This is a genomic window from Acaryochloris thomasi RCC1774, assembly GCF_003231495.1.
GTDB lineage: Bacteria > Cyanobacteriota > Cyanobacteriia > Thermosynechococcales > Thermosynechococcaceae > RCC1774.
In genome coordinates this window covers 55,731-171,073 of record NZ_PQWO01000011.1, presented here as the reverse complement: position 1 = coordinate 171,073, position 115,343 = coordinate 55,731, and the positions used below count along the sequence as shown (strand labels likewise).

The following is a 115,343-nucleotide window of genomic DNA, read 5'->3' as shown; positions in this document are numbered from 1 at the left end:
TCCCACTCTAGTGAAGACGAAAGCTGGTCCACAAGCGTACCAAACGCCAGCGGAGCAAAATCCACCTGCATCCCAATGCCTGCTAGATCTTGTTTGATCTGTGCCCCTAGTGCTTCTCGCGTGGCATTCCCCGAATTTGTTTTCAGCACGAATTGGACTCGATTCCCGTCTGAGTCGTACAGCTCGTTGCCCTTGTACTGAAAGCCTGCTCCTGTTAACAGCTGCTTCGCTTTTTCGGGATCATAGTCATAGGTTTTTAGTCCCTCCTCTGGCGTCAGATAAAAAGGACTCTGAACGGAAACCGGTGAGTTCTGCGTTTTCCCTAATCCTAAAAACGTGTTAGTTAGCATCTTTTGCCGATTGACGGCATAGGCAACGGCTTGGCGAAAAGCCACGTTATTGAACCACTTTGATTTAACAGGATCAACTAAAGGCCGACCTTTGCGTTTACCTGTGTTTAAGTTGAAGAAAACAAAGTTGGTGCCAGGGGCTGGGCCGCCCTCCAAAATTTCAAAGTTACCTTCTTCTTCTTCTCGTTTCAGCAGCGAAAACTGCTCAGGCGTGACCCCTACAGAATCGAGACCTCCTGAGCGGAACTGTAATAGCGAAGCATCAGCCGATTCCACAATCTGCCAGACAATACGCTCGATGTTGCCATCAGAAGCACCTGAGGTTTGATAGCGCCAATAATAGGGGTTGCGACGGTAAATGACCCGTTGATCAATAGTGTAGTTGGCTAACTTGTAGGGACCATTAACAATGATCTTCTCTGGAGCCGTTTCGACACTCCACGTCGAGTTAAAAATAGGCTTCCCTGCAGAATCTTTTTTCTCCACAGTTTCCCGCAGGATATGGGCGGGCAGGATGGGCGTGCCGGTTGCTTGTAGAAAAGGAGCAAAGGGTTCAGGGACTGTGAACTCAACGCGGCGATCGTCTAACTTGCGAATATTAGGGAAAGCCCCACTTTCCCCAATCCGTAAGGCGTCACGGGTATCGGTGGGGATATCTTCGTTGAGATAGATATCGTTGTAGGTAAAGACCACGTCGTCTACCGTCAATGGCTGACCGTCTGACCACTTTAGATTGGGCCGCAGCAAAAATTCAATCTTGAGCTTGTCTTCTGAAATCTCCCAGGATTCAGCGAGGGCAGGTTCGACATCTCCGGTGATCGGGTTGCTGGTGACGAGTCCTTCATAGGTATAGGTGAAAATATTCGGAGATTCTTGACTCAGGGCATAGTTAAAGGTGGCTGGGCCGCTGAGAACGCTGGTGACGAGTTCAGGAACCTGGGCCGCTTCGGTTCTAAAGCTCTCTAGGCTGCAGCCGCTGGTTGCGATCGCAAATACAAAAGCCAAACCCATCGAGACCCAACGCCGCAGGCGCGAACCAGTAATAGCCACACTTAACCTCAAAAAGCACAACGTCAGCTTAAATCATACCGTCCAGCTATGGTTTCAACGGCATCTCCGACCCTCAGCACCTTACCCGCTTCTGAAGCCGGAACCTGAGTGTTCACCGTCAGTCTATAGAAGTGATTAAACCGCGATCGCAACACCCCCTCCGGTAGCGTCTCCCGGCGCTTAGCAACAAAGGTTTTCTGAAACCCTGAGTAGACGTCCCCTGTATCAGGATCGCGCGTCGGTACCGGGCAGCGCTGGCAGGGATTGATCCCCAAGAATTGGACATCCCCCACCCGAAACGGCAGCGGCACATTTGGCTCTCCAAATAAGCGATCTTCCCAAAAGGCTGTGGCGGCATCCAGCTCTAGATTCGTACGAAACCGCCGCCGGATCGCCTCAACATTCAGGTCGGAATACCAACTCGCCACCGTCTCTAAACTTGCCACGCTGACAAATGTTGGCCCCGTTGACTCTAGATCATCCGGGAACCCCGTCTCCAGATTTTGCATCAGATGGACCGGCTGCTCAAAATAATCGCTGAACCAAGCCTCCAAAGCTGGCCGCTGCAGATCAAGATGGAAGCTGGTGGTACTTGACTCTCCCTGAATATTGAGATGGATTAAGCGCTGGGGTAAGTCGAATTGCGATCGCAACCGGTGAATATCAGCGTTCCGTTTGCCATTAATCAGTTGGTGATTGGCATCAACAATCGCCAACTCACGATCGCCCTGTAGCGCACCGCCAGGAAGTAATGTCGCTTGCGTAACCGCAATCCCATCTAGAGACTTAATGGGATACAGCAAAATTTTGCTTAGCTCGGTCATGGCAGATTGTCCTCAAAGAGCTGATAGCCGAAAATCAGGCAAGGGTTTATTTTCTATTAGCTGCAAGCTTTTTTCCATTAATTACCATCACCTTTCTATTGACCACTCTCGACGATTAAGAGTCAATGAATTATCTTTAATAAAGTGGGTCTATGTCTTTATTGGGACAAACGGAGCATTGGGGGAAAGCGGCACATCCAGGGGTAGATGTTCGCCGTCTCCGTAACTTCACAATTAAGAAATTTGATTTAATCAGCATCTGGTTCTCATGATTGGGAGGTCAGGCGACACTTTGCGTGCTGAACCACCGATGTGGGGGGAATACCGCATCACAGGAGTAATTTTTAGATGAATTGCAGGATTGGCCTGACCGAAACAGAAATTGATAATTTGATCTCAGTGTTGTACCTCCAGACGGCCATTGATGATCAGAATGCTCTAGCCCTGCTAGATAGACTGACTCAGGCGCTTGACCAGTGCATTGCCGAGAGCAAAGGACGCAGCTACCAGCCTTCAGCTAAGTTCCTTGAATTTCGACAACAGCTTAATCGACAGCTTTATGCACAGATGCGATCGCGCTCCTTTCATGACGGTTCTCCTCTAGACCCTTCCTGAGAAGTAAGGACCGTATTTCAGAACCGATGATTGCCGCTACAGTAGAGTCTGGCAGCCGTCATCTGAGATCTGCATGTCATCGAGTCATTCACGCCCGACCAGCGAACAACAGCGCCGCCAGTGGCTTTCTATCCTGGGCTTAGCCGTTCTCTTTGGCATTGCCTTTATCTGGCAGTTGGGCAGCATTGGCCTCGTTGACGAAACCGAGCCACTGTTTGTGGAAGCCGCTCGTCAAATGCAGGCAACAGGAGACTGGGTCACCCCATACTTCAACGGTGAAACGCGCTTCGATAAACCGCCACTCATCTATTGGCTAATGGCCCTTACTTATCAGGTGCTAGGCGTGAATGAGTGGTCCGCTCGACTTCCTTCGGCTCTCTCAGCCCTTGCTCTCGTGAGCCTGAGTTTTTATACACTGCAACGCTTTGGCTGCCCTAGCCTACCCTCCACAGGAACGAACCTCAAAGAGAAGAACCCTACCTATCTAGCCTGGATGAGTACCGCCATGATCATCCTGACGCCGGAGCTGATCCTCTGGGGCCGGCAGGGGGTCTCAGATCTATTGCTAACCGCCTGTATAGGGATGGCCCTGCTAGCTTTTTTTATCGGCTACGCGTGTCAGGGGAGGCAACAGCAGCACTGGTATCTAGCCTTTTTTATCTTGGATGCCCTAGCTGTTTTAGCGAAGGGACCAGTAGGCGTTGTCCTACCGAGTTTGATCATTCTTTCGTTCTTGCTCTACCTAGGGCAGCTGCGGTCGGTGATGCGCGAACTGCCGCTGCGGCTGGGAAGTGGCTTATTTTTGCTGCTGACGGTGCCCTGGTATGTCCTTGTAATCGGGGCGAATGGCCAAGCATATCTAGAGTCTTTCTTCGGCTATCACAACCTGGAGCGATTCACGAGCGTCGTCAATGACCATGCTGCACCTTGGTATTTTTACTTTGCCATCGTGCTTTTAGGGTTTGCGCCCTGGTCCGTTTGGCTCCCTTTGGGGATCACACGCCTGCAGGCTTGGCAACCGCTACGCTGGCGGCAGCAGCCGAGAACAGAACAGTTAGGTCTCTTTGCGCTGCACTGGTTTTTTGGGGTTTTAATCTTCTTCACCATCGCGGTGACGAAGCTGCCGAGCTATGTGCTGCCACTCATGCCCGCTGCGGCCATTTTGGTGGGAGGACTGAGCGATCGCATCTCCGGCCCTATTCGCAGGCGCTGGGGCATAATCCTGAGTGTCATAGCGCACCTATTACTGCTGATCGCTCTATCAATAGCCTGCTTTTACAGCTCTAGCTGGCTGGGCAACGATCAGTCAATGCCAGACTTCCCGAGGATGGTGCAGGAATCAGGCGTCATGGTCTGGGGCGGCTTGATTTGGGGCGGAGGTGCGATCGCAAGCCTCGTTCTTCTTTGGAGAAACCTGCGCGGTCTATGGTGGATCAACGTCGTGGCAATGGTGTTGTTTCTCAGTCTTACTTTTTTGCCCACCCTGCAAATCATGGACAGTCAGCGTCAGCTCCCGCTGCGTCAAATTGCAGAGACTATCAAACGCGAACATCAAACCGGAGAGCCAATTATCCAGGCGGGCTTCAAACCCAGCTTAGTTTTTTATACACAGATGCCCGTCGACTATCTATACAAGGTTCGACAGATTAAGGCGAGGCTCAAGGGCGCTTGGGAGCAGTCTGAACGCTCTGTCCTTTTAGTGGCTTATCCTCACCGCATTGAAGCGCTTGAATTAGATCCTCAGCGCCTCCAAGTGCTGCAGGAGGTTGGCGCTTACCAATTGGTGAGAGTGCAGAAGGACTAATGTTCAGTTCGGTCTTTGCCTTTGGTTACAAACCATGTGATTTAGAGCACACTGCCAGCAGAAGATGGCCTGCTAGAATATAGTACATAAATACTATTTAAGAGGTAATGGGCTATGAATTACAAACCAGAGGGATTTCATGCGCTGACGGCCAATGCCACCTATAAGGATACGAAGGCTGCTATCGAGTTTTATAAGCGCACCCTTAATCTGATAGTTGATGGTGTGCTCGAATCGCCCCAAGGTTGCGTGATACACGCTTCTGCTTCTATTGGGGACTCCAAGATCTTTATGAATGATGAGTTTGAGGGTTCACCCCGAAAAGCACCAGAGGGCAATACATCTGTTGCTTTCTATCTGTATGTGCCCGATGTAGATAAATCCTATGACCATGCAGTTGATGGTGGAATGACCAGCGTTTCTGAACCCGAGGATATGTTCTGGGGAGATCGCACTGCTGTCGTCAGTGATCCCTTCGGATATAGCTGGACCTTCTCAACCCAAGTGAAAGAAATCCCTATGGAGGAAGTTGAGAAACACATGGCTGCAATGGCCTCTTAATGAAGGGCTGACAGACTTGCAATATCGCTGATTTGAGTAAGAAGGAGACCCTTATGGCTTATGTAGATGGATTTGTTCTGGCAGTCCCCACGGCAAGCCGCGAGAGCTATCAGAAGTTTGCTGAAGACGCTTGTGCGATCTTCAGAAAATATGGTGCCTTAAAAGTCGTTGAATGTTGGGGAGATGATGTTCCCGATGGAGAGCTAACGTCATTCCCGTTGGCGGTCAAATGTGGCGGGGATGAAACCGTCGTCTTTTCTTGGCTTGTCTGGCCTTCTCGTGCCGAACGAGATAAAGGTAATAAAAAGGCGATGGCTGATCCGCGTATGCAAAATATGAAAGAGATGCCCTTTGATGGCAAACGCATGATCTTTGGTGGCTTTGAAACGATTGTCGATCTCTAAATTAAATCCTAGTCTTGATGTCAGAAATCGCTAAATACTGACATTGAAGCTAGGATCTTTGCTAGGAGGAGTTGTTACGAATGTTTCGCGACTGCCAATCCCGTATCAACCTCCAATCTGAGACATGGTGCGACCATAGACAGCGCTGCTTGTCCCCGACTCGCGCTCTTTGTAATTGATCTCTGGCTTTAGTAGCAGCAGCTCTCGGACGCGATCTCGCAGAACCCCCATCTCTTCCCCCGCCCGTAGCAATGTTTTCAGGTTGAGCTGGCCCGTTTCATTGAGCAGGCAAGGACGCAGCCAGCCATCAGCAGAGAGGCGCATTCGATTGCAGCGATCGCAAAAACATTCCGACATTTGGCTAATAAACCCCAGCGTTCCCAGTGCGCCGGGAATTTGAAAGACATCTGCAGGACCATTCCCCTTGACATGACCTGGCTCCAGCCCCCATCGACTGCGGATTTGCTGGCGAATCTCCTCCGACGGTACCCAGCCCCGGGCCCCAAATAGCTCCGCATTACCAATGGGCATAAACTCAATAAACCGGATATGCCACTGACGATCAATACTGAGAGCGGCCAAATCTAGAATCTCCGCCTCATTTACCCCAGGGATAACTACAACATTCAGCTTAAGAGGGTTAAAGCCCACCTCATAGGCCGCCTGAATACCAGCCCAGACCTGCTGCCAGCGCCGCTGCGTCCGATCGCCAACAATCGCCCCAAAGGTTTCAGCATTCAAGGAATCTAAGCTGATGTTCAACCGGCGGAGGCCCGCCTCATAAAGCGCCGCCGCTCGATCTGCAAGCAAAAAACCATTAGTGGTCATCGATAGATCTTTAACCTGAGGCAGTGCCGCAATCTCGCCCACTATCTCCACCAGATCAGGGCGCAGCAGGGGTTCACCCCCCGTCAACCGGAAGCGCGAGAAACCCACCGGAATAAAGACCTGTTTGAGCAGCGAAAGCAGCTCTTGAGCCTGTAGTAGCTCTGACCGCTGCAAAAACTGGACGGCTGTTTCCTCTGGCATACAGTACTGGCACCGGAAATTACACCGATCAATCAGACTAAGGCGCAGGTAGTCAACAGAATTCATGAAGCAACCATTATTCAGAGAGCAATCGCTATCGTTGGGCAAGACTCGTTGTGCTAAGTCTCATGGTCCTCATTCTATCCACAGCAAAGTAGAAGCGTGGTAAAACGCCCCTGCTTTACTCAAAAGCAATACCGTAGTCAGCAAAGAACAAAGCTGGCACTTAAGGAAATAAGTCATCCTCTTTATGGGTCTCAATGGTGCAGTCAGAGGCAGGATAAGCCACACAGGTCAACACGAAACCATTCTCTAACTGGTCGTCATCTAAGAAGGACTGATCCGACTGATCGACAGAGCCCGAAATTAACTTACCAGTGCAGGATGAACAAGCACCCGCTCGACAAGATGCAGGCAGCTCTAGCCCCTGCTCTTCAGCAGCATCAATAATATAAACATCGTCTGGGCAGTCAAGGGTCTGATCGATTCCTTTAGCTTCATTAACCAGAGTGACCTTATACGTTGCCATAGCTCAATCCTTTTAAATGCCTGTACTAATCGAAAAGCTAAGGCCCAACGGGCGCCCACCATACCCCCAAAAAGTGCTTTAGAAGCTCTGGCTTAGTCTGTATCGCGGCCAGCACCTTGAAGACTTTAGGGCAATGGGTTTACTCAATTCCTGAAATAAATGCTGAGGGGTTGCTAATGGAGGTTGAATAGATGACCTGCGCCATGCTCTACCTCCGTTAGCAACGAATGAACTCAAACGGTCAGAGACGACTAGTAGAGTTCTTCTTCTTTGCCCGTTTCGATGGTGCAGTCAGACTTGGGATATGCAATGCAGGTGAGGACATAGCCAGCACCCGTTTGATCTTCATCCAAGAAAGATTGCTCTGACTGATCGATTTCTCCAGCTGTCACCTTACCAGCACAGGTCGAACATGCACCCGCACGGCAAGAGAAAGGCAGATCTACGCCTGCTTCTTCGGCAGCGTCAAGAATATATTCGTCATCTGGGCACTCAATCGTTTGGTTAAGGCCTTCAGCCTCATTAACTAGCGTGACTTTATAAGATGCCATTCGGTAAACCTCTCATTACATGAAAACAGCGGGCGGCCGATGATCGCCCTAGCAACATTAATCAGCAAAATATGGCTAGGTCAATTAAAGGCACCTTCTTGATACTACGAGAAAAATTAAGCTTTATAAAGCTGTGATGCCGTCTCTACCAAAGGGATTTGTAATCAAAAAAAGCCTAAGACCTACGGATTGCTTATGAAAGGGGGGGATTCATATCTATCACTTATGGGTCTCAGAATAAAGATTTACCAGTCGGGGGGAATTAAGTTTTATATGACAACGAAAAATTCCTCTCTGTCTTTTGTTAGCTTCGAAAAACATTACACGTCTGCGCGAGTGAAAGACACATAAAATGCATATGCCCCAATCTCTGACTGGTTATGTGGTGGGCTGGTGCCAAGAACATGGCTGGACCGATCTGTTCGTCGATCACTGCCGATACTGGGCTTTTCCGCCGGGAGCCGTGATGCCACTACCGGTGCCGACTGACGTCTTTAAAGACTTTCAAGGCAGCCACTCTCGGACTACAAGGTCTTTCTATAGCTTGATTTTATCGACGTCTGTAATTGCAGCTGTTTGTAGCTGGCTGCAGCAATCGCCCATGCCGCTGGTATTCGCTTTCTGCCTCAGTGCAATGGCCGTCGGTTTACTGGACGAGCAAATTTAGAGCTGAATTTGTCCTTTCTCAACGGTAAGGACTTGAGCAGAGTCAAGCCATTTAGCTTCAAAGGCACCGAGATGGGTAGTGGTAATGAGAGTTTGAAAACGTTCTTGAATCGCCGCAAGTAGCTGATTCTGACGGTTTAGATCAAGCTCAGCCAACACATCGTCCAGCAGCAGTAGAGGTGGCTCACCAATAATTTCTTCGATCAGCTGCAGCTCAGCCAGCTTCAGCGCTAGGACAAGGGTGCGCTGTTGGCCTTGGGATCCGTATTGGCGAGCGGGGGTTTCATTGATGAGCAAGTCTACTTCGTCCCGGTGGGGACCGGTGAGTGTAATGCCTTGGTGATATTCGGCCCCGGCTCGGGCTTCAATCTGCGCCAAAAATTCACCGTAGAGGTGATCGGGCTGCTCGGGGTCGTGGGTGATGTTGGGAGCATAGGCCAGGACTAACTGCTCCTGCTGACCACTGATGGTGTGGTGCCACTTTTGGGCAAGGGGAGCGAGGCGCTTGAGCATCCGGTAGCGGCGTTGAATCACGCGGGCGCCCATCGAGGCAAGCTGCTGGTCCCAGAGCGGAAGCTGAGCGGCATCGGGGGGCCGTTCGGGGTGGGCTCGCCGCTGCTTGAGGAAGGCATTGCGCTGCTTCAGCACCTGTTGGTACTGCTGCCAAAGATAGGCATAGACGGGTTCTAGCTGTATCAGAACAGTATCGAGCCAGTTCCGGCGGGTTCCGGGGCCGCCGCGCACGAGGTCTAGATCTAGACTCGAAAACTGCACCATGTTGATGTGACCAAGAAAGTCTAGATGGCGGCGGACGGTTTCGCTATTGACCGATAGGGTACGACGACCGTTGGCTCTCAGGGTCAAGGTCAAATCTAAGGGACCACTGTCGCGCTGGAGGGCGGCCGTAATTTGTGCGGCAGCACTACCTTCTTGCACGAGATCGCGATCGCGACTGGTGCGATGGGACTTGAGGGTCGAAAGCAGCTCTACTGCCTCTAGCAGATTAGATTTACCCTGGGCGTTGGCCCCCACCAAAATGGTTTTGGGGGCTGCAAATTCAACGGACTGTCCCGCATAGTTTCGGAACTGATGGAGCTGAAGATGCTGAAGATACACAGGGCGCGATCAGAAAGGGCAGGGGTAAAACGGTTGGAACATCTATGTATAGACATCCATGTATAAATGCATCAGCCCCCTAATCCCACGGAGGACTTTGAATATCTGTCTTTAGTGTTCAAACACTGAGTCAAAGTTCATGAGGTCTAGCATTACAAAGGTGGGCAAGCAATGAAGGCAGGCTTGGGCCAGCGTCCAACGTTCTTCTCGCTGCAGCATTTCAATCAGCTTGGCCCGCATTGGAATGAGATAGCGAACGTCATTGGCGGCATAGCGGAGCTGCTCTTCAGAGAGATTAGCAGCGTTGCCCCAATCTGAGCTTTGGGCACTCTTATCAAGTTCAATGCCCTCTAATTCCTGGACCAGTGCTTTGAGGCCGTGGCGAGGGCTGTAGGTGCGGGCGAGTTTGCTAGCAATCTTGGTGCAAAAAATGGGGGCGGTGACAATCTCTAGGTGATGCTGCAGGGTGGCAATATCAAAGCGGGCGAAGTGAAAGATTTTTTCGACGCTGGGGGCTTCCAACAGTTGCTTCAGGTTCGGGGCCTCTCCTTGACCACGCTCAATGCGGATGACGGTAATTTGACCGGCAGCATTACAGATCTGCACGAGGCACAGTCGGTCTCGATGGGGACGGAGGCCCATAGTCTCGGTATCAACAGCAAGCTGGTCGGTCTGAAGATAGTCCTGGAGAAAGTGATCGCTAAGATCGCGATCGCAAACCTGAAAGTCAGTTAAGGCCATAGGATTATTTCTGCTGCACTGACAGGCATTGTACAAAATCCCCAGTATCCTAAGAGAATTATTGTTTATCTCCTGCCAGAGTTTTATGAACGCAGCGTCTTGGAGCCGGTTATAGTTGAGATCTCAACCATAACCGGCTGCTCCCCAGTTGTTTCAGAAGCATTCAGGGACTCAAGCCTGACTCAGTACACGCCTGGCATATCCACGAATATGGCAATATCTCTGGTGCTGACGGAAAAGCGACCAGCAGACATTACAACCCTGCCTAGCATTCCCATACGCTTCCACCTGAACCACAGCGCCATGCCGAAAACCTCGGTAATCTCAAGGCAGATAGCAAAGGCATTGTGGAAGATGAAATAACCATTGATAATCTCACGATCAATGGCGAGAAAAACTCAATTCTGGGACGCGGCTTCATTATTCATGCTGAATCAGAAGCGGCTAAAGGACATCCGGTGATTCCACGGGCGACACCAACGGCTGAAGAGGATCTTCAGGAGAGGGTTTGGGGGAATCTGACTCTTGAAGCTTCGGTTCAGGTTTATTGCCGAGAGACTGTCTCAACCAGCGAATTTGGCGAATCATCTCGCTATATTCTTCAGTCTGGCCCTGCTTTTGATAGAGAATCGCCGCCTGTTGATAGTCATCAAGGGCCGCCTGGCGTCTACGAAGCGTTGCCTGTATCCGGGCACGGTTGTGGTAGGCCACCACACTGCTCGGATCGATCTCAATGGCCTGTGAATAGTCGATAAGAGCCTGCTGATAGGCCACCGACCGCTCCCCGGCTGATATAGGCATTGACGTATTTGGGATCGAGCGTCAGCGCCTCCGTATAGTCTGCAATTGCGGCCTGTCGATTTGTTAATGAATTATCGAGGGTACTGTAGACAAATCCCCGGCCGAAATAAGCCGCAGCACTTTTAGGATTAAGAGCAATCACCTGACTGAAATCTTTTAGAGCCGCTTGGTCTTGCCGCAGGCTCAGGTAAATACGTCCCCGACTTTGATAGGCCGTCGTAGATTGAGGATCGAGACGAATGGTTTGACTTAAATCATCCAGGGCTTTCTGAAACTTATTGTGGCGATGGTGCAGCATCCCTCGGTTGTGGTAGGCCGCTGCGTATTTGGGATCAAGCTGGATAGCGCGACCATAGTCCAGCAGAGCCGCGTCATCTTTTTGCAGCATTGTCTGTGCAATCGCACGATTAAGAAATGCTAGCTCTGAATCTGGCTGTAGGGCAATTGCCTGAGTGTAGTCTTGAATCGCGGCCTCCGGCTGTTCGAGCTTCGAATGCAGTTGCCCACGTTTGAGAAAAGTAGCTGCATCTTTTGGATCAATCTCCAGCGCTTGATTATAGTCCCGGAGAGCCTCAGATGATTTCCCTATAACGGTATAGACAGCGCCCCGATTGCGGTAGGCCACTCCATTCTTGGCATCATGCTCAATGACTTGACTGTAATCTTCAACAGCACCTAGGTGATCTCCTGCCGCCCACTTGGCCGATCCTCGACGCAGGTAGGCAGGGGTGTAGTCTTTATCAAGCTGTAGAACTTCACTGTAGGTCTTGAGCGCATTGGCATAGTCCGCTTGCCGATGTTGTTCGACCCCTCGCAACATCAACTGATTAATTTGTTCCACTACCTGCCTTGAGAGTGGTGCAGGCCGGACCGTCTTTGACAACTGTGCTGCTTTTTTCGCGGGCTGTGTCTGCCCCAAAAGCTTTGCAGTCTCAGGGAAAACAATGGCCGAATTGAGATCACCCATGCCCTGGGCAGGTTGACCCACCACCGTCACACTTAGGCAAACAATAGCCATGAAGTAAAGGCGATGTTGTTGCAAAGGCATCATATCTTCCAACAGCATTAGGGTGAACTCACAACCGAAATAAATTATTGATTTGATCGTCAAGTCGAAATCAAACAGATGCCATTATTGCAAAAATCAGCCTAAATTGGCATCCGAACTCACCAATCCTTACAATTCTGCACCTGAGCGCCTTATCGCCGCTTTTACAGACTGTTTTTCATCTCAGCGCAGAGAATTCGTGTCCTCGTAGAATTCATAACCTAGCCCCCAGAGACTGGAATCAGGGGAACGTCATCCGCTAAGTTTGTAGAACGGCCATTACACAACATAAGGGATAAAAAGCATGCGAGTACTGATAATGGGCGGCACTCGATTTATTGGCGTTGATTTAACCCAGGTTCTGCTCCAGCAGGGACATGAGGTCGTGCTGTTTAATCGCGGTAATAAGCCAGCGCCTTCTGACGTGCAGCAAATTAACGGCGATCGCAAAGATCCAACACAGCTGCAGCAACTGGCCTCAGAATCCTTTGATGTAATTTTTGATAATAATGGCCGCGAACTGAGCGATACCCAGCCCCTTGCAGACATGTTCAAGGGCAAGGTTCAACATTTTGTATACATGAGTTCAGCTGGAGTTTATCTAAAAGGCGATCAGATGCCTCATTTAGAAATCGATGCCACTGACCCAAACAGTCGCCACAGCGGCAAGGCTGAGACGGAGGCCTATCTGGCCAAGCAAGGTATTCCCTTCACGGCCATCCGCCCTACCTATATCTATGGTCCGCGTAACTATAACGATCTAGAAGCCTGGTTTTTCGATCGCATCGTTAGAGATCGTCCCATCCCAATTCCTGGTTCGGGTGCCCACTTCACGCAGTTTGGTCATGTCGCGGATTTAGCGCAAGCAATGGCGGCGGTACTGGGCAATTCCAAAGCGATCGGCCAAATATACAACGTTAGCGGCGCGCGCTATGTGACCTTCGATGGTCTTGCCCGCGCCTGTGCTGAGGCGGCGGGTAAGCCAGTTCCCAAATTGGCGCATTATGACCCTAAAGCGTTCGATTTTGGCAAGCAGAAGGCATTCCCTCTTCGACCTCAGCACTTCTTTGCAGACATCCACAAAGCCATGTCAGATCTAGATTGGCAACCTCAGTTTGATTTGGTCTCTGGCCTCAAAGATTCATTCCAGAAGGGCTATCTAGCCTCTGGTCGTGATCAGAAAAATATCGATTTCTCTTTAGACGATCAGATCTTAGGCCACTGAGCTATCTAGGCCTATGTCCTTTGACAACACCTGCAAATTTCTTGCTGAACACTTCAGTATCGACATTACGACATGGTTATTGGGCACTCCAGTTGCGTTGACCAAACTGGAGCCTTCGGAACTGTTTGCCGAACCCATTCGTGCAGATGCTGTGATTTTCTTAGAGTCGAAAGACTTATTAATACACATAGAGTTTCAAACGGATCCTGACCCGGAAATGGGATTTAGGATGGCTGACTACCGGCTCCGAGGATTCAAGCGCTACCCCCACAAACAAATCCGGCAAATTGTGGTGTATTTGAGACCGACGAGGTCACAAAGAGTCTACCAGACCTGTTTTGAGATACCGGGTTTGCGCAGCGAGTTTGAGGTCGTCAGATTATGGGAGCAGCCAACTGAGATATTTTTGTCTTCGCCAGGTTTATTACCGTTTGCAGCTTTGAGTCAGACACAGGACAAAGTGAAGGTTTTGCGAGCGGTTGCTCTCAGAGTCGATGAGATTGAGGAGCGACGAACGCAAAGCAATGTGGCAGCAGCCAGTGCGATTTTGGCTGGGCTATTATTGGACAAAGAGGTGATCAAACAGGTACTACGGAGAGACGTTATGCGGGAATCTGTGATCTATCAGGAAATTGAGGCTGAAGCTGAGGCCAGAGGCGAGGCCAGAGGAGAAGCCAGAGGCCAGGTAAAGGGCGAACTGAGCTTGATTCTGCGTCAGCTGATCCGTCGATTGAGTACAATTGCCCCGTCAGCAGAAGCTCAAATCCGCAGGCTATCTCTCAATCAACTGGAAGAACTGGGGGAGGCATTATTAGATTTTTCTAGTCTGTCTGATCTGGAAGACTGGTTGAAATTGCACCATTAGTCCCGTTGGGTAACGATTATTGCAGTAGGACCGAGATTTTAATGCCCTTACTGCAATCTTCTTCGTGCTTGGCGCTATCCAATTGAGGATTGGCACAAGACTAATCACCTAAATAAATTCCTAAACCTCTAGCAGTCTTAACTAGTGTGCCGTAGGGATCAACGTCTCGGTAATGTGCGATCGCATCTTTAATGGCCACGCTGACCACCTTCCGATTTTGCCAGGTCACAATCCGATCAAACTCGCCAGCCGCGATCAAATCCACCGCCGCCACCCCGAAGGCTGAGCCAATCAGCCGGTCTAGCGGAGATGGAATACCGCCCCGCTGAACATGCCCCAAAACAGTGACCCGCGTATCCGCCACCTGACGATCACAGATTTGTTCAGATAAATGCTGGCCGACACCTCCTAGACGGCATTCCCCACCGCCATCGGTCACGGTGATGGCCTCGCCACCGACGGACTTCACTGCCTCTGCCACCACAATCAGAGAATAGGTCTTGCCCTGTTCTTGACGCTCTTTAAGTTTGGCGCACACCTTATCCAAGCTATAGGGAATTTCAGGAATCAGAACAATATTTGCCCCTCCCGCGATCCCAGCACTGATGGCAATGTGGCCCGCGTCCCGGCCCATCACCTCTAAAATAATCACGCGGCTGTGGCTGGCCGCTGTGAAATGAAGGCGATCCAATGCCTCAGTGGCAATATTCATCGCCGTATCGAAGCCAACAGATCGCTCCGTGACCCCGACATCGTTGTCAATGGTTTTAGGGATGCCCACCAAATTCCAGTTACCCTGCTGCGCCAGCTTGCGCAGAATGGCCATGCTGCCGTCGCCTCCCACCCCAATCATGGCATCTAGCCCTAACTGGTGATAGCCGCGAATAATCTCTTCCGATCGGTCTTCTAGGGTGCCGTCCGCCATCGGGAACGCAAAGGGATTGCCTTTATTGGTAGTGCCCAGCATGGTTCCCCCCGCCGTCAGCAGCGGGTTCATATCTTTGGGATTTAAAACCGTGGCCTGGGGAGGATCCGACATTAGCCCGTGGGTGGCCTGACGGATGCCCAGCACTTCCCAGCCATAGGTATCTGCCCGCAGGACCACTGACCGAATCACAGGGTTTAGTCCCGCGCAATCTCCCCCGCTGGTCAGGACGCCAATTCGCTTCCGCTCACCCATCGTTGTATATCCCAAATTTTCCGTGAGATTCATACTTTATAGGGTTGCGATCGCCCTTAGATCGGATCCGAGCAGGAATTTAATCTTTGTACAAAATACTTTTCGCGCGTGAAGCTTTGCAGACATGCCCCATCCCCCCAGTAAGTGGGAATGCTAAAACTACTAGCTCTTTAACCGATCACTGTACCTGACTGATTTAGGAAAGCTCTTCGGCAAACGTCACGTTCAGCCATTTCGCTGCCCTCATCAGTACGTCTACCGCAATACAAGTTGATCAAAGACATTAAATTTCTCTTTCTTCAGAGAGGTTTGACTATAGGATGGCCCAGATGCACGTTCGTCCCCCTATTCCCATGCAGACACTTCACTCCCGTAACCTAGGGCCTGCACTCAAACAATGGCTATGGTCTCATCGCGCCATCTGGCTAGGGGTTCCTCTCTTCTTCAGCTCTGCTGCGTCGCTGCATTTAGCCCCCTTACCAGAACCTATTACTACCGTTGATCAAGAACTGCTGGCAGACCTTTCGGTCACGGCTCCCCCAACATTGGCATGGGATTTAACTGTCACGCCCACCGACTCTAGCCCAGTTTCGTCCACCCAGGCTCTGCCAACAGATGAACCGACTCGCCCCCAAGCAGAGGTCGTCGGTCATACATCAGCCAGCTCTTCTCCGCCTGCGAAGCCACAATCTCTATCGTTATCCGCTCAACTAACTCCCCCAGAGAATCTGCCTGCGATCCCTGTGAGAATTGGGATTGCCCGCCGCACGTCACAGCTCCAGTTAAGTACCTCCACTTCTGCCTTCGTCATGGATGCAGCAGGGCAGCAGCTAGCAGAACTATCGGCAAACACAGGTGTTTCGGTTCAGCCTGGATCGTCGGGCCTTATCTTCGGCAATCTACAGTTACCCGACGATGTCTGGATCAAAACTAATGCAGATGGCTTCATCGCCATCAATGGTCGATGGTACCGAGGCTCGGTACAGATTCTTCAGGACCGACAGCGTTTAGTCGCAGTGAATCACCTGGATCTAGAGACCTATTTATACAGCGTTGTAGGTGCTGAGATGTCTCCCTCTTGGCCGATGGAAGCCCTAAAAGCACAAGCGATTGCAGCCAGGTCCTATGCCCTCGCGCGCATTTCTAGCAATCCGGCCAGCCCCTTTTACGATCTAGGTGACACTCCCCGCTGGCAGGCCTACCCAGGACTGAAGACCGAAGCAAACAGAACCCATCTCGCAGTCGACAGCACCAGAGGGCTACTGATCTCTCATCAAGGCGCTGTTGTAGAGTCTTTATACGCCTCTACAATCCATCTGGTCCGCAAGGTCCATAAGGGCTATGGGATGAGCCAGAATGGAGCGAGGGACTTGGCTCAACGACAGTTCGACTATCAGCAGATTCTGAATCACTTTTATCCAGGTACGACATTGACCTGGCTACAGGCCTCTTGATTGAGCGTTAATCATTGAGTCGACATCGCTGCAGATGCTGCTCCCGCTCTTGAACAATAGTTTGCAGCTGGGGACGCCCCGTGAGCGATAAGCGCCAGTCTGCCCAGACTTCGTAGACTTTATCAACCATCGGACCAACAATCGGCCACTGCGTCGCTGCGTAAACCCAACCCATCCCCAGCACCGTATAGACGTAACGAAAAACCTCAACATTTTTCAGGATTGTTCCATCAGCAGTAATGGCATGAATACGACCCATAGCCGTCTCAAAATCAATCCCACCATTCTCAGCCGGATCGTAGTCATCAGCGGCAATATCGGTAAAAGCCACGAGTCCCCGCCCCGCATCTCGGCGAGTGAGAAAGTTGACTTCCCGCAGACAGAGCGGACAGGCACCATCGTAGAGCAGCTTAACTTTCCAGGAAAGTAGCTCAGAAGCTTCAGTGGATGGTTGATGAAAAGTCGTTTCGCCGAGAGTCATAGAATTGAGGTACGTTCAACTTAGAGCATGGTCCACAGCACGACCTCAAAAAAAAGAGAGGATGCACTGAGTGGCTCCTCTCTCTTAATAACAAAGATTAATAAGTCAGTGCTAATGCTCGCCTAGCCGCGATTCAGCAAGTTCATGGGATTAACGGCACCCTTGCCCGCAGGTCGAATCTCAAAGTGTGTATGAGGTCCAGTACTACGACCGGTGCTACCCATCTCAGCAATTTTTTGCCCCTGACGAACAAACTGCCCGACCTTACTAGTAATTCGATTGTTGTGGGCATAGCGCGTGACGCTGCCGTCAGGATGGCGGACTTCAACCAGCTTGCCATAGCCACCGCTGTTCCAGCCGGCTGTCTTGATCACGCCAGGAGCAGAGGCCACAATAGTAGTCCCTACAGGAGCCGCGATATCGATACCGCGGTGCATCCGTCCCCAACGAGGACCATAACCAGAGGTTAGTTTGCCCTTCGCAGGCATAACGTAGCGGAACCGCCCACTCTGCATCTCATCAGGCAAATAGGTATCCACTGATGACAACGGCGGCAGATCTAGTGCTGGAACTTTAGGGAATATCGCCCGCTTAGCAATGGGAACGCTCAGTTCAGGTAGGTTGCTAGACGACTCTCTTTGCTCTTTACCCGCACTCTTCGCCAACAGAGCCGGTGCATCTAGGAGTTCTTCTAAGTCGTCTTCAATATGCTCATTCTCGTCAAGCTTAAGACTAATCTTGGGTGTATTGGCCTGATCCTGATGAGTTGGGATCTTCAGAACATCATGATCACTAAGATCATCAGATCGACTGATGCCGTTGGCCTTGAGAATATCTTTTGCGTCCACTTCGTAGCGCTTAGAAATTTCCGCTAAGGTCTCCCCTGAGCCAATTTTATGGACCACAGCACCGGCTTCAGCTAATGCAGATTGATCGTGGTTGGGAATAATGGTTTGAGAGATATCAATGTCCAGCTCAGCTCTTTTCCTGACTTTCTTGAGTGAAGACGTTGGCTTAGATATCGCGGCATCATCAACTGCAACGAGTTCAGGGGAACCTATAAACTGCGTAGGTGCCGATAGCTCATCCACACTGGATGGCTCGCTGCCGTAGCTAGCAAGGGGATCAACGTTAACGACGCTCGCTCCCTGTAGGGGCTGAAATGCTGCGTTAGCTTTACCCTGCACAGATAAAGCACCCGTTGCAGCTAGCGCAAATGCTAAGCCAAACGTTGCAGAAGAACGAGTTCCACGTAGGAAGTCTGACCGGCTCTGACGAACCTGGCCTACCTCAGACCCAAGGTCGCCAGTGCAGCACGGCTGAACATTAATCCCTGGTAGAATTTCCCGTTTCAAAGAAGACCTCCTAAAAGCTCTTAGCGTTTTGGCGTGACCTAGGCGATAAAAGACCCTCGCCTTTTTTTCTGAAGCTATTACCCTACTCGGCTTAGGCTCGAATTAATATTACCCACAATGTGTATGAGATCATTAAGTTAAGTTACCTTGCTTCTGACATTTAGACAAGCCTAAGTTTTCTGGCACTAACCTGTAAGATGCAGTACTGAATCAATGTGGATGCGAAACCCTAACCTACCGTGCCCGGATGTCGCCTCGGTATGATCCCGTAAATATACTGATTTTCCACCGGACCAAAGTTGTGCTGGTCCACAAGCACGGGTTTTCAAAGTAATAGAATATATTCTTCTGGCGGAGAGATAGACTGCTCAGTCTTATTTACAGAAAGGTTGCAGCAGTGCAGAGATCTAATATTAACGTCGCTGGTCGCTCAAGTAGAGGCATCAGACAATAGATTTTTTTATTGCTTCAATTAGTTATCTTTATCGGGCAGTCTATGCGATTACAGAGTAAAGCGACTGCTTCAAGGTTGACAAGCTTTGCGAGGCTAATAGCACAATGATCCTTTGAAAACTGCTTTCTTGAGCGACGACGCTGGAACACCGTGTCTAAAACTTGGCACAATGGATAGCAATTCTAGCGATTATCCTGATTGCAGCGAAATTACTAATTTTTTCTTGTCTGATGCAGTCCTATGGCAGTCCTATGCGTAGCCCCTTTTTAGACCATCTCCACAGTCCTGAGCGTCCTGTAATTGTGTTTGACGGGGCGATGGGAACTTCTCTGCAGGATCAAAATCTGACTGCCAAGGACTTTGGTGGAGCTGAGTATGAGGGCTGCAATGAGTATCTTGTAAAGACAAAGCCAGAGGCGGTGGCAACGGTCCATCGTAATTTTTTCAAGGCCGGTGCCAATGTGGTTGAGACCGACACCTTTGGCGCAACTTCTGTGACTCTGGCCGAGTACGATTTAGGCGATCGCGCCTACGAACTGAACAAAACAGCAGCAGAGTTAGCGAAGTCTGTCGCCGCAGAATTCTCAACAGTGGAGAAGCCCCGGTTTGTCGCCGGTTCGATGGGACCAGGAACAAAGCTGCCGACGTTGGGCCACATCGATTTTGATGCACTGCAGGCCGCATACATCGAACAAGCAGAAGGGCTGTATGACGGTGGGGTTGATCTGCTTTTAGTTGAAACTTGCCAGGATGTTTTACAGATTAAGGCTGCGCTGACGGCTATCGAAGAAGTCTTTTCAAGGAAAGGGTCTCGCCTGCCACTGATGGTCTCGGTGACGGTGGAAGACTTTGGCACGATGTTAGTTGGGTCAGAGATTGGGGCTGCGCTGACTGTTTTGGAACCCTATCCTATTGATATTTTGGGTCTCAACTGTGCGACAGGCCCAGACTTAATGAAAGAGCACATCAAGTATCTTGCTGAGCAGTCTCCTTTTGTAGTGTCCTGCATACCCAACGCGGGTTTGCCGGAGAATGTCGGAGGTCAGGCTCATTATCGCTTAACGCCGATGGAGTTGCGGATGGCGTTGATGCATTTCATTGAAGATTTGGGCGTTCAAGTTATCGGAGGCTGCTGCGGTACGCGTCCAGACCATATTGCTCAACTTGCTGAGATGGCTAAGGATCTAACACCCAAGCAACGTGAAATTGGGTCTCGTTTTGACTTGCCACCCTATACACCATTGTCTTATACACCGTCTGCGGCCTCAATTATGAGTCCCCAGTCCTATGAACAGGACAACTCGTTCTTGATTGTAGGTGAACGGCTGAATGCCAGCGGGTCTAAGAAATGTCGGACGCTGCTCAATGATGAAGACTGGGATGGGTTGGTCGGACTAGCGCGATCGCAAGTCAAAGAGGGCGCACATATCCTCGATGTCAACGTAGACTACGTGGGCCGCGACGGCGAAAAAGACATGAAGGAGTTGGCCTCTCGCCTGGTTAATACGGTCTCGCTCCCGCTGATGCTCGACTCAACTGAGTGGACCAAGATGGAGGCGGGTCTTAAAGTGGCCGGGGGCAAGTGCATCCTCAACTCCACCAACTACGAAGATGGCGAAGAACGCTTCTTCAAGGTATTAGAACTCGCCAAGCAATATGGTGCAGGTGTGGTTGTCGGCACCATTGACGAAGACGGCATGGCTCGAACTGCCGAGAAAAAGTTCGAGATCGCCCAGCGGGCCTATCGAGCCGCTGTTGAATACGGCATCCCTGCCTATGAGATCTTTTTTGATCCTTTGGCACTGCCGGTTTCCACTGGAATTGAAGAAGATCGTGAGAATGGTAAAGCCTCCGTTGAGGCGATTCAGAAAATTCGAGAGAATCTTCCGGGCTGTCACATCATTCTGGGGGTCTCTAATGTCTCCTTTGGTCTCAATCCAGCGGCACGGGTAACCCTCAACTCAGTGTTCCTCAATGAGGCGATGGCGGTGGGCATGGATGCGGCCATTGTTAGTGCCAGCAAAATTCTGCCCCTTGCCAAGATCGAAGAAGATCACAAAAAGGTCTGCCTGGATCTCATTTACGATCGCCGTGAGTTTGACGGTGAGGTTTGCTCCTACGACCCGTTGACGAAGCTGACAACATTATTTGAAGGGAAGACGACAAAACGCGATCGCAGCGTTGATGAAAGCCTCCCCATCGAAGAGAGACTTAAAAATCACATTATCGATGGCGAACGCATTGGCCTAGATGATCAGCTCAATAAAGCCCTAGAGCAGTATCCACCCCTAGAAATCATCAACACCTTTTTGCTCAACGGCATGAAAGTGGTCGGTGAACTGTTTGGCTCCGGTCAAATGCAGCTCCCCTTTGTGCTCCAGTCGGCTCAAACGATGAAGGCTGCAGTGGCCTTTCTAGAACCGTTCATGGATAAAGAGGACACCGCCAGCACCAAAGGCACGGTGATCATTGCCACCGTTAAGGGCGACGTCCACGACATTGGTAAAAACCTCGTCGATATTATTCTGTCCAACAACGGCTATACCGTCATCAACCTCGGCATTAAGCAGTCCGTAGATAACATCATTGCGGCCTACCGAGAACACGGCGCTGACTGTATTGCAATGAGCGGCTTGTTAGTAAAATCAACCGCCTTTATGAAGGACAACCTCGAAACATTCAACGGGAAAGGCATTGATGTTCCTATTATTTTGGGGGGCGCAGCCCTGACTCAGAAGTTTGTCTATCAAGACTGTCAGGGAGCCTACAACGGTCGCGTCATCTACGGCAAAGATGCCTTTGCTGACCTGCACTTCATGGAAAAACTGATGCCTGCCAAGACCGCAGATAACTGGGATAACCTCAAAGGATTCCTCGATGAAGAAGATGAGATACCTCTCGCCGCCCAGAAGCTACCGAAGGAAAAGCAAGCGAAGGCCGATGGCCCCGTTGATACTCGACGTTCGGAAGCGGTTGAGATTGATATTGAGCGACCCACACCGCCATTCTGGGGCACTCGCGTCATCCAGCCAACGGACGTTTCTCTAGAAGAGCTGTTTTGGTACTTAGATCTGCAGGCTCTAATCGCAGGACAGTGGCAGTTCCGTAAACCCAAAGAGCAGTCACGGGAAGACTATGACGCAATGTTGGCAGAGAAAGCCTATCCGATTCTAGAGAAATGGAAGCAGAAGGTTGTGGCGGAGAAGCTCCTCCATCCACAGGCCATCTATGGTTATTTCCCTTGCCTGTCAGAGGGGAATACGCTGCTCATCTATGATCCGCAGGTGGCTCAAGATGGGGGTAGCTCGAATGGCGTTGAACCGATTGCTACCATTGAGTTTCCGCGTCAAAGATCTCTGCGACGATTATGTATTGCTGACTTCTTTTTACCAAAAGAGCAGGCTCAAGGTCGCTTTGATGTCTTTCCGATGCAGGCGGTGACGGTGGGTGAGATTGCATCTGAATACGCTCAGAAGCTTTTTGCCGCTGATGAATATACCGACTATCTCTATTTCAATGGTCTTGCTGTCCAAACGGCAGAGGCTTTGGCTGAATGGACCCACGTTCAAATTCGACAGGAGCTGGGGTATGGCGAGTCTGAGCCGGACAATATTCGAGATATGCTGGCCCAGCGTTATCAGGGTTCTCGCTATAGCTTTGGTTATCCGGCTTGCCCCAATATGCAGGACCAGATTACCCAGCTCAATTTACTGGAGACGGAGCGCATTAATCTGACGATGGATGAGAGTGAGCAGTTGCACCCAGAACAATCTACGACGGCGATTATTGTATATCATGCGATCGCAAAATATTTCTCTGCCTAGCGTTGTCATCTGTCGCTCTTAGCAAGAGACACCATTGGATTGAGGTGTAGAATCGCTCTCACTCGATCTACGCTCCAGCTCTCAACAGATGAATAATCAAAGCGGCAGAGATTTTTCGTGGGAAGTTGTTTCCCGAGCTGCAGTCCTAAATCAAAGCTCTCTAGCTGCTTCAGTGTCAGTCGATAGTCTGTTGGGTATAGAAAACGAACGACCCGCTTAAATATCCATATGTGAATTTTGTTGAGGTGGATATCATTCCCCATTGTAAAACCAATGATAAAAGCCTCGTCGTCTGGGGATTTCCCTCGATTGAGCAAGATATGCAGGTAATCATGTTCTTTTAACGGGATAGCTCCAGCTAGGGCCAAGGGGCTGTCTGGGTTCTCTAAGAGCCAAACCAGCCAAGGCACCTCAGACTGTTTCATGCCTCCAAAGCGTCGGTAAGCATGACGTAAAGATTCAGCCATCATGCTATCCCCCGACTCGTCTGAGCTGTATTTCTGTACGCTGTTGCTCGGGGCTAGCTGGATCGATGCCTAACAGAGGTTCAGAGAAGCCTTTGCCTTCTGCCACGAGAGTGGGCTGCACATCGCTAGAACGGAGATAATTCGCCACGACCTGCGCCCGCTGCTGACTCAGAGCTTGGTTTGTAGTGGTAGAACCTGTCTTTGAAGTATGTCCCACGACGTTGATGGCAATGGTAACGGGATTAAATTCGTTGATCTCTTTGGCTAGCGCTGTGAGCGTGGATTGGCCTTCTCCCGTGAGCGAGGCAGACCCGGTTGCGAACTTGACCTCACCCCTAACTTTGAAGTTACCCACCTTCGGTGCGGCTTGAATTTGCTGTGGGGTAACCTTTGCTTTTGCTTTAGTGGTCGAGGACTTCTGGCCCTGTAGCACCTTCGCTAACTCTGGATCAGTGGCTGAGATTGAAGCAACAACCTGTTTGGTATTTTTCACAGCCTGAGCAATGAAATCACGGGTATAAAGGGTTTGAGGACTCTTGATCATGTCGGTTACTTCTCCCGTTAGCGAGAGGACGGCGGAGGTGGTCTCAATCCGTTTCTCTAGCGTTCCAGCGTTCATCCACTGGTTTGACTCCAGGGCGGTAAAGAAGTCGATGCCACTGGCGACTGAAGCAGCGTCATCTGTAGAGAGATCGCCGTCGTCGCCGATCTGCTGACTCAGTACACCAGAGTCACGAATAAGCTGGTCGGTGTGTTGGTAGTAGAGCGTCAAGAACTGGCTCAGGTCATCGGGGCGACTTTTGATGAGCTGATCGCTGGCAACAATCACGTCAATAATGGCGTCGGGAACGTCGCTACTAGAGAGAACAACCGTGTTGCCCTCTTGGCGGGCTTTGGAAACAAAGGGTTCCCAAAGGATTGCGATCGCAACCTGCTCATCTGACCTCAACAACTCATAAGCCTGAGTGGATTCCTCCACCTCTACAACCTCAAAATCAGATAGGCTCAACCCCTCAAACTTAAGATCCAAGAGCTTCGCCAGATACTCACTGGGGGTTCCAGCAGAATAAACCAGCTTTAGAGGGGCAGAGACTGAGGCCCGAACCTTGGCAACATCACTCAAGCTCTTGAGGTCTGGATATTGCGGAGTATTGAGCACCACCGCATCAGCACCCACCGTCTTATCAATTAAGCCCACGATCCGGCCTTTCGGCTGATGCTTAAGATACTGGTCTAGCGTCGTGACAATAATGTCTGCTCTACCGCCGAGCGCCTTCGCCCTGGCAGCTTGATCAAATTCATCTTGATACTGAATCCCCAACTCTGCCTTGGTGACCTTCGCGGCAAAGGGACCAGCCCTAAGCGTGCTGTAGCCAGAGAACGTATCGCCCAGCACCGTAAGCTGTCTTTCTTCATTGCCGTAAGCCTGAACCTGTGCGAGAGGAGCACTCTCCCCTTGATTGATCAAATTGAGACCAAAATATCCGGTACCGACCAGCAACGCAACACTGATATACGCGATGGGAGGAAGTCCTTTCCTTTCGATCGTCATGACTGTTTTTCTCCTTCTTCTAGATTGTCTGCAGCCTGTTTTGCCTTCAGCTTGGCTAAGCGCTCTTGAGCATTCAGGGCTTTAATCGCTCTGGACGTTCCCTTTAATTCCCCCTGAACCTCGGAGGTGGCCTGCGCTTTGAAATTGCGACGTTGAATTGCGGCTTGAGATTTTTCAAAGCGCCGCATTGCAGCTTGACTATCGATGCCTGCCGCTTGGTTCGCTTGCTCAAGTGCTTGGGTGACCCGCATCGTTGAAGCCCCCATTTTCTGCTGAGCCTGCATCTTTCTCAGCTCTAGCTGGGTTTCCTGCATCCGGGCTGTTCCTTCAGCTAGATTCTGTTTAGCAAACTGCACCTGGGCCTCAAGCTGAGGTCGATACTCATCCAAAACATCCTGTTCTGCCAGTACGGCAAGGGCTGAATTGTCTTCACCTGCCGCCACTAGTTGCTCCGCTTGTTCACCGAGGGCTTTCACCTGTTGCTCGGTCTCTTCATGTAAACGCAGAGCCTCTGCTAATGCGGACCTTTGAAGCCCCACTGAATCAACCAGCTTTTGAAATGACTGGGCTAGATCATCAATGCTGTCTTCACCGATTTGAGCAGAGATTTCGCCCCCTGCCTCAATCGGCATCCCCCATAACCAATTCCAGGTCGCTCTAATGACCGTTTGTGACCGATTCATGTCTTCTATTCCACCTTCTATAACCGCAAAATTTCTGATAACTGCTCTTCGACAAAACAATAGTGAATTATTTTGATTTCTCCTGAATTTCGATAATATTTCGGTACGAAGAGAACAGCGGCATCCTTGCTCCCGAGACTTTTGCTCTATAGGTTTTACCCTCATCTATGCGACCATAAATATCAGAGGAGTCAAATTTAAAGAATGCGATAGAGTCTGTATTCTCAAAAGTTTCATCTTTCGTGAAGATCAAATACCGAGAGGATCTTCCGTCTAGAACTCGCTCTGCCTTATCAATGGTAAAAGTGACATCATCTTGCGTCGCATGTTGAAAGATTGGATAAGCGACAAGTGGCATAACAGTTAAGCAAGCCACGATCGCCTGAGGCCAGTTTCGCTCCAGTTTTAAATTGTTCATTACTCAGATCCTTTAAAGCCTCAGGCTTTGTCTTTGTATTTCTGATTCCTTTTTGACAAAAAAACAATCAGTAGGCCTATCTCGTTTAATTCATGTTCTGATTATCAATAAAATATCTCTTGTCGACAATAGGATTTGTTCTGCTTTTCAGTAGTTAAATGAAATATATTCAGGATTATTCAGGTTGCAATTTTTAGCGCGGTATAATCGCACTATATTTAAATTTATTTTTCTGAATAAATTATGGTGAGAGTCAAATTTGTGCGCCAAGCGATGGTGATCTGTCTGTTGGTGTTTGTGATGGTTGCCTGTCGGCCACAGATCCGACCCTCTGCAATAGCGCCTGTCGCAAATCAGAGCCTGGAGCAGTCTGGAGCTAACAATCTGAATTTGACGTTAATTCAGCACGCTTCCTGTCCCTGGGCTTACTTTTGGTGTGTTGTTGAAACTGGAATCCATGATGCCGCCCAGGATTTAGGCGTTGAGGTGACGATTCGCCGCCCCAATACGTTTGATCCAGATGAAGTGACGCGGCTAATAGAGTCAGCGGTCAATGCCCCCACGAAGCCAGACGCTATTGGTGTCGCTGTGATCGATCCAGACAAATTCAGAGCGTCACTAACAAAGGCAGTGATGGAATTTGATATCCCTGTAATTGCCTACAACGCAGGTTCAGGACCAGAGCAGGACAACATTCCTTATCGGGCTTACATTGGAGCTGATGAACGACAGGGCGGATATGAGGCTGGGAAACGGTTGCTGGCGAAATCTGAGGCTGCAACCAAGGGAGCCTGTATTAATCATCAGCCCGGTGCCTTAAATCTTGAGGCTCGCTGCCAGGGTTTCTTTGAAGCATTGAGTGAAGCTGGTGTGGAGGCGGAGATGGTCAAAATCACGCCGAATCCAGCCGAATCTAAAAAGATTTTGCAGCGCTATATGGATGAGAATCCTGAGACCAATCTTTTTTTGACTCTGGGGCCAGAAGCAGCCGTACCTTTTTATCAGGTCATTCCAGATCGAAAGGGGGCCTTTAGCCATGGGACATTCGATCTGAGTCGCACTATTCTCAACAAAATTGAACAGGGGACAACGCTATTTGCGATTGATCAGCAGCCCTATCTAGAAGGTTATTTGGCGGTCCAGTGGCTGACCTGGATTCAGCGCCATGCGTTTAGTCCCCCTAGCCCTATCATCTCGACTGGGCCTAGCTTTGTCGACCGCAATAATGTTGCTCTTATTCAGCAACAGGTAGGGCAATATCGATGACGGATTCACGAAGAAGGCATCCCCCCCTGAACTCAGAGAAGTCCTGAATTTTTATTTCTAACTCGCTCATAGAGTTCTTCCATCACCGCAATAAAAGATCCGTCCTTGGGCCAAAAGGCCGGATAGTCTCCCTGCTTTTTGATCAAGACTGCAGGCACTGTGGCCGGTGGCAATGGCTCAAGCGTCTGGGGTAACCGTTTGGTCCCCTGCCAAAATTCCTTGAGGTCTGGGGTCTCTATTGTTTGTGTTTTAGGCTGCGTGAAATAGGTCGGGTCGGGTTCGGATGTCGATTGCTGCGCCGCCAGTTCGGCTGAGAGCGCCTGCCCCAGTGGCGATTTCTCTAGCTCAGCTTTAAGGTTATCCCTAGAGAGTCCCCTCAGCTCAAACAACAAAAACGGATCATTATCTAGCTCTTTGGCAATTAAGTAATGAACCCCAGCAATATGCTTGCAGGGATTGCTCCAGTCTGGGCATGAGCAGGTGGTGGTGAAATCTGATTCACTGTCTGGCAGCAGATGCAAATCTAGCTTGGCAAATGCATCGTCAATGTTGTCAGGAATTTCGTTGAGCATTAGGCGCGAAAGTAAGCTAGCTTTAGAGGCCACATAGGCAATCGCTGCCGCCCAGTTTGCTTTACTAATCGACTGGAATTCAATAGTGGTGATGTAGAGCGGTTCCTTATAGACTCCGAAATAGGGATTAACAGAGCCGCGAACTTCAGCCGTGACCAAACCCTTCTTAATCCTGAAACTTTTAACCTTGCCCCCCCGTGCATAGGAGCGACCACGACTGAGACGACCGGGATCGACTAATCTCTCTAGGGCTGCGATGAACCGCTGTCCCCACCAAGTGCGACTAAATTGAGCCATGACGATCACTCCAAAATGGCGGTTTTGTTGAGGGCAATCAATTTCTTAAATGCTTCGTTATCTAGCTCCGTTAGCCAAGACTCATCAGATCCGACAATGGAACCCGCTAATCTCTTTTTATCTTCAATCATTTCGTCGATGCGTTCTTCCAAAGTCCCCATCGCCACAAACTTGTGAACGAAGACATTCTTTTTTTGCCCAATGCGGAAGGCGCGATCGGTGGCTTGATCCTCGACGGCAGGGTTCCACCAGCGGTCAAAGTGGAAGACGTGGTTGGCTTTTGTGAGGGTGATGCCGACGCCGCCTGCTTTAAGGGAAAGGATAAACACCGAGGGTTCCGTTTCTGGGTCTTGGAATTCTGAGATCATCTGTTCGCGCTTATTGCGGCTGGTTCCACCGTGGATGTAGTAGGTCTTGTAGTGTTGAGTCTTACTAATATATTTTTGCAGCGCATCCCCCAGCTCAGTGAACTGGGTAAAGACGAGTAGACTTTCTCCTTCATCAATGGCCTCAGTGATCATCTCTGTCAGCCGACCGAGCTTATGCGATCGCTCGGGAATGAAGTCACTTTCATCCTGAAGAAACTGACGCGGATGGTTACAGATTTGCTTGAGCTTCATCAGCGTGGAGAGGATCATGCCTTTTCGCTGAATGCCGTCTAGCTCATCAAGTTCTCCTGCGACTTCTTTGACAACGGCTTCATAGAGAGAGGCTTGCTCTTTTGTGAGATTACAGTAGAGCTTTTGCTCGACCTTATCGGGTAGATCCTTGATGATTGATTTGTCTGTCTTCATGCGGCGCAGAATGAAGGGTTCCACCAATTTTTTGAGAGTAGCAGATTGAACCCGGTCATTTTGTTTCTGAATCGGCACTTCAAAGCTTTTGCGGAACTGGGCCTGTTTACCTAGATAACCCGGATTAAGGAAGTTGAAAATTGACCACAGATCCAAGAGTCGATTTTCTACGGGGGTTCCCGTCAGTGCAAGACGATGCTGGGCGTTTAGTTTCAAGATGGCTTTGGTTTGCGCGGCCTTGGGGTTTTTGATGTTTTGGGCTTCGTCTAAGACCACCCGCTGCCACGTAATCGCTGAGAGCAATTTGCTGTCTTTGCGAGCCAGGGTAAAAGAGGTGATCACCAGATCGTTCTGGCGGACCATTGCCTTAAAGTCTTTGCTGTCCTGGGCACGTTCGCCCCCATGATGGACAATTGCCGTTAGGTGAGGCGCAAATTTCTGCATCTCCCGTCGCCAGTTCCCCACAACAGAGGTGGGTGCAATTAATAGCGTTGGCGGTACCTTGAGATTCTCCTGTGCTGCCAGTTCCCGCTCTTGGACCAGTCGGGCAATGACCTGGACGGTTTTGCCTAGACCCATGTCATCAGCCAAGCAGCCATTGAGACCCAACTGCTCAAGGTAATGAAGCCAGGACACTCCTCGCTTTTGGTAGTCTCTCAGCGTGCCTTGAAGCTGCTCGGGATCGGCGATGGTGTCCAGTTGACTCTTATCGTGGAGCTTAGCCATCATCTCAGCCAAGCTTTGGTCACGGTTAAAGTCAAGTTCGAGATCGTCACCTCCGTCTGCCCCTAGTCGCATAATTTCTAGGAGCGACATTTCGGGATTCTCGGCCTGCCGTGTTTTCCAGAACTCCAGCATCTGCTGCATTTTGTCCTGGTCTAGATGGAGCCACTGACCTCGGAACTGGACTAACGGAAATTTTGCCTGCACCAGCTCTGACCATTCCTGCTCAGAAACTTTTTTGCCACCAATCGCTAGCTCATACTTGTACTGCACCAGTTTCTCAATGGAGAAATAGCTGTTAGCTTTGTCTTCACCTGAGGACAGTGATTTGCCTTTGGCCCGTAGCTTGACCTTGGCTCTTTGCCTACCTTGGGGCGTCCACCAAGCAGGCACAATCACCTTATACCCAGCAGCTTCAAGCACCCAGGCTGCTTCCTGTAGAAAATCCAGGGCTATATCTAGAGAGAGAGAAATATGGGTGGGCTGATCTGTTTCTAACCCCTGCCATAGTTTGGGGTAAATACGAGCGGCATAACCTAGATTGAGCAGCAGATGTTGCTCAAAGCCCTCGCCGACATGCTTGAGCAGATCTTCCTGGCGCTCAGGTTTCAATCGCCAATAGTCCAACAGAGAGATCTGTCTGGAGGGATCTGATTTGGGGGCGACAAGAAACTGTAACTCCCAAGCGTCTTCTGCTTTGGCAGGATCTTGAAGCTGAAAACAAAGATTAAAGGGAATCGCGGTTTGGGTATGTTGGATGCGATCGCGCCATCCTCGCCACTGCTCATAGGTCTCCCAGTTATGGTTCTTGCCGTGGCGGTCAGCGAACATGCAGTCATGGATGAGGGTATCCGCAATTTTTTTCTCGAAGCTGGCGGCAGAGGGCGTATGCGTAACAATGTCCTGAAGCAGATATTCTGAACAGTGCCGCAGTATTGTTTCACGGTCATAGAACTGCTGCGCCTCGGGAGGGGTCGCAAAACCCGCGACGCAGACCAAGGGCATAGAATCTAAATATCGTTCAATGGTGGACTCGTACTGTTCGCTGACAATTTCCCAGGCAGGGTAGAGTTCAATGGTCTGCTGCTCTGGCTGAGAGGCTTTGGTACTTTTAGATCGCCTGGTTCTCCTCTCTTTGCGGCTGGGCGAGGCATTGGCCTGTTGATATTTCAGGGCTGGAATGTATTGGTCTTTCAGGATGACGGTCTTGAAGGCTTGGGTATAGTGATACCAAAACAGGAGATCGGCCCCGAGCTGAATCTCTGCAAGATTATGGAGGGCAATAAAATGCAGTTCATTGAGCAGCCTGATCACATTGCTGACGGGAGACCCAGATTTGTCGTAGGTCGTGACGGTGTAGCAGTTGACCTGCCAAGTTTGCCACTCAAAGGTTTCAGAACTGTCTTGTTCTAGGTAGCGAGAGAGTTCTAGGGAAGGGAGAGGGGCCTTAGAAGTACTCGGCAATAAGAAATAGCGTTGAACAATAGCCTTCTCTAGATCTCTATCAAGGATCTTGATGCCCAACTCATGGTTTAGAAAGTCTGCAAAGGATGCTGCAGGCAACTGCAGTGGATGGCTGTTCGCTTGTTTAGACTTTTGAGTCGGTGGGTCTGTTGTTTCGATCCATAGGTAAAAGGCTCCGTGTTGGACAAAAGCGACCTCTGCGTCTGGAATCCAGGTGCCGTGTAGGATCTTCATGCCAATAGGTGCTAACTCTATGGTGATCCATTCTAAGGGTAGTCCTGTTCTAAACAAGTCTTCGTGGCCTGGTGTGGATCGAGTCTTTGAAGCTGCTCACACCCTTCGTTTAGTAACTGCTCCAGATTTCTGACGGGCCATTGATGAACGTCCCCCATGATTGTTCCAGCTAAGATTGTCTGCTGATCTGGGGTGAAGCTGAGGCTGGTGACGGGGCGGTTGCTCTGCCATTGGGTAAAGAGTCTGCCGTTGCGATCGCGAATCTGCACCCTCCCATCCCAGCCACTGATCGCTAACCACTGTCCATCGGAGCTGAAGCGAACTTGAGTGATTCGGCCCTGTCCGTATCGCCATCGTTTCGGTGGGGTGTTAGGGACGTCGATATTCCAGAATCGAATCAGACCGTCTTCTCCAGCAGAAGCCAGCACTTTGCTGTCGGGACTGATATCGAGGCTCCAAATCCAGCCTTGATGTCCTTCCCATTTTTTGTAGAGACCCAGCGTTTGAGAACCGTCAGTTGTCGGGCATTGGGGGCTTAAACAGACTTTCCACAGTCGAATGATGCCGTCTTCTCCCGCGGTGGCAAGCCATTCCCCATCAGGGCTAAAGCGAATGTCTTTGACGGGGCCTTTGTGCTTTTTTGAGGTCTGAAAGCGCTGTCTGCCCTTCAGATCCCAGAGGCGAACGGTGCCATCCCAGCCAGCGGTGGCGAGAACTTGTCCGCTGGGGCTAAAGCGAGTGCTCCAAATGGCCTCTTGCTCTGTATTCCAGTATTGGAGTGACTGCCCGAAGAGAGACCAAAGCGTGACGTTACCGTTCAAAGAGGCCGTTGCAATGTGATCACCTTGAGGATCGAAGTCTGTGCTGATCACCATTTCTGAATCTTTGTGGGTCAGTTGCTTTTGAAGATCCGTCTGCAACACTCTGACCGTATTGCCCCAGCCGGAGACGGCAATACTGTTTCCGTCGGGGCTAATATCTAAGTCCCAGATCGCTTCTTCTTCGAGATCCTGTAAATTCCAGCGCGTGTTTTCTGTGGGAGGTTTAGGCTGACGTTCATCGCTGAGAAGCTGCTGCAGATCCAGCAGCGGTGTCGTTGTGGGGTAGGTCGTGAGCGGTTGGTCTTGGACTAAGTTACTGAGTTTTTTCCCGGATTGAAGAGCAAGGGAAAGGGCATCGGCTTGACGGTTCTGTCTTTTAGCCTGGTCCACTTGCTCATGCAGGCTCCTCATTTTCGAGAGGGTTTGCTGGTTCTGATCGACCTGCCAGCGATCGCTTCCCCAAAGGATGCTGCCGATCAATAAGCCGCCCAATCCAACAACCGCCAGCACGTTGCGAATCAGGATATTGCGCTGCAGTTTTTCCCGTTCTGCTTTGACCTGGCTGAGCCGGATAAAGTCATAGTCGCGATCGCTGAGGCTTTTGCCGACGGCCCAGTTGAGGGCTTGTTTTAATGCCCTACCCTCCAGGAGCTTGTCTGGTCGAGCTTGGGATTGCTCCCAAACATCAAAGGCCGCTGCGTAGGGGCGGAGTTCAAGGAGCGTTTTCTGGATCCATTGTTGGTTAAAGATTTGATGATAGATGCGGTTATAAACTTGAAGGATTCCGTCGTGGTCTTTAACGAGGCCTGAGAGCCGCAGCTCGATTTGCTCAGGGCTGCTTTTCGTTGAGACGTTTCCGCCATATACCCTTTGATAAAGGCCCAAAAGCTGGACCGATTTGCGTTTGTTGAAGAGGATGCGATCGCAAATCGTTCTCAGATGCACGGGTTCATCTTGAGATTCCCAGTTATCAAGGATCTGTGTTTGGACGACCTGGTCCACCGTGATGTCAGGATTAACTTTAACGGCTGCCTCCATCTGTTGACAGAGCTTTTGCGTCAGGAAGGGCTGTCCTCCGGTCCAGTCCAAAATATTTTGCAGCACCTGATCTGGATCTTGAACTTTACCGCGAAGACCATCGGCAAGCGGCATCGCCTCCTGGAACTGAAAGCCTTCCAGATAGATAGCTTTGCCAATATTGAAGGGCGTCCGCTCGTGATCCTGCATCAGAGCCGAAGGCGTTGCCACACCCAGCAGCGCAAAGGTGATCCGTTGATAGGCGGGCCGATCCACACGCTGATTGTAGAAAAACCGAATCAGTGATAGAAAATCATCGGCAGAGACATCTTGGCTCAGAATCTGGTCAATTTCATCAATAAAAATGACAACGTTTTGCTGAATATCCTGTAGTAGAACCTCATCAATAAACGTATGCAATCGCTGGACCGGGGTAGCTGGATCCTGCTGTTTCCACCAGGTTCGCCAGTTCAGCTCTAACTGACAGTCGCTCACCAGGGCTTTGATAAAACCGCCGTACCATTTTTCGGGTGTGATGCCCTGGGTCCCAAACCCTGTGAGGTCGATCGCGGCACAAACAACACCTTCCTCTCGCAGCTTCTGCATCGTTTGAACTCGCAAGCTGGATTTACCCATCTGGCGAGAATTGAGGACGTAGCAAAATTCTCCCTTCTGCAACTGCTCATAGAAGGTGAAATCGCTGGCTCGGGTAACGTAGCTAGGGGCATTGACGGGCAGGCTGCCCCCAACTTGGTAGCGATAGTCAGGGGGTGAGTCTCCGAGAGAGCGACTACGTGACGGCATCACGACCTAATTCTCGCTGGAAGTACTGCTGATAGAGACTGCAGGACGGCAGCACTAGATTTCCGGTTAGCTTCACTAGGCCAAGACTCTGGAGGTGGTAGATCTGCAGTGAGTTGAGTTCTATGCCGGTGGGGGAGTTTGCGATCTCACCATACGCAGCAGCTAAATCCTGTGACTGCAGCAGCTCTTCCCGCAGCCTTAAGAGGTGGCTAAAGTAAATTCCTGTCTCTTGATCTGAGGCCTCCAAAATATGCTGGAGAGACATCTGTTCAACTGCACTTTTGTAAATTGCCAAATGAATCAGATAGGGATGTCCTCCTACCCGCTTCTGCAGACTTTCGATTTGCTGCGTCTGCCACTGCAGTTCATACCGCTCCGCTAATTCCTGAACCTGTTCCGATGTAAACCGGTCCAAAGAGATGGGTTCTCCTACGTTGGTGAGGGGTGAGTGATTGATATCCAGAGAGACATAGTCTTCTGTGGCATGGGTAATTACTAGCCGCAGCTTTTCCCAAAGCGGTGAGCTTTTCGACTTCTCGTGCCAGCTCCTGAGCATCCTCAGCACATCGCCCGCCACATCGGGGTAGGGGAAAATCTGTTCAACACTATCTAGCGCAAGGACAAGGGGTTCCTCAGTACTGGGCAGCAGATAGTCTTCAAAATATTGACTGCAGTTATCGATGCTAGTCAGTAGCTCTGAATCCCAATAATCGGCTAGCTTATTCTCTAGCTTCAGTTGTCGTCCAATCTGGAGACAGAGCCACTGCAAAAATCGCTCTAAATCTTTGAGCGATGCCTGACTCGACGACTGACAGTCCAAATAAGCGGTCTGATGTTGATAAATCTCGGCATATTGCAAGATCCGATTCACCAGGGAGGTTTTCCCCATCCCTTTGGCTGCCTTAATGCGAATTAAAGTACTTGGATTGATTACAACCTGACAGCAATGGCTCTCGATCTCTGATCGCTTGATATAAAAAGTCGAACTGAGCGGAACGGGTCCCTCGGGATAGGGGCGATAGGCCAGCGGTGACGTTTTCAGTGATTTTTCTGGAGCGGACTGCTGTTTAAGAAGCCGCTTCAAAGCCTCTCTCAACGTCACTTTCCTGACCTTTTCGCCCGTAGCTCTGGTGAGCTTGATAAAGAGCTTCGGGGCAACATCCGCCGCAATAAAGCGGGCAGAGTAGTTTAGTCTCTCGGCCATTGTCTCGTAGGTCAGGCCTGCCAAGCATTCTGCCAGCACGTCTACCTCGATGGTTCTCAAATACTCTTGATCGCACTGGAAGATAGCCCGATTCGCAGCTTCAATGAGCTGTTCATGCATTAAATCTGCGCTTCCATTCATCGTCACCTCTGACCGATACACCTTATCTGTGCCAAGCAGCCAGGGCCTAAACTTGGCTGCTTTTAGTGTGGAGGACAAGCGCGACTGCCGCAATCGGATTTTTTCAGGTCTTTCAGTGAGTGAACCCTTAAACCGCCAAGATCAAAATTCTTCTGCATTCAGAAATTGTACAGAGTCAGTTTCATAGTCTATGGTTGCTCTGGGAAAGCTTTAAATCGAGTGAATGGCACAACCTAGTCTTGAATATCAAACCCAAGTTCATTTGAATCTCTACGATTCGCCTGAACTGAAAGCATTGGCAACGCAAGCCCTACAGGGACGACACCTCCGGCAAGTGGAGGAGGGACAAACTGAAGCAGCGATCCAAGTTTGCCTCTGTGAAGATGGGTATTCTGGCTGGATCTCTGTGGCGGATCTGGAGTCAATTCAGCCTACGACAACGCCCTACGTTGCTCCTGTTGTGACGGCAGCTCAGGTTCAAGAACGGATTGGAGATGCGATCGCATTCACAAAATCAGCCCTCTCTGTTCCCAACATCTATCTCTGGGGCGGCACGCTTGGCCCCAACTACGACTGCTCCGGTTTGATGCAGCGAGCTTACGGCGAACAGGGGATTTGGCTCCCCCGCGATTCCTATCAGCAGCAAGACTTCACCGAAACTATTGCTGAGCCTGGATCAGATCCAGAAGACTGCCTTAATCATCTGCAGCCAGGAGATTTAATTTTTTTCGGTAAACCTGAAAAGACAGACCATGTTGCGATGTATATCGGTGATGGAGAATATATACATAGTTCAGGTCATGAGAAGGGGCGAAACACCATTGCCATTGACCGACTAGATGAAGGCGATCTTGTTCGCAAAACCTACTATCAACAGTTTCGAGGTGCAGGTCGTGTCGTCAGCAGCTATCGTCTCTAGAGTCACGACTCTCTAGCCGTTCGTAGAACCGTTGCATACAGCTGAGTACTCACCCGGAAATTTGCCACATCAACTAACTGATCCATTACGGGCCTAACAGTGGGAATCAAGCCTTTAGATTTAGCCTGCAGCAAAATGCCTAAAAGGCCTATCACATTGAGACCATAAGCGATCGCTAGCGTTCTGCCACGTCGTTCATCCATCAGGAGTAAGTCAGCGTTGAGTTCCTGTGTCAGGATAATTGCTTCAGCTTCACCTAAATCAATCGCATCTTGATTAACTTGAAGATCAGCAACGCTTCGGGTGTTACCAACGGCCTGCATCTGAATCCAACTTAAGGTCTGAACTTCAAGGGCACCCGGAACAACTTTATCCACAGCAACCATTTCGTTGTAAACGGCTGTCGGAATAACGATGGAACCATAGAGTTGATGCAACAAATCCAATTGATCGATCGCTGCCAAATTGGTAATCGGTGAAGTATCACTAACGATGATCAAAGCAAACCGTTTGATTGCAAAGTTCTCATATCTGACTGAAAATCTTCTACATCATAATTTGCGTAAAGTCCTCGCTCCTTTAATTCGTGCTGGAACTCAATCACTGTTAGCCCTGTCCAGGCACGAACCTTGCCACTGCTGACTTTCTGCTGCTTGTACAGCATTATGGCAATTTCTAGCTTTAATTCACCCTCGGTCATCTGAGTAGATTGGAGGATGTCATCAGGAATTACAAGACTCATCGGTCATTTTTGGGAAAAAGGTTGCTTTGCCCACTGTGCCACTTTCACCCTAGCGCAGCATCACAAGTGTAATTACAAAGTGTACGAATGCCCAGTCTCCCCATCGAAGCTGGGGCATCGACACATCAAAAGGACGTTCAAACCTTTATCTGTGTAAGCATCAAATCGCTCACGCATCAAATCTGGTGCTTCGGCAGGCGAAAGAGTGTAAAACCCCGCCTGGTTATAAAACGAGTGCAGATGTCGCCAGGGAAGGCAATAGCAAACGTGATCGGCAAGTTTCTGAGCACAGGTTTGAAGTAACTCTGTTCCAATCCCTCGACCCTGAAAGGTCGATAGAACCTGCATCCCTCTGAGCACAATGAAATCATTGCCTGGGCACAATCGGACAGCCCCCACAATTTCTCCGTTTGCTTGAGCCACAAAGAGCTGATCGCCTGCTTCTATGCCTCCGCCATAGTCACATCGGCTGTAGAACAATCTGATTGCTGAAATTTCGTGCAGTTCTGCTACTCGGATGATCGGCATACTGCTCCGTCAAGAGGCTCTAACGCTTCGATTGTAGCAGCGCGTCAAAAACGCAAATCGGGTGCTACTGTGCTGAATAATTGATGAATCGCTTATACCTCCATGCACCTATTTTTAGACACCGCTGATCAATCTCAATGGCATCGCTGGCTTCCCCTAGGTGTATTTGATGGCATTACGACCAACCCAACACTGCTAGAACGATCGCAAGTCCCCTGCACCCTAGAAAGCCTCAAATCTCTAGCCCAATCTGGCTTCGACCTCGGCGTCCAAGAGATCCAGATGCAAACCTGGGGCAGAGAACCAGAAACCCTGTATAAAAATGGGCACGCGCTTGCCAAAATCAGCGATCGCATCGTAGTCAAGGTTCCGATCACGCAGGCGGGCTGTACTGCCGCCGCACGACTCATTGTTGACGGCATTCGGGTGACGATGACCGGCGTTTATGCTCGTCATCAGGTGCTGCTCGCCACCTCTTTAGGAGCTGAATATGCGGCTCCTTATTTAGGACGAATTACGGACTCAGGGCGCAACGGGCGAGATGATTTGGCCCAGATGCAGCAGGCGCTGGATGGTGTAGGCAGTGACATGAAGCTTTTGGTTGCCAGTATTCGGGCTGTGGAAGATATCGTGTTTTTGGCGCGGCAGGGGTTGGATACGTTTACCGTTGGGGATGCGATCGCAACCCAGCTTTTCGACGTTGACGCCACCCTTCAAGCTGCCGAGACCTTCGAGAAAGCCGCCGATCAAATGAGGCAGCCTAGAGCTTAGCCGCCTCAAACGTATTGCACTGATTGACGTCTCCGGTTTTGATGCCCTGCTTAAACCAGCGCACCCGCTGCTCTGAACTTCCGTGGGTAAACGACTCTGGCGAGACATAGCCCCGAGCCTGCTGCTGCAGCCGATCATCCCCGATGCTAGAGGCCGCATTTAGGGCTTCTTCTACATCCCCCTCTTCCAAAATTTGCCGTTCCTTTTGACCGTGGTGCGCCCAGACCCCGGCAAAGCAGTCTGCCTGAAGCTCTTGGCGGACAGAAAGCTGATTGCCCTGTATCTGGCTCACCCTTTGCTTAGCAGCCTGCACCTGTTGAGAAATTCCCAGCAGCGTTTGGACATGGTGACCAATTTCGTGGGCCACCACATAGGCTTGGGCAAAATCTCCCGGAGCCTGGTGCTGTGTCTTTAAATCATTGTAAAAGCTCAGGTCAATGTAGACCTTCTGATCACCCGGACAGTAGAACGGTCCCACCGCAGCCTTTGCAAAACCGCAGGCAGAATTGACGGCCCCCGTAAATAGAACCAACTTAGGCTCCTGATAAGTACGCCCCATCTCCCGGAACAAAACATTCCAGGTATCCTCAGTGTCCGCCAGCACCACAGACGTAAAATCAGCAAGCTGGTCTTCTTCTGGCAAGCGCGCACGACTCACCGTAGTCCCCTGTTGGCCGGGATTGGAAGGGGATCCTTGGTCTAAGAGAAAGCTCGGATCACCGCCCAAAGCCAGCACAATCAGCGCCAGGACCAGTGTGCCCAAGCCTCCCGTGGCCACAGCCCCCGAGGGAACGCCACCCCCTCGCCGATCTTCAACATTGCGGCTGCGACGACCCACTTTTTTCATCGTAATTTTCCTTGAGCGTTGCTTAATTCAGTTTAGCCATGCGTTAGAGACTGACTCAATTTTATTGGCTCTCCTTAAGGATTCTGTTTTGAAGTAAAAACTTGCGGAACTTCCTCTTACAGCAAGCGGTCGTGGGCATTGAGAATGCCCAGTCAATAAGACCCGTAGAGACCATGAACTTGAGATTCCCGCTAGTGCAGCTCTTTCCACATCAGTTAGTCGGCAGTCAGAGAACACGCACCCTCTTGTATGGTCTCTCAGTGGGTATAGCAGCGCTTGGCTTTGCGATGAAACCGACCTTGGCTGCAGACAGCGTTCGCTTAAACTACGGCCCTCTTTCGCGTTCTATTCCCGTCAGTGACCTGCGTGAGTTTGCTGAAACCGGCAAAGCCTCACGCAAGCTACGGAAATACATGAAAGTATCTAAGCAGGATCCCGATAAAGTTCAAGAAACGCTGACCAACCCAATAGCGATGAACCCCGTGCAGCTTGACCGACTACTCAACAGCACACCCGGCGATCTGTTACTCAAAGAAGTGGGGGACGTTATTCATACCCCCTCTGACCGATCCAATCAACAGGCACTCAGGTCAGCACTCATTCTAGATGCCAGTGATGATCAGCAAATTACACTCATTGACACGATAGAAAACTATCCCACCCCCGAAGTGGAAGTCGAAGGCGGTCGGCTTGTGAAAGTCATCCGCCGCTTTAATCAGGTCAAAGCCTATGGAGAAGATGCTCAAAAGATTCTGGGCCAAGATTCTCAACCCTTGCTAGAGAATTTGCTTAGGCGCATCGATTCATTTTTGAAGTGATCTGTTGAGTCATGAATGACTCAGCATTTCGTCATGAATCATATCTTTCCAAACTTTGTAGCCAGCTCCGTTCAGATGGATGCCATCCGGTGAAAACTGAGTATCTAAAAAGTTATCTTTGGCAAGTCTTTGATTGAGATCAATGTAGGTTACACCCTCACTGCCATCGGCTAGCCGTTTAAGGAACGTATTGAGAGCGAGAATGTTGGAGTTGATCTCTACATATTTTGCTCCAGCCAAAATCGTGGACTGGATATAAACCTTCATGCCGCGCTCTTTGCAGCGCATGACAATCTCTTTATAGTTGGCCTGTACTTCAGAAACAGGTACACCTAAACTAAAATCATTGACACCTACCTGAATAAAAGCTTTCTGAGCTTTCGTAGAATAGATACTGTCAAGTCTGGCGAGAATCCCCTCGGCTGTATCGCCGTCTATGCCTCGATTTGCAATACTCAGAGACGGGAACAGATCTACCCACTCTGCTCGGCCTGTAATGCTGTCTCCGACCATGACAATGTTGTGGGGCTGACCATGAAAACTGAAGAAAGATTTTCTTTGCAGGTAAATATTTGAAGCGTTTGATTTTTTAGCGTGGCTCAAAGCAGGTTCCGGAGCGACCGTTTTCTTAACGGCTCGCAAATTTTTATAAGGGAATATCTTGTATTCAACCGTAATGATTCCATATAGAAATGACAAGACTAGACCAAGGGCGAATAGAAATGACTTCTTTTGCTGACTAAGTGCCATTATCTTTATATTTAACGTTGTGTTTTGAATAAGTAATAGGTTTACGCATTGGAGGCTAGCGATTGCGCTTTAGCCAACTGAAAAAAACTGTTCCATGGCTAAAAGCACTGGCAAGTAAGCAAAAGACACCATTAGAAACGTCATCAGACAGAACTCACAACCAAAGATTCTGGCACAGAAACTTTCTCCGCGCCAACAATACGCTGGAAGGGCCAAATTCAATCAAATTTAGTCAATCATTAGATATGAGAAAAACGAGCAGTGTCTCTATCATTCTCGCAGCAGCAATTTACCCCGTGACTACCCGAATATTTATCACATAAAATCTTTAACGCCTGACCCCAAAAAACGATGATTTTAACGACATCGGTAGGTAAAATCATATCCCAAGTGAACAGGCCCAAGGTATTGAGCTAGAAGAATCTTCATACAGCATGAGGCAGACAAGCGTCTTCAGGTGGAAAGACTCGGCAAACCTATGAGACGATAAGGGTTGATCGGACTGGATGCGCTAAATTATGGGTCTAGTCTTATTGTTGCGATTAGTAAGGTACCGCAGTGGTCCTCTCCAAAGGTTTTGAAGTCGAAGTCTACACAGGTACACCCAAGGGTGAAGTGGTTGGGTTCTCAGGCCGAATCGCTGCTGAGCTAGAGGGCTTTGTGCGCGAACCCGATAGCCGGAACGTTGAGTATACGACTTCCCCGGCCTATTGCTATGAGCCGATCATGTGCGACCTGCTGCGGCCACGGGCGCGGTTGCGTCAGTATCTCAGCCAACTAGGGGACTACACCATCATTCCTGGCAGTACGCTGGCCTTGGGAGGCAGCGACCGCTTCTATCGCTCTGACCCTAGCAATCCTTACCACGCCTACATTGAAGAGACCTACGGCACCTCAGTTGTAACCGCCAGCGTCCATATTAATCTCGGCATCTCTGACCCGGAGCTTTTGATTAAGGCCTGTCGTCTTATTCGCCTAGAAGCACCGCTCTGGCTGGCGCTCACGGCGTCTTCGCCTTTCATTGATGGTCAGGCAACGGGTAATCATTCTTCCCGATGGGCGACATTCCCCAAAACACCGGCTCAGGTGCCGATTTTCAAGCATCACTGCCACTTTATTGACTGGACCCGAGCCCAGCTCAAGGCGGGTACGATGCAGAACGTCCGCCATCTGTGGAGTGCGGTGCGCCCCAATGGTAATCGTCGTCCCTACGATCTCAATCGCCTTGAGCTGAGGATTTGTGATCTCCCCTCAAGTCCTATTAGCTTGCTGGCGGTGACGGCCTTGTTGGAGGCTCGGCTGCTGCAGCTCATTGCGAATCCAGAGTTAGATCCATTGGTGTCGAGTAAATGGCGAAAGGAACCAGAGACGTTGGCCGAAATCGCAGATGCCAACGAAGCGAAAGCCGCACACTTGAGTTTGGATGCTGAGTTGACCCACTGGCAGGATGGCCGCACGATTTCAGCCCGAGACTGGATTGCTGAGATTTATGAGCAGGTGTGGCCAATGGCGAAGCAAGAGGGCTTCAGCTGCTTCTTATCTCCGGTGAAGAAAATTTTGGCAGAGGGGAATGAGGCTCAGAAGTGGTTGGGTTTGTATAACCAGGGCGTGAGCCCCGACGCAATTGTGAAACATGCGATCGCATCCATGCTCGAAGAAGAGAACGACCTCAAAGACAGTCTCTGTGAACCCGTAACGGTTTAGCTCTGAATGGTTCGAGTTGTCTTAGTTCATCCGCAAATCCCCCCCAACACTGGGGCTATAGCCCGCACCTGTGCCGCCACCGAGACCGAGCTACACTTGATTGAACCCCTGGGGTTTGAAATTAGCGATCGCTATCTAAAACGGGCAGGGCTAGACTATTGGCCCTACGTCAAACTAACCTGCCACAGCTCTTGGGAAGCTTTTGTTGAGTTTAGCCAAGCCCAAGGAGGCCGCTGGGTGGGCTTCAGCAAGTCAGGAAAAACAAATTATATACAACATGCATACGAGGCCGATGACTGGCTGCTGTTTGGCTGTGAGACGGCAGGGTTACCGCCAGAAATTATGGAAGCCTGCAGCGATATCTTGCAAATTCCGATCAAGCAGCCTAAAGTACGAAGCTTCAACCTTTCTGTCAGTGTGGCGCTAGGGCTATTTGAGGCACGCCGCCAACTGGGAGAAATCTAGGCAAGGCTCTGCCTTAACACCAATTATGCAACGCTCTGTCATTGGTTCTCGGACCACTGATAACCCGCGATTTGCTTTGCATGTAGTTTAGGTTGCTTCGAAAATTGTTAAGGTAATCAATAATCAAACTGTAGTAGCGGTATTAGCTCTATTGAGCATTATTAATTTTCTGGAATGACAAGCGACCGTCACGTCTCAGAATCAATGCCTGTGCAACCTGGCCTTAGCAGCCCATCGAAGGAAGATATTTAGATGCCTCAGCAGCCCCCCACTGACAAACCCTCCAATAGAGTACGCTCCACTCCCCTCTTACTGTTGTGGACATGGATTAGTCTGATGTCGGGCCTGAGTCATCTGTCCCTCTCTGCGCTGGAGGCTCAGGCGGCAGATCTGATCATTCCGGTGGATTCACCTCCCGCGGCCCGACCCGCAGCCCCCAAACCCGTGATTCGCTCAGCGCCTGCTCCCAAGCCGGTGATTCGTTCTGCACCTGCCCCTAAGCCCGTCGTTCGTTCTGCACCCGCCCCCAAACCCGTCGTTCGCTCGGCCCCTGCACCAAAGCCAGTGGTCAAGCCAGCCCCCATTATTCAATCGGCTCCGGTGGGGCAACAGTTAGCGCCGCCCGCCTCTTCTGGGGCAAGCACTCAACCTCAGACGAAACCTTCCGTGATTATCAAAAGCCCGGTGCCAACGTCGCAGCCCATCGCTAAGCCAAACGCCATCCCGTCGGCTCCGCAGGCAAAGAGGGGCAATCCACTGATTGATACCTCTCGCAACTATGATTTAGGCGCGACCCAAGCCAAGCCCTACGTCAAACCCAACCGGGTTGTGGTGTCAGAACGCTCCAGTGGCTGTCAGGCTGTTGTCGGTCGCTCTGTTTCATCCAGTATTTGTGGTGGTGGCACACCGCCCGCTCGTGTGGTTCGGGTACAGCCCGCCCGCGCAGTTGCCCAGCAGCAGGCTGCGCCTATTAAACTGCGACAGCCCTATATTGCCAACCGTTTCCAGAGCCGTTCTGCAGCTGCCAATGTACAAAGAGGATTAACGCCTGCCAGTGCGCCGACATTTGCGGCTAAGCCTTATCAACAAGGTAAGTCTTATAAGGCTAAGGCTTACAAGGGTGCCAACCCACTAAAGTGGCTGCTGTCGGATGGCAAGCAGATGATCTTTCCACTTTCAATTCCAGCTCGGATTTCGTCGGCGTTTGGCTGGCGGGTGCATCCCCTCAGTGGTCAGCAAAGATTCCACTCGGGAACTGATATCGCAGCACCGATGGGGACGCCGGTGGTCGCGGCCTATGATGGGAATGTTGCGATCGCAAATTACCTCGGCGGCTACGGTCTCTCCGTTCTCCTTCACCACAATAAAGGCGAGCACGCCACGCGCTACGCTCACCTATCTGAGATTTTTGTCCAGCCCGGTCAAGTTGTAGATCAGGGAACTGTCATTGGTCTCGTGGGCAGCACTGGACATTCCACAGGACCACATCTGCACTTTGAGGCCATGCAGAGAACCCCCCAGGGTTATGCTCTGATTGATACAGATATACAGGTCGAGGTCGCCCTCAGCGTTTTAGTAGAAGCGATTCAAGTCGCCCAGCAGCCAGGCCCGCAATCGGAAACAGTCGAGAGCGTTGAGAAAAACGCTTTTGAGGATAGATTACTGCAGCCCCAGCTTCAAGCGAGAGCCGAAGCGTGGACGAGTCCATTAGATTACACGCTCACTGAGTAATCAAAGAGGGCGCTCCCTCACCTTTTGCCAACCGCTGCAGTGAAGGCTGAGAGACGCTCCACTCCCTTTTGGATGCTGGCTAAATCGGTGGCGTAGGAGAGCCGGATACACTGATCTGCATCAAACGCTAGACCGGGCACGGCAGCGACCTGATAGGACTCTAGGAGAGTCTCGCAAAATTCCACAGACCCTAAACCGAACGCACTAATGTCAGGAAAGAGATAGAAAGCGCCTTGAGGGGCAGGGCAGAACACACCAGGAATCGCATTGAGTAGCTCTAGCATGACCTGACGCCGCTGGGTAAAAGCCTGCAGCATCTCAGCGACACAGTCTTGCGAGCCCTCCAGGGCTGAGATCGCACCATATTGAGCAAAGGTACAGACGTTAGAGGTGCTGTGACTTTGCAGCTTAGTCACGCCCTTAATCAGATCTAAAGGACCGGCCAAATACCCAATTCGCCAACCCGTCATGGCGTAAGTTTTAGCGAATCCGTGGCTGACAATGGTGCGCTCAAAAATTTCAGGGCCGATAGAGCCAATGCTGAGGTGTTCCGCGCCATCGTAGAGAATCTTTTCGTAGATCTCGTCAGTGACGACCAGCAGGTCTTCGTCTACAATCACCGCCGCTAATGCTCGAACTTCATCAGGCGTGTACACCATTCCGGTTGGATTGGAAGGCGAATTAAAGATGAACAAGCGAGTTTTAGGCGTGACGGCAGCGCGCAGCTGGTCAGGAGTAATTTTGAATTGGCTCTGAATATCTGTCTTTAGAATCACGGGTACCCCGCCCGCCAGCTTTACCATCTCGGGATAGCTGAGCCAGTAGGGAGCTGGAATGATCACCTCATCACCAGGATTGATGAGAACCTGCATGAGGTTATACAAAGACTGCTTGCCGCCATTGGTGACGATAATCTGGTCCGGTGTATAGCTGAGCTGATTATCGCGGTTGAGCTTGGATGCGATCGCATCTCTCAGAGCCGGTTCACCCGCCGCTGGCCCGTATCTTGTTTTACCCTGATCAAGCGCCAGCTTCGCCGCTTCTCTAATGTGCCTAGGCGTATCAAAATCAGGTTCACCCGCACTGAAACCCAGTACATCTATGCCCTCAGCCTTCATCGCTTTCGCCTTAGCTGAAATTGCCAAAGTCAATGAAGCCGAGACTTGACTCACGCGGTCTGCCAGTTGCATGTCAAAGCCAACCAATGTGCGGAACTAAAGAGTTTGGACTAGCATACCCTACCCGTCCACTAGAACACAGAGAAAAATGGCCTGCCAACACCAATAGAAGAACAAAAATATCCCAAGTCGACAATCCAAGTCCACCGGAGGATTAAGTCCCACATTCATGGGCTGCATCACGAATATCCTTATTTAGATGACCTTGACCTCGCGGAACAAGGCTCCCGACGCTGAATACACCGCTTCAGGCCATCCGACGGTAAGCCCATATAACGCTAACTCAGATCTAGGTCGGATCTTGACTCTACATCTTTCTGGATATCTAGATTCCCAGCCTCGGTCACCTGCTCCACAGCCTCAAGGCGCTGCCGCAGATTCTGCAAAAGCCCAGAATGACTCAGACGGACTGCCGCTAGCTGTTCGCGCAGGCGATCGCACTGATCCGGCACTGACTGCCGCAGCAGCATCACCTCACGGGTCAGCGTATAAACTCGCCCCTCTAACCCCTCTATTTGCTGCTGGGCAGTAGAATCAACCCCCTGGGCAAAATGCCTCTCAAGCAGATGATTTAGCGCTTCTGTCACAGAAGAATGTCCCTGCTGTTGCTGATAGGCCAGTAACTGGCGGCAAATCTCAGGAGCCAGGAACTGAGACAGATCTAAATCAGAGTCAGACATCACGCAACCTCGACATTTGTTCAACAGCACACCCTTGAATTACCCTAGCGGCTCCGTCATTGAACGTCTACTGTTGCAGAGCGAAAACCTTATACTATTGGGTGGAACTTCGACAAAGGAATGGCTAAATGGCATCCATCCGTGAGCTGCATCAGCAACTCGTGAGCAAAGCACGATCAGCGACAGAGATCACCACAGCAGCTCTGGAAACCATCAATCAACTTGAGCCTCAGCTAAAAAGCTTTCTGACCGTTACGACCGAACAGGCGATGGCTCAAGCGAAGCAGGTCGATGCCCAATTAGCGGCCGGAGAAGAGATTGGTCTTCTAGCAGGCATTCCCATTGGCATTAAAGACAACCTCTGTACCAAGGGCATTCGCACCACCTGCGGTTCGCAGATCCTAAATAACTTTCTGCCACCTTACGAATCCACTGTCACCACCAAACTTGCAGCAGCCGGTGCCGTCATGGTGGGTAAAACCAACCTCGACGAATTCGCAATGGGCAGTTCTACAGAGAATTCAGCCTATCAAGTGACCGCCAATCCTTGGGATACAGCCCGCGTTCCAGGTGGGTCTTCTGGCGGCTCTGCGGCGGCTGTTGCCGCAGACGAATGTGTTGTGGCCTTAGGCTCCGATACCGGTGGTTCGATTCGTCAACCCGCCTCATTCTGTGGCGTTGTAGGCCTCAAACCAACCTATGGGCTGGTATCAAGATATGGACTCGTTGCCTATGCTTCGTCACTGGATCAAATTGGCCCCTTCGGTCGCACCGTAGAAGATGCCGCACTCCTGCTGCAGGCCATTGCCGGATATGATCCGCAGGACTCCACCAGCCTTGATGTTGAAATTCCTGACTACACACAGGCGTTGGTTCCAGATCTCAAGGGTAAGCGAGTTGGCGTGATTAAAGAGACCTTTGGTGAAGGACTCGATAAAGTTGTGGCCGAGGCCGTTGAAAAAGCGATCGAACAGCTCAAAGAACTAGGGGCAGAAATTCAAGAAATTTCTTGCCCCCGATTTCGCTACGGACTACCCACTTACTACGTGATTGCTCCTTCCGAGGCTTCCGCTAATTTGGCCCGCTACGACGGCGTTAAATATGGCTATCGAGCTGAAGATGCTGAGTCTTTAATGTCAATGTATACTCAGACCCGCGCTCAGGGCTTTGGCACAGAGGTTAAGCGGCGAATCATGATTGGTACCTACGCCTTATCCTCCGGCTACTACGATGCCTACTATCTCAAAGCCCAGAAGGTTAGAACGTTAATCAAGCAGGACTTTGAAGCCGCGTTTGAAAGCGTTGATGTCTTGGTTTCTCCAACCTCTCCAACCACCTCCTTCAAGGCGGGAGAAAAGACAGCGGATCCGATCAGCATGTATCTTTCTGACTTGATGACCATTCCGGTCAACCTCGCGGGCTTACCGGGCCTGAGCTTGCCCTGTGGCTTCGATGCTCAAGGGCTACCCATCGGCCTCCAAATCATCGGCAACATTCTGCGAGAAGATCAGGTCTTGCAAACGGCCTACGCCTATGAGCAAGCGACAGATTGGCATAATCAATCACCCAAAATTTGTACTTAATGGGTAGAGGTGCAAGCCTCAACATTCAAAAAGAGAAGACTCATCCTGCAGCCTTGATCTTCAAGAGTTGAGCGGGGCACTTTTGACAAGAACCTGCGTCTACCATACGAAGCAGGGCTTTGCCCAGACCGTTCCACAAATTGTCACATTAGGCTTGGTCAAGCTATTGCCAGCCTGCTACGATTACTAGCAAAAGAATACTGTCACTTTCTTTACAAAACCAGAAAAGCTTATGTCTGCCAGAAAAGCATCTATCCGCCGTTTTCTTCCTGTTGCCATTGCCGGTACCTTGATTACAGGCGTGCCTGCTGTGACGATTGCTCAGACAAATCCTGGCTTCAGCTTCATTTGGGGAGGTGATGGCCCTGGAAGAAAGCAGCAGCTCAACTATGTTTTACAGTACGGTACACCCGGACATCGCAATGATCGACATCGTTATAAGCTCGGTCGTCAAAGTGTCGCAATGGACAGCATCACAGTTGCATTCCCTGACTACTTTGATGGGCGGTTCAGTGCCAAGAACGTCACCCTGCGTGAAAGTGCTAAGGGCAGCAACATCTTCAACTTCAAGAAGGGTAAAGATATCCCCCTAGCCACGGTTGAATATGATGAGGATAATCGTGTTCTAGAGCTTGTACCGGAGTCTCCTGTACCGGCTGGAACCCGCTCTGAAGTTGTGATCTCTAACATGAAAAATCCGAGGTCTGGCGGAACCTACTTTATCAATGCTCGAATCACCTCCCCCGGAGATGTCCCCTTGAGCAAATATATTGGGACATGGGTTGTTAGTATTTTCCGCAACTAGCGCTGAGGTCAGCACTGCTACAATTTCTAGTCAAGGTAGCTACGGTGGCCGATAAAATAGCTTAAATATTCGAAAAGGAGCTTCGTTCTAGCGGCACGAAGCTCCTTTTTTTTGCAATGCTTTTAGAACAGAAGCTGCGATCGCAATTTTTCCCAGCTCAAGAATCTAAGAGAAAGGACGATCTTCTTGCCCCCTCGCCCCTCCGATGAAAAATGCCTTCTGAGCGATCACGAGGGTCGCTCAGAAGGTAGTCATCAAGTTAAGAAGCAACCGGCGCAGGTATCTTACGTTGTCGAGTTGAAGCGACGGGCTTGGCTGAATCCTGAGGGTGCTGTAGCAAAAAGAGTAGCGTTGCTCTCGTTTGGACCTCGCGGCGCAGTAGTCCCTTGAGTTCCCGCTCGATATAGCTTTTGAGGTTGACCCAATCGACAGAAGCAGCATCAACAACGTCAGTATCTGAAACCTGCTGCCATCGATTCCGCAGAGCCAATTCAATCGTCTCTTTCACCCACATTTGCCACTTGTCCGTGCCAACATTCGTGACGACGCCCCGTAAATGAACGTCCGGCTGGGTCAACAGCTGTCCGTTGAGGCCAATGCTGGCAGCAACAGTGACCATACCGTCTTCTGCGAGCCGCTGTCGCTCTTCAAGAACGTGGGCTTTCACCAACCCGGCACGGTCCATTAGCTCAATACCAGAAGGAACTTTCCCAGCAATGCCAATCGACTCTTCCGTCAGCTCAACAATGTCACCATTGTCGATAATAACCATATTATCTGCAGGAATTTCCATGCTCTGGGCGGTCTGGGAATGCTTTACCAACATTCGATGTTCACCATGAACGGGCAAGAAGAACTTGGGACGCGTCAGGGCAATCATGAGCTTTTGATCTTCTTGAGCACCATGTCCTGAAACGTGAATGCCTTGGTGACGACCATAGATAACATTGGCCCCCTGCATCATCAGCTGATCGATTAGATTAACGACTCCGATGGTGTTCCCAGGGATGGGGTTGGCTGAGAAGACAACAGTATCTCCCTTGCGAATACGAATTTGCCGATGCTCTTTGCGGGCGATTCTCGACAGCGCGGCCATCTCTTCCCCTTGAGATCCGGTTGTTAGGATCAAGACTTTATGATCGGGCATGTCTCGCGTCACGTGTAGCGGCTCAAATAAGCTGTCTGGACACTTGATGTAGCCGAGGTTACGAGCGTGGGCAATCACGTTGAGCATTGAGCGGCCCACGATGGATACCGTTCGATGCTGCTTTTTAGCAATATCTAAAATCATGTTGACGCGATGCACCGATGAAGCAAAGGTGGTGACCAGCAGTCGTCCTGATGCTTGCTGAAAGACTCGCTCTAGATTCGGATAGACAGAACGCTCTGATGGAGTTGAACCAGGCACTTCAGAGTTAGTTGAGTCAGCGATTAAACAAAGAACGCCTTTCTCGCCATACTCAGCCAGCTTTTGAAAATCAAAGAACTCACCGTCTACGGGCGTATGATCAACCTTGAAATCTCCGGTGTGAATCACGACGCCGACCGGGGTGTGGATAGCGACGGTGCAGCTATCGGCAATGGAGTGAGTATTGCGAATATATTCAACTAAGAAGTTAGAACCCAGGCGCACGACATCGCGCGGGAGTACAGAGTTGAGCTTTGTTTTGCCAGCGACGCCGGCTTCTTCTAGCTTCCCTTTGAGCAGCGCCATTGCCAGTCGCGGACCATAGATCACCGGAATATCAAACTGCTTGAGGTGAAAGGCGATCCCGCCAATGTGATCTTCATGGCCGTGGGTGACGATCATGCCTTTTATTTTGTGCTTGTTCTCCCGGAGATAGGTCATATCTGGGAGCACAATATTGACGCCGTGCATGCCATCTGTGGGAAAGGCTAAGCCAGCATCAAGAAGGATAATCTCGTCTTCATATTCAAAGACGCAGGTATTTTTGCCAATTTCGTGGAGTCCTCCGAGAGGAATAACTTTGAGGCTATTTTGATTTTTTTGATCTGTCATATAAGGATATTACCTAAACAAAATATGCGATAGAAAAATGGAAGGTTTAAGGAGAGAGGATTGTGGCTATTCAGAAGCGATACCTTCAAGGCTGTGAGGACACCGTAAAGAGCCACAGAAAAAAGGAGCTAAAGGAGCTTTTCTTCTTTTAAGACTTGCTCTAGCTGCTGCTGCAGAGACTTGGGGCAATCTGAGAGGGGCGGTCGAGTACCGCCAACTGACCAACCCTGAAGACGGAGAGCTGCTTTAACGGGAATTGGGTTTGTTGTAGAGAACAAAGCCTGAAAGAGAGGCAAGAGCTTGAGGTGAATATTAGTCGCCGATTTTGTGTGACCTTGCTCAAAAAACTGCACCATCTGTTGTAAGGGTTCCCCAACAAGGTGGCTGGCTACACTCACGACGCCAGAACAGCCAATCGCCAGCATGGGCAAGGTGAGTGAGTCGTCTCCAGAGTAGATCTCAAATTCGGGTGGGGTCCTGCGGCGAATTTGACTGACTTGGTCAAAGTTACCACTGGCTTCCTTAATTGCCACAACGTTGGAGAGCTGGGCAAGCTTAGCAACGGTCTCTGGCTGTAAGTTTTGTCCTGTACGCCCAGGTATGTTGTACAACATAATGGGCATTTCAGGTGTAGCCTCAGCGATGGACCGAAAATGTTGGTAAAGACCTTCTTGGGGAGGTTTGTTGTAGTAAGGAACGACCTGCAAGACGCCGTCCAGCCCTAGCTTAGCAGCTTTTTGAGTGGCTTCAATGGCTTCACAGGTTGAGTTAGAGCCGGTCCCTGCGATCACCTGACCTTTAGTTGCGATCGCATCTTTGACCACCTGAAACAGCCTATATTCCTCGTCCCAGGTGAGGGTGGGCGACTCCCCTGTGGTCCCACAAATAACAAGCGCATCGCTGCCGTGCTCGACAAGATGAACGGCTAATTTTTCTGCCACCCCGAAGTCAACCTTACCTTCCGAGTCGAAAGGCGTGACCATCGCCGTCAAAACTTTCCCAAAACTTGTCACTCGTACCTGACTCCTACCACTGCCCTGAACTCACTCCACTGCATCGCTATCAAAAAATTGAAATAAACAGATGTTCAACATACATCCTGGCGTCAGCCACCGGTCTCTATGTATAAAGGCTGACGGATGTACATATATACATCAATTGAACAGCACCCTCAGCAGTGCATTGTTCTGAGAGCAACCTACAGAGCTAAGGCAGGAGCCGAAGCCTTAAGGAGGTTGCGTTCCACGAGAAGCTCAGCGATTTGCACCGCATTAAGCGCAGCTCCCTTGCGAATCTGATCGCCACTGAGCCACAATTCTAGACCGTTGGGATGGGAGATATCTTGGCGAATACGACCTACGAGTACTTCGTCCCGACCACTGGCATCCATTGGCATCGGGAAATAGTTGGCCTGCCAATCTTCAACAAGCTTAACCCCCGGCGAGGATTTCAAAATCTCCCGAGCCTCGTCAGCATCAAAGGGTTGCTCAAACTCTAAATTAATTGCTTCTGAATGAGCCCGCAAGACGGGAACCCGCACACAGGTAGCCGAAATCCTCAGATCCGACGCTGCAAAAATCTTGCCCGTCTCCTGGACCATCTTCATCTCTTCAGCGCAGTAGCCCTGATCATTGAGGTCGGAATTATGGGGGAACAGGTTAAACGCCAGGGGGTAGGGGAAGATCTCGGTGGGGGGTACCTGCCCCTGCAGAATTGCCCGAGCCTGCTGCTTGACTTCCTCCATTGCCCGAGCACCTGCACCACTCGCTGATTGATAGGTGGAAGCAACGATTCGCTGAATGGGCTGCTTTTGGTGCAGAGGCCAAACCGCCACAGACATCAGTATCGTTGTGCAGTTGGGATTGGCAATCACGCCGCCATGAGCTTCCACAGCATCGGGATTGACCTCGGGGACCACCAGCGGAACCTGGGGATCCATGCGAAACGCACTGGAGTTATCAACGACAACAGCACCCGCCTTGACGGCAATCGGTGCCCACTCCTTAGAAGTACTGCCTCCCGCCGAGGCCAATACGATGTCAACAGCATCAAATTTCTCAGGACTAACCGCTTCAACCGTTAGCTCTTCACCCCTAAAGGACCGTACCTCTCCCGCTGAACGCTCTGACGCCAGCAGGGTCAATTCTGAAATTGGGAACTTGCGAGCCTCCAGCAACTGCAAGAGCTCAGTGCCAACGGCACCCGTCGCCCCCAAAATGGCGACTCGATAAGACTGAGACAAATTTCACGCCTCCCTATTTTTATCTAGCGTTTTGTTAAGTAGATTTGTAATTCTCAATAAACTTCTGCGTTTTCATAATCACTTCGGCAGCGGAGTCTCCCAAGCAATGCGTCGACAGGGATGAATACTCAAAATCTTAAAGTTATGTCACAGAGTACCAATTCTTTAAGCATCCCGACAATAGGGTGTCGGAAGGAGGGTCGCCCCTCTTCTCTGCTTTGTTGCTCAAACTCTGCGGTCAAGCCAACCACACTTCTTACTATAGACCTTAACCTAGACATTAGATTCTGGCGTGCTCCACCATTCGCTAGCCGCATTCAAAATCAGCTATGATAGCAAGCTGGATAAATTCTTTGCGGGCGTTCCCTTCGGGGTTCCACTTTTCTAGAGATTGAGAGTCTCATGTTAAAGGGTTAGAGCCGTGACGTATTGATGACTTTGAGAGGAAAGGCGTTGTCTAAAACACAAGAGCGGCTGAACGTTACCCAGTCGAAGCTACCCGGTAGTCAAGTGAGTCTGGAGATCGAAATCCCAGGGGTGCGATCGCAACAGGCTTACGAGCAAGTAATTACCAAATTTATGCGATCGGCCCAGATTCCTGGCTTTCGTCGAGGGAAGATTCCGCGTCAGGTGATTCTGCAACGATTTGGCACCACTCAGATTAAAGCGGCAGCACTAGAAGATCTGATTCAGAACAATTTTGAAGCCGCCGTCAAGCAAGAAGAGATCAACGCTCTCGGCGGTATTCAGCTTCAATCTTCCATGGAAGAACTGGTTACCCAGTACCAGCCCGGAGAAGCCCTCACCTTCACCGTCAGCGTTGAAGTCCCCCCCGAGGTCAAGCTCAACAAACATCAGGGCTTTGAGGTCACTGCCGAAGAAGTACAGTACGACCCGGCAAAAGTCGAAGAGGTGTTAGCAGAGCAGCAATCTCAGCAGGCCACCTTAGTTCCTGTCGAAGGCCGAGCTGCAGAGAAAGGTGATGTCACTCAAATTGACTTTGCTAGCCGCTTCGAAGACGGAGATGATGACACCACCGAAGAGGTCAAGGACTTTCAGCTTGAGCTGATCGAGAACGGTTTCATTACAGACCTCGTCAATGGCGTGGTGGGCATGGGCATTGGCGATACAAAAGAGATTCCCGTCACTTTTCCAGATGACTTTTTCCAAGAAGACTGGGCCGGACGCTCGGCCATCTTCACCGTCACCCTTAACGATATCAAGACAAAAGAGCTGCCCGAGCTGGATGACGACTTTGCTCAAGACGTCAGCGAGTTTTCGACCCTTGCAGAACTTCGAGAATTTCTAGAAGAGCGCTATCAAAAAGAGGCCAAGGACGCGACAGATGCCAACGTTGAAGCCGAATTGGTGACAGCTCTGGTGACTGAATTAGAAGCGGAACCCCCACCTTCCATGATTCAGGATGAAGTGAATGTCATGATCAATGAGACGGCTGCACAGCTCCAGTCTCAAGGTATTGACGTTAACAAGCTGCTCACCAAAGACGTCTTACCTGGTATGCAGGAGCGGCTGCGCCCGGAAGCGCAGGAGAGACTCAAAACAACTTTGGCTCTGGCAGAAGTTGCCAAGCTTGAATCCTTGACCGTTGAGCCTGAGGCACTAGAGAAAAGAACGCAGGAAGTTCTAGAGAGCTTTGGCGATCAAAAAGTAGACCAGCAGCGGTTACGAAACATCTTAGAAGAAGAACTGCTCAAAGAAGCTGTTATGGAGTGGCTTAAGGAGCATTCTGAAGTTAAGTTAGTGGAATCAAAGCCGGAAGAGGATATTTCTGAAGACGAGCCAGCTCCCGATGCAAAACCCAAGTCAAAGGCTAAAGCAGAGCCCAAGGCTAAAGATCAGGTTGTTGATGTTCCTTCTGAAGCTGTCGAAGATGCTGAAGCATCGGTGGCAGATAGCCCCAAAGAAACCGCGAAACGGAAGACGACAAAAGCCAAGTCGACCAAGGCTAAAACTGCAAAGTCGACAACAGCAGAGAAGACGGCAGCAAAGCCCAAAGCCTCTAAGTCTACGAAGAAGAGTACTTCTAAAAAGGCACCGCCTGCTGACGCCGCAGAATAGGTGGATCACCCTGGATAGATTGATATTTTCTTCACTCTGCTTGATTGAAAGTGATATCAGGATGTCTTCTGTTCGTTGAGGCATAATGTACCTAAAGAGCAGATAAGTCTTAAACCTGACTTAACCTCCCTTGCTCCCCTCGCAACGATTACCGTTTTTGGATTACTGGCCCGAAGTTATTGAATTTAAGTTCTATGCTCTTTTCCCAATCACCCTATCCATCTCTAAATGCCTGGGATCACTCAGGGCAAAATGAGTCTCCTCGCAATATCGTGCCCATGGTTGTCGAACAATCAGGTCGCGGAGAGCGAGCCTTTGATATTTACTCGCGGCTGCTGCGTGAACGCATCATTTTCCTAGGGGGGGGTAGCTCCTCTAGTCGTGGCATCGATGACACAACCGCAGACACCATCGTTGCTCAGCTTCTCTTTCTAGAAGCTGACGACCCTGAGCAAGATATTTATCTATATATCAACTCTCCCGGTGGCTCTGTTACAGCAGGGATGGCTATTTACGATACAATTCAGCATATTCGTCCTGATGTGTGTACAATCTGTTTTGGATTGGCCGCCAGCATGGGGGCATTCTTGCTCGCAGCTGGGACATCAGGGAAACGGATGGCTTTACCTCATTCGCGCATCATGATTCACCAACCCCTTGGTGGCGCTCAGGGCCAGTCTGTTGATATTGAAATCCAAGCCAAAGAAATCCTGCATCATAAAAATCAACTCAATCACTTGCTTGCCCAAAATACAGGCCAGCCGTTCGAGCGCATTGAAGCTGACACAGAACGCGATTTCTTTATGTCTGCCGAAGAAGCTCAAAAGTATGGTTTGATTGACCAGGTTGTTTCCCGTCAGAACCTCCCCAGTCACACAGAAACCGTTAGTGAAGTCAATTGAGAGGCAGACATGTCTAAATACGACTCCCATCTGAAATGTTCCTTCTGCGGTAAATCCCAGGAACAGGTCCGTAAGCTGATTGCGGGCCCGGGAGTTTACATTTGTGATGAATGTGTAGACCTTTGCAATGAGATTCTAGACGAGGAGCTTTTTGATACGGGTGGAGCCGCTGCCGGCCAAGCTGTTTCCCGACGCGGTGAGCCACCGACCGAAAAGCGTCGGTCTCGCAGTGGACAAATCTCCTTGAGCCAAATCCCAAAGCCTAGGGATATCAAGAGCTACCTTGATGAGCATGTCATTGGTCAAAAGGAAGCCAAAAAGGTTTTGTCGGTTGCGGTGTACAACCACTACAAGCGTCTAAGCCTGCTCAAAAGCAGCAGTGAAGCAGAAGATGCGGATGATGCCATTGAGCTGCAAAAATCCAACATTCTGCTGATGGGGCCCACCGGCTGCGGTAAGACCCTCTTGGCGCAGACGCTCGCCCAGATGCTAGATGTACCGTTCGCGGTCGCCGATGCCACGACACTTACGGAGGCAGGCTACGTCGGCGAAGATGTTGAGAATATTCTTCTGCGGTTGCTGCAGGTTGCTGATTTAGATGTTGAAGAAGCTCAACGTGGCATCATCTATATCGACGAGATTGATAAAGTTGCGCGGAAAAGCGAGAACCCTTCAATTACTCGAGATGTATCGGGTGAAGGCGTACAGCAGGCGTTGCTAAAAATGCTGGAAGGCACGGTTGCCAATGTGCCACCCCAGGGCGGTCGTAAGCACCCATACCAAGACTGTATTCAGATTGACACCACAAATATTTTGTTTATTTGTGGTGGGGCTTTTGTGGGCCTAGAGAAGATTATTGAGCAGCGCACGGGCAAGAAATCCATGGGATTTGTGCGGGCTGGTGAGCCACAGCCGAAAGAGGTGAGGACGGCAGATATTCTGCGGGATCTGGAGGCTCAGGATCTAGTGAAGTTTGGCATGATCCCTGAGTTTATTGGCCGCATTCCGGTGATGTCAGTGATTGATGCACTGACCCAGGAGTCGCTATGTCGAATTTTAACCGAGCCTCGTAACGCCCTGATTAAGCAGTACAAAAAGCTGCTGCAGATGGATAATGTTGAGCTGGAGTTTGACCTAGAGGCGGTGCAGGCGATTGCTCAGGAAGCCTACCGGCGTAAAACCGGCGCAAGGGCACTACGGGCCATTGTGGAAGAGATCATGCTAGATGTAATGTATGAGCTGCCGTCCCACTCTCGTAAGGAATTAGCACCCTGCGTGATTACGCGAGAGATGGTGGAGCAGCGTTCATCTGCTCAGCTCTTGATGCTGCCGTCTACGATTCCAACACCTGAATCAGCCTAGCTCCATTTATTCATGACCTACGTCAACGTTCGCGACATCCCTCACTATTTTGAATGGGTTGTCAGTTCTAGAGAGCAATACCCGACAGGCAAGCCTGTGATGGTCTTTCTGCACGGTTGGGGAGGCTCCGGTCGTTACTGGCAGTCCACAGCCGCAGCATTGACTGACAACTTCGATTGCTTGCTCTACGATCAGCGGGGATTTGGGCGTTCTCGAGGGGCTTCTGGCCTCGGTCCAAATGTCTATGACTTAGAAGCCTATGCTGATGATCTTGCGGCTCTTTTAGATGAGTTAGATCTTGAACGGGTGTATCTCAATGCCCATTCAATGGGAGCATCCATTGCGGCTCTGTTTTTGAATCAGTATGTTGACCGGGTTGACCGAGCGATTCTAACCTGCAATGGCCTGTTTGAATATGATGAGGTTGCCTTCAGCCAGTTTCATAAATTTGGGCAGTATGTCGTCAAGTTCCGTCCGGCTTGGTTGACCAAGATTCCGGGGGCTGATCGGATGTTTATGGCCCGCTTTTTGCACCGCTCGATTCCCGCTCCTCTGCGGCAGGCTTTCTTAGAAGATTTTGTGCTGGCTGACTATGATGCGGCGCTAGGGACCATGCTGGAGGCCGTTAGCAAGAAAGCTGCATTGGAAATGCCTCAGGAATATACCAACTTTAAAATGCCGGTGCTGCTGATCTCGGGTGAGTTTGATCGCATTATCACCGCTGAGATGGGTAAGCAGGCAGCAATCTTAAATCCGTTGGTAACCTACCGTGTAATTGCGGGAACAGGCCACTTCCCGATGCTAGAGGATGCGCCCACTTATTTAGATCAGGTGCAGCAGTTTCTTGAACTTGCCCCTGCTTAAATACTGCTTTATGAGCTTCTACCTGCAAAAGCTCGTACGTTTCATTCAGCGCCGTAATTACTGTTAGAGACCTGCTGCTCCGACAAAAGCGGGGCCGGAGCATTGTGCTGGTAAAGCACCATTGTGGTGCTGGCATTCTGCTCGAACCCAATACCCTCATAAAAGCTTTGATGGTGGGTCGTCATCAGAGAAACACGCTCCACTCTATTCATATGAGGGTGGGCAAGCAGAGTTTGCACAAGCTTGCGTCCAAGTCCCTCACCGCGATAGTCGGGATGGATGACAACGTCCCAGATAGTGGCACGATAAATACCGTCGGAGGTAGCGCGGGCAAAGCCAATCAAATGCTCTTGATCCCACACGCTGATGATCGGACGACTGTAGCGGAGGGCGATGGCCCAATCTTGAGGGGTGCGATCGCAAGCCCAGAAAGCAGCCACCTGCATTAAATCACACAGTTTTTTCAGTTCTGCGGAACGAACTAAATCATGAGCCGATTGAGTATCTAAGGCGTTAAGTCCCTCTCGGAACCAAATTTGTCGATGATCCATAACGTCAACAGGTTGACAGTAGGTTAAGACAACTTATTCTATCGCAATCATTTTGAGTCCGGTAGATATTCAACACTCAAGCAAATTTCAAGAAACATCACTTCTTTGTAGTGCTTTGTAGCAATTCATTATTTATTGTGAAGACCGTGCGCAACAGCTCTATTTCACGCTGTTGCGGCTCAGGCCACCACCGAAAGCAACTTCCAGAACAACTTAGATTTTTTACTAGAGGGCTGAAGTCAAGTTAACTTTTGTGTTTGTTTTTGCCATCAACGGTTACGGAATATTGCGAAGCACTATCCGTGTAAAGCTTGAATGATACTCTGGCTATGGTGATTGCGCGACATTGTGATTGATAAAGGAGAATACCTTGTATCTCGATTCACAGACAAATTCAACGGGCAGAGAAGAGCTGAGTGATTATGTCGCTCATTTGCAGCTTCATATGACACTACAGGCCCGCAACCTAGTTCCGACCTTGACGCAAGCAGGCAACAGTCGGGAAGAGCTACTGCAGCAAACCCAGGCAACTTTCGAGAAGCACGTTTCTCGACAAAATTTGAACTAGCTTCATCTGAGATACACTCTCAATGATTTTTGAGCTTAGTAAAGCGGTGTAGGGTTTCCTATGCCGCTTTACTAATTCTATGTCACGGCAAAACAATGTTTCTGTGATCGGCTTTTGTTAAGCCGATCGGTCTAGCTATTCCACGCGACTGATTATTGGAGGCTGTTGAGTTAAGTCATGATGAACGCCCCGAGGTTTGTACTTGCGTCTGCCTCTCCTGCTCGTCGTCAGCTTTTGCATAGCGTGGGCATTGCTCCAGTGGTGCAGCCTAGTGATTATGACGAGTCTCAGGCACAGCAGTTAGAGGCAGAAGAGCTAGTAGAGTTTCTGGCTTTGGGCAAGGCTAAGACAGTCGTACGTCAGCTTCAGGAGCCAGCCTTGGTTCTTGGATGTGACTCCGTTTTACAGTTAGATGGACAAATTTATGGCAAGCCGGAAGGTGCAGCAGTCGCCGTGGCTCGCTGGCAGCAGATGCGAGGGAGGGTGGGTCGCCTCTACACTGGCCATGCTCTTTTCAACCTCGCGCAGCAGGCTCAAGTCTGCTGCCAAGTCACTGAGGTTTACTTTGCTGACATCAGCGATTCGCAGATTGAGGCATACGTCTCGACTCAGGAGCCACTGCACTGCGCCGGTAGCTTTGCTTTAGACGGCTATGGCGGACTCTTTATCGATAAGATTGTCGGTTGCCACAGTAATGTCATTGGCCTCAGCTTACCTTTGCTGCGGCAGATGCTGGCAGAATTTGGCTATGACGTCACTGACTTTTGGCATCGCTAGAGGCTTGTAAGCGCAAATCAACGATGTACAATCACCGGAGTCCCGATCTTTACGAGTTCGTATAGCTCCTCAACATCTTCGTTGTACATCCGTACGCAGCCGTGGGATGCGGCTTGGCCTACGGACCCACGGTTGGGGGTGCCATGAAAGCCGATCCAGTTCTTGTCATCTGTCCAGAAACCAATCCAGCGCTTTCCTAAAGGGTTAGCCGGGTCACCGCCGGGAATGACGCCGCCTTTGAAAGGGTTCTTCCAGGGAGGATTGCGGTACATCGTTTTGATCTCGTGCTCGCCAACGGGTGTACCCCAACCATCTTTACCAACAGCAACCGGATAGCTCTTGAAAGCCTTGCCGCTGCGAAAGATAGTGACCTGACGTTTTGTGAGGTTCAGTTTCAAAATTTGCGGTTCTTCGGTAGCAGGAAGAAAACTGCTCGACTCGGGCAGGCCTGGTAGCGGTGCAACAGCTAGGTCTTCAGAAGCCAAGGCTATCCTATGACTGACAAGTAGGCTTGCAATAATGGCACTGCCCACAAGAGGCATAAAACTGTAACGCATGTTGGAGACGAAAACGTTTTTACTATTGACTCATTATAAAGAGGACTTGTTTCATGAAGTCCGTATTCTTAGACACTATTCTAACCAATGTTTTATTCTGCACAAGGAAAACTTGCGTTGCGGAGTATTGGGGCTAAATCGTCTTGTCCCGATGCATATGCTATGTAGCCGTCGCCCTAGCACAGATATTCGCATGAATTTCTAAATTCACTAGAGATTTTGATGTGCAAAATAATGATGCCGGGCAGCAAGGCTCTAGTCGTTATTAAGTCGTCAAGAAAATTTAAGGCATTCGGGGTCTTGCGGTATTATGCGTGAGTTGGAAGGTGGGGCAAAATAGGGACAACTTTAAAGAACATGGCTATTTCAAATCTTTTTAAGCGCGTTTTGCTCGTTCCTATTTTGGTCAGTTCTAGGCTGCTGGTCTTGGGTCTTAGGTTGAGCAAGCGGGGTTCAGGAACTGCTCTGCCGGGCCTGATCGTAAGTCAGTACTTCCCCTTTGCATTTGAGGCACTGATTAGTCAAATTCCGAATGTCATCGTGATTACCGGAACGAATGGTAAGACGACGACGCAGACGATTCTCAATTCTCTGCTCGGTCAGTCCCCAGAGGTGAAGCTACTGCGAAACGGTGCTGGGGCAAACCTGCTGCAGGGTATTTTATCGGAGTTGATGCGGCAGGCTAATTTTTTAGGCAGCCTAGACTTTACCCATGCGGTTCTAGAGGTAGAGGAGGCTACACTACCTCGGATTGCGAAAGCGCTAAAGCCTAAAATTATTGCGGTGACAAATCTGTACCGCGATCAGCTTGATGCCTACGGTGAGATTGATATCACCGAAGCCTATATCCGGGACGGGATTGCTCAGAGCCCAAAAGCGATCGCGGTGGTTAACGGCGATGACCCGCGCACGTCTCGACTGGCTGATGGATTGGGAAATGAAACGCATTACGTATCACTGCCACCGGAATATACCGATTCTTTGCCCTATGAGGGAGAGACGCGGAATACAGATGCGATCGCAACCAACATTCTTCGCGCAAAAAACATCCGCATCAACGACGATCTGACGACCCGCTTTGATGTGGTGGGCACCGTCGGCAACCAGGACCTGCAGTATGACGATGCCCAAATTTCTTCACCGGGCTTCTTTCATGTCTATAACGCCTTAACCGCCATCACGATTGGTAAGCTGCTCAACATTGATGATCAAAAGCTGATGCAGGGGCTAAAAGCCTTTGAACCGGCCTTTGGTCGGGGTGAACTGCTGGTGAAAACCGACGGTAAAAAAAGCATCAACTACCGACTGCTGCTGATCAAAAATCCCGCTAGCTTTACGTTGAATTTGGACCTGTTGCGGAAGATTCCGCGCCTGCGTCTAATTCTCGCTATTAATGACAACACCGCTGATAGTAAAGATGTTTCTTGGCTTTGGGATAGCGAACTAGAGCTGCTCAACAAGGCCAATATTGACTGGGTGATCTGCACTGGCGTACGGGCCAAGGATATGCACCTGCGGCTCAAGTATGCCTTCACAGCATCTGATCACAACATCAGCACAGTGGAAAGTATTCAGTCTGCGATCGCTCAGTCCTTTGAGAAGGCTGGCGATGGCGATACCGTTTGCGTCATGCCAACCTACACCTCCATGCTGGAGTTTCGTAAGCTGATGGGATTAATGCTGAATTAACTTATCCTAGACACAATCTTCGGTGTACGGATGCGGGAATATACAACAGTTTTACCCTTGCCTTCCTAGCCCCCCAATTTTGGAGGGAGATAAGCAGGAGATAAGCAAAGGATTCAATTTTGCCCTTATCAATCTGGAAGGCAAGAAGCAATCTTTCACTGATTAATGCAGATTCATCAAGCTATGACCTTATCCTTGACCCTGACCCATCTTTATCCTGACAACCTCAATCTCTACGGAGATCTGGGCAATGTCGTGACGCTACAACGACGCTGTGAATGGCTTGGTATTGCCTGTCACCTCAATGCTTTGAACCTCGGAGATTCTGCAGTATCAGGTCAAACTGATATCTACTTTATGGGGGGCGGACAGGATAACGATCAGCTCGCCGTGGTTGATGACTTTCATCAGCTCAAGCAAGAGACTATTCGGGCTGATACCGAGGCAGAAACGGTCTTTTTGGGCGTTTGTGGTGGCTATCAGCTCATGGGCAATACCTTTTTAATGGGAGATAACCAAGAGACTAAGGGACTCGGAATTATCAATGTTAAAACCCAGGCTCCGAGTAAAGATGTGAAGGGCCGCTGTATTGGCAATTTAGTCGTGGAGCTACCGTCCGAGACCTATACAGAGATTCAGACCATCTACGAGCAGCCAAAGGAAATCCCGCAGACGCTGGTGGGGTTTGAGAATCATTCAGGCCAAACCTATCTTGGGGAGAATGTCGCGCCTTTAGCAAGCACCCGCGCCGGATTTGGTAACAACCATGAGGCACAGTATGAAGGCGCACGGTATAAGAATGTCTTTGGCAGCTACATGCACGGATCAATGCTGCCCAAGAATCCTCATTTCGCTGACTACATGATTTGGCTAGCGCTGACCCGTAAATACAGGGATCAAAATATTAAGCTGAAAGCACTGCCAGATACTGAGGAGATTGCGGCTCACCAGTATATTGTGCATCGCTACGGCAAAGCGTAATAAGCTTTCAGGATATTTTGCATATAGAGATATGGCTGATTTAATTTTGTTTTGGCACCGTCGCGATCTGCGGATTGCCGACAATGTGGGGCTAGCGGCGGCTCGGGAATACTCGGCCAAGCTGGTGGGTGTGTTCTGCCTAGATCCCAACATTTTGGACGGAGATGATGTAGCCCCAGCTCGGGTTACTTATATGATCGGTTGCCTGCAGTCTCTGCAGCAGCGCTACCAAAAAGCTGGGAGCCAGCTTTTGATTTTGCATCAAGATCCAGCAGAGGGTTTACCTCGATTAGCGAAGGCATTAGATGCGAAGGCGGTGTTCTGGAATCGAGATGTAGAGCCCTATGGAGTAAGTCGCGATCGCAACCTCCAGGCCACCCTCATTGACCAAGGCATCAAAGTCGAGACCTTCTGGGATCAGCTCCTGCACACGCCGGAAGAAATCTTCACCGGCTCAGGTGGCCCCTACAAGGTCTACGGCCCCTTCTGGCGCAATTGGATTCAACACGATAAGGCAACGCCTGCCGCTCTTGTAGAAAATCTTCGGGGGCTGACCGATACAGAAATCGCTGCTACAGAAGCCATAAAGCTCCCCACCGCATCTGAACTGGGCTTGGCCTGGGACCGTCCTCTTTTCGTGGAGCCAGGAGAAGATGCAGCCCAGAACTTGCTCGATCAGTTCTGCCACAGCACAATCGAAGGCTATGACCAGCAGCGGAACTTCCCGGCCACGGTCGGCACCTCTTCACTGAGCGCCCCCCTTAAATTTGGCGTCATTGGCATCAGGACCGTATGGGCAGCGACGGAAACTGCATTAGAACATTGCCGGAGCGAAGAAGGCCGAAAAGGCATCCAGACTTGGCGGCAGGAGCTGGCTTGGCGTGAATTCTATCAGCATGCACTCTTCCATTTCCCGGAGTTGGCGGAGCAGGCCTATCGACCGCTGTGGCAAACCTTCCCTTGGCATAACGATGAGGAGCATTTTCAGGCTTGGTGTGAAGGCAAAACGGGCTATCCGATTGTGGATGCAGCAATGCGACAGCTCAATGAAACAGGCTGGATGCACAATCGCTGCCGCATGATTGTGGCGAGTTTTTTGGTCAAAGATCTGGTGATCAACTGGCAGTGGGGCGAAAAGTACTTCATGCAGACGCTGATTGATGGCGATTTGGCGGCGAATAATGGCGGCTGGCAGTGGAGCGCCTCTAGCGGTATGGATCCGAAACCACTGCGGATTTTCAATCCCGCCAGTCAGGCCCAGAAATTCGACCCAGAAGCGGAGTACATTCGTCAGTGGGTACCCGAGGTTCGGACGGTAGAGACGAAGCAGCTGGTCACGGGAAAAGTCTCGGCGGCTGAGCTAGAACGCTGTGGCTACCCTGCTCCCATCGTGGAGCATAAACAGCAGCAGCGTCTTTTTAAAGAAATCTACCGAGAGCAAAAAGAGCAGCTTCCACAATCGTAAGCGTCACGATCATTCCTTTCAGATCTACAAGAAACGCCCATTAGGGTAGGGACTTCAGCGAAAGAATAAGGGTGTCGCTGAGGCGCATGGTCGTCTGAGAAGCTTGCCAAGCCGTAACGAGATGAAGGTAGTCCGGCAGTAATGCCTCAATCCCTGCTGTTTGCCAGCGCTGATAGCCGTTCTCTAAGCCCTGCAACATCAGAGCAGCCAGTTGCTCAAGGCATGTAATCTGAGCGCAATCCTGCAGCACTGAGGTAAGAGTGATGCCTGTTTCGGGCACAGGGTTCGTCCAGTTGAGGCCAATCCCGAGGATGGCTGCTGTAATCTGATTCTTCTGAACAGTGGTTTCAGTCAGAATTCCGCCCAGTTTTTTGCCGTGGAGGAGCAGATCATTGGGCCACTTTAAAGTGACGGGAATATCTAGATTCCTTAGCGCTGAAGCAACGCCCCAAGCACTGCACACGGTGAGCTGTGGCGTTTGATCCGCAGAAAGTGGCGCAATCGCATCAGGGACAGCCGTTCTCGGTACGGCGTTAGACTGCCGATTGAGCAGTGCTACGGATAAATACAGTCCCCCCGGCGGTGAAGACCAAGAACGGCCCCATTGCCCTCGTCCCGCCTGTTGCTGAGCAGCAATCACTGCCGTACCCGGTGCTGCACCTTGGCGCACCAGTTCCCAGAGCTGTGTGCTGGTAGAAGGTAAGGTCTCAAACCAGTGGAGCGGACGGCCAAAGGTTTGAGTGCGGAGGTTGTTCTGAAATAAAGACTGATCGAAGGTCACGGGGACTGTACAAAAACAATGGGCCGCTGAGGCTTTTTCGGCCATCACCGCCTAGGGCAAGCTAGCATGGATAGGATTTTTTGTTGGGCTATCGATAAGATGCACGATTGGCACTGGCAGACCTGGGAAGGTTGCCAATATTTGACCTGTACCCTGTTAGAGGCTTGGCCCCACGGTTTTTTTACGCGTCAGTTTCAGCAGCAGACTCTAGATGAGCTAGCGACGATCATGACTCCTGAGGCGCAAACCTATCGTGTTAAGCAGGTGCATGGGAATCGCATTCTTGGTTCCCAAGACATTAGGCAGTATCGTCAATTGCCCAAAGACCCAGAACGGCTAGCTTTCCCAGAAGCCGATGGATTAGTGAGTGATGATCACAATCAGGCGATGTGGGTCTGTACAGCGGACTGTACGCCAGTCTTGATGGCAGATGCGAAGACAGGACAGGTGGCTGCGGTACATGCAGGCTGGCGAGGTACAGCAGCAAAGATTGTGCCGGTTGCGATCGCAAGTCTCCAAAAGCAAGGCAGTCGCATCGCAGATCTACGGGTGGCCATGGGACCCGCGATCGCCGGTCAGGTCTATCAGGTCTCAACAGAGGTCGCGGTAGAGGTCGGTGCTTCCGTGGTTGATCCAGATGCGATGCAAGCGCAAGCAGATGTTTCTGAACGCTTGCAGCATTTGCCAGAGCCGCCGGTTTTGAAAGACGAAAAACCCGGGCACATGCGGCTCGATGTGCGCCGGGTAAATGCGATGCAGCTTGAGCAGTTGGGGCTGAGTGGAGAACAGGTTGCGATCTCACCCCACTGCACCTATCAAGACCCCGAGCGGTTCTTCTCCTATCGGCGCGACAACAAAAAACAAGTTCAATGGTCAGGGATTGTTAGCCGTACACCTCAATAAACCCCGATGGATTGCACACAGAGCTTAAATTCTCCCGGCTGAAAACTGGGGTTGAGAGCGCCGTCATACTCGAACTTGCTCAGCATCAACTGCAGAGAGCGAACCTGTCCTTGATTGATCGGGGAGGCATCTGGGACAGTCTTCGCCCGGAAAACCGCCGTCATCTCAGTAAAGGGAATCTGAACCGTCTGCCACTGGTCCGCTTCTGTATCAAAAGAGTAGGCATAGGCAACACTATCCCAGCTATCTTCGTCTCGCATTAAAAACTTGTAGCGCTGGCCGTCCCCCCTCACCTGCAATTCAATGCCGCTGTGGTTATTCAAATCGAGAGGTGGCTCAAAGTTGCGCGTTCGCACGGAAGCAAATCCACCGGAATTAGCAGTGGTGACAATGCCAGAAAAGAGTGCAGCGCCGTCTTTGGCCTGAAACGAGCTAGAGCTAGCCCCGCCCATCACCACATCGTCTAGGACACCCCAAGTCTGGTCGAGATCGGCGATAGACTGACGGAAATCGAAAATCATCCCAGCTTGGAGCTGAGGCGGGGCCGGAGGCGTAAAGGCAGGCAGCATTTTTTGGAACCAACTAATGACGGGCAGGGCTTCAAAATAAGTCAAGGTCTGCATAAACCGACCGACGTTCCACGGTTGACGAGCTTGTTCAGACATCGAGAGACCTACAATCAGGTGAGTATCTTCTATTTTAGAGATCAAAAGAAACGTGAGTCATCCGCTCCAAGATATAAATACAAAAATTGCCGCAGAACTGCAGACACAGCTTGAGGAATCCCACCTATTTACGCCATTCCTGGGTCTTAGCGTCACGATTTGGGACGAAAAGCTGGGTAGCTGGAATGGAACATGTGGCAATCGCAACCTGCACACAAGAGCACCTCTGCATCCAGACGAGCTGTTTTACATCTACAGCATTACCAAAACCTTTACCGCAGTCGCTGTTCTTAAACTCTTGGCTCAGGCCCAACTCACGCTCGATACGCCTGTCGCTGAGCTGCTAGCAGAGCTGCCGAAAACCATTACGTTTCGGCATTTACTCAACCACACCTCGGGTTTACCCAACTACACGGAGCAACCTGATTATGAACCCAGCGTGGCCGCTCAACCTCATCAGCCTTGGCCTGAAGCAACAATCTGGGAACTGATTCGGGAACAGCCCTTAGATTTTCAACCCGGTTGTGGCTGGCACTACTCCAATACAGGATATTTTGTTCTCAAAAAAGTTGTTGAGCACCTCTCCGGTCGATCTTTTGCCCAGGCGCTGACTGATCTGATTATCGCTCCCCTAGAACTCCGTCACACAAAAGTTGCCACAGCCTTATCCCTTGAGCCACTGATTCCTGGCTACAGCCGCGAACTGAATTTAGACGGCAGAATGCAAGATGTGAGTCACCAATATCATCCCGGCTGGTGTTTCACAGGATTGGTGGCTGCTTCAACAGCAGATGTCGTGAAGTTTTACCGTGAATTGCTGCTGGGTGACCTCCTGGCGGCAGCGCAGGTTGAACAGCTTTCTACAGCCATTTCAACCGGTACTAAAGACCCACGATATGGGCATCCAGCCTATGGGCTAGGCGTCATGATTGACACCCAATCCCGGTACGGAACGCTGATTGGCCACGCAGGAGATGGTCCCGGATACACCCCTTGGATCATGCACCTGCCTGATTTTGATGGACGCCCCCTAACGCTGGCAATTTTCGGAAACACCGGGCACGTAGGCATTCCGCTGCGACTCAGTCACGATTTACTGCTGTGTCTTAAGTCGCGCTCCCCTGGATCTCGGTAGCCTGCTGTAGTGCTGGCCGTAACGCTGGCGCACAGGCGAGGATAGAGTTGCCCTTGTTGATACCATCCTGCGCCAGAAAATCACTGGTCCATCCTCCAGCCTCTTGCACCAATAACTGACCAGCAAGAACGTCCCAAGGATTAAGATGAGGGTTCCAGTAGCTATCTAAACGACCGTCTGCAACATGGGCCAGCGCTAAGGCCGCAGAGCCAAGGTGACGGATGACGCTCTGTTGTAACACAAGCTGCTGAACTGCTTTGAGACCTAGCTCCATTGACGTTCGGAGACCAATATCAAGGCCAATCATCGCACTAGATAATTCTTGACAATGGGTCACTTCCATCGGCTGGTCGTTGCGGGTGGCCCCTTTCCCATAGAAAGCCGCAAAAAGCTCGTCGCGGCTCGGATCATAGATCACGCCGATTTTGATCTCTTGATTGACGACGTAGGCGATGGAAACACAGAAGTAGGGTATACCGCGTACAAAGTTAGATGTTCCGTCAATGGGGTCGATGACCCAAACCTGATCGTCACAGCGCTCTCCGCCACTTTCTTCGGCTAGAAACTGATCGGTCGGGAAGCAGTGAGACAGACGAGAGATGATGAGGTTCTCGACCTCACGGTCTGCAACCGTCACAGGATTTTGAATCCCTTTACTCTCTACCGTGATACTTTCTAGGTTTTGAAAGTAGCGGTAGGCGAGCTGTCCAGCGGAGCGAGCAACGGCACAGGCCGTCCAGTATCGAGCGGTCAAAGTATCAGACATATGTTTCAGCGAAAAGGGAAGTGCGAAAACTAGCACCTATTCATATTAGGGATTTGCTGGTTACAGTGGATGCTTTCTTTGCTACAGGGGTATTAAGTCCCGACCAGCCCCTTTGCCTACATAAAGAGGGATAAACGCTGTTTTTTTCCGATCACCTAGAGCCGCCAAAGAGAAAATTTCATGCCCCCCTCGCTTTGTGCGCAGTCACGAAAAACAGAGTGACGTCATTCCAATAGCCGTCTTCAGTGGAGACTTTCTTGATCTCTGCCAGATACTCTAATCTGCACTGATTGAGCTGTTCTTCCGACCACTGTGCATCCTGAAGGCCAAAGGCGCTTCTGGCGTTGCCAGCCCATACAGCCGATGCATCTTGTAAATAGGAGCCAAATTGCTCAGGTACCATTTCAGTGCCTTCAAATCCAGCTGCTTCAAGAATTTGGCGACACTTTTCGGGTGTCCCAAGCAACGCATTGGGGTTTGGAATCGTAATGCCGTACTTTTTCACAACTGAGCGGAACACAACAGATGCAGAGGGAGACGTTTCAGCTAAACAGGAAAAGACAACCCTTCCCTCTGAGCGCAGCGCACTGTGCCATTGCTCCAAAACCGCTGGAATATCGGTGAAATAGACAATCGCAGATGAGCAAAGAACAATGTCATATTGACGCTCCTGAAGTTCCTGGTTGTCTGCATCGACGTTCTCGAACACGATGTTTTTCAGCCCCAGGGCCTCGGCTTGTGCCCGGGCCTGCTGTAACATCCCCGCAGAAAAGTCAGTTCCCAAAACATGGCCCGTCAAACCGACTACCCGCGCTGCAGCAATTGCGGCTAAACCTGTCCCGGTTGCGACATCTAGCACCCTCTGGCCAGCCTGTAGTTTTGCCAGCTCGACTAATCGTGCAGCCGCCTTTCGATGGAACTCACTCTCGTAATTCGATCGGCTATTAAAGTCGTTGCGGATTTGCTGCTTGTAACGATTGAGAGAGAACTTAGTCATGCTCATTTATTGACTCAAGATCTTGCATCTTGCCTTTCAGCAGACCACCTCTGTTGAAAGGCGAGGATCCCACTTTAGCTAAAGTATTGCACGGCCCTCACCCTAAATCCCTCTCCCAATTCTGGGCGAGGGACTTTGAGTGCTTTTATCTTGCCTTCCTTCTCCCGAGATTGCGAGAAGGGGCTGTGGGGGATGAGGGCCAAGGGCAAAAGTGTGTGATCCCTACGGAAAGAGAGTGAGATAGGATGAACGGCCTTATTCGACAGTCGTGACACCCAACGAATGAGCATCGGCTTTCTATTGAAACTTGAAAAATAGATAAGAGCGATCGTTTCTTGTAAAAGATGTTCCCCTTTGCTGCGGCCTTTGGACAGAATAGGAAAAAGGTACTAAGCCTGGGTTCTAGTCTTCTAGTTCTCAAGTTTCATTTATTACTATTTTGGAAACTTGATTCACTTGAGAATGTCTTTATAAATATCAACATTTCAAGGTGAGATACATTATGTCAACGCTACGTAAATGGCAGAAAAAAGTTTCCTTAATACTTGGCTTAGGAATCACGTCTACTGCGGCTATTCCTTTGCTTTCTGTACCTGCATCGGCGCAGGCTGGCTTGTCAGACATTCAAGGCCACTGGGCACAGAGTTGTATTCAGTCTCTTGCTCAGCAGGGCATCATCAATGGCTATCCTGACAGGAGCTTTCGTCCCAACGCCCCGGTCAGTCGAGCTGAGTATGCCACCTTAGTTGGCAATGCTTTCCCGAACGCCCCTCGCAACCAGAGTGTTAGAAGTTTTAGAGATGTGTCGTCAAATTTCTGGGCCTACAATGCCATCCGTACTGCAACTCAAACAGGCTTTCTGACGGGGTATCCTGACGGTCGTTTTCAAGCGAGCCAAAACATTCCCCGCGCTCAAGTTTTAGTATCATTAGGGAATGGTTTAGACTATGCTCCTAACGGCTCCGTTAATGCCATTTTAGATCGAAACTTTAGTGATGCCGGCTCTATACCTAGCTATGCTCGACGCACGATTGCAGCAGCAGCAGAGAATCAACTAGTGGTGAATTATCCTAATGTTCGATATTTAAATCCGAACCAAACCGCAACCCGTGCTGATGTAGCGGCATTCCTTTGCCAAGCGCTCAAGTCACCACAGCAGGCTTCTCTACTATCGTCTCAATATATTGCGGGTGATTTTGATGCCTCTGCACTAACGGCGGGGACGACTGTACCTGTGACCTACGCAGAGGCCGATCGCGTGATCGTGTCGCCGAAGGAAACGGCGGCGCTAACGCTAACGGTGAATGCTAATATTCGCGATCGCAACAATAACATCGTTATTCCTAGAGGCAGCGAAATCATCGGTGAACTCCAGCCCCGCGACGGTGGCTCTCAGTTTGTGGCCTCCACTGTGGTTATCGACGGCCAAGACTACCCGATTCAAGCTTTCTCCAACGTGATTACCCGCACCCGCAGCATTAACGATCCAAGTCTGGTCTCGCTAGCTCGCAACTCGGTGATTGGCGCGGCTGCCGCTGCTGGAATCTCGGGGCTAGTGGGGAATCGGACGATTACGGCTGAAAAAGTGATTCCAGGCGCAGCAGTGGGGGCTGCGATTGAAACCAATCGAGGTCGGGCCGTCAATGCAATTGCTAGAGATACCGTCATCGGTGCAGCTTTAGCTGCGGGTCTTTCGGGCCTGATTGGCGATCGCACCATCACTGCAGAGAAGGTCCTCTCTGGCGCTGCTTCTGGCGCTGCCATCGGCGGAGTCATTGATCCGAATGTCAAGCGCGTTGTTGTGATTGAGCCTGATGCTGACCTGACGCTGGAACTCAGTCAGTCTTTACAGTTGGCGCAGCGATAGTCCACTCCAAGACGAATCGCTAGCATTCTGGGAGCGTGACTAAAAAGGTGCTCCCGTTCTGACTCTCTTTGTTGTCAATTGCAGGGCTGAAGACTTCAATTCGGCCCTGCATTTCTTGGATCAGGGTGGATGCGATCGCAAGTCCCAACCCCGTCCCCGGAATCTCAGTTTCAGCCTGCACCCCTCGGTAGTGACGCTCAAACACATGGGCTAAATCTTCAGGCGGAATGCCGGGGCCATTATCGCTAACGGCAATCACCTGACTCGCATCTGAAATCGATCGACGGACCTTAATACGGACCTCTCCTCCAGCAGGCGTGTACTTGAAAGCATTATCTATCAAATTACCCAACACCTCTCGTAAGGCAGAGGCATCAGCCCGTACCGGCGGTAAATCTTCCGGGATATGCACGCTCAGATGCAGCTGTTTCTCATCCATCACCCCCAACTCTGCATTGATTAAGGGAGATAAAATATCGGCCACCCAGCAGGGCTGTAGCAATTCTGCTGAAAGCGCATTCTGTTCGGCTAGCTCTGGAGCAGGCATCAACGCTGGAAGCTGGCCTTGCCCATCCTGAGGCTCTAAAGCCGCCTCACCAATATCAACGGCTCCGTCAAACTGCTGCAGTAGTTCTTCTAAGCGCTCACTCTGCTGAACAATACTTTCCGCGAGGGGGCGGTTCTGCTCGTCACCCGAAAAGCGTTTGGTAAGGAGCTTGCCCAGCGTTCTAAGTGCCGTTAGCGGGCTGCGGAATTGGTGCATCAGATCAGAAAGCGTTTGCTTCTGGTCGGCTTGCAAAAGTCGCTGCCGATAGCTAGCGTTTGCTAGCCATTGCGATCGTTGATCCATGACGCAAGCCAGCGCCAGGGTTTCAGCGACCTGCTGAATTTGTGACTGTTCACTGTCACTCCACTGCTGTTGCTCTCTAGCAACGACGAGTAACCCCAAAACAACCTCATCCTGAATCAAAGGCAAAACGAGCTGTTCGGGATCAGCAGCTTCATTACCCATCGGCACCAATGCCGGGACATCGGCATTGAGTAGCGAGTTTTGATCAAAGGTCGTAAACGGAGTGGGTAGACCATCCGTCGCATTATCCGGCTCAGACTCTGGCAGCAGGGGCTTCACCGAAGGCCAGGGTTCTGTCTCTTCGGGGTAGACAACCACAGGCACTAAGCTGGTTTGTTCTGCAGCAGAGAGTCCTTCTGTTAAATAAACGGCACTCATAGACGCCCCTACACCCTGAATTAACAGAGAGACCTGTGATCGGCATAGCGTCACAAATTCAGTGCTGGCGGGCATTAACATCGAAGTGCTTGGGTCAGAGCATGTAGTCCTACCCCAACACTCTAAACGATGCAGATAGACTGTGGATATCTTTTGGAAATCAGGCACGGTATACCTTTTCTTCTTTGCTGCCCCGCAATACAGCAGCTCGTTTCATAAATAGGCTATGTTCGTGGACGAAATGTTAGAGTCTCAAAACCCTTACAAAGTGGATGATGCTTAGTTGAGGCCATCACTCTTTAATGCTGAGCGCAACTTGTGAACCCGTACAGGAGTCAAGGAGAAACGGGGCAATGTCGAGGAGAAACCAGGGAACACCATGATTGGTCAAATTTTAGATGGACGCTATCAAGTGGTTCGCAACCTGGGGGAAGGTGGATTTAGCAAAACTTTTCTCGCAGAAGATACGCGCCGTCCAGGCCGTCCAATCTGCGTGGCCAAACATCTACAGCCCGCGAGGACCGACCCCAACTTTTTGACCGTGGCTCGACGCCTCTTTCACAGTGAAGCTGAGGCCCTAGAAAAACTAGGTCACTACGATCAGATTCCTCGTTTACTGGCCTTCTTTGAGCAGGAGCAGGAATTCTATTTGATCCAAGAGTTTGTCCCCGGTGCTTCTCTAGATCAGGCCCTAATAGCCGGACAGCCTTGGCCGGAAGCGCAGGTCAGAGTTCTCTTGCAAGAACTGCTACAGACGTTGGCGTTTATTCATCAGCAGGGCGTCATCCACCGCGACATCAAGCCGGAGAACATTATTCGTCGTCAGTCAGATGACAAATATATTCTGGTGGACTTTGGTTCTGTAAAGCAGGTCAGCAGCCAAACCCTGCTGCAAAACGATCAGATGACGGGGACCGTGATTGTGGGTACACCTGGCTATATGTCAGGGGAGCAGGGACAAGGGAAACCGCGACCCAGCAGTGATATCTATGCGCTCGGAATCGTTGCGATTCAGGCATTGACGGGTACCCATCCCTCTAAGTTTCAGGAGGATGAATTTGGTGAGCTGATATGGCAAAGTCAGGCCAATGTTGGCCCCCAACTGGCCACTATTTTGACGAAGATGGTGCGTTATTACTTCAAGGTGCGCTACCAAAGCGCGGAAGAGGTACTGCAGGCGCTGAAGGGGGCACAGACGGTTGGAGCAACTTCTGTTCAAAGAACACAAAGCCGACGGCCTGAGCGGCCACCTGTTTCCTATACACCCATCGATAGAACGGAGGTTGTAATTCCACGGCGGGAGGTGATCGCGCCGAGACCTAGCCAATCATTTCCGGTGGGAGGTGCGATCGCAACTTTTGCCCTAGTCGGTGTCATGCTGGGAGCCGGAGCCGTGATTTTCAACCCCGAACTCATCACAGAGCTGCCTTTCTTTGAATCACTCACGGCCACCGATGACGGTCCCGCCCTCCTTGCGGCAGCCCAAACCACCGCTGATACCTCTGGCGATTTGGGTGCCGCGATTGATCAACTACAGCAGATTCCCACCGACAGCGCTGCCTATAATCAAGCCCAGGCGCTGCTGCCCCAGTGGCAGGATCAGTGGCAGCAGCAGCAGGCAGACTTTCAACAGGCAGAAGCTGCTGCCCGGTCTCGCCGCTGGTATCAGGTGAGGACGCAGCTCTCAAAGCTGCCGCAGAACCCGCACTGGGACCAGCAGAGCAGCCGCCTTGCGCGTCAGGCACGTCAGGGCATCGCTGAAATAGAAAGAATTCAGGCGCGACCCAAACCAACACCCTCTGTCGCCCCAGAGCCTTCACCCGAGCCAACACCAGAACCGACTCCCAGCGAGTCACTAGAAGACTCAACCAATCCAGAGAATCCAGACGACCCTACAGACGGAATCTCTGGACCAACGCCAACCATTTCTCCTACTTTTCCGCAATTGCCAGTTGAGATTCCGGTCCCTGCTCCTAAGTTAGGAAGGCCTTCTCCAGCAGCCCCCTCTCCGGCCCCCCCGACAACACCACGTCCTGAGCAGGTAGGAAACTAACGACCGAATCGAAGCTGCTCTAATCGCTGCTTTGCCTCCGGGTCTAACCCATGCGCTAGTAAACGCCCCGGCTGTTGTTTTGCGTTACGTTGGCTCGCCTGGATCGATCGGGTAGTGGCCTCAAGATCAGCCACAAGCTGCTGCGCCGACATCCACTCTGCACCGTAGCCCATCACCGTTAGCTTTTGGGCGCTGTCTGAGGTCGCCACTCTAATCCGTTCTGCTCCTCGTCGAGCTTGGGCGCAATACAGCTCGATATGAGTATCCGCCGTCCGTCCGCTCTCGGTGTAAAAAACATGCAGCAGATTTGTGATCATTTCGGTACTGCCCTGTCCGGCTCGGAACTGGGCATCAAAAATCAGATGGGTTTGGTACCCGCGAAAGGCGCTGTAATTGCTTAAAGCTTCTGAAAGTCGGTCCCTGGCAGCTTCTAGATTGTTGCGTTCGCGCATTTTCTGCAATTTTGGCCAAGCACCAATAATGTTGTACCCATCAACGAGTAGCGTTGTCAGTGTGGGAAGGCGGGCCATAGGAGCAGGGAGGACTGTTACATTATTTAATAATGACTTTATTTTGTGATTTGGGCAACAGGATGAGTGCTGAAGTCGCCCCCATTGACATTGTTATTCTCACGAATGGTCCAGGCGAGTTAATGACCTGGGTGCGTCCTGTTGTAAAGGCCCTACGCGATCGGCTCGGCTCTGATTCTGCACAGGTGCGGCTGTCGATTGTGCTGGCCCCCTGCGTTCATGCCAGTGGCGGGGAAGTTGCGATCGCATCCACCTTCCCTGAAATCGATCGCGTCCAAGGCCCGGAGCATTTTTGGCCCTTTCTACTGCGCGGGAAAACCGCTGAATCCTGGGACTGGCGATCAAATGGTGTGGTGCTGTTCCTCGGCGGCGATCAGTTTTTCTCAGTGATGATCGGTAAACGGCTGGGCTACCGAATTGTCACCTATGCCGAATGGTCCGCCCGTTGGCTCCCCTGGATCGATCGCTGTGGTGTCGTCAGTGAGCAGATCAAAATCCCTGCTCAGCATCAGCACAAATGCCGCGTTGTCGGAGACCTGATTGCAGAAGCGCAAAGTATCGACACGGATCAAGAGAAGATTCATCACGCTCTAGGATTTCCATCGGAAAGTCTGCTCATTGGTTTGCTTCCCGGATCTAAGCCCGCCAAGCTAACGCTGGGAGTCCCGTTTTGCGTTGCGATCGCAGAAGCACTGCAGCACCAGCTTCCCCAGACCCAGTTTGTGATTCCAGTCGCGCCGACCCTTGACCTGCAAGATCTCGCTCAGTATGCAGACCCTCAGCGCAACGCCGTGCTGACAGACGTGGAGGGCAAGGCTGCCCAACTGATAGAGTCCGAAACAAGCCTCCCCTATTTACTAAGCTCCGGTGGCACCCGCATTGCCCTGTGGACAGCTTCTCCTGCCTACGATTTACTGTCTCTGTGTCAGCTTTGCGTAACCACCGTAGGGGCCAACACAGCCGAGCTAGCCTCATTAGCCGTGCCGATGGTCGTGCTGCTCCCTACCCAAAAGCTAGAGGTAATGAGAGCCTGGGACGGCGTGCCGGGGCTATTAGCAAACCTGCCCGGTGTGGGAACCGCCTTTGCCAAGCTGATTAACGGATGGATTCTTAAGCGAGGATTGGGACTGCGAGCATGGCCGAACATTTGGGCCGACCGAGAAATTGTGCCAGAGCTAGTGGGCCATCTGCATCCTTCTGAAGTCGCTCAGCAAATTGCCGATCTCTTACTTTCACCCACCGCGCTACCGCAAATGCGCCATGACCTGCAGCAAGTTCGGGGACAGACAGGGGCTGCGAGTAAGGTTGCAACCCTAGTTCAAGAGGCGCTAGCGCTTGATACTAAGCCGAGAAATGGAACCGCTCTAGGTCAAAGACAGAGCTAAAACTAATACCGCTAAAAGGAGCAGATATCCTACAAGCACAAGGCCAAACACTACACCGACAACAGATTTAGGTTCTTGCACCGGGGCATCGGTGGGCTGCAGCAACCGACGAATCAAGTAACGAAATTTGCCATAGTACAGAAATCCCCAGATTGGCGTTTCCTTCAGGTAAAAGACCTTGCTCGAAGACTGTTCGAGAGCTGCCGGGAGATAGAACCAAGCAAAGCGAATCTTCGGCTTTCGCTTACAGAGTGACTGCGCTTCAAAATCAACGCGTTCGGCAATGTAAATGGTGATCACAGCCACTCCAGCCTGAAAACCTCGCGGCAGCAGTGACGGATTGAGCTGCTTGGCGTTGGCCTGTAGCTGCTCACGGTCTGCTTCCATCATGTCCACTGAAAGGTGTTGGACTTTCCGCACGAACACCACGTAGGTCATTTTGGTGAGCAGGCAGTCAGGGTACCATTTCTGGCGCAGGGCGATCAGCGTCTCTGGCTCATCTTTAACAATCTCGAAGTTAAAGCGTTCTAGCTCACTGCGCTGTGCGTCTAACATGCTTGCCCCCCTAGTTTCAGCCAGACGGATCTTATCAGCTACTTGCGAATTTCTCCATCGCGGCGGCCCAGATCGTAGACGCCACAGCCCATCAGGGCAATCAGGCCCAAACTAATGCTCCAGCTTTGGCTGCCGAAGCCCTTAATACAGGCATAATTACAAAAAATGCCCAGAATCAAGAATGGGAAAATACTGAAAATTGAGGCCCAGAAGTCGTTCTGCGACTCTCGACCTTTGCGGGTTTGTTCGTATTCTTCGACAGATAAATATAAAAAGCGCTCGGCAAAGTTAAACCAACGACTGATCTGCACCGAAATCCAGTCGCTGACGGGTGAAAAACCAACGTAGAGCGCTGCAGCCCAAAGACTAGTGGTTGCGATCGCAACCGGATCAACCTCAAATTGAAAAGGGAAGAACTGTGTCAGCATACGTCAGCCATCATCTCAGCGACCCCAAACCGTTGTTGGGCGTCAGGTCATTATAAACGATGCCACTTTTCTCAACGCGACCCATCGATGCGAAAAAAATCAGATTCCGTGTCACATCGAATATTCTTTCAGGGAATCATAGATCAAAGCCGCTATCTCACACTCATCCTCTCAGCATGAAAAACTGTCCTGCCTGCCAAAGCGTCACCCTCGAATCGACAAACTTAGAAGCTCACTTATCCGCTTCGCAATGCTCAAGCTGCGACGGTCACTGGGTTGCCGCAGATGACTATCATGCCTGGCTAGAGAACGGCCCCCAGGCAGCAGCTGCAACGGCAGCAGTAGCCGTAGAAGACAGCACCCACGCTGTTTTTTGTCCCCACTGCAGCCAGCTTATGCGCAAAACAAATGTCGGCCACGACCTCAATTTTTATCTAGATCAGTGTCCCTGCTGTCATGGCGTTTGGTTTGACCAGCACGAATGGGACAACTTAAAAAGCAAAGATCTGCATACACAAGTTCATCAAATGTCTTCCGCAGCTTGGCAGCAAAAAGCACGACAGTACAGTCTTCGCAGCACCGTCCGGCAAGTCTACGCCAGCAAATTCAGTTCCACGGATTACTCAGAAGCTGAACGGATCAAGAATTGGCTAGAGCGGCACCCTCAAAAGCAAGATCTTCTATCCTTTTTTGCCGCCCCTGCATAGCCTGCAAATTTTGGTTGCCATATCAAGTCACTGGCATCTGTTGCTGCAGGATTTCAATCAGCTGATCTATCGTCGACAGCTCATTAAGGGCATCCGCCGTCAGCACCGTCTCCATCTGTCGGTTTTGCTCTAGCAAAATAACCGGATAGGACTTAAGAGGCGAGTAACGTTCTTCAAATTCATCTCGATGCAAGAACGTTAACGGCACCGGACTAGACTCTCTAAAGGTTTTCCAAGCCGTTCTTTCACTCAATACTCCGTGCGTCAGCATGCACAAACTGCAGCTATAGGTTTCTGGCGAGACAACCTTGTGAGCAATATCAAACAGAGTATTTAAGCCACCAGAATCGGCGTTATAAACAAAAATCAACTGGGCCACAGGTCTACTTCTATCGCGGTGCACGTACAGAAAGTCAGGGTCACTCTAGAATCTAGAAGCATCACGAACAAACTTACCTGCCTCTACTTTTTAGGGCGTTGAAACTTAGAAGCAGACGTAAAGTACTCAGCCGGTGAATCCTTCAGCGCCTTGAGCATAAATCGTCGCCAGACGGGTGCAGCAAAGCCGCCGCCCGTGGCGCTGCCCCCCATTTGAGAATAATCATCATTGCCGATCCAGACTGCCGCCGACAATTGAGGCACATATCCGACAAACCACACATCTCTCTCAGAAGAAGTGGTCCCTGTCTTACCCGCAGCCTGCCGTCCAATCGACGCATTCTTACCGGTACCGCCGTTAATAACCCCCGTCAGCGTACTGTTAAGCGAAGCAGCAGCCCAAGGATCAAGGACCAATTGAGGATCAGGCGTGTTGTCCAACAGCAGACGGCCACTACTATCGGTCACCTGTACAATCGCGGTGGTTTCTGATTGCCAACCATTATTGGCAAAAGTTGCATAGGCCGACGCCATCTCCAACGGCGTTAGATCCACCGACCCCAAAGGCAGTGAGATCACCGGAGGGATAGGGCTCTTAATCCCCAGCACCCGACAAACATCAATCACATTTTCAATCCCAACTTTCTGCCCTAGCGTAACCGCCGGGATATTGCGAGATTGGGCCAGTGCCTGACGCAGGGACATCGGGCCACCAAAAGTGCGGTCGTAGTTTTGAGGCTTATATCCCTTGGCAGTCCCGTCGTTATACCTTACAGGCTTATCATCAATTACCGAAGAGGGCGTGTACTTACCTGATGCATAGGCCGTGTAGTAAACAAAAGGCTTAAAGGAAGAACCCGGCTGCCGAATCGCTTGGGTCGCCCGATTAAATTCACTTTTCTTGCTGTCAACCCCCCCCACGACTGCCTTGATGAAATGTGTCCGAGGGTCCACCGCGACCAGCGCCATCTGATCGGCAGCATAGGCAACGCGACGATGGCTATTGCGGACGACTTCTTCAGCCGCCTCCTGCATATCAAAATCAACCGTCGTCTGAATTCTCATCCCGCCCCGAACCAAGGCTTCACGGCCAAATCGACGCCTTAATTCTTTGATAACGGTATTGGTCACGTAGGGAGACCGACTTTGCTGAAAGGAAGTCACCTGTCCAAAGCTTAAAGGCTGATCGCGAGCAGCTTGGGCTTCTGCAGCACTCACCCAACCCAGCTCTACCATACGATTGAGAACAACATCTTGGCGTTTTTTCGCCGTCTCTTTCTCAACAAATGGGCTATAGGCGGCTGGGGCTTGAATAATTCCCGCCATCATAGAGGCCTCCGCCAGCGTTAGCTCCGACGAGGATTTATTGAAATAGCTTTGAGCTGCTGTTTCTACACCATAGGTATTGTGTCCCCAATACACCTGATTGAGGTACATCTCCAGAATTTCATCCTTCTGGAAGAGCTTCTCCATCCGCATTGCCAAGACGGCCTCCGCCAGCTTGCGAGTCAAGGCTCTTTCCGGAGATAAGAACAGATTTTTGACGAGCTGCATCGTCAGGGTAGACGCCCCCTGAACCGTTCGCCCTTCCTGAAAATTAGTCAGTGAGGCCCGCAAAATACCAACGGGATTGATTCCACCGTGTTCGTAGAAATTGCTGTCTTCAATGGCTAAAACCGCCATCTTCAGATGGGGCGACATCTGATCGAGCGGCATCACCTCACGATTCTCCTCCGCATGGAGGCTCGCTAGAACCTTGCCTTTAATATCGTAAATATGTGTCGTTTCGCTGGGGATATACCCCTTCATAGAACGGACATCTGGCAAATTACGGTAGCTGAGCGCCAAGCCCACCAAGCCCCCTGCGGCTCCTGCGCTAGCCAGCATGACAGTGGCTAGAATAGTGGCGCTTGTAAACTTACTCATCCCAGCGAAAAAGCTAGGCTCTGGCTCACGATTTTTTTGCGATAGGCCAATGGTTCTAGATGACACAGCGACTTATATCCTTAATGAAAAAACCACAAGCAAACGTTGTTGCTGTCTAAACATATCATTCACAGCTAGAGTCCGAGGTGCTCAGAAGAATGGGCCATGCCTCTTATCTGATTCCGCTACCACGCCAACAGGGGAATTACAGAGTTGTTAGGTAAGCTTCACCCCGAACGCAGAGTGACTCCATTACACTAATCTGTGGTTATCTATCATTCTAAGAAAAATATGGACGCAGTATCCTCTGTGCTGTCTCGGGGCGTCAGCGAAATCTTTCCCAATCATCCCAGCTCTAGCGATCTAAACGAGAATCTACAGTTGAGGCTTCAGCGCTCTGATCAGCCACTGCGGGTCAAGTTTGGGATTGACCCCACCGGAACAGATATTCACTTAGGCCACAGCATTCCGATTCGGAAACTGCGTGCTTTTCAAGATTTGGGGCATACAGCCGTTTTAATTATCGGTGACTTCACCGCCCAGATTGGCGACCCCACCGGCAAGTCGGAGGTGCGTCGACAGCTAACAGAATCTGATGTTCAGCAGAATGTTAAAACCTATCTAGAACAAATTCGCCCTATCCTTGATTTTGAGACGCCTGGACGCTTAGAAATTCGCTACAACTCTGAATGGTTGACCCAGCTAGATCTGTCGAAGGTACTGCAGCTCTTGACCAAGATGACAGTGGGACAGATGCTCGCCAAGGAAGGATTTTCTGAGCGCTATCAGCAAGAAAGCCCCATTTATCTGCATGAATTTCTCTATCCATTGATGCAGGGGTATGATTCTGTGGCTGTACAGGCAGATATAGAACTGGGCGGAACCGATCAGAAGTTCAATATTGCCGTAGGTAGAGATCTACAGCGACATTTCAACCAGTCACCACAGTTTGGCCTGTTGATGCCGATCTTGCTCGGGACCGATGGCGTTCAGAAAATGTCAAAATCTCTCAACAATTATGTAGGGCTTTCTGAAGATCCGGTGAGCATGTACTCCAAGCTGGAAAAAACGCCTGACACCGTAATCAAACAGTATTTTGAGCTTTTAACAAACGAGGCTATTGAAGAGCTACCTGACAGTCCTCGTGAGTGTCAGAAACAGTTAGCGCTGACTGTTGTCAGCCAGTATCACAATTCGGAAGTGGCACTACAGACCCAGAAATCTTTGGCAGCAGTTGTCACACAGCAAGACATGAGTCAAACGGATCTCATTCCAGAGTTTTCGCTCGCAACGGTTGAGTTTCCTGCAAAGCTGTTTTACCTGGTAAGCGCCTGTGGACTCTGCGCCAGCAGTAGTGAAGCGCGGCGGCAGATCAAGGGTGGGGCGGTGAGAATAGACGGAGAAAAAGTTGCCCAAAGCGATCAGGTGATTTCTTCTACTGCTGAACTTGACGGCAAGGTGCTGCAGGTGGGCAAGAAAAAGTTCATTCGTTTTATTCTTTAGCCAGAGTAATTTTGCAGGGGCTGTAGTGGCTCTAGACCTCCGTGTTTATTCGGATTGATTAGGGATTATCTTGGTTTATCCTTGGATAAGGTGTAACGACTCAATTTGTTGTTGTAAGGGTAAAAATTTCTCTGCAATTGCTACAGTAAATAGAGCACGGCTGTGGCGGGTAACAGGCTAAAGCATACAACCCTGTGACATACCGCATCCGAAGTACATTTGCCTGACGTGTTAGGGCATCCTTATTAAAGAGCTGTGGGACTTGAGAAAGGAAACGTAAAATGGCAAAAATCATGGTGGTCGATGACAGCCCGACGATGCGCGTCATGATAACTGACTTGCTCAAGCACTACCAATTTGACGTTGTAGAAGCAGTGGATGGTCAAGAGGCCAAAACGATGTTGACGGAAATGCCCCAGAGCAGCTATCCCGATCTACTGATTACCGACATTGTGATGCCCAAGATGAATGGCTATGAGCTTTGCCGTTGGATTAAGGATGAGCTGAAGTCAGCGGGCATTCCTGTCATCATGTGTTCGACGAAGGGTGAAGAGTTTGATCGCCATTGGGGTATGAGACAGGGCGGTGATGCTTACGTTATTAAGCCATTCAATCCCAGTGAGCTGATTGAGACCGTAAAACAATTGTTGAAAGCAAAGAGTCCTGGCTAGGTAAGCCGCGATATGGCGCTAGAGATTGAGCGAAAGTTCCTAGTTACCAATGATGACTGGCGCTTGGGTTGCGAGGGGACAGTCTATATTCAAGGATATGTTGCAGCGACGCCAAAAGCGACGGTACGGGTCCGGGTTGCGGGGGATTTGGCCTACCTAACGCTAAAGGGCAAGGTGGTTGATTTGACTCGTACAGAGTTCGAGTACCCCATTCCGGTTGCTGATGCCCGTCAGATGCTGCAGCAGTGGTGTGCACCTTTGGTGGTAGAAAAGACTCGCTACAAGATACCGCTGGGTGATCTGGTGTGGGAGGTTGACGATTTTTCTGGCCTGAATCAAGGCCTGGTGGTAGCAGAGGTAGAGCTACTCTCTTCAACGCAAGAGATTGTAAAACCCGCATGGCTGGGAGAAGAGGTCTCCCATGATGCCCGCTACTACAACTCCAGCTTGGCTAGAATGCCTTACTCGGCGTGGTCGGACTAAATAGGTTCTACGAGCATAGCTCTATAGAGCGTCCTGATCAGCTTCCCCGGTGCGGATACGGACAACTTTTGAAACCGGGGAGACAAAGATTTTCCCATCGCCAATATTACCTGTCTGGGCAGCACCAGTAATGCATTCAAGGGCAGTGGCGACAAGGGAATCACTGACGACGACTTCAATCCTGCGCTTTTGCAGGAATTCAATTGTGTATTCTGAGCCACGGTAGCTTTGGGTTTGTCCTTTCTGTTGCCCAAAACCGCGCACTTCTGAGACTGTAATCCCCACAATTCCCGCGTTGACGAGAGCACGTTTGATATCCTCTAACTTATGAGGACGAATAATTGCGGTAACTTTTTTCATCTCGATCTCCGAAACGGTGAAGGGATCTTAGCTTAAGGGGTACAACGGTAGTATGGGTGACATTTTACATGAGTAACTTCCTCTGATAGGGCGGCTGATACGGTTGTTTAAGATTCAAATAGGTCTAGCTTCTGAAGGTGCAGGAGTCCTTAAGAGTCAGGTTCACTCTCGAAAAGCACAGAAAACAATGAGTGCAGTCATGTTGCCAATTATCTATTCGGAAATGTTCTTGAAGCATCTTACAGGGCTGGGACATCCTGAGTGTCCGGAACGATTAACGGCAGTTTGTGATGCGCTGCTGGCCTCAAGCGACGCTGAGCGGTTGAGATGGATTGCGCCCACAGGGATAGATAAAAGGGATCCACTGCCCTGGATCCATAAACTTCATGATCGGCAGTATGTTCAGGGGATTGAGCAGCTAGCACAGCACGGGGGTGGGCATTGGGATGCAGATACGGTGGTCTCTGCTGAGAGCTATGATGTGGCTCTGCTGGCGGTGAATGCTTGGTTGGATGGGGTTGATCAAGTGCTAGAGCTTAACAGTCCTGCTTTTGTTTTGGCTCGACCACCGGGGCATCATGCGTTGCGATCGCAAGCCATGGGCTTCTGTCTATTCTCCAATGCTGCCATTGCAGCACACTACGCACTAGAACAACCCAACATCGAACGAGTCGCCATCCTCGACTGGGATGTCCACCACGGCAACGGAACTCAAGCTTTAGTCGAGACAAATCCTCAGATCATTTACTGCTCGCTTCACCAATCGCCTTGCTATCCCGGTACAGGCTTTGCTCATGAACAAGGACAACATCAAAACGTCTTGAATCTACCGATGTCAGCCGGAAGCACAATTGATGACTATCTGCCGCAGTTCAAAAAGCAAGTGATGCCTTTTTTGACTCAGTTTTCGCCTGACTTGCTGATTGTGAGTGCTGGATACGATGCCAATCAAGATGATCCGTTGGCAAACATTAATCTTCGGCCCCAAAATTATGGCATTCTGACATCTGAATGTTTGCAGCTTACCCACCGAATTTTATTTGGCTTAGAGGGTGGGTATTACTTAGAAGCACTAGGACAATCTGTTGTGTCAACAATTGCCGCTTGCCTCCCTGCGGCTTAGGCTTACCCCTCTGAGAAAAGGTTTTCCTCGTTGAGAAGCAGCTTCTCTGCACGATTGAACAATCTGCAGTGGGGATCAATCTCTCGACCGACAGCAAGCCACTCCCTTGCTTCTTGAAAACAGCCTTGATAGCTCTGGGCCAAGGCAAGGTACGAAGCTGAGATGACACGAGCATAAGGATTTTTCTCATGCTCCATAACTTCGGCCAACAACTCTATCCCTGACTGAATCTGCCCTCTCTCTACTAATACTGCTCCTCGAGAGCCTTTGATTGTCCATTCATGAGGCAAATTATTCAAAGACTCTTTAGAATAATGATCAGCTTGTTCTAAGTACTCTGTAGCTTCTTGCAGCAAAACAATCGTTACGAAAGTATCAAGAGCCTCATTACGCTGATCAATAGAGATATCCGTTTCATTCAAAATCATCTGACAATAATTCAAGCATTTATGAAAGTCTATCTCTTCAAAGATTAAATCCCACAAGAGTGTTATATGGATAAATTCTTGCAGCTCGTTACTCTTCTTGAAATCTATTTCAATCTGTTTAAATCTGTACTGAGCATTTTCAGAAGCATATCTAATTTGACTAGAAATTTTTTCTGCAATTAATTCAGATTTATTTTTAAATATTGTCTGAATAATCTGCAAGCCATCATTTTCTACTATCATTCCGTTCACGGAACCTCTGCTTGGCAATAGATTCGCTCCTAGCATATCCAACGTCATAAATATTGATACCAAAAAGACAAACAGAAAATTTGGCAGATTTTGGTAACCAATCAAGGTCAAAAACCAGAGTAATATATTTCCTAAGCAGCCACCAAAAGCGAATACAACTATTCGAATCTTTAGAAATAAACAATCAGGAATTCTTGCCTCCACAAATCCAGTTCTGGGTGTTTCTCTAATGATCCATTGAACACCAAAAATCCTTTTATCAAAGAGGATCTGTCCATCTCCCAGAGAAACTCTCCAAACCTTCAATCCAAGAGCTACAGCTGCAACAGCATGACCTAATTCATGCATCAAAATCGCTAGTAAATTAACAGAGGAAAAGCTTAGCAAGAATAGTAAAACTATTCCCCAAAGATTCAATGGGGAGAAAATTAAAATGGTAGATAAAATCAGGCTAAAGGCAAAAAAGATCCAGTGCCCCCAATCTTCGAAGAGATAGAAGTCAATCTCTGGCTTAACAAACCTCTTCTTTTGATGTGCGTGAGACTTTTGCTTTTTACTCAGAATCTCTGGCATGTTAATTTGATATTCTTCTTCACCTGTACCACAGCCCAAGCATCCACAAACTGAAGCAGGCGACAGGCAGAATATCTCCAGTTGTGAGGTTCTTCTACCTATAATTCCCGATTAAAATCTCTACCAAGCCAAAGTGGATAGATTTCCAATAAAAAAGGGCAGTCAAATGACCGCCCTTTTCTTTGCCTGGTTTAGACCTTAGTAATCGAAGTCTCCGCCCATACCAGCAGCACCAGCAGCGCCACCTTTCTCTTCAGGCTTATCAACAATGATGCACTCAGTCGTCAACACCATGCCCGCAATCGACGCCGCATTCTGCAGTGCAGAGCGAGTCACCTTCGCAGGGTCAACAATGCCCTTTTCGAACATATCGACGAACTCATTAACAGAAGCATCGTAGCCGACATTGAAGTCCTTCTCGCGGACGCGCTCAGAGATGACCGCGCCGTTCTGGCCCGCATTCTCAGCAATCCGCTTCAAAGGAGCCGTCAAAGCCCGTTCAACAATTGTCGCACCAGTCAGAGCCTCATCCTTGAGGTTCTGGGCCGCCCAATCAGCGAGCTGAGGAGCGAGGTGAGCCAAAGTTGTACCGCCACCAGGGACAATACCTTCTTCAACTGCAGCCTTAGTGGAGTTGATGGCATCTTCAAGACGAAGCTTGCGATCCTTCATCTCAGTTTCAGTGGCTGCACCCACCTTGATGACGGCAACGCCTCCAGCTAACTTAGCCAGACGCTCCTGAAGCTTCTCTTTATCATAGGAAGAATCAGTTTCGTCAGACTGACGACGGATCAGCTCACAGCGAGCCTTTACAGCCTCTTCGTTGCCTTCAGCAACAATTGTGGTGCTGTCCTTCGTAATTGTGACGCGACGCGCCTGACCCGCCATTTCCAGCTTGGCAGTGTCGAGCTTAAGGCCTGCATCTTCAGTGATCAACTGACCGCCGGTGAGGACGGCAAGATCTTCAAGCATTGCCTTGCGGCGATCGCCAAATCCAGGCGCTTTAACAGCGGCAACGTTGAGGATGCCCCGCAGACGGTTAACCACTAGCGTTGCCAGGGCTTCTTTCTCGATATCTTCAGCAATGATCAAAAGAGGCTTACCGGAGCGCGCGGCCTGCTCCAGAACAGGCACAAGATCCTGAACCAGATTGATCTTTTTATCAGTAATCAGAATGTGGGGCTCATCTAGAACCGCTTCCATCCGTTCCATATCGGTGGAGAAGTACGGAGAGATGTAGCCTTTGTCAAAGCGCATCCCTTCAGTAATCTCTAGCTCAGTGGACATGGACTTGCCTTCTTCAAGAGAGATAACACCCTCTTTGCCGACCTTGTCCATGGCACTGGAAATCATCTGACCCACTTCTGGATCGTTTCCGGCAGAGATGGTGCCCACCTGAGCAATCGCAGTGGAATCTTCCACTGGACGCGCATGACTTGCAATCTGCTCGACTAAGTAAGCTGTGGCTTTGTCAATGCCGCGCTTAAGGGCAATAGCATTTGCACCAGCCGCGACGTTCCGCAGACCTTCTTTGACCATTGCGTGAGCGAGAACGGTGGCAGTCGTGGTGCCGTCACCAGCCGCGTCATTAGTCTTAGAAGCGGCCTGACGAATCAGAGCAACGCCTGTATTCTCGATGTGATCTTCGAGTTCAATTTCTTTGGCAATGGTGACCCCATCATTCACGATTTGGGGCGCACCAAATTTCTTCTCTAGGACGACATTGCGACCCTTAGGACCCAAGGTAACAGCAACGGACTCAGCGAGGGTGTCCATGCCTTTTTCGAGCGCACGACGTGCGTTCTCGTTGTAAATAATACGTTTAGCCATTTCAGCTCAAACCTCAATATGCGGTGGATAAATCAATAAAAAGCCCGGAACGTCAGACGCTCCGGCAGAGATTGGGGGTCAGCTTAATTGACAATTGCGAGGATATCTTTCTCAGAAAGCAGGACGTACTCTTCGCCGCCTAGCTTGATGTCAGTACCTGCGTACTTGGAATAAAGCACCTTGTCGCCAACGCTGATGTCTAGCGCCTGACGAGAACCGTCATCGTTGCGCTTACCGGGGCCAACTGCAGAAATTTCGCCAACTTGGGGCTTCTCTTGTGCCGCATCGGGCAACAAAATACCACCAACCGTTTTTTCTTCAGATGCACTGACCTTGACAAAAACGCGATCACCCAAGGGCTTCACTGTAGAAACGCTTAATGATATGGCTGCCATAAAGAATTCTCCAAAATTACTAGGTTTAGGAATTTAGCACTCTCAACTCCCGAGTGCTAATTTATCTGAGTTGATTGGTTCAATTCAATGGCTAGGGCTGTACGGGTTCCCGAACTCGCGTCAGGTAAGGTGCTGTGAAGTAAAGCCAATCAGGCTTTTACGCATTGTCTCTCGCAATCAAAATCTTCAGTCTTTGCCCTCATCAACTTGCTTGATAGGGAAAGTATCTCCGGCTAGGTAATTCTGGAAGTGCTGCTTGAAGTAGGACCAGGAGGTCATGTCGGTCTGCTGCATTTTGGTGGCTGGTGCATTCCGATAAACAGGAACTCGCTGGTTGATTTGCTCTTGCAGCAGCTTGGGTAGATCGGTGAAACCGTTTACCTTCTGTCCGGTGGCGCTGTAGATCATCTGACCGGGGTGTTTGCCCATATTCATCCAAGGCAGCCAGGGGCCAATGCGATCCCAAGCGAGGGTCAGGTGTGAGACCGTGGATTGTTCGGGTCCCAGCAAGTCTGCGGTCGGGACGACAAGCTTGAAGAGTTCTGCGGCTTGATAAATCGACTGGGGACTATAGGGGGCTAGCGCTGGATCCTCTGCTAGAGGATTGGGGTATTGGGGGAACAGGTCAAATTGGAAGGTGGTTTGATCTCCGGTAATTTTAGCGGGGAACTGCCCAGAAAAGTGGCCCTGGACAGGGTTATTAGCAACGTGCATCACGGTCACCGGTTCTTGGGTCCAGGGGTTATGCCATTGATGCAAGATTTCTTGTGTGGTCGGATCGAGGTAAAAGGTGAGTTCTCGGGAGATGAAATCCCAGCCCTTCTCAGCGTGGGGCAGGCAGCGGGCCACGCTCATACCAACGATGCTAAAGAGATGGCGCTTTCGCTCTGCGGGCAGCATGCCGTAAATCTCGCCCTGCCAAACGAGAAAGACCTGTTGACCGTCAGTGGTGCCTCTCACTTTGACGAAGTCGGTCGCATCAAATGTATGGGGTATGGCTTCACCTGCGGGGCGAGATGAGGCTGACGGCTGGCTCATAGATGCGATCGCAACAATAGGTCACTCTCCATTGTGAGTCACGATGGGCTTAATTCTTGTTCAGAATCCGTAGAAGTACCCAGGATGATGCCGGTGCAAGGCAGTTAGAGTAATAGAAACCCCCGGCGGTAAGGCCAGGGGAGATCTCGTTATTTGGGGAACACAGAGATATTTCTGACACAATGGCTCTTTGGAGGAAGACCTCTAGAGAGCTATTGAGCTGTCCTTAATCTGTGCATAGCCCAAGGGTGCCCATTGGGTTGGGGAGATCGAACACATTCAGCAAATTTTTTTCAAATTCTGGTCAGCAGTGGCATTTAGGTCGCAGAACGAGTGACGAGCTGAACACCATCCTGTTCGTCAATCCCTCGCAGAAAAACCTTTACTTGCTCTCCACGGGCAGTGGGTAAAACCTTGCCAACAAAGTCTGGGTGAATCGGCAGTTCTCGGTGGCCCCGATCAATCAATACGAGAAGCTGCACTAGGGGAGGCCGACCGTAATCATTAAGGGCGTTGAGGGCTGCTCGAATGGTTCGACCGCTGTAGATAACGTCATCGATGAGGATGACTGTTTTGTCTGATAAATCGGTCGGGAGTTTCGTTCGCGCTGGCGTGCGGACTGCAATCTGATTGAGATCGTCCCGATAGAAGGTAATGTCGAGACTCCCGACCGGCACTTGGATCTGCTCTAGCTGCTCGATTTGAGTTGCGATCGCATCTGCCAGCGGCACCCCCCGCGTATGAATCCCTAACAGCACCAGAGAATCGAGAGAACTGGAGCGCTCTACGACTTCAGACGCTAAACGCCGCACCGTTCGTCTTAGCTCGTCAGGATTCAGAATTTCAACAATGTCTGACATATTGACCACGGACGCCCCGTCTACACTATTAAGTCCAATATTAGAGCGAGGCTTAGCCATAGCAAAAAACTGTTACGCATCAACCGGAGCGCTAAATTGATTTGAACACTCGTAATCGGTTGAAGCGGATCGCCGAGAAAAGGTTTCTTTTTAAGAACACCCCGGTACCAATTGGCCCCTCCCAGACGCACGTCTAGAACGGCGGCATAGGCACATTCGCTCCACCCTGCATTGGGGCTGGGATCTTTAGAGGCATCTCGCCGACATAGCTGCAGAACCCTGAGCAGCTTTCCAGACAGAATGCCCAGCGTCAGCACCGCTAGGCGACAAGGGATCCAGGTGAGTCCATCTTCAAGGCGAGCGCTGAACCATCCGAGGTGCGTGTAGGGCGCTTCTCGGTAGCCCACCATTGAATCAAGGGTGCTAGCTGCCTTGTAGGCAAGGGCCAAAGGAACGGGCCCCACTCCCGGAATAAAGCTGCCTAGGATTGCATAGAACAGCGGGGCCATGACGCCGTCGGTGGCGTTCTCAGTAACAGTTTCCAAGACAGCCCTGAGGATATCTTCTCTAGAAAGCTGATCGGTGTCGCGTCCAACGTAGTTTCTGAGATGCGATCTCGCCTCCAGCAAATCATCGTCAGCGAGTGGGGCGAGAACGTCTTCTGCGGCATGTCGTAGGCTTCGGCCAGCAAAACAGCTTGCCAACAGAACAATTTCAAGGAGCAGCCCCAAGGCCCAAGACCATGTTTGCACCCAAACCAGAAACCACCAGCTCAAGAACCCTGTACCCCCAATTAAAATCAAGCCCAGCCACATACCTGCGGCTCTAAGCTGCCAGGGCCGGATAAAGGAACGTAATGCCGTTTGGGTGTAGCGTTGAATGATCCAGCCCATGCTCTGAACAGGATGCGGCCACCCCCAAGGATCACCAAGGAGGTAGTCAAGGGTAGCAGCGAAGATCAAAACTGCGGCTGTTGAGCGCAGCAGATTCACATCAAGCACGAATAGGGAGACCCTCTAGCAAAATTTATACTCGACCCCAGAACATTAAATGATGTTGGAGACTCCTTGCCACTTCTGGGAAAACTTTCGGAGAGTTATCAAACGATGAGACAAAGAAGTTTCGCTAGACCGTACGAAAAACTGAGAGGTGTCAGAAGGCGTTTGCGTGCGTTGGACAGGTGGTCGAACTCCTTTGCGGAGTATTTCCCAGAAGATGTTAGTTCTGAGCGATGTTGGCACTGCAGAATTGCAGTGCTTGATCGTCTGGTCAATCCGCCAACTACAAGTCGTGCAATACAGCGGCATGCTGCTGGTGCCATGCTCAAAGCAGCAGAAAGCATCCTACGTGCAAAGCCAGTGGCAAGTTCAGACCATATAGTCGAAGCTAACCTGAGTTTTCCAGAAATGTTTGGGAGTGATCTATTGGTCTTTCGCAATGAACAACAGAGAACAAACTTCTATGACAGAAATCAAAACGGTGTAGCCCTGACCATGATTGAGGGGCGAATGTTAAGTGACAGGCTTGACTTCTCTGTGCCAGCTCTGCTTAAGGAGACCGGGTGGCTTTATCGAGAAGAGGGCACTTGGGATGGAGAGCCGTATTCTTTTGAAGAAGAGTGGTGGTCGTATACAGAACAGTAGATCTCTACGATCCCGACAAATTGCGCGAAGCCGACGATCCCAACGACAAAACCCGAGAGTGTATCTATATTGGTCGCCGCGTCAAAAACGACACTAAGTGCCTCGAAAAACTCTTCGAGCTGTGTACCACAATGACCAAGCAGCAGAAGGGTTAGGATATGACCGTGTAAGTAGGCGAGGTCTCCGATGAGCGTAGATGAACTCCTCAAGGCAGTCGATGATTTAAGTGAACCTGACCTCAATAGCCGATTAAATCGGGCCTTATTTGTACGAGCACGTCGCCGCGCGTCCGTATCGACCTCGGAAAAACCACCCTGCTCCAAGAGATAGATCGGCCCATTCCACCGGCATTTCACGATCGAGATGCAGTCTTGACAGACAAGCGAGATAACGAAGCTTTGACTGAGGCAGAGCATTCAGAGCTTTTGAATGTTGGCAATCAGGTCAAATGGTTTGGGGTGAAACGTCTTGAGGCAACGGCAAAGTTAGCGAAAATACGACAAGTTCCACGGCTCAAACTAATAGATGGCCAAGGACTTCAAAGCCCTTTGGAGGTCATAAAATGATTGCAGTGCAAGGACTCTCACCCCAGTTAACACCGACTGAGTATTTTGCTTGGGAAGAGCAGCAGTTGTGTCGCCATGAGTATATCAATGGCGAAGTTTATGCCATGAGTGGGGGCACTCAGAACCATAGTCGAATTGCCTTAAAGGTCGCAGCTTTATTGGATAATCACTTGCCCGATGGCGGTTTTCGAGCATTCAACTCTGATTGTAGGGTTAATATTTTCGAAACGAATGATTACACCTATCCTGATGCAAGTGTGAGTTGCGATCAAAGAGATGAAAACACGATTCAATACATCACCTACCCCTGTCTGATTGTTGAAGTTTTATCTGACAGTACAGAGGCTTACGACCGAGGGAAAAAGTTCTTTCGCTATCGCCAGAATCCACAGTTGCAAGATTATGTATTGGTGAGTTCTCAGGAAATCGCGGTCGATCTTTACCGCAAAGATCGTGATGGACGGTGGGAGATTATCAATTATCGCGGTGGAGAGGTAGTAGATTTACAATCAGTTAACCTAAGTTTCCCTATTGAACCAATCTATCGTGGGATCAACTTTTCGGAGGTCGCGATTTGACGGGTATGGAATCCCCCAACGCGATTACCGCTGTCCCCTTTACCCTCAGCACCTCCACCAGATCCAATGCCCTTTGCATCATGCACCCGATGCAGAAACGCGGCGCTCCCTATCTCCTGATCAAGTTGCCAGAGATACGGTGAAGAAACGGAATTAGTTTTCATAAGGGTGCAACCGCAGAGCCAGATCTCTGCCATTGTAGAAGCTGAAATTCAGACTTTGACCTAGATTCCAGCCGAAGAGATCTGTACCATGTAGACAGGTCACTCCACTGGGATTGCGCCCTGCCGCTAGAAGGAACGTTCTCAACCTATGCCAACCATTGAAACTCGCACCGAGCCCATGGTGCTTAACATGGGTCCGCACCACCCCTCAATGCACGGCGTGCTGCGCCTCATGGTTACCCTCGATGGCGAGAACGTAGTGGATTGTGAACCCGTAATTGGGTACCTCCATCGCGGCATGGAAAAGATTGCCGAGAACCGGACCAACATCATGTTTGTCCCCTACGTCAGTCGTTGGGACTACGCCGCAGGGATGTTCAACGAAGCAGTGACAGTCAACGCCCCTGAGAAATTAGCTGACATCAAAGTGCCGAAGCGGGCCAGCTACATCCGGGTGATCATGCTGGAGCTGAACCGGATTGCCAATCACCTGCTATGGCTGGGGCCATTCTTGGCGGATGTAGGCGCACAAACCCCCTTCTTCTATATCTTCCGAGAGCGGGAGATGATTTACGACTTATTTGAAGCCGCCACCGGGATGCGGTTCATCAACAATAACTATTTCAGAATGGGAGGCGTCGCGGCGGACCTCACCTACGGCTGGGTCTCGAAATGCATCGACTTCTGTGATTACTTCTTGCCCAAGGTTGATGAATACGAGAAATTAATCACCAACAACCCTATCTTTCAACGTCGCTTAGAGGGCATCGGCTACATTAGCCGTGAAGATGCCATCAATTGGGGCCTTTCAGGGCCAATGCTGCGCGGGTCCGGCGTCAACTGGGATTTGCGCCGCGTTGATAGTTACGAGTGCTATAACGACTTCGACTGGGAAGTCCAATGGGAGACAGGAGGCGATTGCTTAGCGCGCTACTACCTTCGCATTCGAGAAATGCGCGAGTCAGTCAAGATCATTAAGCAGGCGCTTGAGCATCTGCCGGGTGGTCCGTATGAGAACCTAGAAGCCAACCGCATGCTGGAGGGCAAGAAGTCAAAGTGGAATGAGTTTGACTATAAGTTCCTCGGCAAGAAGTCGGCCCCAACCTTCAAAATCCCGGAAGGTGAGCTGTATGCAAGAGTCGAGACTGGCAAGGGCGAGCTGGGTATTTATCTGATTGGCGACGAGAATGTCTTCCCTTGGCGCTGGAAAATTCGCGCTCCTGACTTCAACAATTTGCAGATATTGCCAGAGTTGCTGAAGGGAATGAAGGTGGCCGATATTGTTGCTATTCTCGGCAGCATTGATGTGATTATGGGTTCTGTAGACCGCTAATCATACTCATTCTTCATTCAGGATTAGCAAAGGCTCCTACAATAGACGGGTTGCCTTTGCTGGTGCCATGAACGGAAATGTTTCGCTGATCGATCCTCCAACGCTGCGCACCGGAACGCTGCAGGTTTCGGTGGTGGTGCCGCTATACAACGAGGTGGAGAGTGTGCCGCATTTAGTGGATGCGATCGCAACCACCCTAATCCAGCATCGCCTCACCTACGAAATCGTGGCTGTCGATGACGGCTCCAAAGACGGCACCGTTGCGCTTTTGAAAGAGCTAGCCCAAGATCGCGCTGATTTGCGAGTCGTTTTACTACGCCGCAACTACGGTCAGACCGCCGCTATGTCGGCAGGCTTTAACCACGCCAGAGCCAAAATCATCATCACCCTAGACGGCGATCTGCAGAACGACCCCCAAGATATTCCAAAGCTGCTTGATAAGCTTCAAGAAGGCTATGACGTGGTGAGTGGCTGGCGCAAAAACCGTCAGGACAAAGCCTTGACGCGCCGACTTCCTTCAAAAATCGCCAACTGGCTGATTGCGCGAGTCACCGGCGTCAGCCTCCATGACTACGGCTGTTCTCTCAAAGCCTACCGAGCCGAACTGGTCGCCGACATGAACCTGTACGGAGAGCTGCACCGCTTCTTGCCCGCCCTCGCAGCCATTGAAGGGGCTAATATTGCCGAGCTGCCGGTCAATCATCACGCCCGGAAATATGGCGTTAGCAAGTACGGCCTGGGCCGAACCTTCCGAGTGCTAATGGACCTGCTCACGGTTTACTTCATGAAGACCTTCCTCACCCGCCCAATGCACGCCTTTGGCTGGTTTGGTCTCAGTTCAACGCTCGTTGGGTTGGGCATCGGCGGCTATCTCACCTACGTCAAAATCGTAGGGCAAGAGTCTATTGGCGATCGCCCTCTCCTGACGCTGATGGTCGTGCTGGTTCTAGGCGGCATTTATCTCTTCAGCTTTGGGCTGCTAGCTGAGCTTGTGATGCGGACCTATCACGAGTCTCAAGGGCGACAGATCTATCGCGTACGCGAAGTCATTGAACCGCAACAAGGGCCGGATTAAGCAAAAACAAAGGGGTGGTGTATTCACCCTAAAACTGCTGACTGCAAATACTAAAGAGGCAGAATACATTCGTAGTATGCTCTAGTATGTTACTGGTCAAGATTTTTTAAGCAGAGATTCAAGATATACCTCAATCTTGCCTTTGCCTTATTGCTTGGCTTTGCGATGCTGGCGATCAGTCAACTCACTGAAAGTTTGCCATTTGCCAGTTGAGAAATATCGTGTGATATAGCAGAGGTAAAGAAGAGAATGGACTTAGATTCTGTAGAAAAAACAGAGCATTCATCAATAGGCCCAGTCCAAAAAGCACTACTCATCTTGACAACAGCACTGCAGGGTCAAAATTACTTAGGTGCTTGGTATATCCCGATGCTTTTTAAGCTTGTCCCTCAGAAATTCCATAGAAAATTAGCGTTTAATGTTTTAGCAATCAGCCCTCATTACTACCGACTACATGAAAAGCCAGAAGGGATGTCTCGAGATCAGTTCATTCAATCTGCGCATGAGACGAGTATTAACAGCCGTCAGCTTGTTGCCAGAAAGTATATTCAACCTCATCTAAATACAGACATGCTTGTTCTTGACTATGGTTGTGGTCCAGGGTACCTAGCCAGCGAAGTATCAAAACACTGCCAACAGGTCACGGCTATAGATATCTCAAGCGGTGTAATTGCCTGTGCCAAAGCAATCCATCACAAGTCAAACATTCAATTCAGGGTAATCGAGGCAAATGATCTCTCTTCGATACCTGATTCAAGCCTTGATCTCGTCTATTCTACTGCCGTTATGCTGCATGTGAGGGACGATGTTTGTAGGCAAATTCTATCTGAGTTCATGCGAGTTTTGAAGCCCGAGGGGAAAGCTATTTGTGAATTCCTGACCACTCAGGGACGAAGCACTGACGGTCTGCCAACGAACCATAATGGTTCAGAGCAATCCAGATCTTTATTGAAGAATGTGAAAGAGAAATATAGCCTTCTCGTTGTTCCGCGGCCCTTGTCGCTGATTGAAGAAATTATCACGGGTGTAGGGTTTGAATTTCTTACTCGTCTCAACAAAGATGAACCTGAAGATAAAAATGCTTATTACGCTTTTGGACAGCAGAAGTTATAGAACCAGCACAGGGCATTTGACGCCTTGAAGAGTTTTAAAGCTCGGGGCTCACAGCAGAAATATGCTCTGTTTTGAGAGGGTTTGCTCTCTTTGAAGGAGTTTGTCTCTACCGCTCTTTTAATTCTTGCTGGAGTCGATCGTTTGCGATCGCAAACCAAATTTGCTCCCCTCGCTTTCCCTCCAGCTCCGTCCCCCGATACATGGTTAGCTGCTGCTGAAACTGTCGATCAACATCACGATAGAACTTAGCTTGATTAACTCGCGCCTTACGCAACTGTACATCCCAGCCTTTTCGAGTAGAGGGACCATAGCGTCCGATGCGCTGGCGAGACGAAGGGCTAATCGCTTCTAGAGCATCCACAACCTCCGTTCCCACCTGATCCCACTCAGCTCTTAACTTGGCATCGGCAGCACCTTTCGTTAACGGGCGTCGAGGATAACGCGGATACTCCAAATAAAAAGCCTCGTTGGTCACCTGATTGAAGTAGGTCAGACCGGTATTCGTTGCTCTCAAACGCTTGAACAGCTCTCGCTTGCGACTCTGCTCATCTGCCGAAAAGCCTTGAGGTGGCGTCGGTGCAGGCTCGGGGCTTTCGGTCGGCTCAGACGTCGCGGGGGACTGCTGCAGCCAGCTATACACCGCACCAAAGGCCAGCGCACCCACCGTAATCATGATGGCAACAATCACAACGGCTTGCAGAAGTTTGACCAATCCATTACGGAGACTATTGCCGATCTTCGCGACAGGACCAGGACTCTGAACTTGAGCAATAACAGTCTGCTGGGTCAGGTACGGGTTCTCCACCGCCGTTGCCGGAGGCATAGTGTTTGGAGCATCAGGCGGCAAAGTCCCCCGTGAATCGTTGCCGACATCAGCAATTTCTAAGGGTTCTAAGTCTTTCAGGACTTGAGCCGCAGCTCGGTAGCGCTTAACAGCATGGGAGGCCACCATTTTTTCCAGTACGGCAGCAAAGCCTGGGCTGAGATTGACGAACGGCTGCCACTTAAAGGTGCAGGTATTGGCATCAAAAAAGTCCTGTGGCTCTTGCCCCACGAGCAGCACGAGGGCGGTGACGCCCAGAGCGTAAATGTCGCTGGCGGGTGAGACACGGCCCAGTCGAATCTGCTCTTCAGGGGCATAGCCCGGTTTGCCGATTAGGGTCAGCCCTCCACTCGGTGCCTCTGCCCCAAAGCGACCCAAGCTGGCAGTAATTTCTTTGACCCCGCCAAAGTCGATTAGGACGGGTTTGCGATCGCAAGTCCGCCGCATCAAATTATCAGGAGAAATATCACGGTGAACCATCCCCCGACCGTGGATATAGTCCAGCACCGGCAACGCCTGCCGGAGGAAGCTGGCCACCTCAGACTCAGAGAAAGGCTGCTGTCGCTGCTTGAGCAGCATCTGATAGGTTTGGCCCTCAACGTAGTCCTGCACCAGATATAGAGCAGGCAGCTCCGTAAACCATTCCCTAAACCTCGGAATCTGCGGATGCTCAAGGCGATATAAAACCTCCGCCTCCCGATTAAATAGCTCCTTCGCCTTCTCCAGAGCCGCAGGACTATCCACGGATGGCGCAAACACCTTAAGGACGCACCGTTCATTGAAGCGATTACTATCTTCAACAAGATAAGTCTGGCCAAACCCACCCTGCCCCAGCGCCTCGACGACCCGGTAGCGATCGCAAACCACCTTCCCAGGGCGAATCGCTCGCTCAAGCTGTTCACCACATCGCTCACAAAAGCGGTGACTAGAGGGATTAGGGTGTCCCCGACTGCAGGACAAAAGAGTCGTCATCAACTAGGCGAGAACGTATGGACTAAAAAATGTAGAGTATGGCCGATCAAAAGCAATGCCCCCTCAGGGATCTTAACAGACACCTTGATTGACCGACTTGACAACAAAATCAGCAACAAGCGCATATTTCACTAGCAAAAACTGCATATCACAAAGCCTCTGCCTCTGAAACGGTCAGTATGGCTACAGAATCACTTCGGGCAAAACGAGAAGATTTGTTAACATCTTACGATCGACAGCATGAACAGCTTCATTCCCGTTCTCTATTCAGCATTACTGGGCCTACTCGCCGGGGCCAGCCACGGCGTGCTCTCCCATCAAGCCGATTTGCCCCTGTCCTTGACCGAACAATTTCTGACGCCACTCCAGATCAGTTCCATCCCAGAATAGTAAAAAAAGATAAAGAGTATCTGTTGATACAAAAATAACTGAGACCATAAAGCCAGAAGCTTCCTAGGAGTTCACTTTATGAGTTATCAATCATCTGCAGGTACAGGCGGCATTTCCTCCGACTTAGTAGTCGTTGCCTCCTTAGCCGTAGCTTTCTCAATGTTTGTCGCTGGTTACACGGCAACACGAGCATCACTCAGCGAATCCTCGAGTCAGATCACGGCTGATCTCAAGGATACAGAGATCAATGTCGTGGGTCACGAAGGCACACTTTGGGAATCGGTGAGCCAGCCCGCACAGTAGATCGCTCCAAGCAAAGAGGCATCCGTTCTTTCCATTTTCAAATCAGCCCACCCGATTTAAGGCAGCGTTGCGTTAGCTGTGGACTGAGAAAAGGAGCGAGCCTGAGCCTCTTGCCCCTCAGCACTCTGAGCGCGCACAGCGCGAAACATTCCAAATCGACATAGCCCTGCGCCAAATGCCAAGCGCATCAGCAGAATGGTCGGGATTTCTCGCGTTGATTTAATCAAGCCAGATAGACCAAAGCGAACCAGTCCGCTGGGACGAGCAATCCCCTGCCAAATGGAGTCAAGCCAAGAAGGCAGCGTTTCGGCCGTCCAATCCGCAGCAATCACATGTCCTTCGACAAATCCTGTGGCCGCTAAGCGTTCAGAGAAGCCCTCAATGCTGGAAAAAGCCGGGTGAGACCACTGATCGAGAAGCTGCCGCATCACAGGCTTCTCCCAGAAATTAAGAGGCTTTTGGCGGTCATCCCGCTGGTTCCAGTCCGCAACCACAAGTACCCCCCCGGGCTTAAGCACCCGCATCAGTTCTCTTGCAAAAATATCTTTGTCAGGCATGTGTGGCCCCGCCTCCACAGACCAAACCACATCAAAGCTTGCATCCGGGAAGGACAGCGCCATCGCGTCATCCACTTTAAATGTGGCCGTCAGACCTGAGGGCGTTAGTTGCTGAGCGCGCTGAACCTGTTGCGGGCTAATGGTAACGCCCGTCACATCAAAGCCATAGTCCTGGGCCAAAATTCGGCTACTGCCGCCGATGCCGCACCCCACATCTAAGACAGTGGTGCCGACTGGAAGCTGCTCTAAGCCTCCCCAACGGACCATTTCGTGCACAAAGTCAGCCTTAGCCTGCAAAAATGCTTTTCGGCGAGGGGGTGAACCATAGTGTCCGAGATGGATATGTTCGCCCCAATAGAACTCTAGTAGCCCATCTTCTGTCCATTGGTCGTATGAGTTGGCGACAGAGCTAGACGATTGGTACCGACGAGCCGTGACTAAATAGAGCGCCACGGCAGTGATTAAGAGAGCTAGCAGAATCCCCAGAATAGAGAGCAGTGTGGTCATGTAGTATTCGGCCTTTTTAAATTATTGTGAACATCTCCACTGTTTTTGTCTACTTGTGGAAATCATGACTTTTTGTGATGATGCAGCCGAAACTTTGTCTAACGCTGAAGCGCTGCGGACCCTATTTCTAGAGACGCAGACGCGAAAGAAGCCGTAAGCAAGGCAGAGAGATTGATGCGTAGAACGTCTCTGAGGGATGTATTTAGAGAGGCATTAGATCGCCAGGAATCGAATATTTCACTGATGCTGCTCAATGAGTCGGAGCACTTTCTCTATATCGACAGCCCCCTGGTCGTCGAGGGGAACATCAAGAATGTGGCAAAAGCCCTCAGATAGAGTGGGAGGAAACTGATTGAGTAATTGGGCATAGTCAATAATCACGTCCATGGGCACTGTACGCTCACGATTCTGGTTGCGAGCAATGCAGTCGGTCACTGGCGTTTGAAACACCCAGCCAAGCCATTGGACGGGGGGAGGCGTGTTATCTCGTAAAAAGCTGGTGCGCCACTTGCGTTCTGCATTGGTGGCGTCATAGATCACAGACCACTCTCGCCCAATAGCATCCTGGAAAAGCTGCTGAACTTTATGTTCAATGGCAGACCAGTCCCCCTGAATAACCGGATCATCGTAGAGCTGTTCTCGAATCAGATCTGGGGAAATATGAACAGACTGAGGAATACGGGCCAGCAGTTGATGAGCAAAGGTGGTTTTGCCCGCACCCGGAATCCCAATTAAGAAATGACACAGTAGCTTACTCATTTTTTAAAGCTTGACGCGCTAGCTTACTGTAGGTCTTTGCTGAAGTATAGGGAATATCGAGTCCGGTGGCGAGAGTTGACCAGTGACCGACTGACCCAGACGGAGCCAAGCTCTACAGACGATCCAGAGATATGAGAACGGCCATCGTCTTGAATGCATCTGTCTCATCTTTAGCTTGAAAAGCGCAGTTCCATTGTCGGATATTGGCAGTGCTGTATCTGCGGGGGTATTGCTGCAATAATGGGGAAATTTGCAAGTGTTATGCGCCCCCTGCTCAGCGGGTGCATTTGAGTTTATTAGGAAGCAATTGTTCGATATGCGTACCCATTACTGCGGTGAACTTCGGGGGGACCACTCTGGTCAAACAGTCACGCTTTTCGGCTGGATTGATCGGAGACGGGATCACGGTGGCGTTATTTTTCTCGATCTGCGAGATCGCAACGGCATTGTCCAGATCGTTAGCGACCCGGAACGAACGCCAGAGACTTACTCACTCGCAGAGGATATACGCAATGAATATGTCATCAAAGTGCAGGGACGCGTCTCTCCCCGCCCGGAGGATTCGCTCAACCCCAATCTGCCCACAGGCGAAGTTGAAATCTATGCCGATCAGCTTGAGCTTTTAAATTCTGTTCAAAAGCAGATGCCCTTTCAGGTTGCGGCGGCCGATACTGAGTCTGTTAAAGAAGAACTGCGGCTCAAGTATCGTTACCTGGATCTGAGACGCGATCGCATGCAAAAGAACATGCTGCTCCGGCATCAGATCATCAAAACGCTGCGGCGCTTTCTTGAAGATCAGCAGCAGTTTATCGAAATCGAGACGCCCATCCTCACCCGCTCTACCCCCGAAGGGGCCAGAGACTATCTGGTGCCCAGCCGCGCCAACCCTGGGGAATGGTTTGCCCTGCCCCAGTCGCCTCAGCTCTTTAAACAAATGCTGATGGTGTCTGGATTTGATCGCTACTACCAGATTGCTCGCTGCTTCCGGGACGAAGATTTGCGGGCCGATCGTCAGCCCGAGTTCACCCAGCTCGACATGGAAATGAGCTTCATGTCTCAGGATGAAATCATCGCCCTCAACGAGCAGATGATGCGGCACCTATTCAAAACCGTGAAGGGCGTTGATTTACCCGAAACCTTTCCGCAGATCACCTATGCCAACGCAATGGATCGCTACGGCACTGACCGCCCCGATACTCGCTTCGGGCTAGAGCTGGTGGACGTTTCTGATCTGCTCCATGATTCGGGCTTTAAGGTCTTCTCCGGTGCCATTAAGCAGGGCGGTACGGTCAAAGTGCTGCCGGTGCCCAACGGCAATGACGCCATCTCAAACGTTCGTATTAAGCCCGGTAAAAGTGGCGATTTGTTCCGGGAAGCCGCAGAAGGGGGGGCAAAGGGACTGGCCTACATCCGAGTCCGGGAAGACGGTGGCATCGACAGCATTGGAGCCATTAAAGATAACCTCAGCCCCAAACGCACAGCAGAACTGCTTGAGCGCACTGGAGCCAAGCCAGGGCACCTGCTCTTATTCGGAGCGGGTCCAACAGAGATTGTGAATGCCTCCCTCGCACGACTGCGACTCGCCATTGGGCAGGAGATGGGCCTCATTGACCCAGACCAGATCAACTTGCTCTGGGTCACAGACTTCCCGATGTTTGAGTGGAACGCGGATGAAAAGCGCCTAGAAGCCATTCACCATCCATTTACGGCTCCGCTACCTGAAGATCAAGAGGATCTGAAGACGGCTCGCGCCCAGGCTTACGATCTGGTCTACAACGGTTTAGAGCTGGGCGGCGGTAGCTTGCGAATCTATCAGGCCGATCTTCAAGAGAAAGTGTTTGAAGCGATTGGTCTCTCTGATGAGGAAGCCCAAGACAAATTTGGCTTTTTGCTAGAGGCGTTTAAGTACGGAACGCCGCCCCACGGCGGGATTGCCTTCGGAATTGATCGCCTTGTTATGTTGTTGGCTGGGGAACAGTCGATTCGAGATGCGATCGCATTTCCTAAAACCCAGCAAGCCCGCTGTCTCCTCACTCAAGCTCCATCTACTGTAGACTCCAAACAGTTGCAAGAGCTTTACATTGCTTCCACCTATGAAGCGGACAATGAATCAACTAAGTGAGACAATCACTAACTTATCAACGTAAACTCCAAGCCCACCTGCGTATACATGATTAATTCATTCACGACACTCACAGCCAGCATTGCCTTGTCTAGCGGAATTGTTCTTGCTTCAATAGGACAACAAGCACAGGCTGTCAGTCTAAGCTTCTCCGGTAGCCTAGCAACAGATGATGACGTCTCTCTATTCAACTTTACGGTTAGTGACCGAAGTCAAGTCACAATCGAAACGCTCTCCTATGGCGGCAGCACACTTAGCGACGGCACCGAAGCAGGTGGCTTTGACCCCATCCTCTCTCTCTTTGACAGTAGCGACAGCTTCATTGATTTCAACGACGACAGTGGGTTCGGCCAATCTGATCCCGTGACCGGATCTGCCTCAGATTCTGGGTTACGTCCTATCCTTGATCCAGGTAGCTACACCGTTGCCGTGACTCAGTTTAGAAACTTTTTTAACTTTTCCCCTGACTTGACTGGAAATCTGTCAGACGGCTTTTCGCAGCAGGGGCAGCCCAACTTCACTAGCATCTTCGGCTGTGATGCAGGCCAGTTTTGTGACACAAATGCAGATTCTCGCACCAATAAATGGGTAGCGACAGTGCAGGTACCTGAACCCTCAAGTATTATGGCTTCCGGTCTCCTCTTGGGGCTGACTCTAGCGGCACGAAAAAAACGCCAACAGTCGTAGAGCTTAATGTAAGGGTGGTCCTTACCTCTTTTGAGATTGCCCTACCCCAGGCCAGAGCCATTTGAACTCACCCACGGTCTACACAAATACAAGTATCAATGGCGCTCTAGAGTCTGCGCTGCTATATGTAAGCAGAAACATCCTCTTTACAATCGTCAGCTAAGTAAGATAGCGATCGAAACCGTAGACCCACCAACTGCTCATAGAGTGGATTGAGCTTGCAGAGTGGCGGGATATGAACCACTTTCTTGCCAAACAAAGTCACCGTGCGCTCAAAGGGGCACTGGGACGGAATCATAGAGCACAAAAACTTGGCAACTTTAGGATCTTGGACTTCAAAGCCATCCAACCATTGTCGAACAGGTTTCAAGACGTCAGGTGCCTGTTGTCCTGATGGCTGCGCCTCAGCTGGGAGATCAGAATGTTCACCATCTAGAGTATGGCGGAGCGAATCGAGGGCATCGACCTGGAGGTTCAGGGCCTTGCCGAACCCTGTTAGTAACTGATCTTCTTGGCTAGAGTAAAGACCGTCGGCTAAAGCAACCATCACAGCCGTTCGTAAAAAGTTCTCAGCCGTTTGCGGATCATCGCCTAGCCCTGCCGCTAAGTCAGCCGCAGAGATCGGTTCAAAGGTCTCTATCTTGACCTCAGGCACAGGATCTTGAGAGATAAGTCCTTCAATCAGCGCTTGCTCTTCGGCATCGAACTGCCCATCGGCCCAAGCCACCGTGAGTAACCCACGCAACCAAATCGTCACTTGTGCAGGGGTCGGCGTAAATTGAGTGCTAGTTGTCATAGAAGTGTGATTGCGCGACAAAGCATAATCCTAGATCATCAAAACACGACTTGGCAGCGTTCAAGGCTACTCAGTTTCAAAATGTCGCTAAATCAAGACCGTTATAAAGACTCATCGTTTTCTCAACACCCTGCGTAAGACTCATTTCCACGGCCTGGACAACGCCATCTAGAACAGCAGGCAGCACCTTCAGCTCCTGCGGCGCAAAGCGGCCCAATACGTGAGAGATCATATCTTTCGACGGTCCAGACGCCTGCGGGTTGCTGATGCCGATTCGCAGCCGCGGGAAATCTTGAGTCCCCAGATGAGAGATGGTTGATTTCATCCCATTATGACCACCGGCTGAACCCGACAGTCGCAACCGGATTTTACCCACCGGCAAATCCATGTCGTCATAGACCAGCAACACAGACTGCGGCGACAGCTTAAACCAATCCAGAACAGCTCGGATAGACTGCCCGGATCTATTCATGTAGGTTTGGGGCTTCAATAGCCGAATGCGGTGCCCTGGCATCGCCATGCCGTCGCCCACTGCCCCTTGAAATCGACGCTGTTCTGCCAGCGGGATCTGCCATCGACTCGCCAGTCGATCAATAGCATCGAAGCCAATATTATGACGCGTTCTGTCATACTTGCTGCCCGGATTACCAAGACCGACAATCAGCGAAGGGATCACTAAAGAGGGGGGACGGGTCGGCATTAGGTTTCTGAGGGGGTGGGGGCCTCTACTGTGGTTTCCTGAGGATCCATTGTGGTGTCTGTGGGTGACTCAGCAAGCTGGGGCGGTGTCTCAAGCGTTGCTTTCATGGGTTCGCTGAGGGTGTCATTCAAGCGATCCGCCTCACGCTTGAACTCTGTCTCAAACTCTTTAGAGGCATCTTGGAAGCTTTTTAGGCCCTTACCCAAACTTCGGCCAATCTCAGGCAGCTTCTTGGGGCCAAAAATAAGGAGAGCCACAACAAGGATCAACACCATTTCTGGTAGACCAATGCCAAATACGTTCATGGGGACTCCTCCTGGAAAAATGATTGCCTTACCTTGAATTCTAGAGCATCGCTCTGCAGGCGGGCCGATAAAAAGCCCCGGCAGAACCGGGGCTAAGATATCAATTTTTCCGCTAAGGCATTAGGAGCAATCGCGGAATAGGACAGATGCCCTAGCCGCCAAGGCTAGACCAGCTAACGCTTGCACCGTCCAAGATGATTGAAGAATTGTAGATCTCAAGCAGGATCAACAATAGCAACGCCATCGCAATCATAAATCCAACCATGACCGGAGTTGTTCCCCAGCCAGGAACGAACTTGCCTGCTTCGGAATTGAATGGCTTAAGGATGTCGCCTAACCAGGTTTGTCTTGCCATAGGTCACCTGTAACAATAATAATGAACAAAGTTTTTTAACATTCGTTAATATTATAAAGGAACCTGACTCAAAAAATTATGCAACTCTCAGACCCGGCAACAGTTCTTATCATTACTTTGGCGGCAACCGTCATTGCATTCACGGTCTACGCTGTATACACAGCCTTCGGTCCGCCAGCTCAGGCACTCGCTGATCCCTTTGAAGAACACGAAGATTAATTGTAGGGGATCAAGTCAGATTCATCTGGCTCCCTCTGCTGTCCTGCGGCAAGAAGGTGCGATCGCAAGGTATCTCTGCCACGGGTTCAGTAAGCGTAAACTCGCCTGACTCAATCCACTGTTTAAGCTCTATTGCCACCTGTCGCGATAAGTGGAGACTCGCAAGGGGAGCTGTGCGAACTCGCTTGCGTTCAATCGTTAGTGAACCTGACTTTAGCTGCGCATAGCTCACGAGTCCAAAGGTCGGTCTCACCCGTCGAGGAATTGAGAAATCGATCACAGGTGCAACTAGCTCTTGGTCGCTGACGGCGCAGGCTTGAATCACGGATTCATCCAGCACGGGTAGGGGAACACCCACGCCTAGCATGAGCGAGGGGCCATAGTTTTTGAAATGGCAGCCCCGAACCCACTCAGAGTTCATCTGCTTGGCATCACCAATCAAAGCTAGCGTCGCGGCGGGGCCAATGGGAGTATTGTTGGCCAACCTTTTCTGCAGCGGAAAATGCTGGGTACCTTCCCAGGTAACGTAGCCAATTCCGCCCCCGAGAAAAATTTTTGTACCCACTCCAACGAGTCTTAGCTTAGGGTCGTTGAGGAGAGGCGAAAGAGCACCGGGATTTGAATAAACCGCATTGCCCAACTGAGGCTGCAGCGGTCCCAAATAGGTATTGAGGAGCCGATCGCCTCCGTTGACGCCCACTAGAAAGTTTTGATAAAGGTTACGCGGATTAAAAAGGTAAAACTGATTGATGCTCTCGCGCGTGATCAGCGTGTTCATGGCCGAGCGTGGATAGCAGTCTGTGCTTTGGCCTAGCGCACGCAGCGGCAGAGCTTTCCCGGCAATCAAGTCTTCGATGACATGCCCACCACCCCGCTCACGAGCATCTTCTCCATCGTTATCGCTAATACCGGTCTCAGCAGGCTGAGAGGCACCCAAATAAAGATCGACAGCACCAAAGCCAGAGTAAGCCAACACCCCATCAATCCAGCACTGACGAATTTTGATCGGCGGATCGGTATGTCCCAAATTGAGAATAGCGCCGGAGGATTCCATCGGTTCAAAGGTGCCAGTGGTCACCACATCAACCTCTTGAGCCGTTTGGGGAACGCCGACTTCTGCAACCCGAGCCTTGAGAGCTTCGACAGTCAGCACGTTAACCGAGCCCTGACGAATTTTGTGATTGATATCAGCAATCGTGCGCAGGGAAGTCATATCGTGATTGCGGCACCCGCAAGAGATGGAAGTCTGCCCCTATCTTACGGCTCGGAAGCTGAGTTATGGGCGGTCTTGGATAGGGACAAAAGAGGTTCTACTCTCCACCGCTAGGCTGCACAGGAGAACTTGAGGGGAAGCGGCTTGGCAATCCCGAATCCTTGTACGTAGTCAACTCCCATGCTTTTCAGCCTTTTCAGCGTGATGTCGTTCTCGACGCATTCAGCAATAGTCGAGATGCCCAGCTCATGACTGAGGTGATTAAAGCAGTCCACAATGGCGGCGTCGGTGTGACTGCTCACAAGCTGCTTAATAAATCCACCATCAATTTTGAGATAGTCGACCGGTAAGTTTTTCAAGTAGGCGAGGGAACTCATGCCGCGTCCGAAATCATCGAGAGCGAAGCTGCAGCCCAGCTGCCTCAAGGATTGAATAAACTGAGCGGCCTGATCGAGATCGGAAATAGCAGCGGTCTCAGTAATTTCAAAACAAATCGTCTCGGGCAGAATCTGGTAGCGAGCCAATTGATCCTGCAAAAATGTCAAAAACTGAGGGCTGTTGATGCTGGTGCCCGACAGGTTGATGTTGTAGAGACAGCGAAGATTCTTGGCCCTTGATTGACGCGTTTGATAGTGACGACAAAAGGTCTCAACCACCCAGCGATCGATCATGGGCATTAAATCATAGCGCTCAGCCGCAGGGATAAAGTCCATCGGCAGAACGAGCGTTCCGTCGCTCTCAACGAGCCGCAGCAAGACCTCGCAATGGATATCAGGGTGGGCAGCGATTAGAGGGCGGATGGGCTGACTATAGAGACGAAAGCGACCCTTCTCTAGAGCCTCATGAATGCGAGCAACCCACTGGCGCTCATTGCGCTGCTGTGCGAGTTCTTGATCGGTACTGCGGTAGATATGAAGATTGTTTCGCCCCTTTTGCTTGGCGGCAAAGCAGGCTGCATCTGCCGCACTGAGAGCCATTGGTGCATCGTGGATATCGGCGTCAATGCAGACCAGACCAATGCTAGCGCTGACGTTGAATCGTTGGCCCTGCCATTTGAAGGGGGTCTCTTGTAGCCGTTCTCGTAGGTCGTCTGCCGTTTGGGAGGCTTGCTCTAAGGAGCATTGATGGAGCAAGAGGCCAAATTCATCACCGCTGAGGCGCGCTAAGGTATCTGTTGATCGCGTCCATTGCTTCAATAGGTTCGTCACCTGCTTGAGTAACTGATCGCCGGCAACATGGCCACAGGTATCGTTGATCACTTTGAATTGATCAAGGTCGATGCAGCACAAAACGCTTTGTTGATCCGTGTCTTTGACTCTAGTAATCGTCTCGATCAGCTTTTGTTCAAAGGTTCGTCGATTCATTAACTGGGTCAGACTGTCATGGGTTGCATGCCAAGAAAGATCCTGTTCTAGCTGATGAGACTGGGTGACATCGTTGAAAACAACCACAGTGCCGAGGGGCTGCCCATCTTGGTTGTGAATGGGCATGACAACAATGTCGACGAGGTGTTCACTACCGCCTTGATTGAGGAGCAGACCCAACTGGTATTCACGGGCATCTGGCCGTTCTAGCGGGCTGATCAGGGGTTGACGACTGACCTCATCAACGACCCGAAAGACCGTCATTAAAGGATGGGACTGGGCCTCTACTGTAGACCACCCGGTTAGGCGTTCGGCGGCGGGGTTGAGGGTCTGAATTTCGCCCTCTAGATCAACGGTAATCACAGCATCTCTGACAGCCTGCAGCGTTACTTGAGCGAGGGATTGTTCATGAGCCAGCACAGCTTCTAGATGATGACGCTGAGCAATTTCTTGCTGCAGGGTGTCATGGAGGGCGGGCTGACTTTGCTGTCGCTGCTGCAGCACCTGCTTGAGACGACGTTTTTCGGCGTCGGCGCGCTGTCGCTTGATCAGTTCGGCTTGGGCAACGCTATAGAGATCGCCTTGACGAATTGCGATCGCAACCAATGTACTCAACTGCTCTAGTGTCTCCATCTCAGCAGCCTGCCACTGCCGAGGGGCCGAACAGTGCTGCACCACCAGTAGCCCCCATAATTGAGCCTGCTGAGAACGCCCCTGAAGAGCGCTAGCAGCCCAACCACCAAGCGTTGAGGCCTGTTGATGGTCCTGGAGAACGGGCATGATCAGATGCGAGCGAGCCTGGAGTGCCGTCAAAAAATTACGATGGTCCTCTGACAAGTCACCGTTTTCTGCAGAGGTGACGGTCAGATCGGCAATCGCCTGTCCTGCACCTTTTAAGTAGGATTCAATCCAGTCAGAGCTTGAAGAGCGAGCGTCAATTTCTGTCCCCAAAAGCGAAGGAACTCCGGCCCCCGCCGACTCCATAACCACCATGCCGCGCCAGTCAGCACCGAACCGACAGAGAATCACCCGCTCCGCTGCGAAAAAGTGCTGCAGGTCAGTAACGGTGGCCTGCAGAATTTCGCTAGAGCTAAGCGACCGCCGCATTCGCAGTGTTAAAGCGGCTAAAAGGGCGTCGCGGTTAGCCGAAATCTCGGTAAGTGGAGGGTCTGAAGCCAACGGTTTTGGGTGATCTGCAGCTTGAGACGATGAATCATTGGATGACATAGCCGAATGAAACCTGAGTCGATGTTCTTTGGCCCATTTGCATAGGCTTCCCCGCTGCACTATGAATCTGACAGAACTAGGCCATTATTTAGAATTTTGTTACTAAATTTGAGATTTTAATCGGTGCGGACCGACTCTCGCCTGAACACGACAGAAGACATAAACCCGGTAGCATCTCACTTTAGCTAAAGTATTGCACGGCCTTCTCCCTAAATCCCTCTCCTAATTCTGAGCGCGGGACTTTAAGCGCTTTTATATGGGAATACAGCTTTATTTCGAAGACATCGCTCCTAATTCGGAGCGTTATTCTGCGCCGAAAGCTCAAATAGCTCGGGTACCGTCACAAATTGATAGCCACGTTTCTTAAGCTCTTTGATCGCCTGAGGCAGCATAGAGGCTGTTTTGAGACGATCCCCACCACCGTCATGCATGAGGATAATCGCCCCTGGTTTAGCACCTGCGAGAATATTAGCCAAAATTCTGGATGACGAGATACGGGAGGTGTCTCCTGAATCCTGAGACCACATAATTGAGCTGTATTTGTGGGCGTTGGCATATTTGACAAGGCCATTGTGGAGCTTGCCACCTGGGGGCCGGAACAGGGCCGTCTTTACGCCCGTTTCCTTGTAGATGATGTCCGCTGTTTTTTTCAGTTGAACGGCGGCCTCTGCTGATGAAAATTTGTGATAGCGATGATTCCAGGTGTGATTGGCTAAAACATGTCCCTCAGCAACGACCTGCCGAAGCTGTTCGGGATAGGTCTGTACGTGCAGGCCAACGACAAAGAAAGTGGCCCTGACGCCGTGGGCCTTGAGCGTGTAGAGAATATTATTGGTGACCTCAGGCCACGGACCATCATCAAAGGTGAGGGCAATATATTTTTGATCAGGTTTTAGCTTGACGTCTTTAATGGTTTTGCCCACAAACTGCGGCGGTACAGTGACGTTGTACAGCTTTTGCTTCTCTGCTTCAGCAATGAGTCCAGCGGTGTGAGCAAAGGCAGCCTCTGATTCCGCTATGAGCGTTGCTTGGCTGATGGCGCTGGGATTCACCAAGTTTGGCACCGCGGTGCGTAAACCCGTGAACTGCCACACCAGTCCCCCGATCCCCAGTAGCGCTGCCCCCACAACAGCTAAACTCCAGGAACGATTATTACTCGTCGAGTAGGCCATTTTGATCGTCTAATTTTTGATCGTCTAATTTTGGAATTTTTAAAGAGCTAGAGCAGCACAGAAAACTAAATAAGTGACCCACATTCCCCGACATAGCATAACACTGGGAAGCCGAATGCTAGGGCCGTGAACGCAGTGTCATACACTGTGAATCAAAGACTTACGCCCTGTTTTGGCGAATAAAACCTTTAATCATTATTTTAGATACGGTCTATGTCTGCTTCACCTGCCGCTACGGTGCCAACTGCCCAAAGACGCCTGCGTTCTCTTGATGTCTTTCGAGGAATTGCGATCGCAGGTATGCTCTTGGTCAACAAGGCTGGGATCACAGCGGAGGTCTATCCCTGGCTAGCCCACGCAGACTGGGATGGCTGGACTTTAGCAGATCTTGTGTTTCCGTTTTTTTTATACATCGTTGGCGTGGCAATGGCCTTTTCCCTGGCAAAGTATACGTCAAACAATCAACCGACCCCGGCGGTCTACTGGCGGATCGTGCGGCGGGGGCTGCTGCTGTTCGCGCTGGGGCTGCTGCTCAACGGCTTCTGGTCCTACGACCTCAGCACGATTCGAGTGATGGGCGTTCTACAGCGGATTAGCTTGGCCTATGTCGTGACGGCGCTGCTGGTATTGAAGCTACCGCGCAAGGCTCAGTGGGGAGCGACAGCAGTTTTGCTGATCGGCTACTGGCTGGCACTGACAGTGATTCCGGTGCCAGAGTATGGGGCCGGGACTTTGACGCGGGTCGGCAATTTTGGGGCCTATATTGATCGTCTGATTATTCCTAGCGCTCATCTGTATGCTGGAGACCAGTTTGAGAATATGGGCGACCCGGAGGGATTGTTCGGGACTTTACCTGCGATCGCAACCACTCTACTCGGCTACTTCACAGGGACATGGCTGCGAACCACGGCTGTAATCAAAGGCGTACGGTCATCAAGCCAAAGCACCACATTGGCAATGTTCGGCCTCGGTAGCCTAGTGGTGGGACAGGTCTGGAGCATCTGGTTCCCGATCAACAAAAAGCTCTGGAGCAGCTCTTTTGTGATGTTCACGGTGGGGCTGGCGCTGCTGCTGTTGGCCGCCTGTTACGAACTGATTGAGGTACGCGGTCAAAAACGCTGGGGTAAACCGCTAGAGGTGCTGGGACTTAATTCGATTTTTATCTTTGTTGCGTCAGTCTTGGTGATTAAGCTGCTCGTGAAAACAAACATCGGCTCTGGAGACGAAGCGCCATCGACATATACATGGATCTATGAGCATGTTTTCTTGAGCTGGTCAGGCGCAGCCACGGCAGGCTTCTTGTTCTCCTTTGCAACTCTGCTATTTTGGTGGGTAGTGGCCTACGGTCTGCACTGGCGGCGGTGGTACATCACTGTTTGAACAATAGCTTCAACATTTAGGAGGGAACAGCGATGCTAAAGTGTCGAACGCTAATTCTGGTAATGGGATTGACGCTGAGTTTTGTCCTCTGCTCAGCACTTCCCGCACGAGCGACTCAATGGCAGCAGGTGGCAGAATCAGCCGAGGGTAATGTACGTCAATACATCGATACTGATTCTATACAACGATCAGGGAGGTTTGTGACTGTAGCCAGCTACATGGAAGCGATCCAGGCTACAGGGACTGAGACTGAGAATTACACCACTGAGTATGATTGTGAACGCGATCGCTACCGAGATATCGAGCCAGAGCAGCAGCCCAGCAAAGGCAACTGGGAACCTATTGAGGATGATCCCCTCAATGAAGCAGCTCGACAATCAGCTTGTGACCAGTAAAATGTGCGATTGATACTAATATTTTCATCCCATCTTCCTTGTCTCCATGACTTTTGAGCACAAACCCCGCATTTTGTTTTTGTACGGTTCCTTACGGGAGCGTTCCTACAGTCGCCTTGCAGCAGAAGAAGCCGCGCGAATCATTGAAGAGATTGGTGCAGAGGTCCGTTTCTTTGATCCTCGGGGACTGCCGCTGCACGGTGCTGAACCTGAAACCCATCCTAAAGTGCAGGAACTGCGGACCCTTGTGCAGTGGTCAGAGGGGCAGGCATGGTCGAGTCCTGAACTCCACGGCAATATTTCGGGCTTGATGAAAACTCAGATTGACTGGGTGCCCCTAACGCTAGGCGCAATCCGGCCCACCCAAGGGAAAACGCTAGCGGTGATGCAAGTCTCTGGCGGATCCCAATCGTTCAATGCAGTTAACTCAATGCGCCTATTGGGCCGCTGGATGCGGATGTTTACCATTCCCAATCAATCGTCTGTTGCCAAAGCCTATCAGGAGTTCCATGAAGACGGCACGATGAAAGACTCTGCCTATCGCGATCGCATCGTAGATGTCATGGAAGAACTCTACAAGTTCACCCTACTGCTGCGGGACAAGGTCGATCATCTCACCGATCGTCATAGTGAGCGCAAAGCTGAAGCCAGCAAAAAAGCATCTGAGACCTAATGCCGTCTTGGCCTCCTACTCGCTACCTTATCTTTGAAGCCAGTATCGAAAAACGAGCAATTGAAGCGGTTTCTTTGAACAAGGCTGCCGATCAGCCTGCAGGATGCCGCAGGCAGAGCTATCGGAGACAACAGTGGATTATCCTCAAGAATCATTTATGCCACACGAACCTTATTCCACACTGATTGAAACTCTTCTCGGTCGCTACTTGAGCGGTGAGTTTCTGTCCAAAGAAGCTTTACAGCATGCCTTCGCAACGGAGTGGCAGCAGTTAAGTTCGCAAATGACTGTCGAGGGAGAGCTGCTAGAACGCTGTTTATCTGAGCGAGAGCAGGAGCTTCAGGCTCAGGCGGGTCAATTTTCAAAGGATCAAGTCCCAGCAAAGGTTGAGCGCTCATGTCGTGGCATGAAAATGCTGCAAAAGGCTTGGGAAGAGCTAGCCGTCAAAACACAGAATGCAACGATCATTACCGCTGCCACTCAAAAAATTGTCGCAGCTCCAGACAAACAACAGGCATTGCTTGCCTTACTCGGAGAGCTAGATCTCAATCGCACCCCTATCTTTACAAACCAGGATATTGAGCAACTGGCTGCTGCACTCAAGCAAAGCGGGCAGAATCGTAGTCTCGCTGCAGCGCAGGATCTCAAGCAGGTCACTTCTGGCCTCAAGAAGGGCTTGGCAGCTTGTCGTCGGCTGCAGAGCCATGTCACCGGCTGGATTTTCGATGCCCCAACGAGAGAAGCGGGTTTTCAAAGGGGCCAAAGCCCTTGGGAGTTTTGGGCTAGGAAGCTGGACGCAACTCCGACCCAAACGACAAACGCCTTTTTTCAGGCTGAACCGGCTCAGCCGTTGGCGCGGTTATCTTTAACCCAAACATTGTTCAAGCTCATTGCTCAGCAACAGATCTCTATTCAACAGTGGGCAGCCCAAGCCTCGACCTGTCAGTTGAGTGACTGGATTGAGCTGATGATTGTGATGCGGTTCCTGCAGCGGGGGTTAGTGTCATGGTTTGATCAGCAGGCCTATGACACAAGAGTGGGGCCAAAACTCTCGATCTCGTCATATCTGACGTTTGCCAGCATCTGGTCTGAGCTAGCGGTTGGGACCCGGCAACTGGCTCAACAGCAAAGCTTTTCCGACGCATACTTCCAGATCACGCTGCAAATTTT

General features: G+C 50.6%; 110 protein-coding genes and 2 pseudogenes (2 of these 112 cut by a window edge). 53 read left to right on the top strand and 59 right to left on the bottom strand.

What is annotated here, in order from left to right; all coding sequences use genetic code 11:
• Positions 1-1,361: the 5' portion of an ABC transporter substrate-binding protein gene (locus C1752_RS17375; protein WP_110987347.1), read on the bottom strand. It extends 385 nt beyond the left edge of the window; only the first 1,361 of its 1,746 coding nucleotides appear in the window; it begins with the start codon at positions 1,359-1,361; its stop codon lies off the left edge, out of view.
• Positions 1,362-1,423: 62 nt separating this feature from the next.
• On the bottom strand, positions 1,424-2,224 hold the full coding sequence (locus C1752_RS17370; protein WP_110987307.1) for an MOSC domain-containing protein: 801 nt from the start codon (positions 2,222-2,224) through the stop codon (positions 1,424-1,426).
• A gap of 348 nt (positions 2,225-2,572) precedes the next feature.
• On the opposite strand from C1752_RS17370, the gene C1752_RS17365 reads away from it, so the two are divergent.
• The 4 genes from C1752_RS17365 to C1752_RS17350 all read left to right on the top strand — a co-directional run bounded on the left by C1752_RS17365 (position 2,573) and on the right by C1752_RS17350 (position 5,608).
• Positions 2,573-2,839 carry a hypothetical protein gene (locus C1752_RS17365; protein WP_110987306.1) on the top strand — a complete coding sequence of 89 codons (267 nt, stop codon included), beginning with the start codon at positions 2,573-2,575 and terminating at the stop codon, positions 2,837-2,839.
• A 73-nt stretch (positions 2,840-2,912) separates the two neighbouring features.
• On the top strand, positions 2,913-4,643 hold the full coding sequence (locus tag C1752_RS17360; protein WP_110987305.1) for an ArnT family glycosyltransferase: 1,731 nt from the start codon (positions 2,913-2,915) through the stop codon (positions 4,641-4,643).
• A gap of 114 nt (positions 4,644-4,757) precedes the next feature.
• The gene (locus C1752_RS17355; RefSeq protein WP_110987304.1) at positions 4,758-5,204 is read left to right on the top strand and encodes a VOC family protein; all 447 of its coding nucleotides are present in this window, start codon (positions 4,758-4,760) and stop codon (positions 5,202-5,204) included.
• Positions 5,205-5,257: 53 nt separating this feature from the next.
• A complete protein-coding gene (locus C1752_RS17350; RefSeq protein ID WP_110987303.1) occupies positions 5,258-5,608 on the top strand; it encodes a DUF1428 domain-containing protein in 351 nt (116 codons plus the stop codon).
• A gap of 105 nt (positions 5,609-5,713) precedes the next feature.
• On the opposite strand, the gene moaA is transcribed toward C1752_RS17350, so the two are convergent.
• From moaA to C1752_RS17335, 3 genes are all read right to left on the bottom strand, one after another.
• Positions 5,714-6,703: a GTP 3',8-cyclase MoaA gene (gene moaA / locus C1752_RS17345; RefSeq protein ID WP_110987302.1), complete on the bottom strand. Its 990-nt coding sequence runs from the start codon at positions 6,701-6,703 to the stop codon at positions 5,714-5,716.
• Between the two features lie 160 nt (positions 6,704-6,863).
• On the bottom strand, positions 6,864-7,166 hold the full coding sequence (locus tag C1752_RS17340; protein ID WP_110987301.1) for a ferredoxin: 303 nt from the start codon (positions 7,164-7,166) through the stop codon (positions 6,864-6,866).
• 251 nt (positions 7,167-7,417) lie between these two features.
• Entirely contained in the window at positions 7,418-7,717 is a 300-nt protein-coding gene (locus tag C1752_RS17335) for a ferredoxin (RefSeq protein ID WP_110987300.1), read from the bottom strand.
• A 358-nt stretch (positions 7,718-8,075) separates the two neighbouring features.
• Between C1752_RS17335 and C1752_RS17330 the strand changes: the two genes are divergently transcribed.
• Positions 8,076-8,384 (top strand): slr1957 family protein, encoded by a 309-nt coding sequence (locus tag C1752_RS17330; RefSeq protein WP_110987346.1) that lies wholly within the window; start codon positions 8,076-8,078, stop codon positions 8,382-8,384.
• On the opposite strand, the gene recF is transcribed toward C1752_RS17330, so the two are convergent.
• Both recF and C1752_RS17320 read right to left on the bottom strand, forming a co-directional pair.
• The gene (gene recF / locus C1752_RS17325; protein ID WP_110987299.1) at positions 8,381-9,499 is read right to left on the bottom strand and encodes a DNA replication/repair protein RecF; all 1,119 of its coding nucleotides are present in this window, start codon (positions 9,497-9,499) and stop codon (positions 8,381-8,383) included. The two genes, C1752_RS17330 and recF, sit on opposite strands and share 4 nt — an antisense overlap.
• Positions 9,500-9,610: 111 nt before the next feature.
• Positions 9,611-10,240 (bottom strand): ribonuclease D, encoded by a 630-nt coding sequence (locus C1752_RS17320; protein ID WP_110987298.1) that lies wholly within the window; start codon positions 10,238-10,240, stop codon positions 9,611-9,613.
• Between the two features lie 332 nt (positions 10,241-10,572).
• On the opposite strand from C1752_RS17320, the pseudogene C1752_RS30630 reads away from it, so the two are divergent.
• Positions 10,573-10,629, top strand: a pseudogene (locus C1752_RS30630) (hypothetical protein); the annotation flags it as partial.
• Between the two features lie 55 nt (positions 10,630-10,684).
• Here C1752_RS30630 and C1752_RS17310 read toward each other — a convergent pair.
• Positions 10,685-11,014, bottom strand: a complete 330-nt coding sequence (locus tag C1752_RS17310) for a tetratricopeptide repeat protein (RefSeq protein WP_158535125.1) — start codon at positions 11,012-11,014, stop codon at positions 10,685-10,687.
• A complete protein-coding gene (locus tag C1752_RS17305) occupies positions 10,971-12,089 on the bottom strand; it encodes a tetratricopeptide repeat protein (protein ID WP_158535124.1) in 1,119 nt (372 codons plus the stop codon). Before C1752_RS17305 ends, C1752_RS17310 begins: the two co-directional genes overlap by 44 nt.
• Positions 12,090-12,393: 304 nt before the next feature.
• Between C1752_RS17305 and C1752_RS17300 the strand changes: the two genes are divergently transcribed.
• Complete coding sequence (locus C1752_RS17300) at positions 12,394-13,314, top strand: NAD-dependent epimerase/dehydratase family protein (protein ID WP_110987295.1); 921 nt, start codon at positions 12,394-12,396, stop codon at positions 13,312-13,314.
• A 13-nt stretch (positions 13,315-13,327) separates the two neighbouring features.
• Positions 13,328-14,179 carry an Rpn family recombination-promoting nuclease/putative transposase gene (locus tag C1752_RS17295; RefSeq protein ID WP_110987294.1) on the top strand — a complete coding sequence of 284 codons (852 nt, stop codon included), beginning with the start codon at positions 13,328-13,330 and terminating at the stop codon, positions 14,177-14,179.
• 100 nt (positions 14,180-14,279) lie between these two features.
• Here the strand turns inward: C1752_RS17295 and C1752_RS17290 are convergent, their stop codons facing one another.
• Entirely contained in the window at positions 14,280-15,359 is a 1,080-nt protein-coding gene (locus C1752_RS17290; RefSeq protein ID WP_110987345.1) for an ATP-dependent 6-phosphofructokinase, read from the bottom strand.
• Between the two features lie 353 nt (positions 15,360-15,712).
• Between C1752_RS17290 and C1752_RS17285 the strand changes: the two genes are divergently transcribed.
• Complete coding sequence (locus tag C1752_RS17285; protein WP_233501678.1) at positions 15,713-16,813, top strand: SpoIID/LytB domain-containing protein; 1,101 nt, start codon at positions 15,713-15,715, stop codon at positions 16,811-16,813.
• Positions 16,814-16,820: 7 nt separating this feature from the next.
• Here the strand turns inward: C1752_RS17285 and C1752_RS17280 are convergent, their stop codons facing one another.
• A complete protein-coding gene (locus tag C1752_RS17280) occupies positions 16,821-17,294 on the bottom strand; it encodes a thiol-disulfide oxidoreductase DCC family protein (protein WP_110987292.1) in 474 nt (157 codons plus the stop codon).
• A 122-nt stretch (positions 17,295-17,416) separates the two neighbouring features.
• Positions 17,417-17,854: pseudogene (locus C1752_RS30330) on the bottom strand (M23 family metallopeptidase); the annotation flags it as partial.
• Positions 17,855-19,354: 1,500 nt separating this feature from the next.
• On the opposite strand from C1752_RS30330, the gene metH reads away from it, so the two are divergent.
• Complete coding sequence (metH, locus tag C1752_RS17270; RefSeq protein WP_110987344.1) at positions 19,355-22,927, top strand: methionine synthase; 3,573 nt, start codon at positions 19,355-19,357, stop codon at positions 22,925-22,927.
• A gap of 5 nt (positions 22,928-22,932) precedes the next feature.
• Here metH and C1752_RS17265 read toward each other — a convergent pair whose 3' ends face one another.
• From C1752_RS17265 to C1752_RS17250, 4 genes are all read right to left on the bottom strand, one after another.
• Positions 22,933-23,394: a hypothetical protein gene (locus C1752_RS17265; RefSeq protein ID WP_110987343.1), complete on the bottom strand. Its 462-nt coding sequence runs from the start codon at positions 23,392-23,394 to the stop codon at positions 22,933-22,935.
• Between the two features lie 4 nt (positions 23,395-23,398).
• Positions 23,399-24,946: an OmpA family protein gene (locus tag C1752_RS17260; protein ID WP_110987290.1), complete on the bottom strand. Its 1,548-nt coding sequence runs from the start codon at positions 24,944-24,946 to the stop codon at positions 23,399-23,401.
• Positions 24,943-25,629: a PspA/IM30 family protein gene (locus tag C1752_RS17255; protein WP_110987289.1), complete on the bottom strand. Its 687-nt coding sequence runs from the start codon at positions 25,627-25,629 to the stop codon at positions 24,943-24,945. Before C1752_RS17255 ends, C1752_RS17260 begins: the two co-directional genes overlap by 4 nt.
• Before the next feature lie 67 nt (positions 25,630-25,696).
• Positions 25,697-26,047 (bottom strand): hypothetical protein, encoded by a 351-nt coding sequence (locus C1752_RS17250; RefSeq protein ID WP_110987288.1) that lies wholly within the window; start codon positions 26,045-26,047, stop codon positions 25,697-25,699.
• A 243-nt stretch (positions 26,048-26,290) separates the two neighbouring features.
• Here C1752_RS17250 and C1752_RS17245 point away from each other — a divergent pair, with 243 nt between their 5' ends.
• Positions 26,291-27,313, top strand: a complete 1,023-nt coding sequence (locus tag C1752_RS17245; RefSeq protein WP_233501677.1) for a sugar ABC transporter substrate-binding protein — start codon at positions 26,291-26,293, stop codon at positions 27,311-27,313.
• 32 nt (positions 27,314-27,345) lie between these two features.
• On the opposite strand, the gene C1752_RS17240 is transcribed toward C1752_RS17245, so the two are convergent.
• The 4 genes from C1752_RS17240 to C1752_RS17225 are packed head-to-tail and all read right to left on the bottom strand — an operon-like array spanning position 27,346 to position 35,384.
• Complete coding sequence (locus tag C1752_RS17240; protein WP_110987287.1) at positions 27,346-28,182, bottom strand: SWIM zinc finger family protein; 837 nt, start codon at positions 28,180-28,182, stop codon at positions 27,346-27,348.
• Positions 28,183-28,187: 5 nt separating this feature from the next.
• On the bottom strand, positions 28,188-31,397 hold the full coding sequence (locus tag C1752_RS17235) for a DEAD/DEAH box helicase (RefSeq protein ID WP_110987286.1): 3,210 nt from the start codon (positions 31,395-31,397) through the stop codon (positions 28,188-28,190).
• A gap of 32 nt (positions 31,398-31,429) precedes the next feature.
• Positions 31,430-34,039: an AAA-like domain-containing protein gene (locus C1752_RS17230; protein WP_110987285.1), complete on the bottom strand. Its 2,610-nt coding sequence runs from the start codon at positions 34,037-34,039 to the stop codon at positions 31,430-31,432.
• Positions 34,026-35,384, bottom strand: coding sequence for an AAA-like domain-containing protein (locus tag C1752_RS17225; RefSeq protein WP_233501676.1), 1,359 nt, complete (start codon positions 35,382-35,384; stop codon positions 34,026-34,028). Before C1752_RS17225 ends, C1752_RS17230 begins: the two co-directional genes overlap by 14 nt.
• Positions 35,385-35,607: 223 nt before the next feature.
• On the opposite strand from C1752_RS17225, the gene C1752_RS17220 reads away from it, so the two are divergent.
• Positions 35,608-36,303 (top strand): C40 family peptidase, encoded by a 696-nt coding sequence (locus C1752_RS17220; protein ID WP_110987284.1) that lies wholly within the window; start codon positions 35,608-35,610, stop codon positions 36,301-36,303.
• Positions 36,304-36,305: 2 nt separating this feature from the next.
• Here C1752_RS17220 and C1752_RS17215 read toward each other — a convergent pair whose 3' ends face one another.
• From C1752_RS17215 to C1752_RS17205, 3 genes are all read right to left on the bottom strand, one after another.
• Complete coding sequence (locus C1752_RS17215) at positions 36,306-36,803, bottom strand: PIN domain-containing protein (RefSeq protein WP_110987283.1); 498 nt, start codon at positions 36,801-36,803, stop codon at positions 36,306-36,308.
• Positions 36,800-37,045 (bottom strand): UPF0175 family protein, encoded by a 246-nt coding sequence (locus C1752_RS17210; RefSeq protein WP_110987282.1) that lies wholly within the window; start codon positions 37,043-37,045, stop codon positions 36,800-36,802. Before C1752_RS17210 ends, C1752_RS17215 begins: the two co-directional genes overlap by 4 nt.
• A gap of 72 nt (positions 37,046-37,117) precedes the next feature.
• Entirely contained in the window at positions 37,118-37,573 is a 456-nt protein-coding gene (locus C1752_RS17205) for a GNAT family N-acetyltransferase (protein ID WP_110987281.1), read from the bottom strand.
• A gap of 102 nt (positions 37,574-37,675) precedes the next feature.
• On the opposite strand from C1752_RS17205, the gene C1752_RS17200 reads away from it, so the two are divergent.
• Positions 37,676-38,344 carry a transaldolase family protein gene (locus C1752_RS17200; protein ID WP_110987280.1) on the top strand — a complete coding sequence of 223 codons (669 nt, stop codon included), beginning with the start codon at positions 37,676-37,678 and terminating at the stop codon, positions 38,342-38,344.
• Here the strand turns inward: C1752_RS17200 and ypfJ are convergent.
• Positions 38,334-39,191 carry a KPN_02809 family neutral zinc metallopeptidase gene (gene ypfJ / locus C1752_RS17195; protein ID WP_110987279.1) on the bottom strand — a complete coding sequence of 286 codons (858 nt, stop codon included), beginning with the start codon at positions 39,189-39,191 and terminating at the stop codon, positions 38,334-38,336. The genes C1752_RS17200 and ypfJ overlap by 11 nt on opposite strands.
• A gap of 101 nt (positions 39,192-39,292) precedes the next feature.
• On the opposite strand from ypfJ, the gene C1752_RS17190 reads away from it, so the two are divergent.
• Entirely contained in the window at positions 39,293-40,009 is a 717-nt protein-coding gene (locus tag C1752_RS17190) for an alpha/beta hydrolase (protein WP_146242367.1), read from the top strand.
• A gap of 9 nt (positions 40,010-40,018) precedes the next feature.
• Here C1752_RS17190 and C1752_RS17185 read toward each other — a convergent pair whose 3' ends face one another.
• Positions 40,019-40,759 carry a GDSL-type esterase/lipase family protein gene (locus C1752_RS17185; protein ID WP_110987277.1) on the bottom strand — a complete coding sequence of 247 codons (741 nt, stop codon included), beginning with the start codon at positions 40,757-40,759 and terminating at the stop codon, positions 40,019-40,021.
• A gap of 558 nt (positions 40,760-41,317) precedes the next feature.
• Here C1752_RS17185 and gshA point away from each other — a divergent pair.
• The 3 genes from gshA to C1752_RS29015 all read left to right on the top strand — a co-directional run bounded on the left by gshA (position 41,318) and on the right by C1752_RS29015 (position 44,659).
• Positions 41,318-42,463, top strand: coding sequence for a glutamate--cysteine ligase (gene gshA / locus C1752_RS17180; RefSeq protein ID WP_110987276.1), 1,146 nt, complete (start codon positions 41,318-41,320; stop codon positions 42,461-42,463).
• A 6-nt stretch (positions 42,464-42,469) separates the two neighbouring features.
• A complete protein-coding gene (locus tag C1752_RS17175) occupies positions 42,470-42,928 on the top strand; it encodes a tRNA (cytidine(34)-2'-O)-methyltransferase (protein ID WP_110987275.1) in 459 nt (152 codons plus the stop codon).
• Positions 42,929-43,180: 252 nt separating this feature from the next.
• Entirely contained in the window at positions 43,181-44,659 is a 1,479-nt protein-coding gene (locus C1752_RS29015) for a M23 family metallopeptidase (RefSeq protein WP_233501675.1), read from the top strand.
• A 17-nt stretch (positions 44,660-44,676) separates the two neighbouring features.
• On the opposite strand, the gene C1752_RS17165 is transcribed toward C1752_RS29015, so the two are convergent.
• Together C1752_RS17165 and C1752_RS17160 are read right to left on the bottom strand one after the other, a co-directional pair.
• Entirely contained in the window at positions 44,677-45,849 is a 1,173-nt protein-coding gene (locus C1752_RS17165) for a pyridoxal phosphate-dependent aminotransferase (protein WP_110987274.1), read from the bottom strand.
• Between the two features lie 266 nt (positions 45,850-46,115).
• Complete coding sequence (locus tag C1752_RS17160) at positions 46,116-46,517, bottom strand: hypothetical protein (protein ID WP_110987273.1); 402 nt, start codon at positions 46,515-46,517, stop codon at positions 46,116-46,118.
• 128 nt (positions 46,518-46,645) lie between these two features.
• Between C1752_RS17160 and gatA the strand changes: the two genes are divergently transcribed.
• The gene (gene gatA, locus C1752_RS17155) at positions 46,646-48,100 is read left to right on the top strand and encodes an Asp-tRNA(Asn)/Glu-tRNA(Gln) amidotransferase subunit GatA (protein WP_110987272.1); all 1,455 of its coding nucleotides are present in this window, start codon (positions 46,646-46,648) and stop codon (positions 48,098-48,100) included.
• A 232-nt stretch (positions 48,101-48,332) separates the two neighbouring features.
• Positions 48,333-48,905, top strand: a complete 573-nt coding sequence (locus C1752_RS17150) for a DUF2808 domain-containing protein (RefSeq protein ID WP_110987271.1) — start codon at positions 48,333-48,335, stop codon at positions 48,903-48,905.
• Between the two features lie 259 nt (positions 48,906-49,164).
• On the opposite strand, the gene C1752_RS17145 is transcribed toward C1752_RS17150, so the two are convergent.
• From C1752_RS17145 to C1752_RS17135, 3 genes are all read right to left on the bottom strand, one after another.
• Positions 49,165-50,925, bottom strand: coding sequence for a ribonuclease J (locus C1752_RS17145; RefSeq protein ID WP_110987270.1), 1,761 nt, complete (start codon positions 50,923-50,925; stop codon positions 49,165-49,167).
• A gap of 128 nt (positions 50,926-51,053) precedes the next feature.
• Positions 51,054-51,938, bottom strand: coding sequence for a 4-hydroxy-tetrahydrodipicolinate synthase (dapA, locus tag C1752_RS17140; protein WP_110987269.1), 885 nt, complete (start codon positions 51,936-51,938; stop codon positions 51,054-51,056).
• Positions 51,939-52,123: 185 nt separating this feature from the next.
• Complete coding sequence (locus C1752_RS17135) at positions 52,124-53,167, bottom strand: aspartate-semialdehyde dehydrogenase (protein ID WP_110987268.1); 1,044 nt, start codon at positions 53,165-53,167, stop codon at positions 52,124-52,126.
• Between the two features lie 474 nt (positions 53,168-53,641).
• Here C1752_RS17135 and tig point away from each other — a divergent pair, with 474 nt between their 5' ends.
• From tig to C1752_RS17115, 4 genes are all read left to right on the top strand, one after another.
• Positions 53,642-55,246, top strand: a complete 1,605-nt coding sequence (gene tig, locus C1752_RS17130) for a trigger factor (protein WP_370664156.1) — start codon at positions 53,642-53,644, stop codon at positions 55,244-55,246.
• A 194-nt stretch (positions 55,247-55,440) separates the two neighbouring features.
• Entirely contained in the window at positions 55,441-56,148 is a 708-nt protein-coding gene (clpP, locus tag C1752_RS17125; RefSeq protein ID WP_110987267.1) for an ATP-dependent Clp endopeptidase proteolytic subunit ClpP, read from the top strand.
• A gap of 9 nt (positions 56,149-56,157) precedes the next feature.
• Positions 56,158-57,510: an ATP-dependent protease ATP-binding subunit ClpX gene (clpX, locus tag C1752_RS17120; RefSeq protein ID WP_110987266.1), complete on the top strand. Its 1,353-nt coding sequence runs from the start codon at positions 56,158-56,160 to the stop codon at positions 57,508-57,510.
• Positions 57,511-57,522: 12 nt separating this feature from the next.
• Positions 57,523-58,374 (top strand): alpha/beta fold hydrolase, encoded by an 852-nt coding sequence (locus C1752_RS17115; RefSeq protein WP_110987265.1) that lies wholly within the window; start codon positions 57,523-57,525, stop codon positions 58,372-58,374.
• A gap of 41 nt (positions 58,375-58,415) precedes the next feature.
• On the opposite strand, the gene C1752_RS17110 is transcribed toward C1752_RS17115, so the two are convergent.
• A complete protein-coding gene (locus C1752_RS17110; RefSeq protein ID WP_110987264.1) occupies positions 58,416-58,925 on the bottom strand; it encodes a GNAT family N-acetyltransferase in 510 nt (169 codons plus the stop codon).
• Between the two features lie 370 nt (positions 58,926-59,295).
• Here C1752_RS17110 and C1752_RS17105 point away from each other — a divergent pair, with 370 nt between their 5' ends.
• Both C1752_RS17105 and C1752_RS17100 read left to right on the top strand, forming a co-directional pair.
• Positions 59,296-59,493, top strand: coding sequence for a hypothetical protein (locus tag C1752_RS17105; protein WP_110987263.1), 198 nt, complete (start codon positions 59,296-59,298; stop codon positions 59,491-59,493).
• A gap of 180 nt (positions 59,494-59,673) precedes the next feature.
• Positions 59,674-60,270, top strand: coding sequence for a Maf family protein (locus C1752_RS17100; protein WP_110987262.1), 597 nt, complete (start codon positions 59,674-59,676; stop codon positions 60,268-60,270).
• A gap of 17 nt (positions 60,271-60,287) precedes the next feature.
• On the opposite strand, the gene C1752_RS17095 is transcribed toward C1752_RS17100, so the two are convergent.
• Positions 60,288-60,668 carry a L,D-transpeptidase gene (locus C1752_RS17095; RefSeq protein ID WP_233501674.1) on the bottom strand — a complete coding sequence of 127 codons (381 nt, stop codon included), beginning with the start codon at positions 60,666-60,668 and terminating at the stop codon, positions 60,288-60,290.
• Between the two features lie 516 nt (positions 60,669-61,184).
• Between C1752_RS17095 and C1752_RS17090 the strand changes: the two genes are divergently transcribed.
• From C1752_RS17090 to C1752_RS17080, 3 genes are all read left to right on the top strand, one after another.
• Complete coding sequence (locus C1752_RS17090; protein ID WP_110987260.1) at positions 61,185-62,516, top strand: MurT ligase domain-containing protein; 1,332 nt, start codon at positions 61,185-61,187, stop codon at positions 62,514-62,516.
• Positions 62,517-62,699: 183 nt separating this feature from the next.
• A complete protein-coding gene (locus C1752_RS17085; RefSeq protein WP_158535123.1) occupies positions 62,700-63,497 on the top strand; it encodes a type 1 glutamine amidotransferase in 798 nt (265 codons plus the stop codon).
• A 31-nt stretch (positions 63,498-63,528) separates the two neighbouring features.
• Entirely contained in the window at positions 63,529-64,962 is a 1,434-nt protein-coding gene (locus C1752_RS17080) for an FAD-binding domain-containing protein (RefSeq protein WP_110987258.1), read from the top strand.
• A 40-nt stretch (positions 64,963-65,002) separates the two neighbouring features.
• Here the strand turns inward: C1752_RS17080 and C1752_RS17075 are convergent, their stop codons facing one another.
• Positions 65,003-65,788 carry a biotin--[acetyl-CoA-carboxylase] ligase gene (locus C1752_RS17075; RefSeq protein ID WP_233501672.1) on the bottom strand — a complete coding sequence of 262 codons (786 nt, stop codon included), beginning with the start codon at positions 65,786-65,788 and terminating at the stop codon, positions 65,003-65,005.
• A gap of 54 nt (positions 65,789-65,842) precedes the next feature.
• Between C1752_RS17075 and pgeF the strand changes: the two genes are divergently transcribed.
• On the top strand, positions 65,843-66,646 hold the full coding sequence (gene pgeF, locus C1752_RS17070) for a peptidoglycan editing factor PgeF (protein WP_110987337.1): 804 nt from the start codon (positions 65,843-65,845) through the stop codon (positions 66,644-66,646).
• Here the strand turns inward: pgeF and C1752_RS17065 are convergent.
• Entirely contained in the window at positions 66,640-67,311 is a 672-nt protein-coding gene (locus C1752_RS17065) for a CIA30 family protein (RefSeq protein ID WP_110987257.1), read from the bottom strand. The two genes, pgeF and C1752_RS17065, sit on opposite strands and share 7 nt — an antisense overlap.
• A gap of 52 nt (positions 67,312-67,363) precedes the next feature.
• Between C1752_RS17065 and C1752_RS17060 the strand changes: the two genes are divergently transcribed.
• On the top strand, positions 67,364-68,446 hold the full coding sequence (locus tag C1752_RS17060) for a serine hydrolase domain-containing protein (protein ID WP_158535122.1): 1,083 nt from the start codon (positions 67,364-67,366) through the stop codon (positions 68,444-68,446).
• Here the strand turns inward: C1752_RS17060 and C1752_RS17055 are convergent.
• Both C1752_RS17055 and C1752_RS17050 read right to left on the bottom strand, forming a co-directional pair.
• Positions 68,418-69,212, bottom strand: coding sequence for an inositol monophosphatase family protein (locus C1752_RS17055; RefSeq protein ID WP_110987255.1), 795 nt, complete (start codon positions 69,210-69,212; stop codon positions 68,418-68,420). The two genes, C1752_RS17060 and C1752_RS17055, sit on opposite strands and share 29 nt — an antisense overlap.
• 178 nt (positions 69,213-69,390) lie before the next feature.
• Positions 69,391-70,209: a class I SAM-dependent methyltransferase gene (locus tag C1752_RS17050; RefSeq protein WP_110987336.1), complete on the bottom strand. Its 819-nt coding sequence runs from the start codon at positions 70,207-70,209 to the stop codon at positions 69,391-69,393.
• Positions 70,210-70,711: 502 nt separating this feature from the next.
• Between C1752_RS17050 and C1752_RS17045 the strand changes: the two genes are divergently transcribed.
• Positions 70,712-72,076, top strand: coding sequence for an S-layer homology domain-containing protein (locus tag C1752_RS17045; protein WP_110987254.1), 1,365 nt, complete (start codon positions 70,712-70,714; stop codon positions 72,074-72,076).
• 19 nt (positions 72,077-72,095) lie between these two features.
• Here the strand turns inward: C1752_RS17045 and C1752_RS17040 are convergent, their stop codons facing one another.
• The gene (locus tag C1752_RS17040; protein ID WP_233501670.1) at positions 72,096-73,379 is read right to left on the bottom strand and encodes a GAF domain-containing sensor histidine kinase; all 1,284 of its coding nucleotides are present in this window, start codon (positions 73,377-73,379) and stop codon (positions 72,096-72,098) included.
• 304 nt (positions 73,380-73,683) lie between these two features.
• Between C1752_RS17040 and C1752_RS17035 the strand changes: the two genes are divergently transcribed.
• Positions 73,684-75,357, top strand: coding sequence for a serine/threonine-protein kinase (locus C1752_RS17035; protein ID WP_110987252.1), 1,674 nt, complete (start codon positions 73,684-73,686; stop codon positions 75,355-75,357).
• Here the strand turns inward: C1752_RS17035 and C1752_RS17030 are convergent.
• Positions 75,354-75,887 carry an NYN domain-containing protein gene (locus C1752_RS17030; protein ID WP_110987251.1) on the bottom strand — a complete coding sequence of 178 codons (534 nt, stop codon included), beginning with the start codon at positions 75,885-75,887 and terminating at the stop codon, positions 75,354-75,356. The genes C1752_RS17035 and C1752_RS17030 overlap by 4 nt on opposite strands.
• Before the next feature lie 62 nt (positions 75,888-75,949).
• On the opposite strand from C1752_RS17030, the gene C1752_RS17025 reads away from it, so the two are divergent.
• Entirely contained in the window at positions 75,950-77,272 is a 1,323-nt protein-coding gene (locus tag C1752_RS17025; RefSeq protein WP_110987335.1) for a glycosyltransferase family protein, read from the top strand.
• Here the strand turns inward: C1752_RS17025 and C1752_RS17020 are convergent.
• Together C1752_RS17020 and C1752_RS17015 are read right to left on the bottom strand one after the other, a co-directional pair.
• A complete protein-coding gene (locus tag C1752_RS17020; RefSeq protein WP_110987250.1) occupies positions 77,252-77,827 on the bottom strand; it encodes a hypothetical protein in 576 nt (191 codons plus the stop codon). The two genes, C1752_RS17025 and C1752_RS17020, sit on opposite strands and share 21 nt — an antisense overlap.
• A 38-nt stretch (positions 77,828-77,865) precedes the next feature.
• On the bottom strand, positions 77,866-78,255 hold the full coding sequence (locus C1752_RS17015; RefSeq protein WP_110987249.1) for a hypothetical protein: 390 nt from the start codon (positions 78,253-78,255) through the stop codon (positions 77,866-77,868).
• Between the two features lie 176 nt (positions 78,256-78,431).
• On the opposite strand from C1752_RS17015, the gene C1752_RS17010 reads away from it, so the two are divergent.
• Positions 78,432-78,962 carry a zf-TFIIB domain-containing protein gene (locus tag C1752_RS17010; RefSeq protein ID WP_158535121.1) on the top strand — a complete coding sequence of 177 codons (531 nt, stop codon included), beginning with the start codon at positions 78,432-78,434 and terminating at the stop codon, positions 78,960-78,962.
• Between the two features lie 22 nt (positions 78,963-78,984).
• Here the strand turns inward: C1752_RS17010 and C1752_RS17005 are convergent, their stop codons facing one another.
• Positions 78,985-79,341 (bottom strand): GTPase, encoded by a 357-nt coding sequence (locus C1752_RS17005; protein WP_110987247.1) that lies wholly within the window; start codon positions 79,339-79,341, stop codon positions 78,985-78,987.
• 83 nt (positions 79,342-79,424) lie between these two features.
• On the bottom strand, positions 79,425-81,332 hold the full coding sequence (locus C1752_RS17000) for a transglycosylase domain-containing protein (protein ID WP_339373403.1): 1,908 nt from the start codon (positions 81,330-81,332) through the stop codon (positions 79,425-79,427).
• Positions 81,333-81,557: 225 nt separating this feature from the next.
• Between C1752_RS17000 and tyrS the strand changes: the two genes are divergently transcribed.
• The 3 genes from tyrS (at position 81,558) to C1752_RS16985 (ending at position 83,923) form a co-directional block, all read left to right on the top strand.
• Positions 81,558-82,769 carry a tyrosine--tRNA ligase gene (gene tyrS / locus C1752_RS16995; RefSeq protein ID WP_110987245.1) on the top strand — a complete coding sequence of 404 codons (1,212 nt, stop codon included), beginning with the start codon at positions 81,558-81,560 and terminating at the stop codon, positions 82,767-82,769.
• 281 nt (positions 82,770-83,050) lie between these two features.
• Positions 83,051-83,440 carry a response regulator transcription factor gene (locus C1752_RS16990; RefSeq protein ID WP_110987244.1) on the top strand — a complete coding sequence of 130 codons (390 nt, stop codon included), beginning with the start codon at positions 83,051-83,053 and terminating at the stop codon, positions 83,438-83,440.
• 12 nt (positions 83,441-83,452) lie between these two features.
• Positions 83,453-83,923 (top strand): CYTH domain-containing protein, encoded by a 471-nt coding sequence (locus C1752_RS16985; RefSeq protein ID WP_110987243.1) that lies wholly within the window; start codon positions 83,453-83,455, stop codon positions 83,921-83,923.
• 21 nt (positions 83,924-83,944) lie between these two features.
• Here C1752_RS16985 and C1752_RS16980 read toward each other — a convergent pair whose 3' ends face one another.
• On the bottom strand, positions 83,945-84,283 hold the full coding sequence (locus tag C1752_RS16980; protein WP_110987242.1) for a P-II family nitrogen regulator: 339 nt from the start codon (positions 84,281-84,283) through the stop codon (positions 83,945-83,947).
• 199 nt (positions 84,284-84,482) lie between these two features.
• On the opposite strand from C1752_RS16980, the gene C1752_RS16975 reads away from it, so the two are divergent.
• Complete coding sequence (locus C1752_RS16975) at positions 84,483-85,406, top strand: histone deacetylase family protein (protein WP_110987334.1); 924 nt, start codon at positions 84,483-84,485, stop codon at positions 85,404-85,406.
• 2 nt (positions 85,407-85,408) lie between these two features.
• On the opposite strand, the gene C1752_RS16970 is transcribed toward C1752_RS16975, so the two are convergent.
• From C1752_RS16970 to cbiB, 6 genes are all read right to left on the bottom strand, one after another.
• Positions 85,409-86,659, bottom strand: a complete 1,251-nt coding sequence (locus tag C1752_RS16970; protein ID WP_110987241.1) for a site-2 protease family protein — start codon at positions 86,657-86,659, stop codon at positions 85,409-85,411.
• Between the two features lie 198 nt (positions 86,660-86,857).
• On the bottom strand, positions 86,858-88,489 hold the full coding sequence (gene groL, locus C1752_RS16965; protein WP_110987240.1) for a chaperonin GroEL: 1,632 nt from the start codon (positions 88,487-88,489) through the stop codon (positions 86,858-86,860).
• 83 nt (positions 88,490-88,572) lie between these two features.
• Entirely contained in the window at positions 88,573-88,884 is a 312-nt protein-coding gene (gene groES / locus C1752_RS16960; protein ID WP_110987239.1) for a co-chaperone GroES, read from the bottom strand.
• 186 nt (positions 88,885-89,070) lie between these two features.
• Entirely contained in the window at positions 89,071-89,922 is an 852-nt protein-coding gene (locus C1752_RS16955) for a DUF1838 domain-containing protein (RefSeq protein WP_110987238.1), read from the bottom strand.
• A gap of 317 nt (positions 89,923-90,239) precedes the next feature.
• Positions 90,240-90,782 (bottom strand): bifunctional pyr operon transcriptional regulator/uracil phosphoribosyltransferase PyrR, encoded by a 543-nt coding sequence (gene pyrR / locus C1752_RS16950; protein WP_110987237.1) that lies wholly within the window; start codon positions 90,780-90,782, stop codon positions 90,240-90,242.
• A gap of 20 nt (positions 90,783-90,802) precedes the next feature.
• Complete coding sequence (gene cbiB, locus C1752_RS16945; RefSeq protein WP_370664155.1) at positions 90,803-91,774, bottom strand: adenosylcobinamide-phosphate synthase CbiB; 972 nt, start codon at positions 91,772-91,774, stop codon at positions 90,803-90,805.
• A gap of 114 nt (positions 91,775-91,888) precedes the next feature.
• Here cbiB and C1752_RS16940 point away from each other — a divergent pair, with 114 nt between their 5' ends.
• From C1752_RS16940 to C1752_RS16915, 6 genes are all read left to right on the top strand, one after another.
• The gene (locus C1752_RS16940) at positions 91,889-92,425 is read left to right on the top strand and encodes a DUF3916 domain-containing protein (RefSeq protein ID WP_110987236.1); all 537 of its coding nucleotides are present in this window, start codon (positions 91,889-91,891) and stop codon (positions 92,423-92,425) included.
• Entirely contained in the window at positions 92,404-92,580 is a 177-nt protein-coding gene (locus C1752_RS28510) for a hypothetical protein (protein WP_158535120.1), read from the top strand. Before C1752_RS16940 ends, C1752_RS28510 begins: the two co-directional genes overlap by 22 nt.
• A gap of 407 nt (positions 92,581-92,987) precedes the next feature.
• A complete protein-coding gene (locus C1752_RS16930) occupies positions 92,988-93,569 on the top strand; it encodes a Uma2 family endonuclease (protein WP_110987234.1) in 582 nt (193 codons plus the stop codon).
• 312 nt (positions 93,570-93,881) lie between these two features.
• Entirely contained in the window at positions 93,882-95,066 is a 1,185-nt protein-coding gene (locus C1752_RS16925; protein ID WP_110987233.1) for an NAD(P)H-quinone oxidoreductase subunit H, read from the top strand.
• Positions 95,067-95,133: 67 nt separating this feature from the next.
• Positions 95,134-96,141 carry a glycosyltransferase family 2 protein gene (locus C1752_RS16920; RefSeq protein WP_110987232.1) on the top strand — a complete coding sequence of 336 codons (1,008 nt, stop codon included), beginning with the start codon at positions 95,134-95,136 and terminating at the stop codon, positions 96,139-96,141.
• Positions 96,142-96,390: 249 nt separating this feature from the next.
• Positions 96,391-97,254, top strand: a complete 864-nt coding sequence (locus C1752_RS16915; RefSeq protein ID WP_110987231.1) for a class I SAM-dependent methyltransferase — start codon at positions 96,391-96,393, stop codon at positions 97,252-97,254.
• Between the two features lie 106 nt (positions 97,255-97,360).
• Here C1752_RS16915 and C1752_RS16910 read toward each other — a convergent pair whose 3' ends face one another.
• Complete coding sequence (locus C1752_RS16910) at positions 97,361-99,049, bottom strand: protein kinase domain-containing protein (protein ID WP_110987230.1); 1,689 nt, start codon at positions 99,047-99,049, stop codon at positions 97,361-97,363.
• A 240-nt stretch (positions 99,050-99,289) separates the two neighbouring features.
• On the opposite strand from C1752_RS16910, the gene C1752_RS29010 reads away from it, so the two are divergent.
• Together C1752_RS29010 and C1752_RS16905 are read left to right on the top strand one after the other, a co-directional pair.
• Complete coding sequence (locus tag C1752_RS29010) at positions 99,290-99,439, top strand: hypothetical protein (RefSeq protein ID WP_199464429.1); 150 nt, start codon at positions 99,290-99,292, stop codon at positions 99,437-99,439.
• A gap of 78 nt (positions 99,440-99,517) precedes the next feature.
• Positions 99,518-99,742 carry a hypothetical protein gene (locus tag C1752_RS16905; RefSeq protein ID WP_110987229.1) on the top strand — a complete coding sequence of 75 codons (225 nt, stop codon included), beginning with the start codon at positions 99,518-99,520 and terminating at the stop codon, positions 99,740-99,742.
• Between the two features lie 56 nt (positions 99,743-99,798).
• On the opposite strand, the gene C1752_RS16900 is transcribed toward C1752_RS16905, so the two are convergent.
• Both C1752_RS16900 and C1752_RS16895 read right to left on the bottom strand, forming a co-directional pair.
• Positions 99,799-100,806, bottom strand: a complete 1,008-nt coding sequence (locus tag C1752_RS16900) for a methyltransferase domain-containing protein (protein WP_110987228.1) — start codon at positions 100,804-100,806, stop codon at positions 99,799-99,801.
• Between the two features lie 237 nt (positions 100,807-101,043).
• Positions 101,044-101,565 carry an ATP-binding protein gene (locus C1752_RS16895; RefSeq protein ID WP_110987227.1) on the bottom strand — a complete coding sequence of 174 codons (522 nt, stop codon included), beginning with the start codon at positions 101,563-101,565 and terminating at the stop codon, positions 101,044-101,046.
• Between the two features lie 316 nt (positions 101,566-101,881).
• Between C1752_RS16895 and aspS the strand changes: the two genes are divergently transcribed.
• Together aspS and C1752_RS16885 are read left to right on the top strand one after the other, a co-directional pair.
• Positions 101,882-103,687, top strand: a complete 1,806-nt coding sequence (gene aspS, locus C1752_RS16890) for an aspartate--tRNA ligase (protein ID WP_110987226.1) — start codon at positions 101,882-101,884, stop codon at positions 103,685-103,687.
• A 48-nt stretch (positions 103,688-103,735) separates the two neighbouring features.
• Positions 103,736-104,374 carry a DVUA0089 family protein gene (locus C1752_RS16885; RefSeq protein ID WP_110987225.1) on the top strand — a complete coding sequence of 213 codons (639 nt, stop codon included), beginning with the start codon at positions 103,736-103,738 and terminating at the stop codon, positions 104,372-104,374.
• Between the two features lie 121 nt (positions 104,375-104,495).
• Here C1752_RS16885 and C1752_RS16880 read toward each other — a convergent pair whose 3' ends face one another.
• The 4 genes from C1752_RS16880 to psbH all read right to left on the bottom strand — a co-directional run bounded on the left by C1752_RS16880 (position 104,496) and on the right by psbH (position 106,530).
• A complete protein-coding gene (locus C1752_RS16880) occupies positions 104,496-105,170 on the bottom strand; it encodes a Mo-dependent nitrogenase C-terminal domain-containing protein (protein ID WP_110987224.1) in 675 nt (224 codons plus the stop codon).
• A 76-nt stretch (positions 105,171-105,246) separates the two neighbouring features.
• Entirely contained in the window at positions 105,247-105,870 is a 624-nt protein-coding gene (gene pth, locus C1752_RS16875; RefSeq protein WP_110987223.1) for an aminoacyl-tRNA hydrolase, read from the bottom strand.
• The gene (locus C1752_RS16870; RefSeq protein WP_110987222.1) at positions 105,870-106,175 is read right to left on the bottom strand and encodes a TatA/E family twin arginine-targeting protein translocase; all 306 of its coding nucleotides are present in this window, start codon (positions 106,173-106,175) and stop codon (positions 105,870-105,872) included. The genes pth and C1752_RS16870 overlap by 1 nt, the downstream gene beginning before the upstream one ends.
• A gap of 151 nt (positions 106,176-106,326) precedes the next feature.
• Positions 106,327-106,530, bottom strand: a complete 204-nt coding sequence (psbH, locus tag C1752_RS16865; protein ID WP_110987221.1) for a photosystem II reaction center phosphoprotein PsbH — start codon at positions 106,528-106,530, stop codon at positions 106,327-106,329.
• Between the two features lie 78 nt (positions 106,531-106,608).
• On the opposite strand from psbH, the gene psbN reads away from it, so the two are divergent.
• Entirely contained in the window at positions 106,609-106,749 is a 141-nt protein-coding gene (psbN, locus tag C1752_RS16860) for a photosystem II reaction center protein PsbN (RefSeq protein ID WP_110987220.1), read from the top strand.
• Between the two features lie 10 nt (positions 106,750-106,759).
• On the opposite strand, the gene C1752_RS16855 is transcribed toward psbN, so the two are convergent.
• From C1752_RS16855 to C1752_RS16845, 3 genes are all read right to left on the bottom strand, one after another.
• A complete protein-coding gene (locus C1752_RS16855; RefSeq protein ID WP_110987332.1) occupies positions 106,760-107,953 on the bottom strand; it encodes a homocysteine biosynthesis protein in 1,194 nt (397 codons plus the stop codon).
• A 119-nt stretch (positions 107,954-108,072) separates the two neighbouring features.
• The gene (locus C1752_RS16850; RefSeq protein WP_110987219.1) at positions 108,073-110,553 is read right to left on the bottom strand and encodes an EAL domain-containing protein; all 2,481 of its coding nucleotides are present in this window, start codon (positions 110,551-110,553) and stop codon (positions 108,073-108,075) included.
• 290 nt (positions 110,554-110,843) lie between these two features.
• Positions 110,844-111,725, bottom strand: a complete 882-nt coding sequence (locus C1752_RS16845; RefSeq protein ID WP_110987218.1) for a polysaccharide deacetylase family protein — start codon at positions 111,723-111,725, stop codon at positions 110,844-110,846.
• Between the two features lie 213 nt (positions 111,726-111,938).
• Here C1752_RS16845 and C1752_RS16840 point away from each other — a divergent pair, with 213 nt between their 5' ends.
• From C1752_RS16840 to C1752_RS16825, 4 genes are all read left to right on the top strand, one after another.
• A complete protein-coding gene (locus tag C1752_RS16840) occupies positions 111,939-113,105 on the top strand; it encodes an acyltransferase family protein (protein WP_110987217.1) in 1,167 nt (388 codons plus the stop codon).
• A gap of 32 nt (positions 113,106-113,137) precedes the next feature.
• Entirely contained in the window at positions 113,138-113,500 is a 363-nt protein-coding gene (locus C1752_RS16835; RefSeq protein ID WP_110987216.1) for a surface-adhesin E family protein, read from the top strand.
• Positions 113,501-113,546: 46 nt separating this feature from the next.
• Complete coding sequence (gene arsH, locus C1752_RS16830; RefSeq protein ID WP_110987215.1) at positions 113,547-114,173, top strand: arsenical resistance protein ArsH; 627 nt, start codon at positions 113,547-113,549, stop codon at positions 114,171-114,173.
• Positions 114,174-114,330: 157 nt separating this feature from the next.
• A protein-coding gene (locus C1752_RS16825) for a tetratricopeptide repeat protein (RefSeq protein WP_158535119.1) crosses the window boundary here: on the top strand, positions 114,331-115,343 show its 5' portion. It continues 907 nt past the right edge of the window; only the first 1,013 of its 1,920 coding nucleotides appear in the window; its start codon is at positions 114,331-114,333; its stop codon lies beyond the right edge, outside the window.

Bases quoted from the DNA above. Each gene is read 5' to 3' on its own strand.
- C1752_RS17370 (WP_110987307.1), bottom strand. From the start codon at position 2,224: ATGACCGAGCTAAGCAAAATTTTGCTGTATCCCATTAAGTCTCTAGAT.
- C1752_RS17365 (WP_110987306.1), top strand. From the start codon at position 2,573: ATGAATTGCAGGATTGGCCTGACCGAAACAGAAATTGATAATTTGATC.
- C1752_RS17360 (WP_110987305.1), top strand. From the start codon at position 2,913: ATGTCATCGAGTCATTCACGCCCGACCAGCGAACAACAGCGCCGCCAG.
- C1752_RS17355 (WP_110987304.1), top strand. From the start codon at position 4,758: ATGAATTACAAACCAGAGGGATTTCATGCGCTGACGGCCAATGCCACC.
- C1752_RS17350 (WP_110987303.1), top strand. From the start codon at position 5,258: ATGGCTTATGTAGATGGATTTGTTCTGGCAGTCCCCACGGCAAGCCGC.
- moaA (WP_110987302.1), bottom strand. From the start codon at position 6,703: ATGAATTCTGTTGACTACCTGCGCCTTAGTCTGATTGATCGGTGTAAT.
- C1752_RS17340 (WP_110987301.1), bottom strand. From the start codon at position 7,166: ATGGCAACGTATAAGGTCACTCTGGTTAATGAAGCTAAAGGAATCGAT.
- C1752_RS17335 (WP_110987300.1), bottom strand. From the start codon at position 7,717: ATGGCATCTTATAAAGTCACGCTAGTTAATGAGGCTGAAGGCCTTAAC.
- C1752_RS17330 (WP_110987346.1), top strand. From the start codon at position 8,076: ATGCCCCAATCTCTGACTGGTTATGTGGTGGGCTGGTGCCAAGAACAT.
- C1752_RS17320 (WP_110987298.1), bottom strand. From the start codon at position 10,240: ATGGCCTTAACTGACTTTCAGGTTTGCGATCGCGATCTTAGCGATCAC.
- C1752_RS17305 (WP_158535124.1), bottom strand. From the start codon at position 12,089: ATGCCTTTGCAACAACATCGCCTTTACTTCATGGCTATTGTTTGCCTA.
- C1752_RS17300 (WP_110987295.1), top strand. From the start codon at position 12,394: ATGCGAGTACTGATAATGGGCGGCACTCGATTTATTGGCGTTGATTTA.
- C1752_RS17295 (WP_110987294.1), top strand. From the start codon at position 13,328: ATGTCCTTTGACAACACCTGCAAATTTCTTGCTGAACACTTCAGTATC.
- C1752_RS17290 (WP_110987345.1), bottom strand. From the start codon at position 15,359: ATGGGTGAGCGGAAGCGAATTGGCGTCCTGACCAGCGGGGGAGATTGC.
- C1752_RS17285 (WP_233501678.1), top strand. From the start codon at position 15,713: ATGCAGACACTTCACTCCCGTAACCTAGGGCCTGCACTCAAACAATGG.
- C1752_RS17280 (WP_110987292.1), bottom strand. From the start codon at position 17,294: ATGACTCTCGGCGAAACGACTTTTCATCAACCATCCACTGAAGCTTCT.
- metH (WP_110987344.1), top strand. From the start codon at position 19,355: ATGCGTAGCCCCTTTTTAGACCATCTCCACAGTCCTGAGCGTCCTGTA.
- C1752_RS17265 (WP_110987343.1), bottom strand. From the start codon at position 23,394: ATGGCTGAATCTTTACGTCATGCTTACCGACGCTTTGGAGGCATGAAA.
- C1752_RS17260 (WP_110987290.1), bottom strand. From the start codon at position 24,946: ATGACGATCGAAAGGAAAGGACTTCCTCCCATCGCGTATATCAGTGTT.
- C1752_RS17255 (WP_110987289.1), bottom strand. From the start codon at position 25,629: ATGAATCGGTCACAAACGGTCATTAGAGCGACCTGGAATTGGTTATGG.
- C1752_RS17250 (WP_110987288.1), bottom strand. From the start codon at position 26,047: ATGAACAATTTAAAACTGGAGCGAAACTGGCCTCAGGCGATCGTGGCT.
- C1752_RS17245 (WP_233501677.1), top strand. From the start codon at position 26,291: ATGGTGAGAGTCAAATTTGTGCGCCAAGCGATGGTGATCTGTCTGTTG.
- C1752_RS17240 (WP_110987287.1), bottom strand. From the start codon at position 28,182: ATGGCTCAATTTAGTCGCACTTGGTGGGGACAGCGGTTCATCGCAGCC.
- C1752_RS17235 (WP_110987286.1), bottom strand. From the start codon at position 31,397: ATGAAGATCCTACACGGCACCTGGATTCCAGACGCAGAGGTCGCTTTT.
- C1752_RS17230 (WP_110987285.1), bottom strand. From the start codon at position 34,039: ATGCCGTCACGTAGTCGCTCTCTCGGAGACTCACCCCCTGACTATCGC.
- C1752_RS17225 (WP_233501676.1), bottom strand. From the start codon at position 35,384: ATGAATGGAAGCGCAGATTTAATGCATGAACAGCTCATTGAAGCTGCG.
- C1752_RS17220 (WP_110987284.1), top strand. From the start codon at position 35,608: ATGGCACAACCTAGTCTTGAATATCAAACCCAAGTTCATTTGAATCTC.
- C1752_RS17210 (WP_110987282.1), bottom strand. From the start codon at position 37,045: ATGAGTCTTGTAATTCCTGATGACATCCTCCAATCTACTCAGATGACC.
- C1752_RS17205 (WP_110987281.1), bottom strand. From the start codon at position 37,573: ATGCCGATCATCCGAGTAGCAGAACTGCACGAAATTTCAGCAATCAGA.
- C1752_RS17200 (WP_110987280.1), top strand. From the start codon at position 37,676: ATGCACCTATTTTTAGACACCGCTGATCAATCTCAATGGCATCGCTGG.
- ypfJ (WP_110987279.1), bottom strand. From the start codon at position 39,191: ATGAAAAAAGTGGGTCGTCGCAGCCGCAATGTTGAAGATCGGCGAGGG.
- C1752_RS17185 (WP_110987277.1), bottom strand. From the start codon at position 40,759: ATGGCACTTAGTCAGCAAAAGAAGTCATTTCTATTCGCCCTTGGTCTA.
- C1752_RS17175 (WP_110987275.1), top strand. From the start codon at position 42,470: ATGGTTCGAGTTGTCTTAGTTCATCCGCAAATCCCCCCCAACACTGGG.
- C1752_RS29015 (WP_233501675.1), top strand. From the start codon at position 43,181: ATGCCTCAGCAGCCCCCCACTGACAAACCCTCCAATAGAGTACGCTCC.
- C1752_RS17165 (WP_110987274.1), bottom strand. From the start codon at position 45,849: ATGCAACTGGCAGACCGCGTGAGTCAAGTCTCGGCTTCATTGACTTTG.
- C1752_RS17160 (WP_110987273.1), bottom strand. From the start codon at position 46,517: ATGTCTGACTCTGATTTAGATCTGTCTCAGTTCCTGGCTCCTGAGATT.
- gatA (WP_110987272.1), top strand. From the start codon at position 46,646: ATGGCATCCATCCGTGAGCTGCATCAGCAACTCGTGAGCAAAGCACGA.
- C1752_RS17150 (WP_110987271.1), top strand. From the start codon at position 48,333: ATGTCTGCCAGAAAAGCATCTATCCGCCGTTTTCTTCCTGTTGCCATT.
- C1752_RS17145 (WP_110987270.1), bottom strand. From the start codon at position 50,925: ATGACAGATCAAAAAAATCAAAATAGCCTCAAAGTTATTCCTCTCGGA.
- clpP (WP_110987267.1), top strand. From the start codon at position 55,441: ATGCTCTTTTCCCAATCACCCTATCCATCTCTAAATGCCTGGGATCAC.
- clpX (WP_110987266.1), top strand. From the start codon at position 56,158: ATGTCTAAATACGACTCCCATCTGAAATGTTCCTTCTGCGGTAAATCC.
- C1752_RS17115 (WP_110987265.1), top strand. From the start codon at position 57,523: ATGACCTACGTCAACGTTCGCGACATCCCTCACTATTTTGAATGGGTT.
- C1752_RS17110 (WP_110987264.1), bottom strand. From the start codon at position 58,925: ATGGATCATCGACAAATTTGGTTCCGAGAGGGACTTAACGCCTTAGAT.
- C1752_RS17100 (WP_110987262.1), top strand. From the start codon at position 59,674: ATGAACGCCCCGAGGTTTGTACTTGCGTCTGCCTCTCCTGCTCGTCGT.
- C1752_RS17090 (WP_110987260.1), top strand. From the start codon at position 61,185: ATGGCTATTTCAAATCTTTTTAAGCGCGTTTTGCTCGTTCCTATTTTG.
- C1752_RS17085 (WP_158535123.1), top strand. From the start codon at position 62,700: ATGACCTTATCCTTGACCCTGACCCATCTTTATCCTGACAACCTCAAT.
- C1752_RS17080 (WP_110987258.1), top strand. From the start codon at position 63,529: ATGGCTGATTTAATTTTGTTTTGGCACCGTCGCGATCTGCGGATTGCC.
- C1752_RS17075 (WP_233501672.1), bottom strand. From the start codon at position 65,788: ATGGCCGAAAAAGCCTCAGCGGCCCATTGTTTTTGTACAGTCCCCGTG.
- pgeF (WP_110987337.1), top strand. From the start codon at position 65,843: ATGCACGATTGGCACTGGCAGACCTGGGAAGGTTGCCAATATTTGACC.
- C1752_RS17065 (WP_110987257.1), bottom strand. From the start codon at position 67,311: ATGTCTGAACAAGCTCGTCAACCGTGGAACGTCGGTCGGTTTATGCAG.
- C1752_RS17055 (WP_110987255.1), bottom strand. From the start codon at position 69,212: ATGTCTGATACTTTGACCGCTCGATACTGGACGGCCTGTGCCGTTGCT.
- C1752_RS17050 (WP_110987336.1), bottom strand. From the start codon at position 70,209: ATGACTAAGTTCTCTCTCAATCGTTACAAGCAGCAAATCCGCAACGAC.
- C1752_RS17045 (WP_110987254.1), top strand. From the start codon at position 70,712: ATGTCAACGCTACGTAAATGGCAGAAAAAAGTTTCCTTAATACTTGGC.
- C1752_RS17040 (WP_233501670.1), bottom strand. From the start codon at position 73,379: ATGCCCGCCAGCACTGAATTTGTGACGCTATGCCGATCACAGGTCTCT.
- C1752_RS17035 (WP_110987252.1), top strand. From the start codon at position 73,684: ATGATTGGTCAAATTTTAGATGGACGCTATCAAGTGGTTCGCAACCTG.
- C1752_RS17030 (WP_110987251.1), bottom strand. From the start codon at position 75,887: ATGGCCCGCCTTCCCACACTGACAACGCTACTCGTTGATGGGTACAAC.
- C1752_RS17025 (WP_110987335.1), top strand. From the start codon at position 75,950: ATGAGTGCTGAAGTCGCCCCCATTGACATTGTTATTCTCACGAATGGT.
- C1752_RS17020 (WP_110987250.1), bottom strand. From the start codon at position 77,827: ATGTTAGACGCACAGCGCAGTGAGCTAGAACGCTTTAACTTCGAGATT.
- C1752_RS17015 (WP_110987249.1), bottom strand. From the start codon at position 78,255: ATGCTGACACAGTTCTTCCCTTTTCAATTTGAGGTTGATCCGGTTGCG.
- C1752_RS17010 (WP_158535121.1), top strand. From the start codon at position 78,432: ATGAAAAACTGTCCTGCCTGCCAAAGCGTCACCCTCGAATCGACAAAC.
- tyrS (WP_110987245.1), top strand. From the start codon at position 81,558: ATGGACGCAGTATCCTCTGTGCTGTCTCGGGGCGTCAGCGAAATCTTT.
- C1752_RS16990 (WP_110987244.1), top strand. From the start codon at position 83,051: ATGGCAAAAATCATGGTGGTCGATGACAGCCCGACGATGCGCGTCATG.
- C1752_RS16985 (WP_110987243.1), top strand. From the start codon at position 83,453: ATGGCGCTAGAGATTGAGCGAAAGTTCCTAGTTACCAATGATGACTGG.
- C1752_RS16980 (WP_110987242.1), bottom strand. From the start codon at position 84,283: ATGAAAAAAGTTACCGCAATTATTCGTCCTCATAAGTTAGAGGATATC.
- C1752_RS16975 (WP_110987334.1), top strand. From the start codon at position 84,483: ATGTTGCCAATTATCTATTCGGAAATGTTCTTGAAGCATCTTACAGGG.
- C1752_RS16970 (WP_110987241.1), bottom strand. From the start codon at position 86,659: ATGCCAGAGATTCTGAGTAAAAAGCAAAAGTCTCACGCACATCAAAAG.
- groL (WP_110987240.1), bottom strand. From the start codon at position 88,489: ATGGCTAAACGTATTATTTACAACGAGAACGCACGTCGTGCGCTCGAA.
- groES (WP_110987239.1), bottom strand. From the start codon at position 88,884: ATGGCAGCCATATCATTAAGCGTTTCTACAGTGAAGCCCTTGGGTGAT.
- C1752_RS16955 (WP_110987238.1), bottom strand. From the start codon at position 89,922: ATGAGCCAGCCGTCAGCCTCATCTCGCCCCGCAGGTGAAGCCATACCC.
- pyrR (WP_110987237.1), bottom strand. From the start codon at position 90,782: ATGTCAGACATTGTTGAAATTCTGAATCCTGACGAGCTAAGACGAACG.
- C1752_RS16940 (WP_110987236.1), top strand. From the start codon at position 91,889: ATGAGACAAAGAAGTTTCGCTAGACCGTACGAAAAACTGAGAGGTGTC.
- C1752_RS16930 (WP_110987234.1), top strand. From the start codon at position 92,988: ATGATTGCAGTGCAAGGACTCTCACCCCAGTTAACACCGACTGAGTAT.
- C1752_RS16925 (WP_110987233.1), top strand. From the start codon at position 93,882: ATGCCAACCATTGAAACTCGCACCGAGCCCATGGTGCTTAACATGGGT.
- C1752_RS16920 (WP_110987232.1), top strand. From the start codon at position 95,134: ATGAACGGAAATGTTTCGCTGATCGATCCTCCAACGCTGCGCACCGGA.
- C1752_RS16915 (WP_110987231.1), top strand. From the start codon at position 96,391: ATGGACTTAGATTCTGTAGAAAAAACAGAGCATTCATCAATAGGCCCA.
- C1752_RS16910 (WP_110987230.1), bottom strand. From the start codon at position 99,049: ATGACGACTCTTTTGTCCTGCAGTCGGGGACACCCTAATCCCTCTAGT.
- C1752_RS29010 (WP_199464429.1), top strand. From the start codon at position 99,290: ATGAACAGCTTCATTCCCGTTCTCTATTCAGCATTACTGGGCCTACTC.
- C1752_RS16905 (WP_110987229.1), top strand. From the start codon at position 99,518: ATGAGTTATCAATCATCTGCAGGTACAGGCGGCATTTCCTCCGACTTA.
- C1752_RS16900 (WP_110987228.1), bottom strand. From the start codon at position 100,806: ATGACCACACTGCTCTCTATTCTGGGGATTCTGCTAGCTCTCTTAATC.
- C1752_RS16895 (WP_110987227.1), bottom strand. From the start codon at position 101,565: ATGAGTAAGCTACTGTGTCATTTCTTAATTGGGATTCCGGGTGCGGGC.
- aspS (WP_110987226.1), top strand. From the start codon at position 101,882: ATGCGTACCCATTACTGCGGTGAACTTCGGGGGGACCACTCTGGTCAA.
- C1752_RS16885 (WP_110987225.1), top strand. From the start codon at position 103,736: ATGATTAATTCATTCACGACACTCACAGCCAGCATTGCCTTGTCTAGC.
- C1752_RS16880 (WP_110987224.1), bottom strand. From the start codon at position 105,170: ATGACAACTAGCACTCAATTTACGCCGACCCCTGCACAAGTGACGATT.
- pth (WP_110987223.1), bottom strand. From the start codon at position 105,870: ATGCCGACCCGTCCCCCCTCTTTAGTGATCCCTTCGCTGATTGTCGGT.
- C1752_RS16870 (WP_110987222.1), bottom strand. From the start codon at position 106,175: ATGAACGTATTTGGCATTGGTCTACCAGAAATGGTGTTGATCCTTGTT.
- psbH (WP_110987221.1), bottom strand. From the start codon at position 106,530: ATGGCAAGACAAACCTGGTTAGGCGACATCCTTAAGCCATTCAATTCC.
- psbN (WP_110987220.1), top strand. From the start codon at position 106,609: ATGCAACTCTCAGACCCGGCAACAGTTCTTATCATTACTTTGGCGGCA.
- C1752_RS16850 (WP_110987219.1), bottom strand. From the start codon at position 110,553: ATGTCATCCAATGATTCATCGTCTCAAGCTGCAGATCACCCAAAACCG.
- C1752_RS16845 (WP_110987218.1), bottom strand. From the start codon at position 111,725: ATGGCCTACTCGACGAGTAATAATCGTTCCTGGAGTTTAGCTGTTGTG.
- C1752_RS16840 (WP_110987217.1), top strand. From the start codon at position 111,939: ATGTCTGCTTCACCTGCCGCTACGGTGCCAACTGCCCAAAGACGCCTG.
- C1752_RS16835 (WP_110987216.1), top strand. From the start codon at position 113,138: ATGCTAAAGTGTCGAACGCTAATTCTGGTAATGGGATTGACGCTGAGT.
- arsH (WP_110987215.1), top strand. From the start codon at position 113,547: ATGACTTTTGAGCACAAACCCCGCATTTTGTTTTTGTACGGTTCCTTA.